This window comes from Nocardiopsis alkaliphila YIM 80379, assembly GCF_000341005.1.
In the GTDB taxonomy this organism is placed as follows: domain Bacteria; phylum Actinomycetota; class Actinomycetes; order Streptosporangiales; family Streptosporangiaceae; genus Nocardiopsis; species Nocardiopsis alkaliphila.
On record NZ_ANBD01000046.1, the window covers coordinates 1 to 87,043 of the forward strand.

An 87,043-nucleotide genomic window follows, 5' to 3' on the forward strand; every position below is an offset into this window, starting at 1 on the left:
GACTCCGACTCCGACTCCAAGGTCGTGCACCAGGGCCACAAGCACCACAAGAACCACGGCCCGGAGATCGCCACCTCGGGTAACGGCTCGGCCGTGGGCGGCAACCAGCTGGTGGTCGATGGTGACGTTCCGGTGAACGTGGCGGGCAACGCGATCGGTGCCGTCGGCGGTGTCGCGGGCGCCGCCGCCACCGACGCCGACGCGATCGTGCGTCACCACCAGAGCGCCCCGGTCGAGTACCAGTCCGGTCGGCCCACCACCGACATGGTCGCCGAGGTGGTCGAGAACGCTCAGATCCTGCCGGACACCTCTGGTGTGGACGTCGGTCTGCTGCGCCAGTCGGCCCCCGTCCGTGAGCACCAGTCGGCCCCGGCCCACGGCCACCGGTCGATCGCGACCTCCGGCAACGGTTCGCTGCTGGGCGGCAACCAGGGCGTCATCGACCTGGACGTTCCGGTGAACGTGGCGGGCAACGCGATCGGCGCCGTCGGTGGCGTCGCGGGCGCCTCCAGCACCGACAGTGACGCCGTGGTCAAGGGCGAGCACACCGACATCGCGACCTCCGGTAACGGCTCGGTCCTGGGTGGCAACCAGCTGGTGGTCGATGGCGACGTGCCGGTGAACCTCACGGGCAACGCGGTCGGCGCCGTGCTCGGCACCGCGGGTGCCTCCAGCACCGACTCCGACTCCAAGGTCGTGCACCAGAGCGCCCAGACCGAGGCTCAGTCCTCGGCGTTGGACAGCGTGCCGCTGGTCGATCGGCTGCCCGAGGTGCCCGTCTCCGAGATGGTGCCGGTCGACTACGGCCTGAGCGAGACCGCGCACCGGTCAGTGGACGCGCACGCTCCGGAGCGCCTCAACGAGCTGCCCGCGCCCGCCGAACTGCCCGACCTCGACCCGGTGGGCGACCTGCTGGGTGCCGTGGGCGTCGGCCTGTAGGACCGATGCGGGTCCCGTGAGGACCCGTGCGGGGGTGTGGTCCGGACACGGACGTCCGTGCCGACGGAGGAAGGGGCCCCACCGTTCCGTGAGGAACGCGGTGGACTGCGGTGGGCTCTCTTACGACGGAGGAGCGGTGGACGGGGGCCGGGGCACCGATCCGCGAACGGTATCCAGATGCCGTGAACGACGAGTCGCAGGAGTCGTCTCCCGTGCTCCCGTTCCGTGAGGAACGCGGTGGACTGCGGGAGGAACGGGGGCGGTGGCCACCGGCTCGGAACGCGAAGTGAGTCCTCCCGGGAATATCCGGGAGGACTCACCGCATTTTGGAGGCAGAACGTCCCTACCACCCCGGCAGCCCTCAAGTGTGACGCAAGTCACTTATCTGGGGTGTTCAGTGTGCTCGTCCGAGTCCGGAGTGGTCTCAAGGAGAGGGGCGCCACGGTCGATAATCCACGTTACGGGCCGGTACCGGTCCGCCGAACGCTTATTCTGCGGGTGCCGGTGGGTGCGAGAGTGTCGGAGCGACGACGGACCGAACCCGGGCGAGGCCGACCCGGTCCACTCACCGACGGGGAGTTCCTGTAGTTCGGTTACTGTCGATTCCCACGGGGACCGAAGAACCACGGCCGACAGAACACGTAAGGCTAGACGTAGGGGAAACAGCGTGCCACCCACGAAGGGCAGCGCCGGCGAGAACGGCTCGAAGGACAACGGAAAAAAGGGAGCGGGGACCGCTCTCGTCATCGTCGAGTCACCGGCCAAGGCCAAGACCATCGCCGGGTATCTGGGGCGCGGCTATGTCGTGGAGTCCAGCATCGGCCACATCCGTGACATGCCCACCAAGGCCGCCGAGATCCCCGCGAAGTACAAAGGCCGGCCCTGGGCCCGGCTCGGCGTGGACGTCGACGGCGACTTCGAACCGCTCTACGTCGTCAACAGCGACAAGAAGGCCCACGTCAAGAAGCTCAAGGAGCTGATGGCCGAGGCCGATGAACTCCTGCTCGCCACAGATGAGGACCGTGAGGGCGAGGCCATCGCCTGGCACCTGCGCGAGGAGCTCAAGCCCAAGATCCCCGTCCGTCGGATGGTCTTCAACGAGATCACCAAGGACGCCATCCAGCACGCCGTCAACAACACGCGCGACCTCAACACCCGCCTGGTCAGCGCCCAGGAAACGCGGCGCATCCTCGACCGTCTCTACGGTTTCGAGGTCTCACCCGTGCTGTGGAAGAAGGTCATGCCCAAGCTCTCGGCGGGCCGAGTGCAGTCCGTGGCCACCCGGCTGGTGGTCGAGCGTGAGCGCAAGCGGATGGCCTTCACTCCCGCCGAGCATTGGGACCTCAAGGCGATCTTCGACGCCACCGCGGCCGACACCGACGGTCCCGCCTCCTTCCCGGCCACCCTGGTCTCCATTGACGGCAAGCGCGTCGCCACCGGCCGCGACTTCACCGCCGAGGGCACCATCCGTTCCGACCGGGACGTGCGTCACCTCGACGAGGCCGCCGCGCGTGGCCTGGCCGAACGCCTGGCCGGGGCCGGGTTCGCGGTCGCCTCCGTGGAGCGCAAGCCCTACCGTCGCTCGCCCTACGCGCCCTTCCGGACCACCACCCTCCAGCAGGAGGCCTCCCGCAAGCTCAACCTGTCCGCGAAGCAGACCATGCAGGTCGCCCAGCGGCTGTACGAGAACGGGTACATCACCTACATGCGTACCGACAGCACCACGCTGTCGGACAGTGCCGTCAAGGCCGCCCGTGACCAGGCACGTCGCTTGTACGGCGGTGACTACCTGCCGGACAAGCCGCGCGTGTACGCCAAGAAGGTCAAGAACGCCCAAGAGGCGCACGAGGCCATCCGTCCGGCGGGTGACAGCTTCCGTACCCCCAATGAGACCGGCCTGAGCGGTTCCGACTTCCGTCTCTACGAGCTCATCTGGAAGCGCACCGTGGCCTCCCAGATGAAGGACGCCGTCGGCGAGTCCGTCACCGTCCGTATCGAAGGCACCTCCAGCACCGGCGAGGCCGTCGAGTTCAGCGCCGGCGGCAAGGTCATCACCTTCCACGGTTTCCTCAAGGCCTACGTCGAGGGGTCCGACGATCCGGCCGCCGATCTGGACGACCGGGAGCGCCGCCTGCCCGCCCTGGCCGAGGAAGACCCGGTCAAGGCCCAGAACCTGGAGGCCGAAGGACACAGCACCCGGCCGCCCGCGCGCTACACCGAGGCCACCCTGGTCAAGGAGCTCGAGGAACGGGAGATCGGACGCCCCTCCACCTACGCCTCCATCATCGGCACCATCCTGGACCGCGGCTACGTGTTCAAGAAGGGCACGGCCCTGGTGCCCTCCTTCCTGGCCTTCGCCGTGGTGCAGTTGCTGGAACGGCACTTCGGGAACCTGGTGGACTACGAATTCACCGCGCGCCTGGAAGACGTCCTGGACGACATCGCCCGTGGTGAGAGCGAGAGCCTGCCGTGGCTGCGCCGTTTCTACTTCGGTGGACAGACCTCCGAAGGCGAGACGGAGACGGGGTTGAAGGAATTGGTGGGCGACCACCTGTCCGAGATCGACCCCAAGGAGGTCAGTTCCCTGCCCCTACCCGGTACCGACATCGTGCTCCGGGTGGGCCGTTTCGGTCCCTACCTGGACCGTGACGGGGAACGGGTGAACGTGCCGGAGGACCTGGCGCCGGATGAGCTCACCCTGGCCAAGGCCGAGGAACTCTTCGCCCAGCCCAGTGGTGACCGTGAGCTCGGCACCGACCCCGAGACCGGACGCGCCATCGTCGCCAAGTCCGGACGCTTCGGCCCCTACGTCACCGAGATCATTCCGGAACCAGAGGAGGGCGAGACCAAGCCCAAGGGCAAGACCAAGGCCAAGGGCAAGGTCAAACCGCGCACCGCTTCGCTGCTCAAGAGCATGGATCTGGACACGGTCACCCTGGACGACGCGCTCCGGCTACTGTCCCTGCCACGCGTGGTCGGTCAACTGGACGGCGAGGACGTCACCGCTCAGAACGGTCGCTTCGGCCCGTACCTGAAGAAGGGCACGGACAGCCGCTCCCTGGAGACCGAGGAGCAGATGTTCACGATCACCCTGGAGGAGGCCCGGGCGATCTTCGCCCAGCCCAAGCAGCGAGGGCGCCGCGCGGCGGCCCCGCCCCTGCGCGAGCTCGGGGAGGACCCGGCCACCGGAGCCAAGATGGTGATCAAGGACGGTCGTTTCGGCCCCTATGTCACCGATGGGGAGATCAACGCCTCTCTGCGCAAGGGTGACGAGGTCGAGTCGATCACCGACGAACGCGCCGCCGAGTTGCTGGCCGACCGCAGGGCCAAGGCGCCCGCCAAGAAGACGACGAAGAAGGCCACGGCCAAGAAGACGACCACGGCCAAGAAGACGACGGCGAAGAAGAGCGGCGCCACCACGAAGAAGACGACGGCGCGCAAGTCCGCCGCCGAGAAGACCGGTGAGCCCAAGACCACGGCCAAGGAAGAGGCCTGAGCCGGTCCGGTTCCGTGATGTCGATCGCCCGCCCGGATGTTTCCCGAAGGAGGCGCCCGGGCGGGCCGCCCCTCGTGTTTCGTAGCAAAGACGCGACCTCGTCCCCTGTCGGGTGATGATCTTCCGTACTACTCTGTCCGTGACTGATGGGGACACGGAATCCGTGTGTGCCCCGGAGGTATCCCCCGATTCCCTGGACAGGTGGCCAACGCCTGTCGGTTCCGATCCCCCTCCTCGATAATCTTGAGCGCTATGAGCAGATCTGCACCCCTGGGAGCGCCGACCGAGGCGCACCACGTCCTCGCGATCACACCCTTCCGAAGGCTGTGGGTCTCGCTTTCCCTCTCCAGCCTGGGCGACTGGCTGAGCCTGCTGGCCCTGGTGTCCCTCGCGGCCATCTTCACCGCCGAGGGATCCGACCTCGTTCGGTACCTGACGGTGGCGGGCGTGGTCGCCATCAAACTCGCCCCCGCGGTCCTCCTCAGTCCTTTGGCCGGGCTCGTCTCCGACCGGCTGGACCGGCGGTGGACGATGGTCGGCGGTGACGTCCTGCGGGGCCTCCTCTACGTCTCCATCCCCGTAGTGGGTCTGTCGTTCCCCGGTTTCGCCTTGCCGTGGCTGCTGATCGCAGGTCTGCTGGCCGAGATCGTGGCCCTGTTCTGGACGCCCGCGCGTGACGCCACGATCCCCGTACTGGTTCCCAAGAGGATGCTCGGCCAGGCCGACCGGCTCACCCTGTTGGCCACGTACGGGGCCGCGCCCGTGGCGGCCCTGCTCTTCGCCGCACTGGCCTCGGTGGACAACCTGCTGGGCGCACTCGTGCCGTCCATGGCCGCCCCCGCCGCGGATGTCGCCCTCTACATCAACGCCCTCACCTTCTTCATCGCCGCGATCGTCGTCGCCGGCCTGCCGTTGCCCAAGCACACGGTGGCGAGTTCCTCACTGAGCCCCCACCGGGACGCCACCTTGATGCGCGCGCTCGGCACCGGCCGGCGGGCCGTGGGGTCCGGACCGCTCACCCGCGCCGTGGTCGTCGGCCTCACCGTCACGGCGACCATGGGCGGTCTGATCATCGGTGTGGGCCGTCCGCACGTGGAGAACCTCGGCGCGGGCAACGCCGGTTTCGGTGTCCTGGTGGCCGCGCTCTTCCTCGGTCTGGGGTTGGGGATGGTCGCCGCCCCGCGTGTGCTGAAGCAGTTCAGCCGCCGCCGGTTCCTCGGTCTGTCCGTGGTACTGGCCGCGCTGGCCCTGCTCTTGGCCGGTGCGATCGCGGACATGGTCTTGTCGGCCGTCCTGGTGTTCGTGCTCGGACTGGGTGCGGGCCTGACCTGGGCGACCGGTACCTGGCTGATCAACGTGGAGATGGAGGAGGAGCGTCGCGAGGACGCGTTCGCCTTCCTGCACGCGGCCGGTCGGATCGCGCTGCTCACCGCCGCGGTGGTGGCCCCGGTCGTGGCGGGTCTGGTCGGGAACCACGAACTCCCGCTCGGCGGCCCCCTCAGCTACTCCCTGTACGGCAGCGGCCTGGTCTTGATGGTGGCCGGTCTTCTCGCCCTGGCGTCGGCCTTCGTAGCCGCGCGGCAGGCGGTCCAGGACGACCCCGAGGTGGGTCCGGGATTGCTGCCGGAACTCTTCGCCGCCCTGCGCGGGGTCAGCCCTGGTGTGGAGGAGGAAGACAAGACCACGGTCTCCGGTGCCTTCATCGTCTTGGAGGGCGGGGAGGGCGCGGGCAAGTCCACCCAGGTCCGTGACCTGACGGTGTGGCTACGGGACCAAGGCTTCGAGGTGCTGAGCACTCGCCAGCCGGGCGCCACCAAGCTGGGTATGCGGCTGCGCGGTATCCTTTTGGACCGCGAGAACTCGCACATCACCGACCGTGCCGAGGTGCTCCTGTACGCCGCGGACAAGGCCGATCACGTCGAACAGGAGATCCTTCCGGCGCTGCGCCGCGGAGCGGTGGTGATCAGTGACCGTTACGTCGACTCCCTGCTCGCCTACCAGGGCGCCGGACGCGACCTGGACGTGGCCGAGATCCAGGAGATCAGTGACTGGGCCACCCAGGGGTTGGTTCCGGACCTGACGGTGATCTTGGACGTGCGGCCCGAGGAAGGGCTCTCCCGTCTGGGTGGTCCGGCCGACCGGATCGAATCGGAGTCGACCGAGTTCCACAACCGGGTTCGCAAGGGTTTCCGCGCGTTGGCGGAGGAGGCTCCGGAGAGGTACTTGATCCTGGACGCGAGCGAGTCCCGGGAAAAGATCGCCCGCCAGATCCAGCGTCGGGTGCGTCCGCTGCTGCCGGACCCGGTCGACGCCGATTCCGAGGCGGTCACCGGCATGATCCCGGTGATCAAGCCCGAGTAGTCGCCCTCGGTCAGACGTGGAGGAAGGCCCCACACCACCGGAACCGCCGGTGGTGTGGGGCCTTCACCACAGGGACCAGGGCCGGAGGGCCCGCCTTGGCGCCGATGGACGGTGGCTTCTTCCTCCAGGGCCGTGTGGCCCAAGGAGGGTAGGGGATCCGTTTCGATCCTGGGCTCGGACTCAGAAGTCGTAGCGCGTCTGGCTGAACACCGGCGCCTTGCCGAACGCGAAAGCGCGCTCGGGAGTGACCCGGACGGTCAGGACCCGCCTCCGGCGTATCGAGTCGGCCAGCCCGAACCAGGTGCCCTCGGGCGAAGTGATCGCCGGACCGTATTTCTCCTCGTAGGCTCGAGCGATCCGCTCGAGTGCGTCGGGGTCCTCCACTCGGGCGCCGCTTCCCTCCACGACGATGTCCGGAGGGCCGTCCAAGGCGTTGTTCCCGGTACTGATGAGGCAGTGCGGGTTCGCGGACAGATTGAGCGCCTTACGTTCTCGTGGACCGGTGCAAAAGCATCCGGCCTCCTCCACCCACACCCCCAGGAGAGGGGTCAGGTGTGGTCTGCCGTCGGGGCGCACGGTGCTCGCTCGATACAAAGGAGCCTCGGCCAGGACGGAGCGCGCGTACTCCCAGGAGAGCGCTTCGGCGTCGAGAGAGCCGAACTCGGGGCACAGGGTGGTCTTGGGCACGGACGTGTTCACGGTTCCTCCTCGGTTTCACCCGTACGGACCCGGCGTGAAGCATGAACTCATCGGTCCGGGAAGGGGCCGGGCACGATCGCGTCGCCGCTTCCTCACCCGTTCGCCTCGACGATGGGGCCTGTGGAAAACGGTCCGACCGTCGGTGCCGGCTCCTATCCTGGAGGCCGGATCAGTGAGCCCGTGGATGGGGGAAGCGTGACGGTCTTCGACGACCTCGTCGGCCAGGAGGTGGCCGCCGCACGGTTGGAGCGCGCGGTTCGGGGCGCCGCGGACCTCCTCGCCGGAGGGCGGGGGACCGGTATGACCCACGCTTGGCTGTTCACCGGCCCGCCCGGTTCCGGCCGGGAGGAGGCGGCGCGGGCCTTCGCCGCCGCTCTACAGTGTGCGAAGGGCGGTTGCGGTCACTGTGACTCCTGCCATCAGGTACTGACCGGAACGCACCCCGACGTCCTGTACGTACGCCCCAGTGGGTTGAGTTTCGGTGTGGCCGCCACCCGTGATCTCGTTCTGCGTGCCGGTTCCAAACCCTCCGGCGGCAACTTCCGGATCGTCCTGTTCGAGGACGCCGACCGTGCCACCGAAGCCGCCTCCAACGCCCTGCTCAAAGCGGTGGAGGAGCCCTCACCGCGAACCGTGTGGCTGCTGTGTACGCCCACCCCGGAAGACCTGCTCATCACCATTCGCTCCCGTTGCCGCTTGGTCACCTTGGCCACCCCCGGCACCCGGCAGATCGTGGACGCCCTCGTCCAACGGGACGGGGTGGACCCCGTCACCGCCGAGGCCGCCGCACGGGCCGCTGCGGGCCGGGTGGATCGTGCCCGGCAGTTGGCCACGGACCCCGAGGCCCGTCGTCGTCGGGAGGAGGTCCTGTCCATCCCGGCCTCGTTGGAGGGACTCGGCGCCTGTGTCACCGCGGCCGCCCGCCTGTACGAGATCGCCGAAGAGGAGTCCAAGGCGCTCACCACGGCGCTCAACGAGAAGGAGAAGGACGAACTCAAGGCCGCCTTCGGTGAGGGATCCACCGGTAAGGGGGTGGCCAAGGCCGTCCGTGGCGCGGCCGGGGCGCTCAAGGACCTGGACGAGCGTCAAAAGCGCCGTGCCACCCGGATCAAGCGCGATTCCTATGACCGCGCCCTACTCGATCTGGCCGCCTTCTACCGCGACGTCCTCGCCCTCCAGATGAACGCCGGTGTGGAATTGTCCACCGCGGAGCGTTCGGGAGACCTGGAGCGGATCGCCCGTTCGGGCCCACCCGAAGCGACCCTGCGCCGGATCGACGCGATCATGACGTGCCGGGAACGGATCGCCGCCAACGTGCACCCACAGATCGCCATGGAGGCCATGACCTCCGCTCTGTTGACCGGCTGAGACCAAAGGGTCGGAACCGGGTGGTCCGGCCGGTCCACGACAATCGGAACGTGACGTGATGACGAGTGGAGGCGGTCGCGGGTGGGTCTGAGGGTGCGGGTATGGGCGGCGCTGAGCGCCGGGGCGGTGTTGCTCATGGGTTGTACCACCGAGGGTGGTGGGACGGAGCAGGACACCGCGCGATCCGGGGACCTCTTCGAACGACGACTCGACTGGCAGGAGTGCGAGACCGGGCTGCCCGGCAGTGAATGCGCGGTCTTCGAGGTACCGCTGGACTATGACGACCCCGACGGTGAGCGGATCGAGATCGCGGTCAAACGTGTCCCCGCCACCGGTGACGACGTCCTCGGTTCCCTGGTGATCAATCCAGGCGGTCCCGGTGGTTCGGGCTACGACTTCGTGGACCACTCGCCCTACGCCATCGGCGAGGCCGTGCGGGAACGCTTCGACGTGGTGGGATTCGACCCCCGAGGCGTCGGCCGCAGTACCCCTTTGATCTGCATGGACGCTGAAGGGATCGACGACTTCCTCGGCACCGACTACGGAGACGGGGAGGGCGCCGACGACCTCGCCGAGCTCAGCCCGGAGGGGTTGGCCCAGATCGAGGCCGGCAGCCGGGAGTTCGTCGAGGCCTGCGAGGAGAACGCGCCCGACCTGATGCGCAACGTGGGGACCGCCGACGTCGCCCGGGACATGGACGTTCTGCGTGAACTCCTCGGGGATGAACGGCTCACCTACCTGGGCGCCTCCTACGGCACCCACATCGGCGCGCAGTACGCCGAACAGTTCCCCGAGCGGGTACGCGCCCTGGTCCTGGACGGCGCGGTCGATCCGAGCCAGGACCAACTGAGTGTGAGCGTGCAGCAGGCCACCGGTTTCGAGACGGCGCTGCGTTCCTTCGTCGAGGACTGCCTCACCAGACCGGACTGTCCGATCGGCGGCCCGGGAGACGAGGTCGCCCAGGGTATCGCCGTCCTGGAGGACTTCCTGGAGGAGGTGGCCGTCGAACCGCTGAGCACCACCACCGACGACGGGCGCGAGGTCAACCGGGCCCGCGCCGAGCTGGGTGTGCTCGCGGCCCTGTACACCGAGAACCGGTGGCCACGGGTGCGTGAGGCGCTCACCGACGCAATGGAGGGCGCAGACGGCACCGGGTTGTTGCTACTGGGCGATGACCTGTACGGACGTGGGGACCTGGCCGAGTACGAGAACTCCACCGCAGCGCTCACCGCGGTGAACTGTTCCGACTCCCCGGCCCCACGTGAGGTGGAGGCCTACGCGGAGGCGGCGGCCGTCGCGGGCGAGGAGTCCCCGGTCTTCGGTCCGTTGCTCGCCTGGGGCGCCCTACCCTGCGCTTTTTGGCCGGAGGAGGCGGTGGCCGAGCAGACCGTGCTCACGGGCGCGGGCGCCGATCCGATCATGGTGGTGGGTACCACCCGCGACTCCGCGACCCCCTACGCCTGGTCCGAGGCGCTCGCCGACCAGTTGGAGTCGGGCTTCCTGCTCACCCGGGACGGGGACGGTCACACCGGATACCGGATGGGCGACGACTGCGTCGACGAGATCGTCGAGGAGTACCTTCTGGAGCTGATGGTGCCCGAGGACGGAATGGTCTGTGCGCCGCCTCTCGCCGGCTGACGAAGGTGTACGCCTCACTCTTGGGAGGCGCTAGACTGGATCGTGCTTCGCCACGTGTGACACGTGGCGACGTGCCGCCTTAGCTCAGTCGGCAGAGCGATTCACTCGTAATGAATAGGTCATCGGTTCGATTCCGATAGGCGGCTCCACTCCAAGCAGCGAAAACGCCACCCCGTCCGGGGTGGCGTTCTTCTTTTTGCGTCGCAGGGTTACCAAAAAGGGGGCCAGCGGCCTACTCGACGTCGCCGAACTCCGGGCACTGTCTCCCGAGGAGGCCGAGGGATTCTGACCGACCCTGGCCACGAACGGTTCTCCCCGCATCGGGTTTCTCGACCCTGGGGTGGATACGGTACATAACGCAGACCCTCTGGCGCGGCACCGCTGCCGCCACCCCCTAGGGAGTCGATGGATGATCACGGTCCACGTCTCGAAGACGGATCCCGGTGCGAGCTCCTCCCTGGGGCAGGTGGTCCGAGACCCCCGTTACGCGGGTTCGGACCTGTGTCTGCGGGTGGATCCGGGTGACTACGTCGAGCCTCAGGTGGTGGGTGTGCTCCGACGCGTGGTCGTGGTCCCCACCGAGGGGGTGGGCACCGTCTCGGTCACGGCGGCCAACGAGACCAACGTCTTCAACGTGCACGAGGGCGGCGACCTGGAACTGTGCGGAGTCGGCGTACGCAGCGCCTCGGACGAGTACCCGCCGCTGTACGTACAGGAAGGGGCACGTCTTCGGGCGGTCGATTGCGTCTTCACCTCGCCCCGGCGGGTGAACGTGGTGGGTGCCCGGGCGGAGATCGTCGACTGTCGCTTCGAGGACGGCGGGCTGCTGTGGGACACCAGTGAGGGTTCCGTGCGCGACTGCTACTTCGCCGAAGCGGTGATCGCGGTCCAAGGGGAGTGTTCACCGAAGATCAGCAAAAGCATCTTCACCGGTGCCCACGATGACTGGCACACCTTCTACGTGGCGGGTTCCTCTCCGGAGGTGGTCGATTGCGCGCTGATGGACGGTGGCGGTCTCTACGTTCGGAATCGGGCCGCTCCCGAGTTCATCGACGTGCGGATCATGGGCTCACATGACTGGCCGGTGCGGGTCTACGAACGGTCCCGAGCGGGGTTCACCCGTCTGGTGGTGGAGTCCCCCCGCAAGGAGCACACGGACGCGTTCTTCGTCCACGGAGACTCCCAGAGCACCCTGAACGACTGCGAGATCATCGGTTCCACCCGCACCGGACTGGCGATCGAGGGCGGGCGGCTCACCGTTCGAGGGCTGACCGTCGAGGGAACCGACGCGGACGCCCTCCTGATCGATGGTGGCGAGGCCGACATCACCGACCTGCGTTGTCGCGGGATCGGTAAGGCGGCCTTGCTGGCCGCGGACGGGGCACGGGTGACGGTCTCGGGGATCTCGGTCACGGAGAGCGTCCAAGAGGGGCGCGGCGCGATCGCGGCGGTGCGTTCGCACTTGGAGGTGAGTGACCTCAGGGTCAGTCGTTGGCATGGGCCGATGGCCATCGTCGTGGGCGGTGGTGGCCGGTTCGAGGACATCGTCGGCCACGAGGTCGGTTCGGGGATCCACAGTCGGGAGGACGCCACCATCACCGTGCGAGGGATGGTCCTGCGCGAGGCCCGGGAGGATGGTCTGAACATCCTCGACGGCGCCGAGGTCCGGCTCTTGGACGCGGACCTGTCCGAGTGTGGGGAGGACGCCGTCTACGTGCGGGGAGGTTATGTCACGATCCGTTCCTCGACGCTCTCCGGCAGTGGGGAACGCGGGGTACGCGTGGGCGAGGGCGGAGTGGCGGCCTTGGAGGACTCGGCGATCAGGGATGGGCGGGGCGACGGGCTCATGGTGGAGGACGGCGGTCGGGTGCGGTTGGTGCGCTGCACGGTCTCGGGCAACGATGACGAAGGACTCTGGGCTGCGGTCGACGCCTCCGTCTACTTGGAGGAGACCACTTTCAGTGGGAACCGGGGAGGGGACGGGGACCGGGTCTCGGCCCGGGGCGTGGGCCGCGGCCGGCCGTCCGATGGAGGGGACGGTGCGGTCCGGGACCGAGGACGGTCGTTGGAGGCCTTGCTCACCGAACTGGACGCGATGGTCGGACAGGAGCGGGCCAAGCGGCAGGTGCGGGAGCTGGTCGACCTTCAGCGGGTGAGCGCCGAACGGGTGAGCGCCGGGCTGCCCGCCCTGAACGTGGAACGACACCTGGTACTGGCGGGCCCGCCCGGGACCGGTAAGACCACGGTGGCTCGGCTGTACGGGGAGATCCTGCGGTCCCTGGGAGTCCTGGCACACGGAGGGCCGTTCGTGGAGGTGGCCCGCCCCGACCTGGTGGGTGAGCATTGGAGTGCTACCCGGGCCAGGGTGATCGAGGCGGTGGAACGGGCGCGCGGTGGTGTGCTGTTCGTCGACGGAGCGCACGCGTTGGTGGGTGGATCCGATGCCCCGGACACCCATGGTCACGAGGTCGTCGACACCTTGGTGGGCCTGATGGAGGCACTCGGACGGGAGCTGGTGTTGGTGCTGGCCGGATACTCCGAGCGGGTCCATGCCCTGCTCGACGCTTACCCGGGCCTGCGCTCGCGGGTGGCACGAACGGTCGAGTTCGAGAACTATTCACCCGAGCAGCTCGCGGGGATCTTCACCGAAACGGCCGCGGAACGGGGCTACACCCTGGGAGAGGCGGTGCGTGAGTTGCTGACGGGGCACTTTCGACGGCAGTCGCAGGGAATGGCCTTCGACAACGGTCGTGAGGTGCGGCGAGTGCTGGAAAACGTGATCAAGGCCCAGTCGGAGCGGGTCACGCAAGGGGGCTACACGACGGTCGACGACCTCACCCGGCTGTCGGTGGAGGACCTGGAAGAGGTGGCCGGAGCCGCCCCGGCGGATTTGGACGGCCGGGCCAGGGGGCAGGTCGCCTCGGTGATGTCCCGGTTGGACGCCCTGGTGGGCAGGGAGGAGGTCAGGAACGCGCTGGCCCGGCAGATGGCCGACCTGTCCTCGGTGACCTCCGGGTGGCGGGAGGTCGGCGCGGGTGTGCGTTGTTCGCCCCATCTGGTGTTCGTGGGGGCGCGGGGCACCGGCAGGTCTTTGGTGGCCGGGATCTATGGCGAACTCCTGGCCGCGTTGGGAGTGTCGACACACGGACGGTCGGTAGGGCTGGGGGCCGCTGACCTGGTGGATCGGGGGAAGGCCACCCATGGGGCCGAGGTGGCCTTCGAACAGGCCAAAGGCGGTGTCCTGGTGATCCGGGACGCCCAGGTGTTGACCGAGATGGAAGGTGCGGCCAAGGTGCTCGCAGGGCTGATGGAAGAGCATCGTGACGACGTGGTCGTGGTGCTGAGCGCCGGGCCCGAAGGATTGGGCTCGTTTTTCGACGCCCACCCCGGCCTGCGAGAACGATTCCTTCGTGTGCTGGAGTTCGCCTCCTATACGACCGATGAGCTGTTGCGCGTCTTCGCGGGCATGGCGGCGGAGGCCGGCCTGCGACTGCCGGCACGGACCCGCGCGGCGCTCGCGGAGTTGGTGGAGGCCCGGGCGGAAGGGTTCGCCGAGGGCAATGGGGCCCAAGTGCGTCTCTTGTTCGAGGAGTGCGCGGCCCGACAGGCGAAGCGGATCGAAAAGATGGCGCGGAGCAAGGAGTTCCTCGGGGTAGCGGCTCTGCGGACCCTTCTGCCCGAGGACCTCCCGAGCGACTGAAAAAGCCGGGATCCAGACCCGGCCTCCTTGGCGCAAGGATTACTCTGCGTACTTCGGTGTAGTGCCTGTTGTGTCCGAAGTGTGGGTAGGTGGGTGGTATGAGCCTGATGTTCATGTTGCTCACGTTGGTAGGCGCAGTGGTCGTACTCGGTGGCGGGTCCTACGTCCTGCGCACGTTCTTGGCCCGGATGGAGTCACACGATGCGTTCACCGACCCCGAGCCTCCGCCGAGAGTCGGGCCCGATCCTCACGTGGGCGGCTACGTGCCGGCCCCGCGAGACCCTGAGGGCCGGCGGCCCCTGGGCCACCAGGACGATGATGGACCTCCCGTCCGTGAACCTTGACAAGGGAGTGCGAGTGGTACGCCTCCTCAGGCCTTGGGGCGGTTCTGTAGCCAGCCCCAGACGGCGGTCGCGATGAAGAGGAGACCGCCGATCACCGCGAGCCAGAACAAGCCTCTGATCACCATGCCGACGATGGCCAGGATCAACCAGATCGCGAGCAGGACGAGGATGAAGTAGACCATGGGTGCTCCCGGAGTCGTTCACGTGGTTCTTCGCTGGCCTACCCCACGAGGTATCGAGTGAAGCGCCGGAGCCTGGGGCCGATGGTGACACCGGGAGGAGAGGGTCGGAACAGTGCGTGACCCTTGGGGCGGGTGTGTGCAAGTGCCGACTTCTGGGGAAGGGAGTGAACATGAGTCTGGAAGAGGCATCACGTCAGTTGGAAGCAGCGATTCACGATGCGAGAGTGTCCTTCGACTGCATCCTGTTGGAGGAGTTGGATCGGGCGCACACCAATGCGATCACGGCGAGGGCGGCCGTGGACGCGGCGGAACAGGCCATCCGGGTGGCGCTGGAAGACGCGAAGGCCGACAAGGCCGATACGGGGGCGACCGATTCGAGAGCGGTGGATACGGACTGATCCCCCCATGGGAAATCGAACATAGTTTCGATCGATGGGTATGCTGGGTTGTATGCCCGATCCGTCCTTGACGCCGGACTGGCCCGCGAGTGTGCACCCACCCGGGTCGGACTCCTTCGAGCAGACGGCCCTGGAATGGTTGTTCGACCACGTGCCGGCCGACTACCGACTGCACGGGGTCCTACGACGCCATCCCGTGGCCCTCTCCCGGTTGGCCCGCCAGTACGCTTCGGCGGCACTGGAGGCGGCCCGGGAGGGGTACCGCACGGCCCGAGTGGACCTACGTGATCACCTACCACCCCATGCCCTGGACCAGGTGATGAACGCCTACCTCGAGGAGGGGCGGCGTGCCGCCGGGAGCCTTCGATCCATCGAAGCGGTGGACGGAGCATTGCGCACGGCCGGAAACGAAACCGCACCATGAACGGATCGGCCCCGCTGCGTTCAGGCGGTGACCCGTACCAGCACCGCCACCTCGTCACCGGTGTTCATCAGGTGCCGCCGCCCCCGTGCGCCCTCTCCCACCACTCGAGCGCGGTCTCGGGCCAGTTCGGTGGCCGAGAGTATCTGGCCGTCGGTACCCGAGGTGATCAGATGGGCGCGCCCATCGACCAGGTAGAAGACCTCCAAGCGGTGGGGCCGGTCCACACGTGGTTCCGGGCCGGCGATGAAGCCGTTCGGTTCGAGGGCCACGGTGGTCACCTGGAAACGTCCCCGGACCTGTTCGCGTACGGTGCGAGGGGCGTGCTGCCAGTGTCCGCGTCGGGCCGGCCACAGTGTCGGGCGGCGNGGTCGGCGCAAGGTGGTCGCGGCCGTCCGGGCCGTGGAGACCACCTGCCCGAGTGTGGGGAGGGGGCGTACGTCCAAGTGGGCGTAACCGGAGGTGCGCCCGGCGTCCACGACGTCGCCGATCCCGTCCAGGGACACGGCCGCGGTAGGCGGTCGGTGAGTGTGCTCGGCCGTGGTGGGGCGGATGGTGGCCGGGGCGGAGGGCTGGTGGGCCATCGTGAGAGGATCCTCCACGTATGCGCGGCGCCCGTCAGGATGGGGGACCGCGAAGATGTCGTCATGGGCCCCGGTGACTCCGGGGCGGTGGGGGCGACTTCTGCGAACGCGTGTTCGGAGAGGAAGATCACCCGAGTGCGGATCCGGTGCGGCCGCCTCACACCCGAGGGTGGGGGCCGTTCACGGATCGGTCGTGCGGGGCCGGTCGGCTCCGGCTCGTGGGCTACGACTCAGCGACGACAACACGGACACGCCGCACGGGCCGACAGGCAGGAGGCCCCGATGGGGGCCGTACGAGCCTTGGCGACGGTGCGGGTGCGCGAGTACATGGGAGTAAGGAGACCAGCAAAGCCGGTAGGGAGTCAAGCCGGCACCAGCGATCACGCGTGTCGCACCGCTCATCCCGGGCGCGCCCCGAGCATGTTGCGGGCGGCGCTCGGTGGTGGTGACATGTGGAGCCCGACAGAGCGACGCCCCCACCGCCTCGGACCCCGACTCCCAGAACAGCCGTAGCGACAGGAGTGGCCGTGCAGTCGTCCGTTCCCAGAGGGCAGTCTTGACCCCCGAAGCACAGGGCTTGTGGACGCGTGTGCTGGTGCGAGCCCTGGTGGTGGTCGCCGCCGGAGTGATGGCTCTGGGTTTCCTGGGGCCGGAAGCCGCGCTGTTGGTCGGCTTTTTGACCGTGCTCACCTACGTGTTGTTGTGGCTGCGCACCAGGTACGCGGGTTCTCTCTTGGCCGGAGGGCGGCGAAACCTTGGCGACCAAGACCGGTCGAAGGAACCACCGCGACCTGGTGGGCCCCTCGACGACACCTGAAATCCTCCGCGAAAGGACCAAGGCCCGGTGGGATGGACCCACCAGGCCTTGCCAAGTACCGAGAACCAGTCTCGTCGCGGTTACTTGTCCTCGCTGGTGATGTGCGAGGCGTCGCCGTGCGTGCCGGCCTCCTCGGCACGCTTCACCGAGGCGATGATCTCCTGTTCGGCCTCGTGGCGACCGACCCAGCTGGCGCCCTCGACGGACTTGCCGGGCTCCAGGTCCTTGTACACGGTGAAGAAGTGCTCGATTTCGAGGCGTTCGAACTCGTTGACGTGGTGAATGTCACGCAGGTGCTCCTGGCGTGGGTCCGTCGCCGGAACGCACAGCAGCTTGTCGTCGCCCCCGGCTTCGTCACGCATCCGGAACATGCCGATGGCGCGGGCACGGATGAGGCAGCCGGGGAAGGTCGGGGCCTTGAGCAGGACGAGCGCGTCCAGCGGGTCACCGTCCTCGCCGAGTGTCCCCTCTACGAAGCCGTAGTCGGCGGGATAGGTGGTGGAGGTGAACAGCATGCGGTCGAGACGGATACGACCGGTCTCGTGGTCCACCTCGTATTTGTTGCGCTCCCCCTTGGGGATCTCGATCGTAACGTCGAATTCCATGCTGATCTCGGCTCCCATTGCGACTAATGTCGCCATATAACTACAACGTCAGGCCGCGACACCGAAGGAAGGGCGGGTGCCTCGGGTGCGACGGGTACGAGGCGAGGCGTTCCTCGCGCTGGCCCTGCTCAACATATTCGTGCTGATCACCGGCTTCGTCGCCTTGGACGTGATCGAGGCACGACCGATTCCGGCGGTGCCCGACCCCGTCACCCACGCCGACGGCGTGGCGGCGGTGGCACCCGCGGCCCCGACTCCGGCGAATCCGGAACGGATCGCGGACATCCTCGATGATCCCATGTCGGCGTCCGGGCTCGAGGAGGGCCTCTCCGGTTACGTGGTCGACGGTGTGACGGGACGGACACTTTTCGAGCGGGGCGCGGACACGCCGGTGACCCCGGCGTCGACGACGAAGATCGCCACGGCCGTCGCCGTCCTGAACGCCGTCGGCCCCGATCACGTCTTGCGGACCGAGGTCTACCTCGACCCCGAGGAGAACCGCGTGGTACTCCGTGGTGGGGGCGACGCGACCCTGACCGTGACCGCCGATCCCGCAGCATACCCGCAGGTAGCGACCTTGGAGGAGCTCGCGGAGGACACCGTGCGAGCCCTCGCCGACCAAGGGCTCGACACGGTGACGGTGGGCTACGACGACTCCTTCTTCAGCGGTCCCGATACCGGCCCCGGCTGGAAACCCAACTACGTCACCGAGGGCAGCACCGCCACCATCCACGCCCTGCTCGTCGACCAGGGTCGGGTGGATCCCGAGGTGTCCACTCGAGTACCGAACCCGCCACTGGCCGCGGCCGAGGCATTCGCCGACCAACTGGAACGAGCCGGCCTCACCGTCGAGGGCACTCCCAGTGAGGCCGCCTCCGTCGGTGAACCCATCGCCTCCATCGACTCCGCGCCGGTCGTCGCCCTCGTCGAATTCATGATGTTGGCCAGTGACAACAACATGGCCGAGTCCCTTGGCCGCATCGCGGCCTTGGAGATGGGTGCCGAACCCGATTTCGCCGGTGCGGCCGCCGCCACCCACCGCATCATGGACGATCTCGACATCGACGGAGTGGAGTTGTCCGACAACAGTGGTCTGAGCACCGAGAACCGCATCACTCCGCGTGCCCTGGTCCAACTGGTGGAGGTGGCCTCCAAGACCCCCGAGCTCAACGCCACGATCACCGGTCTGCCCACGGCCCATTCCACCGGCACCCTCGCCGGGCGCTACTCCGAGTACTCCACCTCCCATGACGCGGCCGGCATGGTCCGTGGCAAGACCGGGACCCTCGATGGCGTCAGCACCCTGGCCGGCACCATCCACGACCAGGAGGGCAACACGTTCCTGTTCGCCCTCATGGCCAACAGCCCCGGAGCCACCGGACCCCGGTTGGACGCCCTGGCCGCCGCTCTGGCCAGGTGCGGTTGTTCATGAGGGATGTCGGGGCGGCTCGGGGCCGACCCTGGGTCTGCCCTGAATTCGATCCCTGATCTCCGTGCTCTGGGGCTCGTCGTGGGTAGGCTGGCGATGTGACTGTGATCGACTGGGACGTAGCCGTCAACACCGGTGTTCGCCTCGTGCGCCCTGGGCCGCAGGTGGACCTGTCCGACGCACGGCAGGCCGTGGCGCAGTTGCGCGAGCTTTCCACCGTGGCGGCCGGGCACGTGCGCGACTTCACCGGAATGAACCCTCTCGAAGACTCGGGGCCCGCGGTCATCGTGGACCGCCCCGGCTGGATTCGAGCCAACGTGGACGGGTTCCGAGTGGTACTCGAACCCGTGCTCCAACAGATGGCGGCCGGCCGGACGAACGACGGTCCGGCCGGGAACCTGACCACCGTGGTCGGTTCGCGCGTCACCGGGATGCAACTCGGTGCCGTCCTGTCCTATCTGGCCGGGAAGGTTCTCGGTCAGTACGAACTCTTCCTACCACCGGACCCGGAGGGACACTCGCCGACCGGGCGACTGACCCTGGTGGCGCCCAACATCGTCCACACCGAACGTGAGATGGACGTCGACACGCGCGACTTCCGTCTGTGGGTCTGCCTGCACGAGGAGACCCACCGGATGCAGTTCACGGCCACGCCGTGGCTGCGCGACCACGTCCAACGGCTCATGCAGGAGCTGTTGCTGTCCACCGAGATGGACGCCTCCGACCTCATCGCCCGACTCCGTCAGGCCGGGGAGGCGGTGGCCGACGCCGTGCGGGGCGGGGAGGGCAACCTCCTCACCGCGTTCCAAAGCCCCGAGCAGAGTGCGCTGATGGATCGAGTCACCGCCGTCATGAGCTTGGCGGAGGGCCACGGGGACTACGTCATGGACGCGGTCGGTCCCGAAGTGGTGCCCTCGGTCGAGACCATCCGGGGTCGGTTCCAAAAACGACGTGAATCCGCCAACCCGCTCGATCGGATCATGCGCCAACTCCTGGGCATGGACCTGAAGATGAAGCAGTACGAGGAGGGCGCGGCCTTCGTGCGTCAGGTGGTCGCCCAGGTCGGGATGGCCGAGTTCAACAAGGTGTGGACTTCGCCCGAGACCTTGCCCACCATCGAGGAGATCCGTAACCCCTCGGCGTGGATCGAACGGATCGTGCGCCCCGCCGCCATCACCGAGTGAGTGGGCCTCCTCCCGCCGTGGCCGCCGTTCGCTCGGCGGTCCGTCGGGTGCTGTCGACCCTGCCTGAGGAGACGGTCACGCTGGTGGCGTGCAGTGGCGGAGCCGATTCGTTGGCCTTGGCCGGGGCCCTCGCCTTCGAGGCGCCTCGTCTGGGGCGAAGGGCCGGCGCGGTCACGGTGGATCACGGCCTCCAGGATGGTTCGGGCCGGCGAGCCGAGTCCGTCGCCACGGTGTTGGGCGGGCTCGGTCTGGACCCGGTGAGGGTCGCCACCGTACGGGTGGACGGGGCCGGGGGCCCGGAGGCCGCGGCCCGACGTGCCCGCTACGCGGCCTTGGACGCGGCGGTGCGTGCCCACGCTCCGGCTGTGGTGTTGCTCGGGCACACCCTCGACGACCAGGCGGAGACCGTTCTGCTCGGGTTGGCACGGGGTTCGGGCGCCCGTTCCCTGGCCGGGATGGCCCCGACATCGGGTGTCTACCACAGACCGTTGCTGGAGTTGGAGCGGAGCACGGTTCGCGAGGCCTGCCGACTCATGGGGCTCGACCCATGGGAGGACCCGCACAACCACGACCCACGTTTCTCCCGCTCCCGGGCACGTCATGAGGCGCTGCCCGCCCTGGAGAAGGCACTGGGGCCGGGGATCGCGGCGGCCTTGGCCCGGACCGCCACGATGCTCCGCGCGGACGCCGACACCTTGGACTCCCTCTCCGCCGAACTGTACGCCGAGGCTCGGTCGGGGATCGGCCCCGAGCAAGCGGGCGAAGGGCTCGAGGTGCCTCCACTGGAGCGAGCCGAGTCCTCACTGCGCACCCGGGTGTTGCGTCGCGCCGCCCTCGACGCGGGTTGCCCGGCCACCGACCTGACCGCGCGGCACGTACGTGAACTCGATCGTTTGATCACCGAGTGGCGTGGCCAGGCCCACATCGACCTGCCAGGTGGGGTGCGAGGTCGCCGGGTGGCCGGACGGATCGTCTTCGAGGGTCGTGGTGGCGGCCCGGGAGGGCCATCCGGCACCACCGCCACGTTCGACACGTTTATCCTGGTTGGCGCAAGCGGGGAATCCAGCAGCGAGGACAGTGAGCGTGGACGCAAAGGACATGGGCGAGGACCTGGAGAAGGTTCTGGTCACCGAGGAAGAGATCAAGACGCGCCTGGTCGAACTGGGGACGCAGATCGACGCGGACTACGCGGGTCGTGACCTGCTGCTCGTCGGTGTGCTCAAGGGCGCGGTCATGGTCATGGCCGACCTCGCGCGAGCACTGCACAGCCCCGTTTCGATGGACTGGATGGCGGTCTCCTCCTACGGGGCCGGGACCACGTCCTCGGGCGTGGTGCGCATCCTCAAGGATCTGGAGACCGACATCAAGGACCGAGACGTCCTGATCGTCGAGGACGTCATCGACTCCGGGCTCACCCTCTCCTGGTTGGTGGGCAACCTGCGCTCGCGCGGCCCGAAGTCGGTCGAGATCTGCACCATGATCCGCAAACCGCTCGCTTTCGACGTCGACCTCGACGTGAAGTACATCGGCTTCGACCTGCCCAACGAATTCATCGTCGGTTACGGGCTGGACTACGCGGAGAAGTACCGCAACCTGCCGTTCATCGGCACCCTGGCCCCGCACGTCTACGAGAAGTAGCCCTCGTCCCTGCCCGCGTGGGCCAGATCACGGGAACAACGACACGGGTCGTCATCGTTGCGTTCATGACGGCCCGTGTCCGGCCTGAGCGGTGTGCTCGCCCGGCGGGGCGAGGTGTACCGTCGAATATCCCCGCGTCATCGCAGGGAGCACGTGTCCGATAGGTCCTGCTTCGGAAAGTCCTCTGGGGCGGGCGGCCTGGTCAGGAGGGACGGACCCGACAAGGTCCGCTCACATGAATCTGAAGCGTATTTTCCGCGGCCCGTGGATATGGATCCTGGTCGTCGCCCTCATGCTCATCATCGGTTTCCGCGTGTTCGACGTGGGTGGGGGTCCCCAACCGGAGGAAGCCGACATCTCGGAGATCTACCGGCTCATCGAACAGGATGAGGTCACGGACGCCGAGATCGTCGACCGTGACCAGCGCATCGAGCTGACCACCGTCGACGGTGACATCCGTGAGGCCTACTGGGTCGAGGGCCAAGGCATGGAGTTGGCCTCCATGCTCCAGGAATCCAGCGACAACCCGGACGGGGAGTTGCGGGACTACAAGGTCTCGGTCGCCACCACCCCGATCTGGACCACGGCGCTGTTCAGCCTGCTGCCGCTGATCATCATCATCATCATTTTCTGGTTCATCTTCAGCCAGATGCAGGGCGGCGGCTCCCGCGTGATGAACTTCGGTAAGTCCAAGGCCAAGCTCATCACCAAGGACACCCCGAAGAACACCTTCGCGGACGTGGCCGGGGCCGACGAGGCCATCGAGGAACTCCACGAGATCAAGGAGTTCCTACAAAGCCCCGAGAAGTTCCAGTCGATGGGCGCCAAGATCCCCAAGGGTGTCCTGCTCATGGGCCCGCCCGGAACCGGTAAGACCCTGCTGGCCCGCGCCGTCGCCGGTGAGGCCGGGGTGCCGTTCTACTCCATCTCCGGTTCGGACTTCGTCGAGATGTTCGTCGGTGTCGGCGCCTCCCGGGTACGCGACCTGTTCGAGCAGGCCAAGGCCAACGCTCCCGCGATCATCTTCATCGACGAGATCGACGCCGTCGGCCGCCACCGGGGTGCCGGTATGGGCGGAGGTCACGACGAGCGGGAGCAGACCCTCAACCAGATGCTGGTCGAGATGGACGGCTTCGACGTCAAGGGTGGCGTCATCCTCATCGCCGCCACCAACCGTCCCGACATCCTCGACCCGGCTCTGCTGCGTCCGGGCCGCTTCGACCGTCAGGTCGTCGTGGACCGCCCCGATCTGGACGGTCGCCGAGACATCCTCGAGGTGCACGCCAAGGGCAAGCCCATGGCCGACGACGTCGACTTCGCGGTGATCGCCCGCCAGACCGCCGGGATGACCGGTGCCGACCTGGCCAACGTGATCAACGAGGGTGCCCTGCTCTCCGCACGCGCCGACAAGAAGGTCATCACCCACGCCATCCTGGAGGAGGCCATCGAACGCGTGATGGCCGGCCCCGAACGCAAGTCCCGGGTGATGTCGGACCGTGAGAAGAAGGTGATCGCCTACCACGAGGGCGGTCACGCCCTGGTCGGACACGCGCTGCCCAACGCCGACCCCGTGCACAAGATCACGATCCTGCCGCGCGGTCGTGCCCTGGGCTACACCATGTCGGTGCCGACCGAGGACAAGTTCCTCACCTCTCGCTCGCAGATGATGGACCAACTGGCCATGATGCTCGGTGGTCGTGCCGCCGAGGAACTCGTCTTCCACGAGCCCACCACCGGTGCGGGCAACGACATCGACAAGGCCACCAACTTGGCCCGCAACATGGTGACCGAGTACGGCATGAGCGAGCGGCTGGGCGCCCGCAAGTTCGGTTCCGCCAACACCGAGCCGTTCCTGGGCCGCGAGATGTCGCACGCCCGCGAGTACTCCGAGGAGATCGCCTCCATCATCGATGAGGAGGTGCGTCGCCTCATCGAGACCGCGCACGACGAGGCCTACGAGGTCCTCGTGGAGTACCGGGACGTCCTGGACGAGCTGGTCCTGCAGCTGTTGGAGAAGGAGACGCTCACCAAGAGCGAGGTGCTGGAGGTCTTCGCTCCGGTTCGCAAACGTCCCGCCCGTGGCTCCTACACCGGCTACGGGAAGCGCCAGCCCTCCACCCGACCGCCGGTGCGGTCCAGAAAGGAACTGGCCATGCTCAACGGCAACGAATTCCAAGGACCCGATCACAACGGCCGGTTCCACGGTGGGATCAGCGAGGAAGGAAGACAGGCGTGAGCGACCTTCTCCCCAGACCGGTGGACCGCGAGCGCATAGCCCGCGCGGTTCGAGAGATCCTCATCGCGATCGGGGAGGACCCCGACCGCGACGGTCTGGTCCAGACCCCGGAGCGAGTGGCCCGGGCCTACGAGGAACAGTTCGCCGGGCTCGGCCAGAAACCGGGTGACGTGCTCACCACGGTCTTCGAGGCCGACCACGAAGAGATGGTCCTGGTCAAGGACATCGAGCTGTACTCGACCTGCGAGCACCACCTCGTGCCGTTCTACGGGGTGGCGCACGTGGGCTACATTCCGGGACCGGATGGTCGTATCACCGGACTGAGCAAACTCGCCCGGCTGGTGGACGTCTACGCCCGCCGCCCACAGGTCCAGGAACGCCTGACCGGACAGGTCTCGGACGCCATCATGGAGAACCTGGGACCGCGCGGCGTGATCGTGGTGGTCGAGGCCGAACACCTGTGCATGACCATGCGCGGGGTGCGCAAGCCCGGGGCCAAGACGGTCACCTCCGCCGTCCGAGGCATCTTCCGAAGCAGCGACCGTACCCGGGCCGAAGTGATGAGCCTCATCCTGGACCGACGCTGAACCGAGTGACGCCCGTACGACACATCCAAGGGGCCGGGGCCATGCGCCCTCGGCCCCTCGTCGTACGCGTAGGGTGATTCGCATGGCGCCGAAACACACACTTCCCGGACTGCCCGACCGAGGGCGGTGCCTGGTCATGGGAGTCGTCAACGTCACCCCCGACTCCTTCTCCGACGGCGGGGCGTGGTTCGACCCCGAGCGCGCGATCGAGCACGGTCTGGGCCTGGTCGGGGAAGGCGCGGACATCATCGACGTGGGCGGTGAGTCCACCCGTCCCGGCGCCCAACGGGTGACGTCCACCGAAGAACTCCGTCGGGTCGAACCGGTCGTGCGCGAGCTCGCCTCACGAGGCGTCGCGGTCAGCGTCGACACCATGAGAGCCGAGGTCGCCGCCTGTGCGGTCGAGGCCGGAGCGGTCCTGGTCAATGACGTCAGCGGAGGGCTGGCCGACCCGGAGATGGCGCGACTGGTCGCATCTTCCGGTGTCGCCTACGTATTGATGCACTGGCGTGGGCATAGTCATGACATGCAGAGCCGTGCCGTGTACACGGATGTCGTCCAGGAGGTCCTCGATGAGCTCCGCGACCGTATGGAGGCCATGATCGATGCAGGTGTGGACCCCGGCCAGATCGTTCTGGACCCGGGACTGGGATTCTCCAAACGTCCCGACAAGGCCCATAACTGGGCGCTGTTGCAACACCTCGACCGGTTCCGTGAACTGGGCCGCCCGGTGCTGGTGGCGGGCTCCCGTAAACGTTTCCTGAGCCGCCTGCTCGGTGACGCCGAAGGCCAGGACCGCCCCTTCGTCGGCTGTGACGCGGCCACCGCCGCGGTGACCACGCTGGCAGCGGACCGGGGCGCCTGGGCGGTACGGGTCCACGACGTCCGTCCCAACGCCGACGCGGTGCGGGTGGCGGCGGCCTGGTCCGACGGTGGCGCACACCTGGACGAGGGACGCGCCGAGCCCATGGGCCGGGGTGGCCTGTGAAGTCGCGCCAAGAAGTCATGGAGAGCGTCGCCGAGGCCAACACGCAGTTCTACAGCGCCATCGAGAACGGTGACATCGACCTGATGCGCACCGTGTGGGCGGAGGAACACCAGGCCCCTGACCTGGTGTGCGTCAACCCCGGTTGGCCGCTGCTGCGCGGCCGCACCGAGATCATGCGCGCCTGGGCGCTGATCATGGCCAACGTCACCTACATCCAATACGTGCTCACCGAGACGCACATCGGAGTGGGAGGTGACATCGCCATGGTGACCTGTGAGGAGAACGTGCTGACCGCGGAGGACGGCAGTCCGGGATTCGTCGCCGGAGGACAAGTGGTCACCACCAACCTGTTCGTCGACACCGAGCAGGGGTGGCGGTTGTGGTCGCACCACGCCTCACCGGTCCTGATGGAGGAGGACGACGGTTCGGAGGTCGAGGAGTGACGCGGGACCGCATCACGCTTCGTGGTCTGCGTGCTCGGGGACACCATGGCGTGTTCGACTTCGAACGGCGACAGGGCCAGGACTTCGTGGTCGACGCCGTCCTGTACCTGAACACCGCGCCGGCCGCGGCCAGTGACGACGTCGGCGACACCGTGCACTACGGAGTGCTCGCCGATCGCCTGGTCGCGATCGTCGAAGGAGAGCCGGTCAACCTGATCGAGACGCTGGCCGAGCGCCTGGCCACCGAATGCATGACCGAACCACTGGTGGAAGGGGTGGAGTTGACCGTGCACAAGCCGTCGGCGCCCATCGAGCACGAGTTCGCGGACGTGGCGGTCACCGTCACGCGTGGGAAGCGGGGTGTGTGGTGACCCGCGCCGTGCTCGCCCTGGGCTCCAACCTCGGGGACCGTCGAGGCACCCTCCAAGGCGCCGTGGACGCGCTGTCGTCCGGTCCGGGGGCACCGACGCCGATCGCGCTCTCCCCGGTCTACGAGACCGCCCCGGTGGGCGGCCCGGAACAGGGCGCCTACCTCAACGCGGTCCTGATCGTGGACACCGCCGGTACGGCCTGGGAACTGCTCGAACGCGCCCAGGAGACGGAACGGGAGTTCGACCGGGTCCGGCGGGTTCGGTGGGGGCCGCGCACCCTGGACGTGGACGTGATCACCTTCGGTGCCGAAATCGCCGACGACCCCGACCTGACCCTTCCGCATCCCCGTGCTCACCTGCGGGCGTTCGTACTGCGTCCCTGGTTGGACGCCGACCCCGCGGCGGTCGTGCCCGGGCGGGCCCCGGTGGCGACCCTGCTCGCCGACGTCGAGGAGGCCGACACCTCGGGTGAGCAGAAGCTGAGTCGTCGGGATGATCTGCCCCTACGACTGCCCGAGGAGGCGGGGCGCTGATGTCCGGTGACGGCGGGGGCACGCTCACCCCGACCGGGTGGCGTGTCCCGTCGGCACTGGCCGCCCTCGCGGCCCTGGCGGGTCTGCTGTTCGCCGACTCCTTGTCCGGTCTGCCGGTCATCCCGTGGTCGGCGATCCCGACCCTGTTGCTGTTGGCCCTGGCCGAGGCCCATACGGCCGGCCGGACCGCGCGGCGTATCCGCCGAGAGCCGGGAACCGAACCCATCGAGCCGCTCAGCGCCGCCCGTCTGTTGGCCCTGGCCAAGGCCAGTGCCCTGTTCGCTTCATTGGCGATGGGTTTCTTCCTGGGCATGGCGTTGGCGATCACCGAACGGTTGGACCTTCCCACCCATCGCGAGGTGTTTTCGACCGCGCTCGGTACCGCCGTCGCGGCGGGGCTGCTCTTGGCCGCCGCCCTGTACCTGGAGAACGCCTGCCGGGTGCCCGGTGATGACGGTGACGAGAACGGTGACGACACGCCGGGAACCGCCTGAGGGGTGGTCAGGGCGGGCAAGGCTCGCTCGCTGATGGTTGACTGAGGCCGTGGAGACCAGTGAACCGCCATCCGAGACCGAAGCGGGAGCGTCCAGTGCGGTGCGTCCGCGGAACGAGGCCTTCAGCGCACCCGAAGGCAGGACCTGGCAGAGGATTCCGACGGCGTTGGCCTGGTATCGCCGTTTGGTGACCGGAGCCGGGTGCCTGGCCGTGGGAGCGGCGGGTGGTGTACTGCTGCTCATGTGGGGGCACCCCCTGTGGGCGGGGGCATGGCTACTCGCGGCCCTGGCCACAGCGGGCGTCCTGTGGTTCCTGGCGGGCCTGTTCCAGCGTTCCTGGGGCTACGTGGAGGCGTCCGCGGAGCTGTACATGTCCTACGGGGTGCTGGTCCGGCAGTTGGTGGTGGTCCCCTACGGTCGGATGCAGGTCGTGGACGTCACCGCGGACCTGCTCGAACAGGCGCTGGGGATCGCGACGGTGCGGGTGCGTACCGCGGCGAGCACCGCGGACACGCGCGTGGTCGGACTCCCCTTGGCCGATGCCGTCCAGTTGCGCGACCGGCTCGCGGAGCGCAGCGAGAGTTTCTCCACGGGGTTGTGAGTGCACGGATCATCTCAGCACGGGCCCGGGTGGGTGCCGCCGGGTGGTGGCGCACCATATCGGCCGCCCCATGGACAAGGTCCTGGCCACCCGGCTCCCCATCCACCGAATCAGGCTCCCCAGCAGTCGTTCCAGGGGCCGACGATGCTTCCACCACCGCCTGGTTGGGGGCCGCCTCCACCGCAGCCCTCGCCGGAGGACGACATCGCCACCGGGGTGTTCCGGGCGCATTGGATGATCGTTCCCTTGCGAGTCCTCGCGGTCACCCTGGTGTTCGTGGCGTTGGTGGGACCGATCCTGGTGATGTTCGGTTTCCTGTGGGTGCTGTTCGTGGCGCTGGCCGTGGTCTTCGGCGCGTTCGCCTACGCCCTGCCCTCCTGGTGGTTCGGCACCTTCGGGCTGCGTCGGGACCACCTCGTGGTGCACGGGGGGCTGTTCTTGCGCAGCTCGCGGGAGATTCCGCTGAGTCGCCTCCAAGCGGTGGACGTGGTCCAACCGTTGCTGATGCAGGTGTTCAAGATGGCGGAACTGCGGATCGAACTGGCGGGTGGGGACGGCAGCGCCATTCGGTTGCGATGCCTGCCCAGGAGGCTCGCCGAACGGATGCGGGTCGCGGTGTTGGCGCACGCGGCCGGGTTGCCGGGCCGTTCACCGGAGGCTTCGGAGTGGCCTTTCTACCGGCTTCCCTTCCCCCTGCTGCTGGGCGCACTGACCTTTCGAGTGCCGGTGTTGGTCTCCTTCATCCTGCTGTTGATGCTCCTCACCGCGTTCGTGGTCTTCCTGGAGCCGGGGGTCCTGGGGGCGGCCGTTCCGCTCGCGCTGGGACTGCTGCGTTACTACTGGGGCCCCTTGGTCCGGTACACGGACTTCTACGCGTCGTTGTCCTCTGACGGCCTGCGGCTGCGCTACGGCATGTTCCAGCGTCGCATGCAGACCGTCCCCCCAGGGCGGGTGCAGGCGGTTCGGATCGTGGAACCCCTGCTGTGGCGGGGCCTGGGCGTGGCACGGGTGGAGGCGACCGTGGCGGGGTACGCGGGAGCCCGGCAGGGGGATTCCGCCGACCTGTTGCCCGTGGCGCCGAGGAACAAGGCCTTCACGTTGGTGAACGAGGTGTTCCCGGGCAGTGAGGCCGCCATGGTGCCGCTGGTGACCAACCGGGAATGGTCGGCGAGTGCCGCGGGGGTGGACGAACGGTTGTTCGTGAGTGTGCGGGGCCTGTTCTGCCGGGTGACGGAGATCGTGCCGGTGGAGCGGATGCAGACGCTGCGCCTGTCCGCGGGGCCGATCGCCCGCCTCCGGGGCCGGGCCACGGTCGACGTGGACACGCCCCCGGGGCCGGTGTCGGCGCGCGCCGCCGACCGAGAGGCCGGGGAGGGACGACGGTTCCTGGACGCCTTGGTGGAGTACGGCAGGCGGGCACGGGTTCCCTCCGCGGGCACGGAACGGTGGGCGACTCGGGCGACCCTGCACGCGGACCCCGCTCGGCGTGAGGCGGCCACGGGGGAGAACACGGCGCAGGAGGCGACCCCTTCGGTGGACACCCCCGAGGAGTAAATGTGTCTTGCATCACACTGTGCGTCGAAAGTGTTCCCGGTTGTGTGGCTCAAGTCCGACATGTCTCATCACTGTGGGTGGTTTTTCCTGGCCAGGGCCGTGGAGGGTTTCAGAGTTTCGGTCACATTCGGCCACTGAGTATGGCTAAATAGTGACTGAACACGATGAGTGTTCGCTGTCGTACACATCGTCAATGACTTCGATCGTTCGGCACCCCCGTCGGACGGTTCTGACAGGAGAGATTCATGCTGAAGAAGGCCTTCGCCGCCACCGCCATCACCGCTGCCGCCGCCGGCGTCCTCTTCGCCGGGTCCCCGGCCATGGCCAACAGCAACGTGTTCACCTCCGGCAACGGCGGCATCCTGAGTGGTAACCAGATCGTCGCGGACCTCGACGCGCCGATCAACGTCTGCGGCAACGCCATCTCCATCCTGGGCGTCTCCGGTGCCAACTGCATCGACTCCGGTGCCACCGTGAAGAACTAGGGGAAACCTCCCAGGTCCGGTCTGACCGGACGGGGTGAGCGGTCGGAGACGTCCCGGCCGATCACCCTCGGTGACAGGCCCCGTGTCTTTTGACACCGAGCGCCATCCCGTGACGACGGGGTGGCGCTTTTCGTGGTGTGTCCGGTGCGGATGACCGGCCCGGCGTCACGGCATGGGATGGCGGGGGCGTGGCCGCGATGGAGGCGGGCGAAGAAGGTGGGCCGGAGACTCTCCAAGCTCCACATCGGTCACCAAGCGGTGCTGCCATGGCCGTTGGAGGAGAAGGTCACCGGACCCACCCCTACGCCCTTGGTCGAGCTTGACCGGGGCGAGAAGATGAAGTTCCACGTCGATCTTCTGGGGCGAATCGTGCCGGTGGGCCTGGAGACGGTGGACATCGTGGAAGGACCGCCCGAGTTGGAGGTCCTCGAGAACCAGTCGTGTGGGAGGTGCCTGCGGTGGGGGAGCGCCCACCGCAGGCGGGGCTCGGGCCGGGGGCTACCGCAGAGCGCTTCTGAGGAAGCCGGTCCACTCCAAGGCGGGGAAGGGGAAGTGCCCGGCGCCGGGGTGCTTCGAGTCACGAATGGCCGCGCCGCAGGGAAGCTCGGCGACCTCGACGCAGTTCTCACTGGCACCGCTGTAGGGACTCTTCCGGAAAGTGGCCGGAACCTGGGCTACCTCGACGCAGTTCTGGCCAGCGCCGCTGTAGCTGCTCTTGCGGAAGTCCAGATATGTCACAGTTCATCCTCTAGAGATGCGATTGCTTCTTCAATGAAGTTTATGCTCTGAGCCACTGTGAGCGCCGCGCTGTGGGCCTCTCGCCAGATGGCATCGAAGCGACGAATCTCGGCTTCCTCTTCCAAGAAGAGACCTGCTGTGGGGACCTCGGCGAAGCAAACGCTGGGGTCTGAGGGGTCAGCGAACTCCATGATTTGGAAGCCGCCGAGGTTCGCTGCGTGCATACCTGCTGAGAAAGGCAGGACATGCACGGAGATGTGTGGCCGTGCGGCCATGTGCGCGAGGTGCTGTAGTTGTTCCCGCATGACTTCGGTGGTACCTGCCGGGCGCCTTAGAGCGGCTTCGTCGATGATGGCCGCGTACTCGGGTGGGTACAGGCGGGCCAAGATGGACTGCCGTTCCATCCGTGCATCTACATGGCGTTGGATCTCGGCCTCGGCGTAGGCGTTCGTCCCGGTGAAGACCGCACGTGTGTACTCAGGAGTCTGGAGTAGACCGGGGACGACTTGGGCTTCGTAGGTGCGGATCAAGGAGGCTTCGACCTCGAAGGCGGGGAGCCCGCTTGTGCCGAAGAGTTCCTTGTACCTGTACCACCAGCCCTTTTCGTTGGACTCCCGGTACAGCTGATGGAACGCTTCGCGGGTCTCATTGCTGACCTGGTACAGGTCAGCGAGTGCATCAAGGTCCCGTGCGCGTGTACGTCGTGACTCGGCGTTCTCGATCTTGCTGAGAGTGGTTCGGGGGACCCCTGATCTCTTGGAGGCCTCTTCGAGGGTCAGTTCGTGTTGCTCCCTCAGATGCCGTAGTTCGAAGCCGAGTCGTCGTAGGCGGATGGTCGGGCTGTGTGGGCGTTGCATGGGACCAGCCTAATCAAAGATTGCCGGAAATCCCAGTTTTGGCTTTGCAGAGAAGGATTTCCAGAGTCACTATGAAGATGTAGCCAGTGACGGGTGGATCACTCAGGGTTCATCCGGTTCAGGTTATGCCTTGCCCGTTCCGCGTATCACGGCCTGCGTGAGACTCCTCCAACGGGCATCCGGCAACGATCCCCCGCCTCATGTGTGCAGCCATGTCAAGGAGTGTGTTCGTCATGCCCGAAACCGCCTTCGCACCCGTGGTGCCCATCCCGGTTCAGGGTGAGGCGCTGGTGCCGTCGGCCAGCTTCATCCGGCCCTTCCAGCGCCACTACTTCTCACGTTCGCCCGAGCGGCCCAACTACCGGGCGCGCAGCTACGACTTCCCCGGCGTCCCCGCCCTGATGCCCCTGACACGAGCGTTCCTGGACACCTGTGCGGCCACCGAAACCGATGACTACCGCTACCTGTTCACCCTGCTCGGTAGCGAACTGGCCAACAACGCCATCCGCCACAGCCTCTCCGGACGCGGCCTGGCCATGATCGACGCCTTGGCCACGGACTGGGGCGACAACGGCAACGCCGAGTACCGCACCGTGTGGCTGTACCTGGCCTACGACCTCGCGGAAAGCGACTGGAACACCGCCGCCCTCAACTGAGCTCCATGCTTCGCCATGTCGATGAGGGCATGAGACGGGCCCAGGAGAGCGCGCCAACGCTCTTCCGGGCCCTGAACCCCCGAACACCCGAACACGCTGAAATGCAAGGAAAACGAGGATCTGATGAACCACCCTATCCCCGCGCCGCGACGCCCCGTGGACACCCGCCCCGCACACCTGACCGGCACCATCCGCACTCCCGCGCCCCCACGCCCGGCTCCCCAGTCCGGCCCGGCCTGTGCGTCCTGTGCCCACCACGCCTGCCGCGCCCAGCGTGCCCGCACCCTGCCCCGCCTGGGCGGACACCGGGCCGAGTTCTCCCGCGAACACCACCAGGCCGCTCAGATCCAGGCCCGTCACCCGCACTTGCTCGTCTACTTCGGCGAGGCCACCCAGTCGTTCTGGATCGCCACCCCCTCCGGCCTGATCGAGGCCCGCGACGTGGACGAACTCCTCCTGAAACTGTGGCCGCACATCGACCGACCCGCACTACGACCTTGGGCTCGCGCCCTGGGCAGGCCCCGTATCCTCGCCCTGGTCTGACCGCGCCGCCCGTCACCACCGGTGGTGACGGGCGGGGCCGGCCCGGGCGGGGTGGACCGCGGACGATCACCGGCGAGCATGAGCCCGAAACCCCGTGGACCCCATGCTCCGGAAGGACTCGCGCTTCAGTCCTCAACCGTTGAAACGATCCCGTTCTCATCAGCCCAGGCCTGGAAGCCGCCGGGAAGGAAGGGAAGGTGGTGTTCGGTCTCGAGGAGGCGATCCGCCAAGCCGCTCACCATGGCCGTGGTGAGCAACCCGGCACGGATGGCATCGCACAGTAGACCGAGTGTTCCTTGGAAGTCGACACCGGCCCTCTTCGCCTGCTTCCGCGCCGCTCCGTCATCGATGATGGCTGTGGTGCCATGGACCTGGGCGTAGGCACAGGACCGAACACTCACCCACATTCCGATCCCCCGCGACGAGAAACCCAGCGAAATGAGCGAAGGAGCTTATTTCAGGCACTGAATCCAAAGTGTGTTTCTTCGTCCATTTCGCATCCAGGACCTGCTGAAGGTGAGGGTGGGTATGGGAGCCTTGGCGCAGCTCATGTGTGACGGTGCCGGCGCGAACGTCCTCGTGCGAGGACGGACACCCCTGGTATCGGTCGAAGCAGCCGTCGATGGGCGAGGCCACCCCCGCTCGGTGTTCCCGCTCACCACTGCCCCTCCAGCAGGGGCGGAGCGGTGGGTCACCATGGGGGGAGGACTATCGTGTGCTCAGACCACGGTGTGGGGCGAACGCACCCACCGGACCAGGAGGGAACACGGAGCACATGGAGACGACACAGGGGCGCCCCGCCCGTCTGCGGGTCGGCGTCATCGGGCCCGGACGTGTCGGTTCCGTCCTAGGCGCCGCTCTGGCCCGGGCCGGACACAAGGTCGTCGCGGCCAGCGCGGTCTCCGAAGCGTCGGTGGCCCGCGTCGAGGAGCGCCTGCCCACCGCACGTGTCCTGGAACCGGCCCGTGTGGTCGAGGCGAGCGACCTGGTCCTGCTCACCGTTCCCGACGACGCCCTCCCCGACCTGGTGGAAGGGCTGGCCGGAACCGGCGTGGACCTGCGCGGCAAGATCCTCCTGCACGCGAGCGGAGCCCACGGCTACGGAATCCTGGCTCCCGCCACCATCGCCGGAGCCCTGCCGCTGGCCCTGCACCCGGCCATGACCTTCACCGGTCGTGACGAGGACGTCGATCGGCTCGTCAATTGCGCCTTCGGGGTCACCGCCCCCGACCAGCTCCGTCCCATCGCCGAAGCCCTGGTGGTCGAGATGGGGGCCGAACCGGTCTGGATCGCCGAGGACAAGCGCACCCTCTACCACGCCGCTCTCGCCGGAGGCGCCAACCACCTGGTCACGCTCGTGGCCGACAGCGCATCCCTGCTCTCGGCCGCCGGAGTCCCCGAACCCGGCCGTATGCTGGCCCCCATGCTCAGCGCCGCCCTGGACAACGCCCTGCGACTGGGCATCCACGGGCTCAGCGGGCCGGTTCTGCGCGGTGACGCCACGACCGTGGCCGGCCACATCGAACAACTGCGGGAGAACGCCCCCGAAAGCGTGGCCAGTTACGTGGAACTGGCCCGGCTCACCGCGGATCGGGCCATCAACGCGGGCCTGCTCAAACCCGAGGACGCCGCGCGTCTGCTCGACGTTCTACGCCGCTGAACCTCCAAGCCGAACGCGACTTCGCCCGCGCACGCGTCCCACGCGATCAGCGCGCATCATCATGGGAGAAACCCGATGACCGACTCCACCACGCGGCCGTCCGCCGGCGACGAGCCCCTCATCGTTCGCACTCCGGACGAATTGCGCCGGGCCCTGGAGGGTCGAGCCGACGTGGGCCTGGTCCCCACCATGGGCGCCCTGCACGGCGGCCACCGAACCCTCATGCGTCTGGCGCGTGAGAAGGCCGAGACCGTGGTGGTCAGCGTCTTCGTCAATCCTCTCCAATTCGGTCCGAACGAGGACCTGGACCGCTACCCGCGCGACCTGCCCGCCGACGTCCAGGTGTGCGCCGAGGAAGGCGTCGACGTGGTCTTCGCCCCCGAAGTGGAGACGATGTACCCCACCGAGCAGATGATCACCGTCGACGCCGGACCCATGGGCGAACGCCTGGAGGGAGCCTCCCGCCCCGGGCACTTCACCGGTGTCCTCACCGTGGTCACCAAACTCTTCCAATTGGTCCGCCCCGACCTCGCCGTCTTCGGAGAAAAGGACGCCCAACAGATCGCCCTGGTCCGACGCATGGTCCTCGACCTGAACCTGCCGGTGCGGATCGTCGGAGCGCCCACTCTGCGCGACGCGGACGGTCTGGCCTCCTCCAGCCGCAACATCTATCTCGACCAGGCCCAGCGTGGCAGCGCCCTGGCGCTCTCCCGGGCCCTGCGGGCCGGGGCCGACGCCGCCGATGACGGGGCCGACGCCGTCCGAGAAGCCGCCCGGGGCGTCCTCGACGAGGCGGCCGAGGCCACCCCGCCGGTCGAACTCGACTACCTCGCCCTGGTGGACCCGGCCACCTTCGAGGAAGCCTCCCCCCACCACCGGGGTGCGGCCGTGTTGGCCGTCGCCGCCCGTGTGGGCGCCACCCGACTCATCGACAACGTGTCGGTGACCCTCTAGTGCCCGCACCCGGACCACACCTTCGGCAACGCGCGAAAGAGATCCAGATGAACGCCGGCCGACAGACCCGACTCACGGCTCCCGAGCCCGGATGGACCGTCCACGCCGACGTCGTGGTCGTCGGTTCGGGTATCGCGGGCCTGAGCGCCGCGCTGCGTTACGTCCAGCGCACCGACGCGGGACGGGTCGTGCTGGTCACCAAGGACCGCCTGTCCACCGGCTCCACCGCCTACGCCCAAGGCGGCATCGCCGCGGCCATGGCCCCCGAGGACGGGCCCGTCGCCCACATGGTCGACACCCATCTGGCCGGAGCCGGCCTGTGCGACCCCCACGCGGTCAACGTGCTGGCCACCGATGGTCCCGACGCGCTGCGTTGGCTCATCGACCTGGGCGCCGAGTTCGACCGGGACGACGACGGCGGACTCTCCCTCACCCGCGAGGGTGGGCACCGCACCGACAGGGTCGCCCACGCCGGTGGGGACGCCACCGGAGCCGAGATCCAACGGGCCCTCGTGCACGCGGTCCGAGCCCAGGAGCGCATCGAGGTCATCGAGCACGCACTGGCCCTGGACGCGCTCCGCGACCCGGACACCGGTCGGGTCCGCGGGATCACCCTGCACGTCATGGGCGAAGGTGAACGCGATGGGGTGGGCGCCGTCCTGGCTTCCGCCGTCGTCCTGGCCACCGGTGGCATGGGACAGGTGTTCGCGGCCACCACCAACCCACCGGTGTCCACCGGAGACGGTCTGGCCCTGGCGGCCCGGGCCGGAGCCCGCCTGCGCGACCTGGAATTCATCCAGTTCCACCCCACCGTCCTGTGGCTCGGGCCGAACGCGCGTGGCCGCCAGCCCCTCGTCTCGGAGGCCCTGCGCGGCGAGGGTGCCTACCTCGTCGACGCCCAGGGCCATCGGATCATGGAGGGGGTGCACGAACTCGCCGACCTCGCCCCCCGTGACGTGGTCGCCCGCACCATCGCCCGGGTCATGGCCGAACAGGGCACCGACCACGTGTACCTGGAGACCCGTCACTTCGGTCAGGACCTCTGGGAACGGCGCTTCCCCACCATCCTGGCCTCCTGTCGGGCCCACGGCATCGACCCCCTGGACCGACCCATCCCCGTCGCGCCCGCGGCCCACTACGCCTCCGGTGGGGTAGAGGTCGACATCGACGGCCGTACCGGCGTCCCCGGGCTGTGGGCCGTGGGCGAGGTCGCTCGCACCGGTGTACACGGGGCCAACCGCCTGGCCTCCAATTCCCTGCTGGAAGGCCTGGTCTACGCGGATCGGATCGCCGCCCGCCTGGCGGACGAACCCGGGCCCGCCCCGACCACCGGCGTGACGATCGGCTCCTCGCTCCCACTCGCCGACCCCGCCATCGGATCCCGGATCCGCGCCCTGATGTCCCGGCACGCCGGAGTCCTGCGCACCGGGGAAGGGCTGCGCACCCTAGTCGACGAACTGGAGGCGCAGAGCACCGAGCTCGGCGACACGCCCCCCGACACCGCGGCCTGGGAAACCACCAACCTGCTCACCGTGGCCCGGCTCGTGGCCGCCGCCGCCCGTCACCGCACCGAGAGCCGCGGGTCCCACCAGCGCGCGGACGCTCCTCGGCCTCGACCCGAACTACGTCTGCGGCCCGTGATCGTCCAACTGGAAGGGAACACCATCGTGACCACCGACGACCGGCGTCAGCCCTCGCTTCCGCCCGCCCTCGAAGCCGAACTCGACACCATCACCCTGCCTCTGGCCGAACCGGACCCGGCACCCGAGGCACGCGCCGAGTTCACCCTGCCCTGGAGGGCTCCGCACCAGTCCCACGTGGACACCGTACTGCGTGCCCTGGCCGAGGACCTCACCGCCGGCCCCCGCATCGACGTCACGACCGTGGCGACCATCCCCGCCGACCAGGTCCGCACCGCCCACGTGGTGGCACGCGCCGACGGTGTCGTCAGCGGACTACCCCTGGCGGAACTGGTGTTCTGGCTGGTCACCGAGGGGGCACTGGAGGTGGTCAGGACGGCTCGGGACGGTGAGGCACTCAAGCGCGGCGACGTGCTCATGAAGGTGACCGCCCGGACCCGTGACCTGCTCACCGCGGAACGCACCGCCCTCAACCTGCTCACCCACATGTCCGGGATCGCCACCGCCACCCGAACCTGGGTGGACGCGGTGGCCGGGACCGATGCCCGTATTCGGGACAGCCGAAAGACCACTCCGGGCCTGCGCGCCTTGGACAAGTACGCGGTGCGTTGCGGGGGTGGGGTCAACCACCGTTACTGCCTCAGCGACGCCGGTCTGATCAAGGACAACCACGTTCTTGCGGCCGGCGGAGTGGGCGAGGCGGTCCGTGCCATCCGCGAGCGCTTCCCCGATCTTCCGCTGGAGGTCGAGGTGGATCGGATCGACCAGATCGAGGATGCCCTGGCAGCGGGGGCCGAGGAGATCCTGCTCGACAACTTCTCCGTGGCGCGACTGACCGAGGCGGTCGCCCTGGTCGACGGCCGTGCCCGCCTGGAGGCCAGTGGTGGCCTCACCCTCGACGTGGCCGCCGACGTGGCCGCGACGGGGGTCGACTACCTGGCGGTCGGTGCCCTGACCCACTCCAGCCCGGCCCTGGATATCGCACTCGACCTGGCCTGAATCGCCCGCGTGGTGGAAGATTCCTTGGGTACCCACCGCTTCGACCATGGATGAGGCCCTCAGAATGCTGCTCGCGATCGACGTCGGTAACTCCGAAACGGTGCTCGGGCTTTTCGACTCCGGTGATCTCCTCGAACAATGGAGGGTGGGGACCGACACCAGACGTACCGCCGACGAGTGGGCGGTGGTGCTGCGCGGCCTCATCGACGGGAGCTCCCTCGGTGACCTCGGCGAGGTCGACGGCATCGCCATGTGCTGCTCGGTGCCCTCCGTCCAACACGAGATGCGGGACATGTTCCGTCGCCACTTCGGGGACCTGCCCGCGGTGATCGTCGAACCGGGGGTGAAGACGGGTGTGCCGATCCGGATGGACAACCCCAAGGAGGTGGGCAGCGACCGGATCATCAACGCGCTGGCCGCCAGCCACATCTACGGTGGCCCCAGCGTGGTGGTGGACTTCGGGACCGCGACCACCTTCGACGCGGTGAGCGCCAAGGGCGAGTACGTGGGGGGCGCCATCGCCCCGGGCATCGACATCTCCGTGGACGCGCTGTCCCGACGCGGCGCCCAGTTGCACATGGTGGAGATCGTCAAACCGCGCGCGGCCATCGCCAAGAACACCACCGAGGCGCTGCGTTCGGGGATCGTCTTCGGGTTCGCGGGCCAGGTCGACGGGATCGTGGACCGGATGGTCGCCGAACTCACCGACAATCCCGACGAGGTCACGGTGGTGGCCACCGGTGGCCTGGCCACGACGGTGATCGATGAGTGCGAGACGGTCGACGTGCACGAACCCTGGCTCACCCTGACCGGTCTGCGTCTGGTCTTCGAACGCAACGTCGGCTGAGTCCACCGGTGGGCACCTGTGCCCACCGGTTCGGCTTTGATCGTGCCGCTGAACGCGCAGCCGTGGGTAGACCTCGGCGAGGTGGTCGAAATCGCGGTCGCAGTGCACCAGTACCGAGTCGGTCCGCAAGGCCACCGCCGCGATGGGTTCCGTCGTGGCCGGCGGAGCGTCCGCCAGGATGAGCTCACGGATGAACTCGTGGGTCTTCGACCCGGCCTGACACAGATATTCGACCCAGGTGGAACCGTCGATGAGGTAGATCTTCCTCATTCTTCGATCTCCTCGAACCCTGATCGGCGCATCTGGTCGAGGTCGCCCTCCCAGCCCATGCCCTCCAGCCCGAGAAGGAAGTCCTTCGTGAGAGGAGAACCCACGGCACGGCGTAGTGCGATATCGATGGCTTCTCTCTTGGTGCGTACTTGGAAGTGCTCCATGGCGTGGGCGATCAGTTCGTCATCGATGTCAACATCGGTGCGACCCATACACCTGGGCTCCACATTGGCCGGTCGGGCGCAGGAGGTTTTCGAGCAAGGGTGTGACCGAAGCGCGACCGGGGCGGAATCGGGCCGTCTGCTCGGGGTGCGACGCTGAAGGTGCAAGCCCCTCCCGACGAAGGACCTCCATGGCATTCCCCGGTGCCTTCGACCCCGATGCCTTCAACCGCGATGTCGTCGGTCATGCCGCCCCCCGCCCCTTCGAAGACACCTCGGCCACGGCCCCCTTCGCGTGGATGGGGTTCCTACTCAGCGCCTCCGGTCTTTTTCTGATGGTGGTAGGCCTGATTCGAGGGACACACGTTTTCGTCTCGCTCGTGCCGCTGTGCGCCTTCGCGTCCCTGCTCTTGCTCTGCGCGAAGGGTCGAGGCCGGGTGTTGATTCGGGTGGTGGCGATGTTCACGGTCATGTTCGCCCTGCTCCGGGTGGGGAACGGGACCGAACATTTCCTGCTCCCCGCATCCAGCGACTTCGGCCCGCACCTGGAACGAGCCGGCGCCTGGCTCCTGTTGGCCGGCGGAGCCGCCCTCGTCCTGACCGGCTCACCGGCGCGTGCGGGACGCGGGCTTCGGTGGGTGTCCGTTCCGATGCTGCTGGTGGTGGGACTGCCGGTGGCCGTGGTGCCACTGATGTTCGTGCCGAACATCGAACACACGGTCGCGAACGAGGCACCGCCGGTGTGGGACGGACGGCCCGCGACGACGCTGAGCGAACACGTGTGGTCCTGGAGCCCGGCGAGAGGCGGACGGATCGTGTCCGTGGTGCCCACCCCGAGCGTCGGGTTGGTACTGCTCACCGACGGGGCCGTCGGGCTGGATCCCCTCACCGGGCAGGAGGTGTGGAGCTACCGGAATCCGGCGATGCGCGCGGATGACCACGGTTACACGTCCTCCTGGGTCGACCCGTCAGGGGAACGTGTGCACTTGGCCTTCGGCCTGGACCGACGCCATGACGGCCGGGTCGTGTTGGACACGGCCACCGGGGAGGCGGTCCAGGTGGAGTACTTCCGAGTGTGGAAACGGGCCTTCGAAGAGGACCCGAAGCACCGGGTGCGTACGGACACCGGCAGCCTTCGCCCTGGAGACGGTGAGGTGCGCCACGACAGTCGGGACGCGGAACACGCTTGGGAGTACTCGGTGGAGGAGCGCTGCCACCCCGGCCGAGGGGACCGTTGGCCCGATCACGCCGAGCCGGTGGGGGAGACGGTTGTGGTGACGCTGGTCTGCGGCTATGAAGGGGGACCTCCCAGGGACCTGGATCGAGTGGACCTCGACGGCCGGATCGTGGCGTTGGACCTGGGTACCGGGCGGGAAATATGGCGGGTGCGAACGGCCCACGTGCAATCGGATGAGGAGCACGGCCTTCTCGGCCCGAGGGACGTGCGGGTCTCGGCGGACGGGAGCGCCGTCTACACACCGGAAGGCGACGTGGTGGTCGCCTTGGCCACGGGCGAGGTCCTGCACGATGATTCCGAGCCCTTTTGGGGGGAGGACGGGTTCGCGGGCGTGAGCGCGGACTCGTTCACCGTGAAGGTTCGTGAGGGGGACTCCGTTCGATTCGTGGAACGGGATTGGTCCGGCGAGGAACCGCGCGCCACCGGTGCAGGGGAGATCGACGAGGATCGACCGGCCTCGGGTGCCCTCGTCCTGGATCGGGCCGTGGTCCGGATACTCTCCGGCGGGCCCGGCTGGGAGTTGGTGGTCCACCCCTGGGGCGACTCCGCCGCGAGGTTGATCCCCATGGTGGGGGAGCCCTTCGCGAGTAGTCGGACGAGTGGGACGGAAGCGCGCTTGGTCCCCGTCCACGGGACCGTGTTCGTCCACATCGATGACGAGGGTCAGAGCCGGTTCGTACTGGGATTGCGTTGAACCTCCCACCTTGTCCGCATCCGTGCGCGGAGGCCGGTCGGTGAGGGTGTCCGACGCCGGTAGGATCGGGGCCGTGAATGACGCGCACGACGACACCTACGACGACCTGCCCGAACAGATGCGGGTCCGGCGGCAGAAGCTGGACCGTCTCCGTGAAGAGGGCATCGACCCCTTCCCCGTGAACTTTCCGCGGACCACGTCGATCGGTCCTGTGCGCGACAAACACCAGGGACTGGAGCCCGACACCCACACCGGAGACGAGGTCGGCGTCGCCGGTCGCGTCATGCTCTACCGCACCGGTGGCAAGCTGTGCTTCGCCACGTTGCGCGACGAGACCGGGGACATGCAGATCATGTTGTCCCTGGACCAGGTCGGCAAGGAGAGCCTGGACGCCTGGAAGGCCGACGTCGACCTCGGTGACCACGTGGGTGTGGAGGGCCAGGTCATCACCTCCCGTCGTGGTGAACTGTCCATCCTGGTGAGCTCCTGGACGCTGACGGCCAAGTGCCTGCGCCCGCTCCCGGAGAAGCACAAGGGCCTCACCGACCCCGAGGCCCGAGTGCGTCAGCGCTACGTGGACCTCATCGTCAACCCCGAATCGCAGCAGATGGTGCGCCGTCGTTCGGCCGCCATCCGGGCGATCCGAGAAGGGCTGAGCTCCCGCGACTTCATCGAGGTCGAGACCCCGATGCTGATGCGGGTGCACGGTGGTGCCACGGCACGGCCGTTCACCACCCACATCAACGCCTACGACATGGACCTCTACCTGCGCATCGCCCCGGAACTGTCGCTCAAGCGACTGGTCGTGGGCGGTCTGGAGAAGGTCTTCGAGATCAACCGGAACTTCCGGAACGAGGGCGCGGACTCCACGCACAACCCCGAGTTCACGATGCTGGAGTTCTACCAGGCGTACGCGGACTACGACGTGATGGCCGACCTCACGCGCGACCTGATCCAGGAAGCGGCTCGCGCGGTGTTCGGCTCCACCACGATCGAGCGTGACGGTCAGACCTTCGACCTGGGTGGGGAGTGGCCGCGCGTCACCCTCTACGGTCTGGTCTCCGAGGCCCTGGGCAGCCAGATCACCTCGCGTACCCCGCTCGATGAGGTCCGTCGGGCCGCCGAGGCCAAGGGCGTGGAGTTCGACCACGCCTGGGGCCAGGGCAAGCTCGTGGAGCACGTCTTCGAGGAGCTGGTGGAGCACACCCTCATCCAGCCCACGTTCGTGTGCGACTTCCCGGTCGAGACCAGCCCGCTGACCCGCCAACACCGTGAGGACCCCCTGCTCACCGAGAAGTGGGACCTGATCGGCTTCGGGATGGAGCTCGGTACGGGTTACTCGGAGTTGGTCGACCCGGTCGAACAGCGCCGCCGCCTCACAGAGCAGTCCTTGATGGCGGCCGAGGGTGACCTGGAGGCCATGCAACTGGACGAGGACTTCTTGAGGGCCCTGGAGTACGGCATGCCTCCGACCGGTGGGGTGGGGGTCGGTATCGACCGTCTACTCATGGCGTTCACAGGGAAGAACATTCGGGAAACCGTCCTTTTCCCGATCGTGAAGCCGTCCGGGGAGTAGCTGGAAACCGATTGACTCCGCCTTTGGGCTGAATAGGCGCACAGGGAATCCAGATACGGGATGACCGAAAGATGAGGCGAGGGCCGTCGCGGCACGAACGCGACGGCCCTCCTTTGTCTCTCGTCACCTGCGATGATGTGGACTCCATCACGCACCTTCGCTTGCCATTCGGTCATACGGAACAAACTTCCGAGTAGCTCGGGGTGGCCTTGGGGACAGAGTGGAGTTTTTCCATCGCGGTTCGAGTTGCTTCGGTGATGTGTTGAGGAAGATGGTTTACGCAGGTCAAAGCAGGGAGGCTATTTGTCCTTCCATTGCTTTGTTCCGCTGGGCTCTTGGATTGTCACTCTTTGTGATTTATCGGGTCTTGACGGTGTCATCGGAGCCGCCTAGCGTGCTGAGAGCGGACTTCGGTCCGCATGTTTGCCGAAGTGGATCGAGAACGACGGTGAGCAAGGGGTGCGGGTCGGAGAACGGCTCGCGTCCATCAGCACACGCGCTCTGGTGTGATCTGTCCGTCCCAGATCACGACGTCCCGGGTGCCGTGTGTCTCGTGCTCCCCACCACCTCCGACTCCTGTGCCAGAGGGGTTCGTGGAGGCCGGTCGGGGATGACGCGGGGCTCATCCCGCGCCGACAGCCGGTCGAGCGTGCCCTTCGGTGGATCGAGTCGATGTTCCGCACTCACATGGATGAGGGAGGACGGAGTGGAACAGGCCACACTCGTACGACGCGCTGTTGAGGACCAGGGGCTCACACGAGCGCCCAGGGAGAACGTGGTCCCCCTACAGACCCGACGGGAGCACACGCCCAGCGGGGTCTACACCCCGGTCGATCTGGGGCATGAGGATCTGGAGTTGCTCGCCGAGATCGCCACCGGCGTCACCACCGAGGTGGCTGCGCGGCACCTCGAACTCAGCGCCCGGACCCTACGTCGTCGCATTCGCAACATCTGCGACGTACTCGGCGTGAACACGCCCATCGAAGCGGTGGTGTGGGCCGCCAGGCGCCAGCTCATCTGAGCTGAACCCACCCGGGGGACCGGGTGAGATCACGGGCATACCGGCCCAGCGCGGCACGTGCCCCGGCCACCGGACGCAGAGCGTTCCGGGTCGAGGCCGGGAAGGCGTAGTCTGGTCCGGCTATGCCCGTTCGTCATGTCCGGGTACGTCGGGCACGTACCCCCGACGTCACCCACATCCGCCGCCTCGTCGACACCTACTCCGTCGATCGCAGAGTGCTCTCCAAGAGCACGGTCAACCTCTACGAGGACATCCAGGAGTTCTGGGTGGCCGAGGCGCGGAACGCTCCTGAGGCGCCTGGGGAGCACCCGGCCGGTGGGGACGGTCCCTCCGTGGTCGGCTGTGGCGCCCTGCACGTTCTCTGGGAGGACCTGGCCGAGGTTCGCACGGTCGCGGTGGACCCCTCCCTGCGCGGTTTCGGCGTCGGTCACCGAATCGTGACGGCCTTGTTGGACACGGCCCGCGAGTTGGGTGTACGGCGTGTGTTCTGCCTGACGTTCGAGACCGGTTTCTTCGCCCGACACGGCTTTGTGCCGATCCAGGGAACGCCGGTCTCCTTCCGGGTCTATGAGGAACTCCTGCGTTCCTATGACGAGGGTGTGGCCGAATTCCTGGACTTGGAGCGGGTCAAACCCAACACACTCGGGAACACTCGGATGCTTGTGCATCTCGACGACGAGTCCACCGGTACCTCGCGGTAAAGGCTTTGGGTCGCGGATAGGGCCCACTTCCCATACACCCCAACGCTTCCGGGCCTCAGTGCCGGAGACGATGAGTGCTTAAGCGCACCGGATGGTATGAGGGTGGAAGAGGGCGGGTAATGTGTACCTGTGTCCGTGGGGTCACCGGTTCGCTTGAGTATCGATCGGATGACGGAACGCCCACGATTTCCGGATCCACTGAGTGCGATCCTCACCGCCTTGCGGCCGCGACCCGATGCGAGGGTGGAACGGCGATCGGACATTGGTCGTCTACGTACTTTGCCGAGGACTCTTGGGGGCCTGCGGTGTCAAACCGGGGGCAAACGATGTCTATGATGTCTGGTATACGTTTGCCTGACCGGCCGGCGTGCCATCCCCCCGGAGTGACTCGACCCTGAGTCGGGTATTTGCTGCGATAAGTAACAACCAGGAAGGGTGGGCCGCTTCGATGGGCGATTTTTTGTCATCGGTGCTTCCTCCTGGCCTGATCGACGTATTGTCCGCGCTCATCCCGCCGGCGGTCGTCGCTACCGTGTTCTGTGCCTTCGTCATCCAGCTTCTCCGTAAGGAGATGGCTCCGAGGCGTATGGACGGAAGCCTGGTCGGCGAGGACGAGAGCGGCGATGACAGCGCTGCTGACAAGGGCGCGGCCGAGGTCGATGAGGCCAAGGCGACGAGCAGGACGCCGATTGCCCAGGACGAGGAACGTACTGAATCCGACGGTCGTTAGATACCGTGCCGGTGCGAACCGGACGCGGAGTCGCCGGCCGTTGGGGATGTGTGTGCGCGGGTCGACTCGCCACCCCTCACGGCTCGGGTGACTCAAAATCCCGTCGTGCCCGAAGCCGACGATTCTGACGCGCCGGGAATTGTCTTTCGCGTTCTCGCGAGATAGCTTTATATTCAGGTGCTACAGACACCGCCTCTTCCGAAAGGTTTGATTCCATGGCACAGAAGGTCCAGGTTTTCCTGATCGATGACATCGACGGTGGCGAGGCCGAGGAGACGGTGACGTTCGGTCTTGACGGATCGACGTACGAAATCGACCTCAGCGCGGATAATGCCGCCAAGCTTCGTGAGGCCCTTACTCCGTTCGTTGAGGCTTCTCGCAAGGCTCCGGTGAAGCAGGCTCGTGGCGGCGCCCGGCGTGGAAGCCGGAATGCTCCCAGCCGTGAGCGAAGCGCCGAGATTCGCGCTTGGGCGAAGGCCGCCGGGAAGCCCGTCAATGAGCGTGGTCGTATCCCCGCCGCCATCGTCGCCGAATATGAGGCCGTCAAGGGCTGAGTTCGACGCCTAAGGGAGTCGCCGTAATGTTGTCTGGTCTTGCTCGAATTTCGCCCTGATCCTCGTCCACGTTCCGCCCGAACATCCGGCAGGGCTCGTCCTGAGCCGGACGAGTCGGTGACACACCGGATGCGGGGGACGACAGGACGGGCGAGTTCGACGCCATGACCGTAGGAAGAGCCAAACCGGTGCGGAGACCGTTCGTTGGAGGACACCCCGCTCAGCGGGCACGCGGTTCCCGCTCCTGTTTGGCCCCGCCTTGGGCGTTGGGTCGATCCGCGATCGAGCGAACCCAAGACGCGTCGTTGTGCCACGGCCCCAGGAAGGGCCGCCGTACCTCCTTCGGCACCCGACGCGAGTCTTCGGGTGATCGACCTTTTCGACCCCGAACAACAACGCGGCTCCAGCTGTTCGCTAAGAGCCGATAAACGGGCTTACGCACGTGCGGCCCGGGCACTCTGTGATGGATGGGAGTGCCCGGGCCGTTCGCCTTCGGCGTACAGGGAAATCTGACGCGGCAATTGGTAGTTGGATGTTGGGTGAACGCCCTATCGTCGGGGAAAGTCTCTGGCACGGACGGCTGCGGTCGGCCGTACGGAGATGTTCGTCCCCGCCGGCCCCGGCCGGCGAGGACGGACGGGTGCGACAGTGCTCCCCGGGGCGGTTATCCCTGTGGGGCCTATATGCGGAAGAGTTGGGTCGGAAGGATCCGTCCCTGCCTGACCGCTCTGTAGAGGAGCGACGAGACATGTTCGAGAGGTTTACCGACCGCGCGCGGCGAGTGGTGGTTCTGGCTCAGGAAGAGGCCAGGATGCTCAACCACAACTACATCGGTACGGAGCACATCCTGCTCGGCCTCATCCACGAGGGTGAGGGTGTCGCCGCCAAGGCCCTGGAGAGTCTTGGTATCAGCCTCGAAGCGGTTCGGCAGCAGGTTGAAGAGATCATCGGCCAGGGCCAACAGGCACCGTCGGGGCACATCCCCTTCACCCCGCGTGCCAAGAAGGTCCTCGAGCTGTCGCTGCGTGAGGCGCTGCAGCTGGGCCACAACTACATCGGTACCGAGCACATCCTGCTCGGCCTCATCCGTGAGGGCGAAGGCGTCGCCGCTCAGGTGCTGGTCAAGTTGGGCGCCGACCTCAATCGGGTCCGCCAGCAGGTCATCCAGCTGCTGCACGGTTACCAGGGCAAGGAGCCGCAGGCCACCGGTGCCTCCTCCGAGTCCACACCCTCCACCTCGCTGGTGCTGGACCAGTTCGGCCGCAACCTGACGCAGGCCGCGCGTGAGTCCAAGCTCGACCCGGTCATCGGTCGTGACAAGGAGATCGAGCGGGTCATGCAGGTCCTGTCCCGCAGGACCAAGAACAACCCGGTCCTGATCGGTGAGCCCGGTGTCGGTAAGACCGCGGTCGTCGAGGGGTTGGCGCAGAAGATCGTCAAGGGTGAGATTCCCGAGACGCTCAAGGACAAGCAGCTGTACACCCTCGACCTCGGCGCCCTGGTCGCGGGCAGCCGCTACCGCGGTGACTTCGAGGAGCGCCTCAAGAAGGTGCTCAAGGAGATCCGCACCCGCGGCGACATCATCCTCTTCATCGATGAGCTGCACACACTGGTCGGCGCCGGGGCGGCGGAAGGTGCCATAGACGCCGCCTCCATCCTGAAGCCCATGCTGGCTCGGGGTGAGCTCCAGACCATCGGTGCGACCACGCTCGACGAGTACCGCAAGTACCTGGAGAAGGACGCCGCGCTGGAACGCCGTTTCCAGCCGATCCAGGTGGACGAGCCCACGACCACGCACGCCATCGAGATCCTCAAGGGGCTGCGTGACCGTTACGAGGCCCATCACCGGGTCTCCATCACCGACAGCGCGCTGGTGGCCGCCGCGCAGCTCGCGGACCGCTACATCAGCGACCGCTTCCTGCCGGACAAGGCGATCGACCTCATCGACGAGGCCGGTTCGCGGATGCGCATCCGTCGGATGACCGCGCCGCCGGACCTGCGCGAGTTCGACGAGAAGATCGCCAAGGTGCGCCGGGACAAGGAATCGGCCATCGATGAGCAGGACTTCGAGAAGGCCGCGTCCCTGCGGGACGACGAGAAGCAGCTGCTGAACAAGAAGGCGCAGCGGGAGAAGGAGTGGAAGGCCGGCGACATGGACGTCGTGGCCGAGGTCGATGAGGAGCTCATCGCCGAGGTCTTGGCCGCCTCCACGGGCATCCCGGTCTTCAAGTTGACCGAGGAGGAGAGCTCTCGCCTGCTGCGGATGGAGGACGAGCTGCACCGCCGGGTCATCGGCCAGGAGGACGCTATCAAGGCGCTCTCGCAGGCCATCCGGCGAACCCGTGCCGGGCTGAAGGACCCCAAGCGTCCCGGTGGTTCGTTCATCTTCGCCGGTCCGTCCGGTGTGGGTAAGACCGAGCTGTCCAAGACCCTCGCGGAGTTCCTCTTCGGGGACGAGGACGCGCTGATCCAGCTCGACATGTCCGAGTTCATGGAGAAGCACACCGTCTCGCGGTTGTTCGGTTCGCCTCCCGGTTACGTCGGTTACGAAGAGGGCGGCCAGCTCACTGAGAAGGTGCGTCGCAAGCCGTTCTCCGTGGTCCTGTTCGACGAGATCGAGAAGGCCCACAGCGACATCTTCAACTCGCTCCTACAGGTGTTGGAGGAGGGTCGTCTCACCGACGCCCAGGGTCGCAACGTCGACTTCAAGAACACGGTCATCATCATGACGACCAACCTGGGTACGCGGGACATCTCCAAGGGCGTGGCCATGGGCTTCGCCAAGGAGGACGACGCCCACACCAACTACGAGCGGATGAAGGCCAAGGTCAACGAGGAGCTCAAGACCAACTTCCGGCCGGAGTTCCTCAACCGTGTGGACGACGTCATCGTCTTCCACCAGTTGACCCAGAAGGAGATCTTCCAGATCGTCGACCTGATGATCACGAGCCTGGACAGCCGGCTCAAGGAGCGGGACATGGGGATCGAGCTGCGGCCCCAGGCCAAGGAGCTCCTCTCCGAGCGTGGCTTCGACCCGGTCCTGGGCGCGCGGCCGCTGCGTCGCACGATCCAGCGGGAGATCGAGGACCAGCTGTCCGAGAAGATCCTGTTCGGTGACCTCAAGGCCGGTCAGATCGTCGTGATCGACGCCGAGGGCGAGGGTACGGACGCCAAGTTCACCTTCAAGGGCGTGCCCAAGCCGGCCGCGGTGCCGGACACCCCCGAGGTGGAGTCCGCCACCAAGGGCGACTAGGAACGAGCACCGGCCGAGTCCGGTACGGGGCGGGGGCTTTCCTTCGGGGGAGCCCCCGTTCGCCGTGTCGGGGAAGGGCCTTCGATATAGGGTGCCCCCGTGACCCATCCCCATGACCCCCACCGAAGCGACGACAGGCCGTCCCAGGAGCCGCCCGCCGGCCCTTTCCGCCCTCAGGGGCCCTACGATGCCCAGCAGTCGCCTCCGGGCCCTCCGCAGGCCTATGGGCATCCGCCGCAGGGGCCGCCGCCTCCTGGGCAGCGCCCACCCCAGGCACCACCGCCCGGATATCCGCCTCCTGGCTACCCGTCGCCTGGATATCCGCCTCCTGGCCACTCGATGTCCGGCTACCCCCCACCGGGCCCACCGCCCAAACGGGGTGGTGCGCTGCCCTGGGTGATCGGGGGCGGGCTGCTCGGACTCGTCCTGTTCGGTGCGGCGGGGTTCGGTCTTTGGGCCCTCCTCGGTTCCCAGACTCCCGGTCCCGGGACGGGCGTGGTGGCGGGCGAGGACGGGTTCGAGGACGTTCGGCTCTTCGACGACCTGCCCAGGGAGCACGTGCCGACCGGTGAGACCGTCGACTACGAACAGTTTCCACCGGTCGGCGGGGAGCACTACGCCTTCTGGCAGAACTGCGGTGTCTACGACGAACCCGTCCTGACCGAGGCCGCCGTTCACTCCCTGGAACACGGCGCGGTCTGGATCACCCATGATCCCGAACTGGATCCGGACCAGATCGAACGGTTGGCCGCCCACCACCAGCCGGGTTCCTACGTGCTGGTCAGCCCCATGGAAGGACTGCCGTCCCCGATCGTGGCCTCGGCCTGGGGCGCCCAGCTCCAGCTCGATGACGCCTCGGACGAGCGCGTCGACGCCTTCCTGCGCGAGTACGAGCAGAGCCCGGACGCACCCGAACCGGGCGCCCCGTGCAGCGGTGCCTACGACGGAACCGAGGCGGAGGCCGAGACCGAAGGCGTCGACGCCCGAATGAACTGAGTGGCGCTTGGCCGGCTCGCTCTTCCCACCCAGCACAGAAGTCGTGAACAGGGGGCACGGGACAGGCCTTAGGTCGGCAGAGCGAAGCGGCCGTCATCGAGGGGGTCGACCAGACCATCGTCGACCAGGGCGTCCAGGGCGCGTTCACGTTGGACGTGGTCGTCCCAGACGGCGTCCAAGGCCGTCTTGGCCACGGGATCGGGGGACTCCCGCAGTACGGCCAGGAGCTTGCCGCGCACCTGGCGGTCGGTCCCCGCGTAGGTTTGGCCTCGTCGGGGCGGACCGTCATAGGCGGGCTTCCCGGCGATCCGCCACGCGCACTGCCCGGCGATGGGGCAGTCGACGCAACGGGGCGAGCGGGCGGTGCACACCAGCGCACCCAACTCCATGACGGCCACGCCCCAGCGGGCGGCGACCGATGGCAGAGGTGGCAGGAGTGCTTTGGCCAGGGCGGTCTCCGCCTTGGTCTGGGTTTTCGGCGGGTACTCGATGCCGGTTTCGGCCCGGGCCAGGACACGCCGCACGTTGGTGTCCAAAATGGCGTGTCGTTGCCCATAGGCGAAACTCGCCACCGCCGCTGCGGTGTAGGAGCCGATACCCGGTAGTGACAACAGGGTGGCGTGATCGTCGGGTACCTCGCCGCCGTACTCCTCGGTGATGGCGACGGCGCAGGCGTGCAGGCGCAGGGCCCGGCGTGGGTAACCCAGCCGGTTCCACATGCGTACGGCCTCACCGGAGGGCTCTGCGGCCAGGTGGGCCGGGGTGGGCCAGCGTTCCATCCAGGCCCGCCACGCCGGCAGCACCCGTACTACGGGAGTCTGTTGCAGCATGATCTCGCTGACCAGGATGGACCAGGGCGAGGCGTCGGGACGGCGCCAGGGAAGGTCACGGGCGTTGGTCTCATACCAAGCCAGGACCGCTGTGCTGTAAGGGTTATCGCTCATCTTTAACGGGAAATCGGCGGGTTGAGTAGGTGAGGGGCGAGCAAAACCGCAATACTACGGCCCATGGCGTCAAGTACCGGACACCCCGCACCCGTGAGCAAGGACATCTACTGGAGGCGTCGGGCCTTCGTGCTGATCGGGGTGTTGCTGGTGTTCGCGTTGATCGCCTACGCCTGCAATCCGTCGGAGAACGAGGGCGAGTCGAGTAGTAACCAGGCCGGTATCGAGGACCCCTCGGCCTCTCCCAGTGTGCCGGCACAGGAGCCGGAACGGGACGAGACGGCCGAACCGGAGGAGGACGCCTCCCCGTCCCCCTCCGAGGACCCCTCCGAAGGCGAGGACGCCGAAGCCGACGAGGACTCCGAAGAGGCAGGAGCCTCCGGTGAGGGGTCGGCCGAAGCCGCCGCGCCCGAGCGTCCCGAAGACCCGTGCAGGCCACAGGACGTGGTGATCTCCATGAAGTTCGCCGAGGAGGACAGAGAGCAGTACTCGGGCGGCGCCAATCCCGGCTTCAGGGTCACCGTGGTCAACGTGGGTGAGCAGACCTGCACCGTCGACGTGGGGCCGGAGGCGATCGAATTGCTCATCCACTCCGGTGACGACCGTGTCTACTCCACCGCCGACTGTGTGGAGGGCGAAGGGCGAGAGGAGCGTCGACTCGACCAGGGACGCCCGCACGAGTACACCCTCACCTGGGCGCGGGAGCGTTCCTTCACCGATTGCCGTTCCTCCTCGGCCAAGGCCCAGCCCGGTTGGTACAAGGCCAATCTGAAGGGCGACCTCGTCAGCGGTGTCGACCAACTGGTCTTCCAGCTCAAGGGCTGAGAGAAGAACCGGTTTCGAGAAAATCCACAACTTTCGGTGAGAGCGCGACTACCATTCGTGTCGAATCTGATGTCGTCGTTGGAATGGACCGATGAGAACCGCACTCACCCTCGCCGCCACCGCGGCCCTCGCCTTGTCCTTGGCCACACCGGCGCAGGCCGCGACCGACAGCTACGAGCTCATCGTCCAGGGTGCCCCCGAGTACCGGGGCGAGACCTCGAAGAGTTGGGTGCGCTCGATGACCCTGGAGTGCGGCCCGGCCGGTGGAAGACATCCGCGGGCGGAGGAGGCCTGTGAGCTCATCGACGCGGCCGGGGGGTCGATCGCCGACGTGCGGGTTCGAGAGGATGGTTTCTGCCCCATGGTGCATCGACCGGTCACCGCGATCGCCATTGGTGGAGGGGGACGCTACGAGGAGACCTTCGGCAACGACTGTCTCCTCGAACAGGCCAAGGGCGCCATCTTCGACTTCTAGAAGGGCGCCTCTTCGTCGAGGGTGGTCTGCCCCGGGGGACGTTCCTCCGGCCGGTTCTCGGAGCGGCTCCGCTTGCGGCGTCGGCTCTTGGCCACCCAGGTCAGGGCCTCGATCAGTTCCTCCACCTCGTGGGTACGGATGCCGGGGACCGGGTCGCCGAAGTTCTTGGGTACGACCGCGTCGGTGAAGCCCAGACGCTGAGCCTCGGCGACCCGGCGCCGAACCCCGTTGACCGCGCGCACGTCACCGGCCAACCCCACCTCGCCGACCGCGATGAACCCGCTCGGAAGGGCGACGTCGTTGTTGGAACTGCCGGCCGCGATGGCCAGGGCCAGGTCGACGGCGGGTTCGCCCAGCTTCACACCGCCCACGGTGGACGCGTACACGTCCATGTTGGCCAGCTTCATGCCGGTGCGCTTCTCCAACACGGCCAGGATCATGTTCACGCGTGAGGTGTCCAGGCCGGAGGTGGCACGGCGTGGTGCCGGAAGCGGCGTGGGTGCCACCAATGCCTGGACCTCGGTGATCAGGGGACGTCGGCCCTCCAGGGTGACGGTGACACAGGTGCCCGGAACCGGATCGGAACGTTCGGTGAGAAAGAGCCCACTGGGGTCGGGAAGTCCTTCGATCCCCTTGTCCGTGAGCTCGAAGACACCGATCTCGTCGGTGGGCCCGTAACGGTTCTTGACCGCGCGCAACAGGCGTAGCTGGGAGTGGCGTTCCCCCTCGAAGTGCAGGACCACGTCCACCAGGTGTTCCAGCAGCCGAGGGCCGGCGATGGAGCCGTCCTTGGTGACGTGGCCGACCAGCACGGTGGCGATACCACGTTCCTTGGCGATCTGGATGAGAGCGCCGGTGACCTGGCGGATCTGGGTCACACCACCCGGTACACCGGTGGCCTCGGGGGAGACCATGGTCTGGACCGAATCGACGATCAGCAGTTTGGGCGCGACCGCGTCCACGTGGGCGGCCAGTGTCGCCACCGAGGTCTCCGCCGCCAGGTACAGCTGGTCGGAGAGCGCCCCGAGTCGTTCGGCGCGCAGTCGGACCTGCCCCGCGGACTCCTCACCGGTGATGTACAGGACCGGTGCCTTGGCGGCACGCATCGCGGCGACCTCTAGAAGCAGGGTCGACTTGCCCACGCCGGGTTCGCCGGCCAGCAACACGACGCCCCCGGGTACGGCGCCGCCTCCCAGGACCCGGTCGAGTTCGTCCACCCCGGTAGGGACCGCTTCGGCGCTCTCCACACTGATCTCGGTGATGGGGCGGGCCCTGGCGGTGACAGGGGTCGGTGCGACGGCGGCGGGTGCGGGTGCCCCCGCTTCCTCGACGGTGCCCCAGGCTTGGCACTCGCCGCAGCGGCCCACCCATTTGAGGGTGCTCCATCCGCATTCGACGCACCGGAACGAGGTCTTCGCTGCTTTTGCCATGGTCGACACGCTAACGCCTGCGTGTGACAGGCCTGGCCGCCCTCGAGACGACCCGTGGGATACATGAAAGTTACCTACGGGTTAGGGTGTTGATTTGGAAAATCATGTTAGAGAGTGTGTTGGGAATCACTCCCTTGTGTTCCTGAAGCCTTCTACGCCCCCCGCTCCTTGGAGAAAGGAAACCCGCGTGTCCCGCTCACACGTGTCCCCCACCCCCCGCTCCGGGCTTCGCCGTGTTCTGGCCAGGCTCACGGCCCCGGTGGCGATCGTCGCGCTGGGTGTCGGCCTGGCGGCCGCGCCCGTGGCCGCGGACGAAGTCGAGACGACCTCCTACACGCACTACGTCGCCATCGGTGACTCGTTCACGGCCGGACCCATGGTGCGAGCGAAGATGCCGCTCCTGGGCTGTATGCAGTCCTCGGTCAACTATCCCAAGCGCCTCGCGGAGGAGTTGGGGATCGAGCAGATCACCGACGTCAGCTGTTCGGGCGCGGTGATGAACGACCTCTACGAGAAGCAGTTCAGCGACACCGACCCCCAACTGGACGCGCTCCGCCCCGAGACCGATTTGGTCACCGTGGGGATCGCCGGAAACGACTTCGGTTTCTCCGAGGTCCTCGTCGAGTGCGCCAAGCAGAGCCTGCGCAACCCCTTGGGCAGTCCGTGCGCCGACCACTACGGTTCGGAACTGGACGAGCGGATCGAAGGGATGCGGGGTGAGGTCTCGCAGGTCTACGCCGACATCACCGAACGCAGCCCGAACGCCACCGTCGTCGCCGTCGGTTACCTGCAGATCATGCCGGAGAGCGGTGGTTGCTGGCCGAGCACGCCGATCTCTCGGGGTGACGTTCCCTTCTTGGACCAGGCGCAGACCACCCTCAACACGATGATCGCCGAGGAGTCCGCGGCCCACGGGGCGATCTTCGTCGACACCCTCGAACGTGGACACGACGTTTGCCAGGGGTCGGACACCCGCTGGGTCGAAGGGCTGATTCCGGAGGACGGGGCGCCGGTCCACCCGAACAACCTGGGCATGGCCGCCACGACCGATTTCATCCGTGACGCCCTCGGTGTCCCCGCCCCGTAGAGGCGCCTGACGGCCCTGGCGGACAGCGTTCGGTTAATGCGCTAATGACCGAAATGTCCGCCAGGGTCAAACAGCCTTTACCCTCTTTGGGCCTCAAGTCCATTACAGAGAGTGACAGATTGTGATGATTGTGTGACCAATGGTGGTGAGTCGGTGACAGGGAGACCCGCGTCACAGTGACGTGGCCCGTCCCGGCGGACCAAGGAGGGTCACGCATGTATCTGCCGCCACACCACGAGCAAATGCGGGCCTGCCGTCCCACCACGGACCCGGGACAGCAGGCCGACACCGCCCAGGCACGCCGCCGGGGATCGCGGGCGTTTCTCGCCGCAGCGCTCGCCGCGGTGACCCTGGCCACCGGGACCGCACCGGCACTCGCCCACTCTCACTCAACGACCCAGACCCCCACCGCGGAGACCGCGTCGGGCCGTATCCACCAGTCCCTTTCCTCCAGCACCATCGAAAAGGCCATCAGCGTCGCCCAGGCACAGGAAGGCAAGCCCTATGCCTGGGGTGGCACCGGACCGGGTTCCTTCGACTGCTCCGGACTGGTGCAGTACGCCTTCCGAGAGGCCGGGGTGAGTCTGCCCCGAGTCGCCCACGACCAGGTCAACTCCGGGACCCGGGTCTCCTACTCCAACGCCGAACGTGGAGATCTCCTTTACTGGACCAACGGCGGCGGCTACGCCTACCACGTCGCCATCTACCTCGGTGACGGCCACATGATCGATGCTCCGAGCTCGGGCCGCAACATCGCCGAACGCGCCGTGACGCGTTACAACCTCGCCGGAGGCGTGCGCCTGTAGCGCACCCCCCACCCATGCCTCTTCCTCGACGGCCGTCGTCCTCACGGGCAGCGGCCGTCGACTCGTGTAGCGGGCCTCAGACCGACGGCCAAGGCGAAACGCCACGATCCCGTATCCGGTCGCCCCAAGACCGCGCGAAGCGCATACTCTGGGTCCTGTGAGCCCTATCCAGGTCCCAGACGCGCCCGTGGTCCTTTCGACGGCGTCCGTCTACCCGGAGAAGACCCCGGCCGCATTCGAGATCGCCGCGAAGCTGGGGTACGACGGTGTGGAGGTGCTTGTCTCCTCCGACCCGGCCAGTCAGGACATCGAACTCCTCCGGCGCCTCTCGGACTACCACCAAATGCCCGTCACCGCGGTCCACTCTCCCTGCCTCGTTCTGACCCAACGGGTCTGGGGTCGAGAGCCCTGGGGCAAACTCCTGCGATCCAAGGAGATGGCGGAGGCCCTGGGAGCCAAGACGGTCGTGGTCCACCCGGCCTTCCGTTGGCAGCGCGACTACGCCAAGGGTTTCGAGAGCGGCGTGGCGCGGATGCAGGAGGAGACCGATGTGGTCTTCGCGGTCGAGAACATGTACCCGGTCCGGGTACGCGATCGCGAGGTCGTTCCCTATGCCCCGAGTTGGAACCCGTTGGACCGCGACTACGCCGACGTCACCCTCGATCTGTCCCACACCGCGATGTCCGGCTCCGACGCCATGGACATGGCCAAGCGGTTGGGCGACCGTCTCTCCCACGTCCACGTCGCCGATGGGTTCGGTGGCCAAAACCTTGACGAACACCTCATCCCTGGTCGGGGGACCCAACCCGTCGCCGAGCTCCTGGAACATCTGGCGGGCAACGGCTACGAGGGTCAGCTCGTCCTAGAGGTGAGCACCCGCAAGGCCGCGGACCGCCAGGCCCGGATACGGGAACTGGCCGAGGCGTTGGCCTTCACCAGGCTGCACTTCGCCGGTCCACCCGAACCCGAGTCGCGACTCGGGCGTCGTGAGCGGATCGCGCTGCTGCGCAGGCGTCCTCAGAATCCGCCTCGTCGCTTCTCGGTGGATGAGGGAGGGGCCATCGCCGACGAGGGGGCCATCGATCCCGACTGACCTTCGCGAGGAGGCTCGTCCACGGAGTGGGACGCGCCGTCCATCTTCGGCGTCGCGGGAGGTTAGCGTGGAGGGATCCGCAGAGAGGACCCTTCATGATCGCGATCATCGGCGCAGGCAAGATGGGCGAGGCGTTGCTCGCCGGGTTGTTGGCCAAAGACCACTCCCCGGCAGACCTCCTGGTCACCGAACCGCGTGAGGAACACGCCGCGGAATTGCGCGCCCGATACGGGATCGAGACCGTATCGGCGGTGGACGCGGCCAAGCGTGCGCAGACCTTGTTGTTGGCCCTCAAGCCCCAGGACATGCTCGCGCTGTTGGACGAGATCGCCTCGCACCTGTCCGAGGAACGACTCCTCATCTCGGTGGCGGCCGGACTGACCACCCTGGTCCTGGAGAGCCATCTGCCCAGCGGCGTCCCCGTGGTCCGCGCGATGCCCAACACCCCCGCCCTCATGGGGCGAGGGATGACCGCGATCTCCGGTGGCGCGCACACCGATCCGAACCACCTGGAGCGGGCGGAGGAACTGCTGGGCACGGTCGGCGAAGTGATCCGGGTCGGCGAAGAGCACATGGACACGGTGACGGCCATCTCCGGGAGTGGGCCGGCGTACTTCTACTTCATCGCCGAGACCATGATCGAGGCAGGTGTCGCGATGGGAATGCCACGCGCTACGGCGCAGCGGCTCGTGGGCCAGACGATCACCGGGGCCGCGGCCATGCTCGATGGCTCGGGGGAGCACCCGGTGGTGCTACGGGAGGCGGTCACCTCCCCAGGTGGCACCACCGCGGCCGCACTACGGGAGTTGGAACGACACGGGGTGCGGACCGCGTTCACCGACGCGATCGAGGCGGCACGGGACCGAAGCCGAGCTCTGTCCGGCAACTGATGGCCTTACGGTGATGGAAATCACATAAAAAATCGTGGTGTTCACTGGTCGTGGGGCGCTGCCATCAGCGTCGTAGGGAGTGCATAAAGTCGGGCAGAGTGGGTGAAGAACTCACTTTCCCCAGCTCCAGTACCTCCTCCAAAGATTCCGGGGCCCCATGACCAACCCTCAGCCGCCATCGGACCCTTCCCACACCCCCGGCCAGTCCGGGCCGAACATGCCGCCGCCCGGAGCTCCGAGCGGTCCTCAGCCCTCCGGACAGTCCTCGGGTGGGCACCCCGCACCTCGGTCGAACACCGGTGGGGGACCACCACCGGGAGGCACCCCACCCCAAGGCGGGGCACCCCCACCCGGCGCTCAGCCTCCTGTCGGACCTGCGGTGGGTGGGCAGCCTCCGATGGGCCCCCCGGCCGGTGGGCAGCCTCCGATGGGTCCCCCTTCCGGTGGGCAGCCTCCGATGGGTCCCCCTTCCGGTGGGCAGCCCCCGATGGGGCCGCCTGGTGGTCCGCCTCCGGGTGGGATGCCTCCGGGAGGTATGGGAGCCGGTGGGATGCCTCCCGGCGGAATGCCCCCGGGTGGGATGCCTCCGGGGCAGTTCGGTGGTCAGCCTCCGTTGCCTCCGCTGGGGCTCTTCCAGTCCAAGTCGGGCCTGCGCGCCGCGCTGCTCAACCTGTCCGGGGTCGGTGCGGGTTACTTCTACCTGCGTAACCGGCTGTTCTTCGGGATCAACGTGGGCGTCACGATCGCCCTGCTGGTCACCGCGGCGATCCTCGGCGCGGCGGACGACCTGCTCGTGTGGGTCCCCTCCCTGCTCGTGTGGGTGCTGATCACCGTCGTGCACGGTCTGTTCGCCGGTCGTGCCCACGACCGTCGTCTCTTGGCCCGGGGCGAGCAGCCCTCGGCCAAACCCATGCCGATGATCCTGGCGGCCTGCCTGGCCTTGGTGATGATCGTCTCGCTCGTCGGTGTGTGGCAGGCCGGTGAATGGCGGTTGCGCGTCGCCGACGCGGCGCACGCACGTGGTGACTGCGACACGGCGATCGACGGCTACAACATGGTCGAATCCGGTTTCCAGCTCTCCATGTCACCGGGCCTGATGGATCGGGCCCGTTCCGGTGTGGAGGCATGCGAGCTGCTTCGCCGTGCCCAGTCCGACGTGGAGAACGAGGCGTACGACCACGCACTGGAGTCCTATGGCGAATACTTCGCGCACGAGCACTCCCGCTGGGAGGACACCGACGGTAGCGTCGCCGAAGTCCACCTGGACTACGCCTCCCAGCTCGCCACCGAGGCCGACGAGCTCTACAGCGGCGAGGTGACCGAGGAGGTCGAGGAGACCTTCCGGCAGGCCCAGGAGACCTATACCTTCGTGGCCGAGGACTTCTCGGACACCCCTGCGGCGGCCGAGGTGCCGACCGCCTTGGGCGACCTGTACGACCTGGCCACCGCTGACTACGCCGCGGAGAACTGGTGCGGTGCCTTCGACCAGATCGGCATGTTCGACGACCTCACCTGGGACTCCGCGCCGGAGATCGCCGACCGGATCGAGGAGGAGCGTCCCGACGCGGCCCTCAAGTGTGGGTGGGACCAGGTCGACACGGGTGACTTCGACGGGGCGGAGGAGACGGCCGAGTACCTCGAGGCCACCTACCCCGACCACGAGGCCGACGAGGTCGAGGACCTGGTCCGACACGCCGGAGCGGGCCGCGTCGAGGCCGAGATGGACAGGGCGGTCCTCCTCGGAGAGAGCGAGATCGAGACCGCACCCTGGGAGACCGGGGGCGGTGACAAGGTCTCCATCCAGTACGTGAACCACACCGACGAGGAGATGGTCTTCCTCTACGTCGGTCCGGACGCCGTGCACGGGGAAGTCGTCATCGAGCCCTGCGCGGACTGTGACAGCTCCTCACCGCCCACCGACGCCTCGTGCCTGAACGACGCGAACGCCATGGACTTGAAACTCGATCCGGGCGAATATCGGATCCTCATCAACGCGACCAACGACTTCTTCACTCGTCCTCTGCACAACACCATCAACATGAAGGCCGGGGAGACCTACGCGGACTGCTTCTACCGGGAGCAGTAGGAGGGCTGATCGCTTCCGGTGAAGGTCCTGCTCCTGACTACGGCGATCGGGGTCCACACGGGTTCGTCTCGTGTGGACCCCGACGTGTCGTCCGGGCCCTGATTTGCGTACTGTGTGCTTCGAAACACGCACACCTGGAACGGGGGTCACCACATGGGAGGGCGTACGTCCTGCTCGCTTCGGGTGGCATGGGACGAAAGACTCACCACCTACGATTTCGGGCCGCATCACCCGCTGGCACCGATCCGCGTCGAGTTGACCATGGCGCTCAGCCGTGAGTTCGGCCTCTTCGACGGGACGGGTGTCGATCTGATCGACGTCGAGCCGGCCTCCGACGAGCTTCTGTCCTTGGTACACGACGCCGCCTACATCAAGGCGGTCAAACGGGCCGGCAAGACACTGGAGCCTGACGACGTCCACCTGCTCGGTACCGCTGACAACCCCGTCTTCCCCGACATGCACGAGGCCGCCGCGCTGATATCCGGCGCCTCGGTGGCCGCGGCCAAGGCCGTGTGGACGGGACAGAGTTCGCACGCCGCCAACATAGCGGGCGGACTCCACCACGCCATGCGCGGCAACGCCTGGGGCTTTTGCGTCTACAACGACCCGGCGCTGGCCATCGCCTGGCTGCTGGAACAGGGCGCCAAACGCGTCGCCTACGTCGACGTGGACGTGCACCACGGGGATGGCGTCCAGAACGCCTTCTACAACGATCCGCGTGTGCTCACCATCAGCCTGCACGAGTCACCCGTGACGCTGTTCCCGGGCACCGGGCACGCTTCGGAGGTCGGTGGTCCCGACGCGGAGGGTTACGCGGTCAACGTCGCCCTGCCCGCCGGCACCGGCGACTCCGGCTGGCACCGTGCCTTCGACGCGGTCGTTCCACCACTGCTGCACGAATTCCAGCCCGAGATCCTGGTGACCCAGCAGGGCTGTGACACCCACGCCCTCGATCCCCTGGCCAATCTCACCCTCAGCGTCGACGGTCAGCGTCGGGCCTACGAGGAACTGCACCGACTTGCCCGTAAGACGGCCGGTGGCCGGTGGCTCCTGTTCGGTGGCGGTGGTTATGGACTGGTCCAGGTCGTGCCCCGAGCCTGGACCCACCTGCTGGGGGAGGCGGCGGGCGCACCCATCGCCCCCGACCGGGAGACGCCGCAAGGCTGGCGGGACTTCGTCCGTGAACGCACCGGTGAAGCGGCTCCGCTGTACATGACCGACGGACGCGACGTCTCCTTCACGCCCTTCGAGCACGGCTACGACCCGGGCGATCCCATCGACCGGGCCATCCACGCCACGCGCACGGCGATCTTCCCCAGCCACGGCATCGATCCCACCCTGTGAACGGCCGGCCCGGGACCCCACGGACCCGGGCCGTCGGATCACATGAAGGTGAAATCCGCACGATCGCCGCGTGGAAGGCGTTCAGCGGGTAGGAAGGGATGAATACCGGGCGAACGGGAGCCGGCGCCGTGGTGGCCCCCGGCGTGTTACCGCGATCGCCGCCCAGGAGAGGAAGGGGTATGCAGGTGACGCCGCCGACACGCGCCGAACTCATCACCTATCTGGTTCGCACGGGGATCGCGGGGCATGTCGACACCCCACGGCAGAACAACCTGCGCCACTATCGAAGGCTCGTCCAGAAGGATCCCTACCACCAGTTCGGGTTGACCTTCTCCAACGACTGGACCTTCTCCGAGGTCCTGGCCCTGATGAACAAGCGTTGCGGTGTGGTGGGTGACGAGGAGTACGTGTGGGGGATCGACACGATCGACCCCGATCTGACCATCGACGCCCTGGAAGCCTTCGCCGATCGGTTGGCCCTGGCGGCACGGCGCCGTGAACGCGTCATGTTCGCCACCGGTCACCCCCGCAACCTTCGGGAGACCTATGGTGCCTGGAAGGACGCACTGGTGGAGCGCGGCTGCGTGGTGATCACCGCAGCGGGCGGGTACTCCTACGAGGTGACCACGGAACGTCCGCCCAACCGCCGGATCGTGGTGTGGAAGGACGAAGTCGCCATCGTCACGGACGGCCACCTTCCTCGGCACAGCCACCATCCCTTCGCCATGCGGGCCATCCTCAACGAACTCGCCGACCGTGGTCAGGCGTGGCCGCAGTTGGTCATCGCCGACCATGGTTTCGCGGGGGCCGCGGGGGAGATGGGAGTGCCGGCGATGGGCTTCGCCGACTGTAACGACCCGGCTCTCTTCCTCGCCGAACATGAGGGAAAACTACTGGTCACGGTGCCTTTGGACGACGGATATCTGACCGAGGACTATGCTCCGCTGCGCGATTACGTTCTCGCCCACGCGGGCCTGTTGTGATCAGGTCCGGCCATTTATACCCACCGTTAAACCTCATCTGCCCCCTGGACAACGCATATCCCCGAAGAAGGGCCGAACGACCTTCCCTAGACGAGGTCTCGGCCCTACTCTGAAAACGGACGTGTCAGTAGTGACAAGATGACACGCTGGCGTGTTGGTGGGACGGGCACGGCATCCGGGTCCTCCTACCACCCCGAGGCGCGTCAGGGCCGAAGGGTAGACAATTGCTCACGTCCGGGAATGAGGGCGTCGGAAGATGAACGGGAGTAAGCCGCCTCTCGAAGAGGTCCGGTTCTTGACCGTGGCGGAGGTCGCCACGATCATGCGAGTATCCAAGATGACCGTTTACCGAATGGTGCACTCGGGAGTTCTCCCCGCAATCCGTGTGGGGCGTTCCTACCGGGTCCCTGAACGGGCCGTGCACGACTACCTCCGCGAGGCTTTCGTCGAGGCCGGTTGATCGAAGCCGGGCGGGAGCCGGGGTCGGGCGACACGTCCGGCGCCCGGCCCGGCGCTCTCCGTGGGGACGGTGTGCCCCCAAGCACCGTCCCCACGGAGACACCCCTTCACCGGGGCCACTCCAGGCAGGGGCCCTTCGCCCCTTGCCGGCGAAGTGACTTGGGCCGGGGCGAAGAAGAGGGGGCCAAGGCGTCTACTACACTTTGTCGTTGTTGTAGTCAGCCCTGTTCACACCCCTGTTCGCGAGGTCTCCTCGATGCCCAGTACCAGTACAGGTACGCGGCGCCGCAGTGCCGTGCCGCGCCTGTCGGCGGCCATCTCGGCCGCCGTCCTCGCCCTGTCCGGATGCGCCGGGGGGACCGAGATCCAGACCGGTGGAGAGGACGACCGCTTCATCTCCGGTGACGGCAGCGCCACCGTCTTCGAGATGGGCGAACGCGACAGCGCTCCCGACGTCACCGGCACCACCTTCGAGGGCGATGAGCTCTCGCTCAGCGACTACGAGGGACAGATCCTCGTCCTCAACGTGTGGGCCAGTTGGTGTGGCCCCTGTCGTGCCGAACAACCCGTCCTGGACGAAGTGCACGCCGAGTACGGGGACCTCGGCGTGCACTTCCTCGGTGTGAACATCAAGGACAACGAGACCGCCGCGTTGGCCTACACCGACAACAAGGGCGTGGTCTACCCGAGCCTGTACGACCAGCCCGGCGAGATCCCGCAGGCATTTCGGGAGACCGTCCCGCCCCGAGCCATCCCCAGCACCCTGATCCTGGACCCGAACGGCGACATCGCCGCCCGTGTCATCGGCCCCACCACCTATGGGCAACTCACCGAGCTCCTGAACCCGCTGGTGGTCGAGTTCGACTTCGGGGACCCCGAGGAACGCCCGCGCGTTTCGGAGCAGGAAGCCGAGGACGACGCCGAGGGCACCGAATCAGAGGACACCGATGAGGCCGAGGCCACCGACGAGGGCGGCCCGGCCGGAGACGACGAATGATGGACCCGATCGGAACCACGGTCCTGACGGGTTCGCTCCTGCTCGCCGCACCCTTGGCCCTCGCCGCCGGACTGGTCTCCTTCCTCTCGCCGTGCGTGCTACCGCTCGTCCCCGGATACCTGTCCTACGTGACCGGGATGAGCGGCTCCCACGTGCGCGAACGTCAGGAGAACACCGCCGCCGGCACCACCACCATCGCCGACATCGACACCGAGCTCGCCGACCGACGATGGACGATGGTCACCGGCAGCGTCCTGTTCATCGCCGGTTTCAGCCTCGTCTTCGTCGCGGTCGGCGGGTTCATCGGCTGGCTGGGCGACCTGTTCATGGATTACACCGACCCCATCACCCGGATCCTCGGCGGGCTGACCATCGTGCTCGGCCTGGCCTTCATGGGGTTCGTACCGGGGCTGGGCCGGGAGTTGCGCTTCCACCGCCTGCCCCGTGCCGGGCTGGCCGGCGCCCCCATGCTCGGGATCCTTTTCGGGCTGGGTTGGACCCCGTGTATCGGGCCGACTCTGGCAGCCGTCCAGACACTCGCCTTCGTCGAGGGAGGCGCCGGCCGTGGCGTACTCCTGTCCCTCATCTACTGCGTCGGCCTGGGGCTGCCCTTCGTCGTCGCCTCCCTGCTCTATCGACGTGCGCTCGGCGCCTTCGACTGGCTCAAGCGCCACACCCGTACGGTCACGATGGTCGGCGGAGTCATGCTCGTCCTGGTCGGCCTGGCCATGGTGTCCGGGTTGTGGGCCGAGATGACCATCGCCATGCAGGGGTGGGCCGCCAACTTCCAGACGGTGATCTGACTTGAGCACGACCACATCCGAGAATTCGCACGACGAGCCGGAGAGCCCCGCGCCCAAGCCCAAGGGGCTGGGCGCTCTGGGTTGGGCCCGCTGGATCTGGCGCACGCTCACCTCGATGCGTACCGCCCTGATCCTGTTGTTCCTGCTCGCGCTGGGGGCCATCCCCGGTTCGTTCCTGCCCCAGAACGTGGTCAGCGTCGACGAGGTGGCCACCTACTTCCGGGAGAACCCGGAACTGGCCCCTTGGCTGGACCGGTTCTACCTGTTCGACGTGTTCTCCTCGCCCTGGTACGGGGCGATCTACCTGCTGCTCTTCGTGTCGCTGGCGGGATGCGTGATCCCGCGCGCCATCACCCACGCCAAGGCGGTCCGCGCCCGACCGGTGAAAACGCCGCGCAACCTGGGTCGTATGCCGTACGTGGCCCGGTTCGGCACCGACGCGACCCCCGACACCGCCCTGGAACGGGCCCGCGAGGTCCTCAAGGGATACCGGATCGAACGCTACGAAGACTCGGTCTCCGCGGAGACCGGGTACCTGCGCGAGGTCGGTAACGTGTTGTTCCACCTCGCCCTGCTCGGGCTGCTTCTGGCCCTGGCCGCCGGGGCGTTCTTCGGTTATCGAGGAAACCTGCTCCTCGTGGAGGGCGATGGGTTCGCCAACACGCTCCCCTCCTACGACGCCATTTACCCCGGCCACTGGACCGACACCGACGAGTTCGCTCCGTTCACGATCCACATGGAGGACTTCGAGGCCGTCTTCATCGAGGAGGGGAGCCTGCGAGGGCAGGCCGACTCCTACGTGGCCGACCTCCGCTACACGGAGGAACCCGGCGGGGAGGAGAGGACCCACCGACTACAGGTCAACCACCCGCTGAGCGTCGGTGGTGTGCAGGTGTACCTGCTCGGCCACGGTTACGCACCCGAGTTCGAGGTTCGCAACGCCGACGACGAGGTGGTCTTCGACCAGGCGGTCCCGTTCCTGTATCGCGACACCATGAGCTTCACCTCCGACGGGGTCGTCAAGGTGCCCGACACCGGGGGTGAGGAACTCGGCTTCGTGGGGGTCTTCCTGCCCAGCGCGATGGAGGATTCCGAGGGCGAACTGGTCTCCGACTTCCCCGGGGCCCGAAACCCGATGGTGACCCTGGAGGCCTACCGAGGCGACCTGGGCATGGTCGATCCTCAGTCGGTCTATCAGCTCAAGACCCAGGGCATGGAAGGGCTCGGCGAATCACCCGTGATGGCGGTCGGTGACACCTGGGAATTGCCCGAAGAGGCGGGCTCGATCACCTTCACCGGGGTCAAGGAGTACGCCACCTTGCAGACCAACCGGGACGGGGCCCGACTGCCCGCCCTCGCCGCGGCCACCCTGGCCGTGGTGGGACTGCTCGTGACCCTGTTCGTGCGTCCCCGGCGCGTCTGGGTCCGGGCCACCGAAGGTGAGGACGGGCGTACCCGAGTGGAGTTGGCCGGGCTCGGTAAGACCGAGGCCGCCGGCGACAACACCGAGTTCCACGAGCTCACCTCACGCCTGGCCGCACGGCTCCGGAGCGAGCCGGACGACGACCCCAACACCCCACCTGAAAAGTCGACAACACAAGGGAGTGACCGGTGACGTACACACTCGCCGCACCCGTGAACGAGAGCATGGCGTCGGCCAGTGACACGCTCATCATCGCGATGATCGTGACCTACGCCGCCGCGATGTTCCTGTTCGCCATCGAGGCGGCCTATGGCACCCGCACCAAGTTGAAGGCCGGTCGACTCATGCCGGTCGGGGCCGGTTCGGTCGAAGGCGGCGACGGCGACATCGAGGTCAACGTCCGTTCCACCGAGAAAGAGGCCCAGGCCTCCCAGAGCGTGCTCGGCAGGATCGCCCTCGCCGTGACGGCCCTGGGCTTCGTGCTCAACCTCGCCCAGATCGTCACCCGAGGTCTGGCGGCCGGCCGGTGGCCTTGGGGCAACATGTTCGAGTTCGTCGTGGCGATGTGTCTGGTCGCCGTCGGTGCGCTGCTGTACGCCTCCTGGCGTTACCAGGCCCGTTTCCTCGGAGCTTTCGTCCTCGTTCCGGTCCTGCTGCTCCTGGGCGTCGGCGTGCGTTGGCTGTACGTCGACCCGGGGCCGCTCATTCCGGCGTTGCAGTCCTACTGGGTGCCGATCCACGTCACCGCGGTGATCATCGCGGGTGGTGGGTTCATGGTCTCCGGTGTCGCGGGCATCACCTACCTGGTGTCCCACCGAAGTGAAACTCGGCGGGCCAGAGGGGAGACGGTCACCGGTATCGCCGGTCGGCTGCCCAGTCCGGAGATCCTGGACCGCATCTCCCACCGGTTCATCCTCTTCGCCTTCCCGCTGTGGACCTTCGGCGTCATCGCCGGATCGATCTGGGCCGACGAGGCCTGGGGCCGTTTCTGGGGCTGGGACCCCAAGGAGGTCTGGTCGTTCATCTCCTGGGTGATCTACGCGGCCTACCTGCACGCGCGGGCCACCGGTGGATGGCGCGGCCCCAAGGCCACCTGGATCAACGTGCTCGGCTTCCTCACCGTCATGTTCAACCTCTTTGCCGTGAACTACCTGTTCAGCGGTCTGCACTCCTACGCCTAGCCGTGCTCGTCCTGGTCCCTTGCTCGGCTTCGGACCGTGTTCGGTCGCCACGAGGAAGGGCAGGAACCTTCGGCGCCTCCAGAACCCTGTCGGCGCTCGAACGTAACCCCCTCGGCTGAGGCGGACCGTGGGTCAGGCGTTGCGGGGCGGGGCGGTCGATTCCCTTGTGACCAAGGAGGTCTCCAAGGTCACGGTCCCGGTGGAGCCACGTGCGTCCACCGATCGAAGAAGCAGGTCGACCGCCCCCCGCCCGGCCTCGGTCACCGGCATTCCGACCGTGGTTAGGGCGGGACTGGAGTAACGGGCCACGTGGCTGTCGTCCACACCGACCACACTGAGGTCCCGTGGAACGCGCAAGCCGAGCTCGGTCACCCTCTGGACCAGCCCGAAGGCCACCAGGTCGTTGTGGGCCAAGACCGCAGTGGCCCCGCTGGACACGACCTCCTCCGCGACGGCGCGCCCGCCCTCCTCGGTGGGTGGGTTGGGGCCGACACGTTGGACCAGGACTCCGTGCGCGTTCGCGATCCCCTCGGCGGCGCGTTCGATCTCTCCGCTGGTCCAGGAGCGCCCGGGACCGCTCGCCACGATGATCTCCCGGTGCCCGAGCCCCAGAAGGTGCTCCATGGCCTGACGGGCACCCGCACCGACGTCCATCAGCACGGCGGACACACCACGGAGTCGACGATTGACCACGACCAGTGGGATCTCTTCGGCGAGTTCGGTGATGACGCGGTTGGTCAGACGCGGGGCGACCAGCACGGCGCCGTCCACCTGTTTGGCCATGGAACGGATCAGTTCCTCCTCGACTCGGGCCTGTTCGTCGGTGTCGGCGATGAAGACGTGGTAGTCGCGCTCGCGGGCCTGGGCCTGGGCGGCCTTGAGGAGCGGAGGGAAGAAGGGGTTGGCTATGTCCGCGACGATCAGACCGAGGTTTCCGGTTCTGCGGGTGGACAGGGCCCGGGCCGCGCGGTTCGGCCGGTAACCGAGCTCCTCCGCCGTGGCCAGGACCCTCGCCCGAGTATCGGAGTTGACCAGGTGCGCCGCGGAGAAGGCCCGCGAGACCGTGGAAACGTGGACTCCGCTCACCCGTGCGACGTCTTTGATGGTGACGGCCACCCGTGGACTCCGTTCCGTTGATGGATCTATGAGGCGACAAGCGTTTGTTGGGGAGTGAGGGTTTCCTTTGGTGTCGCTTTTGTCATCCTCACCCATCCAAGGGCCGCTTTTCCAGCATTTTCCGGCAACGACTTGATGCTGGGAGGGTCGATGTACGAAGTGGAATCGGGGACGTTCGCGCAAACGTTTGTATATGGGGGTTTCACGGTCCACACCCCCGAGGAGCGGCGCCCATGTGCGGGTTCACTCCGTTTCGGTCCCTGGCCCCGGCGGTCCCGTCGACCGCCACCACGGTCGGTGTCGGCTTGCCGTGACGGTGGTCCGGTCGAACGAAGCGGTGGGGCCGTACCCGCGTCGGGTACGGCCCCACCGTTGGTCGGCGAGTCCCTGGAACGGTTACTCGTCCGGGTCGATCCTACGGTCGAGTCGGCGGAGGAACTCGGGATCGTCGTCCGGTCCGAGCGGGTGCGGACTATCCGAGGGTTGGGCGAAGTCTGACGGGTCAAGGTCGTCCACGGACGCGGCTTGGACCGGTGAGGAGGCCTCACCTTGAACGAGGGCCGACCGGCGAGGTCGGCCCAGGAAGAGCCAGAGGATCGACCCCACGGGCATGAACAGCGCGATGACGACCAGCCACAGGACCTTGGGCAGATTCCGTGCCTCTTGAGCAGGGGTGGTAAGCGCGTCGAAGAACGCGTACACCCATAGAATGATCGATACGAGCGTGATCAGGCCACCGAGCCACACCATGCTTCCAGCCTATCTTGCCGTCTGATCCTCATGACCGGGACTCGAACCGGTGACGTGGAAGACACCCCGGCGGAGCGTGGTGCCCGGGCCATCGAGGACGTGTCGTGTCCGCCTCAGGGGGTGGTCTCGCTGGGCTCCCCGAGCAGGAGGGCGCGCACCTCGGACTCCCGGAATCGGCGGTGTCCGCCAGGAGTGCGGATACTGCTGATCCGCCCGGAGGCGGCCCAGCGGGTGACGGTCTTGGGATCAACCCGGAAGAGTGAGGCCACTTCCCCGGGGGTCAACAGGCGTTCGCTTGCTCGTTCCACCTTCACATTCCCCCAATCAAGCCCGCCTGGTGTTCGGGGGCGGCGGGCGTTTGGTCCCCTAGTGTGCACGAGTTGGTCCGTTTCCTCCCTAGTTTTCGGAGAAATTGTGGTGATCGGGGGATGAGTGGGGGATATGTGATCGGAACGTGATGTTCAGGCCCCCCTGTCGGATTCGAAACATCCCATGAACACTCGTATCCAAGGTCATCGGCGCCCCTCCGGACCGCGCCGAGGTACACCCCGACCTGGTGCACTGAGCCCGAAACACGCCCTTAACCTGGAGGTGGGAGCTGCCTGATCTGAGACGCCACCCTTCGACCACGCTCGTCCGACTCGGCCGTGCGCGCACATGATCGTGCGCGAGTGGGTGTGCTGCCCAATCTAGTGCAGGTAATCATCTGTTGTGAGGCTTTTTGATGCGTAGCTGGTTGACCTATACCGCAGCCCGTCTGGCGTTGTTCGCGGCTGCTTTCGGTGTCGTCTACCTGTTCGGTGCGAGGTCTTGGATCGCGTTGGTTCTGGCCTGGGTGATCAGTGGGCTCGCCTCCTACGTCCTGCTCTCCAAGTGGCGCGACCAGATGTCGACCTCCGTCACGGAGTGGTCGGACAACCGTAAGGACAAGGCGGTGGGTGAGCGCCTGGTCCACGGTGCCGCCCGAGAGGACGAGATCCAGGACGAGCTCCTGCGTGCCCAACGGGAGCGGGACGAGGGTGCCCAGGAGAACGAGGTCGAGAACGCCGAGGACGGGGCCAAGGCCGACAAGCCCGCCAAGTAGCCTCTCCGGACCGCGCCTTTAGGACAGGGGGAACATCCCGAGGCGAGCGTGGTAGGCGTCCGCCAGACGTTCGGTGTCACTGCCCACGTACAGGCCGTCGGAGGTCGCGTGCAGGGCCTCCACGCCGTGGCCACGCGCACGGCCCGGGTTCCATTCCAGGGCCCGGCCGGTCGTCGGATGCACGGCCGCGATCCCCTCACGGGCGACCGAGCCCGGACCCGGGTTCAGGGCGCCCCCCTCGTTGTCCATCCAGCGCTGGTGCCCGCCCACGTAGACGGCGTCGGTGGTGACCTCGACCGAGTACAGGGAGTCGCCACCGGTCAGGTTGGTCCAAGTGGGCTCGGAGTCCGGGGTATCGGTGTTCTCGAACCGGGCCGTGGACTTGCACAGGCCGGGCTTGACCTGTGGGCCGCCCGCGGTCACCACCGCGAAGTAGGAGCCGTCGGGGGAGAAGGACATCTGCCGCATGTAGGTGTGCATCGCCGAGTAGTCGCAGGGCTCCTCGTAAGCCGATGTGGACCAGGGGGCGAGGCTTCCGGTCGAGGTATCGACCATGGCGATCTGGTAGCGATCCTGGCCGTCCACCTTGGTGAAGGTCCCGTTGATGACCAGCCGCGACCCGTCAGGACTCAGCGCCAGTTCGTGCACGCGCAGATTGCCGCGCCGCTGTTCGGCGATGGTCGGGGCGAAGTCGGGATCGACCGTTCCGGTGACGGCGTCGATACGGGCCAGCCCGGTACGCCGTTCCCCGTTGACGCCTGGGAAGTTCCCACCCAGGTAGACGTCGGTGCCGTCGGAGGCCAGTCGGTACACGCCCCCGTTGTCCACCGAGGCATCGAACCCGTGCACGGTGCGGCCGGTGGCGACGTCGATTCGGGCCACGCCTCGCCGGTCCTGACCGTCGAGGCGGCGGAAGTGCCCGCCGATGATCACCGACCCATCGGGTCCTTGGGCCAGTGAGGTCACGGTCCCGTCCACCGAGGGCCTGAAGCGGCTCAGGATCTCGCCGGTGCCATGTCGGAACGCGAACAGGTTGCGTCGGTGGTGGGTGCGACCACCGTCGGAGTCGGAGACCCGCTCGAACTCGCCGGCGACGACGACGGTGTCACCGATGCGCAGGATGTCCTTGACCGAACCGTCCAATACGTGCGGTGTCCACTGGACGGGCTGTTCGCCGACCACCCCTCGGTGGGGCGCGGCGGCCACGGGGGCGGAGGTCGCGATGGACAGGGGGAGAACGAGCAGGGAACCCATGGCCAGAGCGGCGAGGGAACGGGCCGGTTTCATGGGGCTCTCCTCGGAGTGCGCGGTGGGTGGATACCGCCTATTATTGCATAGGGTCACAGAATAACTACTCTATGAATTCATGCTTCGGGTCGTAGGTGCCGCGTTCGGGTGGTCGCCTGCCCTGCTCTTTGAGACGGCTGATCAGCGCGGCTCTCGTCGTGGGTTCCGGGCCAAGAGGGTCTCGGCGCCCGAGCCGCTCGCGTGGGTGGTGCCGCGCGCCCTGTGGGGCGCTCCTGGTTCGGGGAGGCCCCGGTCTGAGGGCGGACCGGTCCCGGTCGCCGGTGGCGCCCCCTTAGGCTGTTGCCATGACCCGCGCGAAGCTCGACAAGAAACCCCAGGACGTCGCCGCGATGTTCGACGGCATCGCACAGAACTACGACCTCGTCAACGACGTCATCTCGCTCGGCCAGGACCGTGTCTGGCGCCGGGCCGTGGTCGACGCGGTGGACGCCCACAGTGGTGAGCTGGTCCTGGACCTGGCCGCGGGCACCGGCACCTCTTCGGAGTCCTTCATCAAGAAGGGCGCCCGCGTCATCGCCTGCGACTTCTCCCTCGGCATGCTCCGCAAGGGCGCCGAGCGTCGTGGTGGTGCCTCGCGTGGCGGGGTGACCTTCGTGGCCGGTGACGCTCTGTCCCTGCCGTTCGCCGATCAGACCTTCGACGCGGTGACCATCTCCTTCGGTCTGCGCAACGTCGCCGACGTGGACCAGGCCCTGCGGGAGCTGCTGCGGGTGACCAAGGTCGGCGGCCGATTGGTGATCTGCGAGTTCAGCCACATCCCGGTGGAGTTCGTCGACAAGCTCTACTCGACGTACCTGATGGCGGCCTTGCCGAAGATCGCCGGTGCCTTCTCCGGCCGCTCCGAGGCCTATGACTACCTTTCGGAGTCGATCATGGCCTGGCCGGACCAGGCCGAGCTGTCCGGCTACCTCCAAGGCGCGGGCTGGTCACGGGTGGCGTGGCGGAACCTGACCTTCGGCACGGTGGCTCTACACCGAGGTTTCCGGGAAAAGTAAAATCCGGCATACCGCCCACTCGTCTTAAAACTTCTCTTCAGGTCGTAATTCGCCCATAACCCCAAGGAGCCATCGTTCCTTGGGGTTTTTGATGTTACTGCTGAGTCACTTGTGCTGACTTATCCGCCGGGAGCTGCGCTTTTGTCACTGAGTGACAGCTTTGGCATGCTCTCGTTGGTTATGGGGCCCATATCCGATTCGTTGAAGAACGGACCCCGGGTGTCGCCTCTTGGCTCTTGGGGGGCTAGACTTCGGAAAAGAGGCTTGTGAAGTGCTTCACAAGCGCACGAGTTGTAGGCCACAAGGCACTATGACGGATAAGTCGGAAGTCCCGAACCGACCCATACCACCCCCGTGAGCGGGTCGAACCCGCACAGGCCCGCCACGGTAGGACCGCGCGAGTAGTCGAGGACCCACCCGTGAGTGAGACAGCCACCTCCGCTCCCAGAGGCCGGGAGCGGATCGAACACGACGCCGACGTCATCGTCGTCGGTGCCGGCCCCGCAGGTGCCACCACCGCTTACTACCTGGCACAGGCCGGCCTGGACGTCCTGCTCTTGGAGAAGACCTCCTTCCCTCGGGAGAAGGTCTGCGGTGACGGTTTGACCCCCAGGGCGGTCAAACAGCTCACCTCGATGGGCATCACCTTCGAGGACGAGGGCTGGATCAAGAACCACGGATTGCGCATCGTCGGCGCCGGTGTCCGGCTCGAACTTCCCTGGCCCGACCTGGCCGCCTACCCGAATTACGGACTGGTGCGCACCCGCTACGACTTCGACCAGATCCTGGCCGAACGGGCCGTGAGCGCCGGCGCCAAGCTCTTGGAACGCACCAGTGTCACCGGCCCCCTCATGGACGAGCGCAGTAACCGCATCGTCGGGGTCCACGCCAAGAACGCCGACCGCGAACCCGTGACCTTCCGGGCACCGCTGGTCGTGGCCGCCGACGGCAACTCCTCCCGGCTCTCCGTCGCCATGGGTATTCGTAAGCGCGACGACCGCCCCATGGGCGTGGCCGTACGCACCTACTTCGAGAGCCCCAGGCACAAGGACGACTACCTGGAGTCCTGGCTGGAACTGTGGGACCGCAGCGGTGACAAGGACGTCCTCCTTCCCGGCTATGGCTGGGTCTTCGGCGTGGGCGACGGCACCAGCAACGTCGGTCTGGGCGTCCTCAACTCCACCAGCTCCTTCCAGGACGTGGACTACCGCAAGCTGCTGCGTCGCTGGACCGACTCCATGCCCGAGGAATGGGGCTTCACCGAGGAGAACCAGAAGGGGACCATCCGTGGCGCCGCACTGCCCATGGGTTTCAACCGGGTCCCGCACTACTCGCGTGGCCTGATGTTGGTCGGCGACTCCGGCGGCATGGTCAACCCGTTCAACGGCGAGGGCATCGCCTACGCGATGGAGGCCGGGCAGGTCGCCGCGGACGTGATCGTGCAGGCGCACGGTCGTACCACCCAGCAGACCAGGGAACGAGTCCTGCTGCGTTACCCGGAGATCCTCGCCGACACCTACGGCGGTTACTACACCCTGGGTCGTTACTTCGTGAAGGTCATCGGTCAGCCCGAGTTCATGAAGTACGCGACCAAGTACGGGCTGCGCCAGCGCACCCTCATGAAGTTCGTGCTGAAGATGCTCGCCAATCTCACCGAACCGAACAAGGGCGACGCGATGGATCGGGTCATCAACGGCCTGACCAAGATCGCGCCCGCGGCCTGAAGGAACACCTCATAACGAGGAGGACCCGACCGGAGAAAACGGGAGGGTTCCTCCGAATCGAAAAACCCTCCGTTACTTCGGAGGGGATTTCGGTGGTAGCACAAGGAATTCGGGACAAGCACGTGAAAGCGTTCACAAAACTGCCGGGCACAGGGCCCGGCAGACCGTACGGCGGAGGAGGGTGAGCCGTGGAGCTGTACACACCGGTACTCGTGCTCGGCGGAATCGGCGCCGCCTTCGTGGTGGTGTCGATGGTCGTCGGCGCGATCATCGGCCCCAAGCGTTACAACCGGGCCAAGATGCAGGCCTACGAGTGCGGCATCGAGCCCACTCCACAGCCCGCGGGTGGCGGCCGTTTCACCATCAAGTACTACATGACGGCGATGATGTTCATCGTCTTCGACATCGAGATCATCTTCCTCATCCCCTGGGCGATCCACTTCGACGCCCTCGGCTGGTTCGGTCTGATCGCGATCGTCCTCTTCCTGGTGAACGTCTCCATCGCCTACGCCTACGAGTGGCGCCGGGGAGGCCTCGAATGGGACTGACCCGTGCCCTGGCCTCGGCCCCCCACCCCCAGGCCCCACAGACCCAGCAGTCCAGCCCGGAGGAGGTCCGAAGCTGATGGGACTCGAAGAGAAACTTCCCGCGGGGATCGCGCTCACCACGGTCGAACAGGTCGTCGGTCTGGCGCGTAAGAGCTCCATGTGGCCCGCCACGTTCGGGCTGGCCTGCTGCGCCATCGAGATGATGTCGGTCGGTGGTCCCCACTACGACCTCGCCCGCTTCGGCATGGAGAAGTTCGGCGCCACCCCGCGTCAGGCCGACCTGATGGTGGTCGCCGGACGGGTCAGCCAGAAGATGGCACCGGTACTGCGCCAGATCTACGACCAGATGCCCGAACCCAAGTGGGTCATCGCCATGGGCGTCTGCGCCTCCAGCGGCGGCATGTTCAACAACTACGCGATCGTCCAGGGCGTGGACCACATCGTCCCCGTCGACATCTACCTGCCGGGTTGCCCGCCCAGGCCGGAGATGTTCCTGGACGCCGTACTCAAGCTCCACGACAAGGTGCAGAACACCAAGCTCGGCGCCCACCGGGAGCAGGAGATCGCCGAGACCGAGGAGCGGATGCTCCGGCGTTCGCTGCCCCTGGTGACCAAGGACTGATCATGAGCAACGAATACGAGCGCGACCGCGACGAGGCGGCGGAGAACCTGCCGGACCAGCGCGGCCGTGAGCGGCTGGCCGCACCGATCAAGCGCACCGGCATGTTCGGTACGTCGACCAGCGGCGACACCTCCGGTTTCGGTGGTCTGCAGGTGAGGGGGAGCGCTCCCGCGCACAGCAGGCGCCCCTTCACCGATCCCGACGACCCTCGTACCGCCGACTTCGACCGCGTCGCCGACGACCTGGAGGCGGCGCTGACCGCCCTGGACCGGGTGGACCTCGTCGAACGCGTCGAGGTGGCCCACGGGGAGATCACCTTTCACGTGCGCCGCGAAGGACTCGTCGAACTGGCCCGAGTGCTGCGCGACGATCCGGCCCTGCGCTATGAGCTGTGCACGGGTGTGGCCGGGGTGCACTACCCGCAGGAGGTCGGCCGCGAACTGCACGCGGTCTACCACTTCCGATCGATCACCCACAACAGTGAGATCCGGGTCGAGACCACCTGCCCCGACGCCGACCCGCACGTGCCGTCGATCGTCGCGGTCTACCCGACCAACGACTGGCACGAGCGTGAGGCCTGGGACTTCTTCGGAATCGTCTTCGACGGCCACCCGGGGCTGACCCGCATCCAGATGCCCGACGACTGGCACGGTCACCCTCAGCGCAAGGACTACCCACTGGGCGGTATCCCGGTCGAGTACCGGGGCGCCACCATCCCCCCACCGGACGAACGGCGGGACTACAAGTGAACCGCCCGGACACCACACCGGCCATTCGAAGGGCACTCCAGAAGGGAGGCACGGCATGACCGTCACCGAGGACTACATCGACGCCTCCGGTGGGGACTGGGACGAGGTCGTCGAGAAGGCCCAGGGCAGCAGCGCCGAACGCCTCGTCGTCAACATGGGACCGCAGCACCCGTCCACGCACGGAGTGCTCCGGCTGATCCTCACCCTGGACGGCGAGACCTGCACCGAGGCCCGCGTGGGCATCGGATACCTGCACACCGGTATCGAGAAGAACATGGAGTACCGGACGTGGACGCAGGGCACCACGTTCGTGACCCGCATGGACTACCTGACGCCGCTCTTCAACGAGACGGCGTACTGCCTGGCGGTCGAGAAACTGCTCGACATCACCGACCGGGTGCCCGAACGCGCCAACGTCATCCGCGTCATGCTCATGGAGCTCAACCGGATGGCCTCGCACTTCGTGGCCATGGCGACGTTCGGCATGGAGTTGGGCGCCACCACGGTGATGACCAACGGCTTCCGTGAGCGAGAGATGATCCTGGACATCTTCGAGCTCGTCACCGGTTTGCGGATGAACCACGCCTACATCCGTCCCGGCGGGGTGGCCCAAGACCTGCCGCCCGGCACGGTCGGCAAGGTCCGGGAGCTGCTCAAGGAGATGCCCGAGCGCATCCAGATCATGCGCAAGCTCTTGGACGAGAACCCGCTCTACCTGGCCCGCACCAAGGACGTCGCCTACCTCAACCTGCCCGGTTGCATGGCGCTCGGGGTCACCGGTCCGCTGGTGCGCGCCTCCGGTCTGGCCTGGGACCTGCGCAAGGCCAAGCCCTACTGCGGATACGAGAACTACGAGTTCGACGTGCCGGTCTCCGATGGCGGCGACGTGTACGCCCGTTACCGGGTGCGCATCGCCGAGATGGAGGAGAGCCTCAAGATCATCGAGCAGTGCCTGGACAAGCTGGAACCGGGCCCGGTGATGATCGAGGACGCCAAGATCGGCTGGCCCGCCAAGCTGGCCCTGGGCCCGGACGGTCTGGGCAACTCCCCGGACCACATCGCGCACATCATGAGCGGTTCGATGGAGGCGCTGATCCACCACTTCAAGCTGGTCACCGAGGGCTTCCGGGTCCCGGCGGGCCAGGCGTACGCCGCCGTGGAGAGCGCCAAGGGCGAACTCGGCTGCTACGCCGTCAGCGATGGGGGCACCCGTCCCCACCGCGTCCACTTCCGCGATCCGTCCTTCACCCACCTCCAAGCCGTCGCCGCCATGTGCGAGGGCGGAACGGTGGCCGACGTCATCGCGGCCGTGGCCAGTATCGACCCGGTGATGGGAGGCGTGGACCGGTGAGCGAGAACCACGACAACGGCACCGCCGAGACCGAACGGACCACCTCGGTCTTCACCGACGAGGTGGTGGCCCGTCTGGCGCAGGACGCCAAGGAGATCATCGGCCGTTACCCGAAGCCGCGATCGGCGTTGCTGCCGTTGCTGCACCTGGTACAGGCCGAGGAAGGGTACGTCAGCGCGGCCGGCATGGAATTCTGCGCCGACCAGCTGGACATCACCCTGGCCGAGGTCAAGGCGGTCGCCACGTTCTACACCATGTACCGGCGCGGTCCGGGCGGCGACTACCAGGTGGGCGTGTGCACCAACACCCTGTGCGCGGTGATGGGCGGCGACGAGATCTTCGCTTCCCTCAAGGAGCACCTGGACCTGGCCAACGGGGAGACCACCCAGGACGGCAAGGTCACGCTGGAGCACGTCGAGTGCAACGCGGCCTGCGACTTCGCGCCCGTGGTGATGGTCAACTGGGAGTTCTTCGACAACCAGACGCCCGCTTCCGCCAAGCAGATGGTGGACGACCTGCGGCTGGGCAAGGACGTGGCGCCCACCCGTGGGGCCTCCAGCCTGTGCACGTGGAAGCAGGCATCGCGTGTGCTCGCCGGCTTCGACGACGGTCGCGCCGGAGAGGGCGTCCAGGCGACCGGCCCATCGCTGGCCGGGCTCAAGCTCGCCCGAGAGCGTGGCTGGCGGGCTCCGGACCCCGCGAACCTCCCATCTTCCGACGAGCAGGGTGAGGAGGGCGCCAAGTGACCACCCTGACCCCGATCCTGTCCAAGAACTGGGACCGTCCCGACTCCTTCACGATCGACGGTTACCAGGCCACCGGTGGCTACGACGCGCTGCGCAAGGCGTTGACCATGGAGCCCGACGGCATCGTCGACATGGTCAAGGAAGCCGGGTTGCGCGGTCGCGGTGGCGCGGGCTTCCCGACCGGGATGAAGTGGGGCTTTTTGCCCAAGGACAATCCCAATCCGCGTTACCTCGTCGTCAACGCGGACGAGTCCGAGCCGGGCACCTGCAAGGACATCCCGCTCATGCTCGCCAACCCGCACGTGTTGCTGGAGGGCGTGTCGATCGCCTCCTACGCGATCAAGTCCAACCAGGCGTTCATCTACGTACGTGGCGAGGTCCTGCACGTCATCCGCCGGCTTCGTCAGGCGGTGGCCGACGCCTATGAGGCCGGCTTGCTGGGCAAGGACATCCTCGGCAGTGGCTTCGACCTCGACGTGGTCGTCCACGCCGGGGCCGGCGCCTACATCTGTGGTGAGGAGACCGCCCTCCTGGACTCCCTGGAGGGTTACCGGGGCCAGCCCCGGCTCAAGCCGCCGTTCCCCGCCGTGGCCGGGCTCTACGCCTCGCCCACCGTGGTGAACAACGTCGAATCCATCGCCAGCGTCCCCGGGATCGTCGCCAACGGTGCCGAGTGGTTCACCGCCATGGGCACCGAGAAGTCCGCCGGGTTCGGTTTCTTCTCCCTGTCCGGGCACGTCACCAACCCCGGTCAGTACGAGGCGCCGCTCGGCATCACGCTGCGCGAACTCCTCGACATGGCGGGCGGCATCCGCGCCGGACACGAACTCAAGTTCTGGACCCCGGGCGGTTCCTCCACGCCGATCTTCACCGCGGAACACCTGGACACGCCGCTCGACTTCGAGTCGGTGGGCGCCGCCGGGTCCATGCTCGGCACCCGTGCCCTCCAGATCTTCGACGAGACCACCTGCGTGGTGCGTGCCGTCGGCCGCTGGATCGCCTTCTACGCCCACGAGTCCTGCGGCAAGTGCACACCCTGTCGCGAGGGCAACTACTGGATGGTCCAGGTCCTGGACCGTCTGGAGCGCGGTGAGGGCACCGAGGCCGACATCGACAAGCTCCTGGACATCTGCGACAACCTGCTCGGCCGCTCCTTCTGCGCCCTGGGCGACGGTGCCACCAGCCCCGTCATGTCGTCGATCAAGTACTTCCGCCAGGAGTACGTCGACCACTTCGAGAAGGGCGGCTGTCCCTTCGACCACTCCAGGTCCACCCTCTGGGCGGACCGCCCGAACACCACCGAAGGGGGAGGGAACAAGTGACCGTCACCTCCAACACCTCCGGCGGGTCCTCGCCGGCTCCGCCCCCGGAGGACCTGGTCACCGTCACCATCGACGGCTTCCGGGTCCAGGTGCCCAAGGGCACCCTGCTGATCCGTGCCGCCGAGCTGCTCGGCATCCAGATCCCCAGGTTCTGTGACCACCCGTTGCTCGACCCGGTCGGCGCCTGCCGCCAGTGCCTGGTCGAGATCCCCGACATGGGCAACGGTCGTGGGATGCCCAAGCCACAGGCGTCCTGCACCATCACCGTGATGGAGGGCATGGTGGTCAACACCCACCTGACCTCCCCGGTGGCGGAGAAGGCCCAGCGCGGGATCATGGAATTCCTGCTCATCAACCACCCGCTGGACTGCCCGGTCTGCGACAAGGGCGGCGAGTGCCCCCTACAGAACCAGGCCATGTCCAACGGCCAGGGCGAATCCGAGTTCATCGACGTCAAGCGCACCTTCCCCAAGCCCGTCGCACTCTCCAGCCAGGTGTTGCTGGACCGGGAACGCTGCATCCAGTGCGCTCGATGCACCCGGTTCGCCGCGCAAGTGGCCGGTGACCCGCTCATCGAACTCATGGAGCGCGGAGCCCAGGAACAGGTCGGTATCGCCGAAGGGGAGGCGTTCGACTCCTACTTCTCCGGCAACACGGTGCAGATCTGCCCGGTCGGCGCGCTCACCGGTTCCGCCTACCGGTTCCGGTCGCGCCCCTTCGACCTGGTCTCCACCCCCAGCGTCTGCGAACACTGCGCCAGTGGTTGCGCCCAGCGCACCGACCACCGGCGCGGTAAGGTCACCCGCCGGTTGGCCGGCGACGACCCGCAGGTGAACGAGGAGTGGAACTGCGACAAGGGGCGGTGGGCGTTCACCTACGCCACCCAGAGCGATCGGCTCAGCCGCCCCTTGGTCCGTGACGAGGACTCCCGGGCCCTGGAGTTCGCCTCCTGGCCCGAGGCCCTGAACATGGCGGCCAAGGGCCTGGCCGCCGCCCGTGGCAACGTGGGCGTTCTGGTCGGAGGGCGGCTGACCTACGAGGACGCCTACGCCTACGCCAAGTTCGCGCGGGTGGCCTTGGACACCAACGACGTGGACGCCCGAGCCCGCGAACACTCAGCCGAAGAGGCCGCCTTCCTCGCCGCGCACGTGGCGGGCAGGCCGGTGGACGTGGACTACACGGCCCTGGAGAAGGCCTCCGCGGTCCTGCTCGCCGGGTTCGACCCCGAGGACGAGTCGCCGCTGGTCTTCCTGCGCCTGCGCAAGGGCATGCGCAAGCGTGACCTGAAGGTCTACTCCCTGGCCTCGCACTCCACCCTCGGCCTGACCAAGACCAAGGGAACACTCGTGCCGACCGTTCCGGGCGACGAGGGACGCACCCTCAACTCCCTGGACGTGGAGCACCCCGAGGTCGTCGAGGCCATCGGTCAGGAAGGCGCGGTCATCCTGGTGGGTGAGCGGCTCGCGGCCGTTCCCGGCGCCCTGACCGCGGCCGTCGCACTGGCCGAACGAACCGGCGCGCGCCTGGCGTGGATTCCGCGTCGGGCCGGCGAGCGCGGTGCCATCGACGCCGGAGCCCTGCCGAACCTGCTGCCCGGTGGTCGTTCCGTCGTGGACGCCTCGGCCCGGGCCGAAGTCGCCCGAGCCTGGAACGTGGGCGCGCTCCCCAGCACCCCTGGCCGGGACACCGACGCGATCCTCGCGGCGGCCGCGGCCGGAGAACTGGACGCCCTGGTCATCGCCGGGGTCGAACTGGACGACCTGCCCGACCCCGAGGCGGCCCGTGCCGCCCTGGCCAAGGTGCCGTTCATCGTCAGCCTGGAACTGCGCGCCAGTGACGTCACCGACCGCGCCGACGTGGTGTTCCCGGTGGCCGCCGTCGCCGAGAAGTCCGGCACCTTCGTCGATTGGGAGGGTCGCCACCGGCCCTTCGGCGACGCGCTCAAGGTGCCCGGGGCCCTCTCGGACCTTCGGGTCCTGGCCGCGATCGCCGACGAGATGGACGTCCACCTCGGTCTGCCCGACTCCGCCAGTGCCTACAACGAACTGATGGAGCTGGGCACCTGGGCGGGTGACCGTCCCGTCGGACCCTCCGCCCGACCCGTGGCCCTGCCCGAACCCGGACCCGGTCGGGCACTGCTGTCCACCTGGAAGCAGCTGCTCGGTACCGGACGCATGGAGGACGGCGAACCCTTCCTGGCCGGCACCGCCCGTAGGGCCCGTGCCTACCTGTCCAAGACCACGGCCGAAGAGGTCGGTGTCCCCGATGGCGGCTCGCTACGGGTCACCGGCCCTCGCGGCTCGGTGACCGTGCCCGCGGTCGTCACCGACATCGCCGATCGGGTCGTCTGGCTCCCGGCCAACGCCCACGGTTGCGACATCCGCCGTGACCTGGGCGCCGGCGCCGGGCAGACGGTCGAACTGGCCGCGCCCACCACCAACGGGAGGCAGCAGTGACCCCCGCCGCTCTCGATCCGCGCGTGGCAGAACTGGCCGCGGAGAGCACCCTGAACGCCTTCGGGAACGACCCGTGGTGGATCACCACCATCAAGGCGTTGGGAATCTTCGTGTTCCTGATGGTCTGCGTGCTGATGATGATCATGGCCGACCGCAAGGTCATGGGCCGTATGCAGCAAAGGCACGGACCCAACCGGATGGGCCCCTTCGGCCTCCTGCAATCCCTGTTCGACGGGATCAAGCTCTCCCTCAAGGAGGACCTGATCCCACGCGGGGTGGACCGGTTCGTCTACATCGCCGCCCCGATGATCGCCGCCATTCCGGCCTTCCTGGCCTTTTCGGTGATCCCGATCGGGCCCGAGGTGAACATGTTCGGGGTCATCACCCCGCTTCAGCTCACCGACCTGCCCATCGCCGCCCTGCTGGTGCTGGCCACCGCGGCACTGGGCGTGTACGGGTTCGTCCTGGGCGGCTGGGCCTCCCAGTCCCCGTACGCCCTGCTCGGCGGCCTGCGCGCCTCCGCGCAGGTGATCAGCTACGAGATCGCGATGGGCCTGTCCTTCGTCGCGGTCTTCATCATGGCGGGCACCCTCACCACCTCCGGCATCGTCGCCGCCCAGGAGAACCTGTGGTTCGCGGTGCTGCTCCTGCCCTCCTTCCTCATCTACATCGTCACGATGATCGGTGAGACCAACCGACTCCCGTTCGACCTGGCGGAGGGCGAGGGCGAGATCGTCGGTGGCTTCATGACCGAGTACGGGTCCATGAAGTTCACGATGTTCTTCCTCGCGGAGTACGTGAACATGTGCACCGTCGCCGCGGTGTCCGTGACGCTCTTCCTGGGCGGCTGGTACGCCCCACCCGGCGTCACCACGATCTTCGCCGGTGCCAACGAGGGTTGGTGGCCGGCCCTGTGGTGGCTGCTCAAGTTCGTCGCCGTGATGTTCCTGTTCATCTGGGCGCGCGGCAGTCTTCCGCGTGTGCGCTACGACCAACTGATGAAGCTCGGCTGGAAGGTGCTCATCCCGATCCAGCTCGTGTGGATCACCGGTGTGGCCGTCGTACGCATGCTCGTCCTGGACGGTGCCTCTCCGATCCTCATCGGGGCGGTCGTCGCGGCCTTCACCGTGGCGACCCTCGCCGCCTTCGCCGCCTGGCTGCGCTTCGTACGCCGCGAACGCGCCGAGGAGGCACGAGCGCGTGCGGCGAACGCGCGCCGCGCACACGAGGAACCCTCCTTCGGCGGGTTCCCGGTGCCCCCGAGCACCGCCGCCCACTACGGCAGCAGCGTGCTCGCCGAACCGCCGCGGACGGCTCAGGCCGGCACCGCCGAACGCAACGACAAGAAGGGGGAGGTTACCGGTGCTTGAGTGGCTCAACCCCGTCAAGGGATTCGGTGTCACCTTCCACACGATGTTCAAGAAGGTGCCCACCGTCGAGTACCCGGAGGTCAAGCGCCCCACGGCGCCGCGCTTCCACGGACGGCACCAACTGAACCGGTGGGCCGACGGCCTGGAGAAGTGCATCGGGTGCGAACTGTGCGCCTGGGCCTGCCCGGCCGACGCCATCTACGTGGAGGCCGGCGACAACAACGACGACGCCCGATACTCACCGGGCGAACGCTACGGGCGCATCTACCAGATCAACTACCTGCGCTGCATTCTCTGCGGTCTGTGCGTGGAAGCCTGTCCCACTCGGGCGCTCACCATGACCAACGAGTACGAACTCGCCGACGACAGCCGGCAGAGCCTCATCTGGACCAAGGAGCAACTCCTGGCACCCCTCACCGAGGGCATGGAGGAGCCCCCGCACCCGATGCGGCTCGGCGATGACGAGCAGGACTACTACGCCACCGGGCGTGGTCAGCACGGGACGCAGGACCGTCCGGAGAACGCGGAGGCCACGCGATGACCCCGCTCGACACGACATCCCCCGTTCTGCACTCGGCCGCTTCGGGGCCGATCGGCTCGGGCGAGGCCGGCCTGTTCTGGGTGCTGGGCACCATCGTGGTGCTCGGCGCCCTGGGCGTGGTCTTCTCCCGCAAGGCCGTCCACTCGGCCATGTCGATGGCGCTGAGCATGGTCGGCCTGGCCATCTTCTACGGTGTCAACGAGGCTCCGTTCCTGATGGTGGTCCAGATCGTCGTCTACACCGGCGCCGTGCTCATGCTGTTCCTGTTCGTGCTGATGCTCGTGGGCGTCAGCTCCGCGGACTCCCTCGTGGAGACCCTGCGCGGACAGCGGCTGATGACGGCGATCGTCGCGATCTGCTTCGTCGGCGCCCTCACCACCGGGATCGCCCGCATCGTCGTGGGGGACCCGGCCGGGATCGCCGGTGGCGCGGCCGTCGCCGGCGGCAGTATTCCCTGGCTGGCCGGTGAGTTGATCCTGCGCTACGTGATCGCCTTCGAGGCCACGGCCGCGTTGCTCATCACCTCGGTGCTCGGTGCCATGGTGCTCGCGCACACCGCCCGCCTCGGTAAGCGCCGCACCCAGCGTGAGATGTCCGAGGACCGGATCCGCGGAGACCACCCCACCCCGCTGCCCGGACCCGGCACCTACGCCCGGCACAACGCGATCGACATGCCCGCGCTGCTGCCGGACGGCTCGATCTCACAGCTCTCCCTCAACCCCGTCCTCACCGCACGCGATCCCGAGTACCAGTCGGGTGTGCCCACGGACGTCCAGGCCGCACCGCTCCCAGGAGGGGGCGCCGACTCGGTCCGGTCCAAGAAGAGCGAACCCGGCGCCGGAGAGGAGGCTGTCCCCGCCACCCGTGGTGAGGACGGTGCCGAATCCGAGGCCAAGGGCGACAACAGCGGCAACGGCAACGGGCAGGAGGTCGAGTCCACGTGGACCCGATGAACTACATCGTCCTCGCGGCGCTTCTGTTCACCATCGGCGCGGTCGGCGTTCTCGTCCGACGCAACGCGATCATCGTCTTCATGTGCGTGGAGCTCATGCTCAACGCCTGCAACCTGGCGTTCGTCGCGTTCGCCCGGATGCACGGGGACATCGAGGGGCAGGTCGTCGCCTTCTTCGTGATGGTCGTGGCCGCCGCCGAGGTGGTCGTGGGCCTCGCGATCATCATGCAGATCTTCCGAACCCGCAGGTCCGCGTCGCTCGATGACGCCAACCTGCTCAAGCACTAGAAGGCGACGTGGCTGTGACACATCATCACGCGTACCTCGCCGCCGATTCCGCGGCGACCGCGGCCGACAGCGCGGTGCTGTCGAACGCCTGGCTGCTGATCGCCCTGCCACTGGTGGGGGCGGCGATCCTGCTGCTGGGGGGGCGACGCCCCAACGCCTGGGGGCCACTGCTGGCCACCGCCCTCCCGGTGGTCTCCTTCGTCTGGGCCGTTCTGGTCCTGTTCGATCTCCTCGGACGGAGCGCCGACGCACGCAGCGTCTCCGTCCCCGTCTACGAGTGGTTCGCGACCGGAGACTTCTCCGCGCGGATCAACCTCCTGGTCGATCCGCTCTCGATCACCTTCGTCCTGCTCATCACGTTCGTGGGTTCCCTGATCCACGTCTACTCCCTCGGCTACATGGCCCAGGACCCGGGCAGGCGGAGGTTCTTCGCCTACCTCAACCTGTTCGTCGCCGCGATGCTGGTGCTGGTGCTGGCGGACAACTTCGTGCTGCTGTTCCTGGGCTGGGAGGCCGTGGGCCTGGCGTCCTACCTGCTCATCGGGTTCTGGCAGTACAAGCCCACCGCCGCCACCGCGGCCAAGAAGGCGTTCTTGATCAACCGGGTCGGTGACATCGGCCTGCTCGTGGCGATCATGATCATGTTCAGCGTGCTGGGCGCGGTGAGCTTCAGCGACGTCTTCGCGGCCGTACCGGGCGCGAGCGAGGGTGTCCTGCTCGCCATCGGTCTGCTGCTCCTGCTGGGGGCCTGCGGTAAGTCCGCCCAGCTGCCGCTCCAGGCCTGGCTCCTGGACGCCATGGAGGGTCCGACCCCGGTGTCGGCGCTCATCCACGCCGCCACCATGGTCACCGCCGGTGTGTACCTCATCGTGCGGGCCGGCCCCATCTTCGAGGCCGCCCCGGTGGCACAGCTGACCGTCATGATCGTCGGTGCCGCCACCATGCTGGCCGGAGGGATCATCGCTTCGGCCAAGGACGACATCAAGAAGTCCCTGGCCGGTTCCACGATGAGCCAGATCGGCATGATGGTGCTGGCCGCCGGGCTCGGTCCGATCGGCTACGCCGCCGCCATCGCCCACCTGGTCACGCACGGCTTCTTCAAGGCCGGACTGTTCCTCGGCGCCGGATCGGTCATGCACGGCATGAACGACGACGTCGACATGCGCAAGTACGGCGGACTGGCGTCGAAGATGCCGATCACCTTCGCCACCTTCGGTCTGGGCTACCTGGCCATCATCGGTGTTCCGCTGCTGTCCGGCTGGTGGACCAAGGAGAGCATCATCTCCGCCACCTTCGGTCTCGGCGGCACCGCCGGCCTGGTGTTCGGCTCCCTGGTCATCCTGGGCGCCGCGCTCACCGCCTTCTACATGTCGCGGATGCTCTTCATGACCTTCCTCGGCGAGAAGCGGTGGGACGAGGGGGTCCACCCGCACGAGTCCCCGGTGAGCATGACCGCCCCCATGGTGGTGCTGTCCATCGGTTCGCTCGCCCTGGGCGGCTTCCTGGTGGCGGGCGACCGCTTCGCCGCGTTCCTGCGACCCGTCACCGGCGCCGAACCGCCCCACTTCACCGTGGGGCACGCCTTCACCGCCCCCTACGGCATCGCGGCCCTGGTCGTGCTGATCTTGGGCGTGGCGGTGGCCTGGGCGGTGTACCTGCGCAAGCCCGTGGCGCGCACCGCCCCCAAGGGCAACCTCGTCACCAACACGGCCCGCAACGAGCTGTACGGCAACGAGATCAACGAAGGTCTGTTCATGCGGCCCGGCCAGGTGCTCACCAAGGCCCTGGTGGTCATCGAGGACAAGGTCATCGATGGCGCGGTCAACGGGATCGGAGCCGGAGTCCGCGACTCCTCCACCGGGCTCGGCAGGACGCAGACCGGGTTCGCCCGCACCTACGCGCTCACCATGCTCATCGGCGCCGTGATCGTCGCCGCGACGCTGGCTGTGAGGTTCTGACATGATCCCCTGGCTCACACTCGCCATCGCCCTTCCGGCGGTCGGCGCGATCCTCATCTGGGCGCTGCCACGCGCCAAGGCTTCGGCCGGCACGGAATCGGCCACGGTGCGTGCCACGGCCTCCGCCTCGGCCGAGGCGGGCGGCGGCACCGCCG

General features: G+C 67.4%; 80 protein-coding genes, 1 tRNA gene and 1 pseudogene (1 of these 82 cut by a window edge). 69 read left to right on the top strand and 13 right to left on the bottom strand.

Translation table 11 applies throughout. The features are described from left to right. The 3 genes from D472_RS24975 to tmk form a co-directional block, all read left to right on the top strand. The coding region (locus D472_RS24975) for a hypothetical protein (protein WP_017603756.1) at positions 1-939 on the top strand (939 nt) is incomplete at its 5' end. A 667-nt stretch (positions 940-1,606) separates the two neighbouring features. After that, positions 1,607-4,435 (top strand): type I DNA topoisomerase, encoded by a 2,829-nt coding sequence (gene topA / locus D472_RS0106860; protein WP_017603757.1) that lies wholly within the window; start codon positions 1,607-1,609, stop codon positions 4,433-4,435. A gap of 252 nt (positions 4,436-4,687) precedes the next feature. Next, positions 4,688-6,796, top strand: a complete 2,109-nt coding sequence (gene tmk, locus D472_RS0106865; RefSeq protein WP_017603758.1) for a dTMP kinase — start codon at positions 4,688-4,690, stop codon at positions 6,794-6,796. Between the two features lie 180 nt (positions 6,797-6,976). Here tmk and D472_RS0106870 read toward each other — a convergent pair whose 3' ends face one another. Next, the gene (locus tag D472_RS0106870) at positions 6,977-7,495 is read right to left on the bottom strand and encodes a pyridoxamine 5'-phosphate oxidase family protein (RefSeq protein WP_017603759.1); all 519 of its coding nucleotides are present in this window, start codon (positions 7,493-7,495) and stop codon (positions 6,977-6,979) included. A gap of 195 nt (positions 7,496-7,690) precedes the next feature. Between D472_RS0106870 and D472_RS0106875 the strand changes: the two genes are divergently transcribed. The 5 genes from D472_RS0106875 (at position 7,691) to D472_RS24980 (ending at position 14,545) form a co-directional block, all read left to right on the top strand. Then, positions 7,691-8,863, top strand: a complete 1,173-nt coding sequence (locus D472_RS0106875; protein WP_026117457.1) for a DNA polymerase III subunit delta' — start codon at positions 7,691-7,693, stop codon at positions 8,861-8,863. 135 nt (positions 8,864-8,998) lie between these two features. Continuing rightward, positions 8,999-10,501, top strand: a complete 1,503-nt coding sequence (locus D472_RS0106880) for an alpha/beta hydrolase (protein ID WP_193373435.1) — start codon at positions 8,999-9,001, stop codon at positions 10,499-10,501. A gap of 73 nt (positions 10,502-10,574) precedes the next feature. Further along, positions 10,575-10,650 (top strand) — tRNA-Thr (locus D472_RS0106885). 260 nt (positions 10,651-10,910) lie between these two features. After that, the gene (locus D472_RS0106895) at positions 10,911-14,201 is read left to right on the top strand and encodes a right-handed parallel beta-helix repeat-containing protein (RefSeq protein WP_017603763.1); all 3,291 of its coding nucleotides are present in this window, start codon (positions 10,911-10,913) and stop codon (positions 14,199-14,201) included. A gap of 98 nt (positions 14,202-14,299) precedes the next feature. Further along, entirely contained in the window at positions 14,300-14,545 is a 246-nt protein-coding gene (locus D472_RS24980; RefSeq protein WP_017603764.1) for a hypothetical protein, read from the top strand. 26 nt (positions 14,546-14,571) lie between these two features. On the opposite strand, the gene D472_RS28595 is transcribed toward D472_RS24980, so the two are convergent. Next, entirely contained in the window at positions 14,572-14,727 is a 156-nt protein-coding gene (locus tag D472_RS28595) for a hypothetical protein (RefSeq protein ID WP_017603765.1), read from the bottom strand. Positions 14,728-14,897: 170 nt separating this feature from the next. Between D472_RS28595 and D472_RS0106910 the strand changes: the two genes are divergently transcribed. The 3 genes from D472_RS0106910 to D472_RS0106925 all read left to right on the top strand — a co-directional run bounded on the left by D472_RS0106910 (position 14,898) and on the right by D472_RS0106925 (position 16,947). Continuing rightward, positions 14,898-15,125: a hypothetical protein gene (locus D472_RS0106910; RefSeq protein WP_026117458.1), complete on the top strand. Its 228-nt coding sequence runs from the start codon at positions 14,898-14,900 to the stop codon at positions 15,123-15,125. Between the two features lie 40 nt (positions 15,126-15,165). Beyond that, complete coding sequence (locus tag D472_RS0106915) at positions 15,166-15,549, top strand: hypothetical protein (RefSeq protein WP_017603767.1); 384 nt, start codon at positions 15,166-15,168, stop codon at positions 15,547-15,549. 1,137 nt (positions 15,550-16,686) lie between these two features. Then, a complete protein-coding gene (locus D472_RS0106925) occupies positions 16,687-16,947 on the top strand; it encodes a hypothetical protein (protein ID WP_026117459.1) in 261 nt (86 codons plus the stop codon). A gap of 80 nt (positions 16,948-17,027) precedes the next feature. Here D472_RS0106925 and D472_RS0106930 read toward each other — a convergent pair whose 3' ends face one another. Continuing rightward, positions 17,028-17,552, bottom strand: a complete 525-nt coding sequence (locus D472_RS0106930; protein ID WP_193373432.1) for an inorganic diphosphatase — start codon at positions 17,550-17,552, stop codon at positions 17,028-17,030. 76 nt (positions 17,553-17,628) lie between these two features. Here D472_RS0106930 and dacB point away from each other — a divergent pair, with 76 nt between their 5' ends. The 14 genes and pseudogenes from dacB to D472_RS0107000 all read left to right on the top strand — a co-directional run bounded on the left by dacB (position 17,629) and on the right by D472_RS0107000 (position 30,095). Next, complete coding sequence (dacB, locus tag D472_RS0106935) at positions 17,629-18,984, top strand: D-alanyl-D-alanine carboxypeptidase/D-alanyl-D-alanine endopeptidase (protein ID WP_026117460.1); 1,356 nt, start codon at positions 17,629-17,631, stop codon at positions 18,982-18,984. 101 nt (positions 18,985-19,085) lie between these two features. After that, positions 19,086-20,165, top strand: a complete 1,080-nt coding sequence (locus D472_RS0106940) for a zinc-dependent metalloprotease (RefSeq protein WP_017603771.1) — start codon at positions 19,086-19,088, stop codon at positions 20,163-20,165. Beyond that, positions 20,162-21,145: pseudogene (tilS, locus tag D472_RS24985) on the top strand (tRNA lysidine(34) synthetase TilS); the annotation flags it as partial. The gene D472_RS0106940 and the pseudogene tilS, both read left to right, overlap by 4 nt. Positions 21,146-21,248: 103 nt before the next feature. Further along, positions 21,249-21,803 (top strand): hypoxanthine phosphoribosyltransferase, encoded by a 555-nt coding sequence (hpt, locus tag D472_RS0106950; protein ID WP_026117461.1) that lies wholly within the window; start codon positions 21,249-21,251, stop codon positions 21,801-21,803. 235 nt (positions 21,804-22,038) lie between these two features. Further along, complete coding sequence (gene ftsH / locus D472_RS0106955; protein ID WP_017603774.1) at positions 22,039-24,039, top strand: ATP-dependent zinc metalloprotease FtsH; 2,001 nt, start codon at positions 22,039-22,041, stop codon at positions 24,037-24,039. Beyond that, the gene (gene folE / locus D472_RS0106960; protein ID WP_017603775.1) at positions 24,036-24,626 is read left to right on the top strand and encodes a GTP cyclohydrolase I FolE; all 591 of its coding nucleotides are present in this window, start codon (positions 24,036-24,038) and stop codon (positions 24,624-24,626) included. Before ftsH ends, folE begins: the two co-directional genes overlap by 4 nt. A gap of 82 nt (positions 24,627-24,708) precedes the next feature. Further along, complete coding sequence (gene folP / locus D472_RS0106965; protein ID WP_026117462.1) at positions 24,709-25,614, top strand: dihydropteroate synthase; 906 nt, start codon at positions 24,709-24,711, stop codon at positions 25,612-25,614. Further along, complete coding sequence (locus D472_RS0106970; RefSeq protein ID WP_026117463.1) at positions 25,611-26,057, top strand: nuclear transport factor 2 family protein; 447 nt, start codon at positions 25,611-25,613, stop codon at positions 26,055-26,057. The genes folP and D472_RS0106970 overlap by 4 nt, the downstream gene beginning before the upstream one ends. Next, positions 26,054-26,428, top strand: a complete 375-nt coding sequence (folB, locus tag D472_RS0106975; protein WP_017603778.1) for a dihydroneopterin aldolase — start codon at positions 26,054-26,056, stop codon at positions 26,426-26,428. The genes D472_RS0106970 and folB overlap by 4 nt, the downstream gene beginning before the upstream one ends. Continuing rightward, positions 26,425-26,961, top strand: coding sequence for a 2-amino-4-hydroxy-6-hydroxymethyldihydropteridine diphosphokinase (gene folK / locus D472_RS0106980; protein WP_033303336.1), 537 nt, complete (start codon positions 26,425-26,427; stop codon positions 26,959-26,961). Before folB ends, folK begins: the two co-directional genes overlap by 4 nt. Continuing rightward, the gene (locus tag D472_RS0106985; protein ID WP_017603780.1) at positions 26,961-27,455 is read left to right on the top strand and encodes a DUF3180 family protein; all 495 of its coding nucleotides are present in this window, start codon (positions 26,961-26,963) and stop codon (positions 27,453-27,455) included. The genes folK and D472_RS0106985 overlap by 1 nt, the downstream gene beginning before the upstream one ends. Before the next feature lie 154 nt (positions 27,456-27,609). Continuing rightward, the gene (locus D472_RS0106990; protein ID WP_026117464.1) at positions 27,610-28,056 is read left to right on the top strand and encodes a PH domain-containing protein; all 447 of its coding nucleotides are present in this window, start codon (positions 27,610-27,612) and stop codon (positions 28,054-28,056) included. A 144-nt stretch (positions 28,057-28,200) separates the two neighbouring features. Beyond that, on the top strand, positions 28,201-29,610 hold the full coding sequence (locus D472_RS0106995; RefSeq protein WP_026117465.1) for a PH domain-containing protein: 1,410 nt from the start codon (positions 28,201-28,203) through the stop codon (positions 29,608-29,610). Between the two features lie 245 nt (positions 29,611-29,855). Beyond that, on the top strand, positions 29,856-30,095 hold the full coding sequence (locus tag D472_RS0107000; RefSeq protein WP_017603783.1) for a chaplin family protein: 240 nt from the start codon (positions 29,856-29,858) through the stop codon (positions 30,093-30,095). 498 nt (positions 30,096-30,593) lie between these two features. Here the strand turns inward: D472_RS0107000 and D472_RS0107005 are convergent, their stop codons facing one another. Further along, entirely contained in the window at positions 30,594-30,833 is a 240-nt protein-coding gene (locus D472_RS0107005; RefSeq protein WP_017603784.1) for a DUF397 domain-containing protein, read from the bottom strand. Next, on the bottom strand, positions 30,830-31,690 hold the full coding sequence (locus D472_RS0107010) for a helix-turn-helix domain-containing protein (protein ID WP_017603785.1): 861 nt from the start codon (positions 31,688-31,690) through the stop codon (positions 30,830-30,832). The genes D472_RS0107005 and D472_RS0107010 overlap by 4 nt, the downstream gene beginning before the upstream one ends. A 233-nt stretch (positions 31,691-31,923) precedes the next feature. On the opposite strand from D472_RS0107010, the gene D472_RS0107015 reads away from it, so the two are divergent. Both D472_RS0107015 and D472_RS27960 read left to right on the top strand, forming a co-directional pair. After that, positions 31,924-32,346 carry an ATP-binding protein gene (locus D472_RS0107015; RefSeq protein ID WP_033303313.1) on the top strand — a complete coding sequence of 141 codons (423 nt, stop codon included), beginning with the start codon at positions 31,924-31,926 and terminating at the stop codon, positions 32,344-32,346. A gap of 123 nt (positions 32,347-32,469) precedes the next feature. Next, the gene (locus D472_RS27960; RefSeq protein ID WP_017603787.1) at positions 32,470-32,889 is read left to right on the top strand and encodes a hypothetical protein; all 420 of its coding nucleotides are present in this window, start codon (positions 32,470-32,472) and stop codon (positions 32,887-32,889) included. Positions 32,890-33,014: 125 nt separating this feature from the next. On the opposite strand, the gene D472_RS26635 is transcribed toward D472_RS27960, so the two are convergent. Beyond that, entirely contained in the window at positions 33,015-33,290 is a 276-nt protein-coding gene (locus tag D472_RS26635) for a hypothetical protein (RefSeq protein WP_051045962.1), read from the bottom strand. A 374-nt stretch (positions 33,291-33,664) separates the two neighbouring features. On the opposite strand from D472_RS26635, the gene D472_RS0107030 reads away from it, so the two are divergent. From D472_RS0107030 to D472_RS0107045, 4 genes are all read left to right on the top strand, one after another. Beyond that, positions 33,665-34,549: a Rossmann-like and DUF2520 domain-containing protein gene (locus D472_RS0107030; protein WP_017603789.1), complete on the top strand. Its 885-nt coding sequence runs from the start codon at positions 33,665-33,667 to the stop codon at positions 34,547-34,549. Positions 34,550-34,624: 75 nt separating this feature from the next. After that, positions 34,625-35,503, top strand: a complete 879-nt coding sequence (gene panC / locus D472_RS0107035) for a pantoate--beta-alanine ligase (protein ID WP_017603790.1) — start codon at positions 34,625-34,627, stop codon at positions 35,501-35,503. A 47-nt stretch (positions 35,504-35,550) separates the two neighbouring features. Beyond that, entirely contained in the window at positions 35,551-38,142 is a 2,592-nt protein-coding gene (locus D472_RS0107040; RefSeq protein ID WP_017603791.1) for an L-aspartate oxidase, read from the top strand. Positions 38,143-38,206: 64 nt separating this feature from the next. After that, positions 38,207-38,989 (top strand): type III pantothenate kinase, encoded by a 783-nt coding sequence (locus tag D472_RS0107045; protein WP_026117466.1) that lies wholly within the window; start codon positions 38,207-38,209, stop codon positions 38,987-38,989. Between the two features lie 266 nt (positions 38,990-39,255). Here the strand turns inward: D472_RS0107045 and D472_RS0107050 are convergent, their stop codons facing one another. Continuing rightward, positions 39,256-39,471: a type II toxin-antitoxin system VapB family antitoxin gene (locus D472_RS0107050; RefSeq protein ID WP_017603793.1), complete on the bottom strand. Its 216-nt coding sequence runs from the start codon at positions 39,469-39,471 to the stop codon at positions 39,256-39,258. Positions 39,472-39,611: 140 nt separating this feature from the next. Between D472_RS0107050 and D472_RS27965 the strand changes: the two genes are divergently transcribed. The 8 genes from D472_RS27965 to D472_RS0107090 all read left to right on the top strand — a co-directional run bounded on the left by D472_RS27965 (position 39,612) and on the right by D472_RS0107090 (position 50,182). Next, positions 39,612-41,351: a PQQ-binding-like beta-propeller repeat protein gene (locus tag D472_RS27965; RefSeq protein WP_017603794.1), complete on the top strand. Its 1,740-nt coding sequence runs from the start codon at positions 39,612-39,614 to the stop codon at positions 41,349-41,351. 73 nt (positions 41,352-41,424) lie between these two features. Next, the gene (lysX, locus tag D472_RS0107060; RefSeq protein WP_026117467.1) at positions 41,425-42,927 is read left to right on the top strand and encodes a bifunctional lysylphosphatidylglycerol synthetase/lysine--tRNA ligase LysX; all 1,503 of its coding nucleotides are present in this window, start codon (positions 41,425-41,427) and stop codon (positions 42,925-42,927) included. Positions 42,928-43,633: 706 nt separating this feature from the next. Further along, entirely contained in the window at positions 43,634-43,948 is a 315-nt protein-coding gene (locus tag D472_RS0107065) for a helix-turn-helix domain-containing protein (protein WP_017603796.1), read from the top strand. Between the two features lie 122 nt (positions 43,949-44,070). Then, a complete protein-coding gene (locus D472_RS0107070; RefSeq protein WP_017603797.1) occupies positions 44,071-44,649 on the top strand; it encodes an amino-acid N-acetyltransferase in 579 nt (192 codons plus the stop codon). 448 nt (positions 44,650-45,097) lie between these two features. Then, entirely contained in the window at positions 45,098-45,379 is a 282-nt protein-coding gene (locus D472_RS0107075; RefSeq protein ID WP_017603798.1) for a hypothetical protein, read from the top strand. Between the two features lie 215 nt (positions 45,380-45,594). Beyond that, positions 45,595-45,933, top strand: coding sequence for a histone-like nucleoid-structuring protein Lsr2 (locus D472_RS0107080; protein WP_017603799.1), 339 nt, complete (start codon positions 45,595-45,597; stop codon positions 45,931-45,933). Positions 45,934-46,681: 748 nt separating this feature from the next. Continuing rightward, positions 46,682-49,186, top strand: coding sequence for an ATP-dependent Clp protease ATP-binding subunit (locus D472_RS0107085; protein ID WP_017603800.1), 2,505 nt, complete (start codon positions 46,682-46,684; stop codon positions 49,184-49,186). 339 nt (positions 49,187-49,525) lie between these two features. After that, positions 49,526-50,182, top strand: a complete 657-nt coding sequence (locus D472_RS0107090; RefSeq protein WP_193373433.1) for a DUF3105 domain-containing protein — start codon at positions 49,526-49,528, stop codon at positions 50,180-50,182. 68 nt (positions 50,183-50,250) lie between these two features. Here the strand turns inward: D472_RS0107090 and D472_RS0107095 are convergent, their stop codons facing one another. Continuing rightward, positions 50,251-51,126, bottom strand: a complete 876-nt coding sequence (locus tag D472_RS0107095) for an HhH-GPD family protein (RefSeq protein WP_017603802.1) — start codon at positions 51,124-51,126, stop codon at positions 50,251-50,253. Between the two features lie 63 nt (positions 51,127-51,189). On the opposite strand from D472_RS0107095, the gene D472_RS0107100 reads away from it, so the two are divergent. Both D472_RS0107100 and D472_RS0107105 read left to right on the top strand, forming a co-directional pair. Beyond that, complete coding sequence (locus tag D472_RS0107100; protein ID WP_033303315.1) at positions 51,190-51,951, top strand: hypothetical protein; 762 nt, start codon at positions 51,190-51,192, stop codon at positions 51,949-51,951. Between the two features lie 91 nt (positions 51,952-52,042). Then, a complete protein-coding gene (locus D472_RS0107105; protein WP_017603804.1) occupies positions 52,043-52,426 on the top strand; it encodes an SSI family serine proteinase inhibitor in 384 nt (127 codons plus the stop codon). Here D472_RS0107105 and radA read toward each other — a convergent pair. Continuing rightward, positions 52,423-53,856 (bottom strand): DNA repair protein RadA, encoded by a 1,434-nt coding sequence (radA, locus tag D472_RS0107110; RefSeq protein WP_083903404.1) that lies wholly within the window; start codon positions 53,854-53,856, stop codon positions 52,423-52,425. The genes D472_RS0107105 and radA overlap by 4 nt on opposite strands. A gap of 187 nt (positions 53,857-54,043) precedes the next feature. On the opposite strand from radA, the gene D472_RS0107115 reads away from it, so the two are divergent. From D472_RS0107115 to ccsB, 12 genes are all read left to right on the top strand, one after another. Beyond that, on the top strand, positions 54,044-54,943 hold the full coding sequence (locus tag D472_RS0107115) for an SGNH/GDSL hydrolase family protein (RefSeq protein ID WP_017603806.1): 900 nt from the start codon (positions 54,044-54,046) through the stop codon (positions 54,941-54,943). Positions 54,944-55,158: 215 nt separating this feature from the next. Next, positions 55,159-55,749 carry a C40 family peptidase gene (locus tag D472_RS0107120; protein ID WP_026117470.1) on the top strand — a complete coding sequence of 197 codons (591 nt, stop codon included), beginning with the start codon at positions 55,159-55,161 and terminating at the stop codon, positions 55,747-55,749. Between the two features lie 157 nt (positions 55,750-55,906). Then, positions 55,907-56,842 carry a sugar phosphate isomerase/epimerase family protein gene (locus tag D472_RS0107125; RefSeq protein ID WP_026117471.1) on the top strand — a complete coding sequence of 312 codons (936 nt, stop codon included), beginning with the start codon at positions 55,907-55,909 and terminating at the stop codon, positions 56,840-56,842. A 95-nt stretch (positions 56,843-56,937) separates the two neighbouring features. Then, complete coding sequence (proC, locus tag D472_RS0107130) at positions 56,938-57,732, top strand: pyrroline-5-carboxylate reductase (protein ID WP_017603809.1); 795 nt, start codon at positions 56,938-56,940, stop codon at positions 57,730-57,732. A 550-nt stretch (positions 57,733-58,282) separates the two neighbouring features. After that, positions 58,283-59,818: a tetratricopeptide repeat protein gene (locus D472_RS0107135; RefSeq protein WP_193373434.1), complete on the top strand. Its 1,536-nt coding sequence runs from the start codon at positions 58,283-58,285 to the stop codon at positions 59,816-59,818. Positions 59,819-60,001: 183 nt separating this feature from the next. After that, positions 60,002-61,162: an acetoin utilization protein AcuC gene (locus D472_RS0107140; RefSeq protein WP_017603811.1), complete on the top strand. Its 1,161-nt coding sequence runs from the start codon at positions 60,002-60,004 to the stop codon at positions 61,160-61,162. 185 nt (positions 61,163-61,347) lie between these two features. Further along, positions 61,348-62,145 carry a phosphatase gene (locus D472_RS0107145; protein WP_026117472.1) on the top strand — a complete coding sequence of 266 codons (798 nt, stop codon included), beginning with the start codon at positions 61,348-61,350 and terminating at the stop codon, positions 62,143-62,145. Positions 62,146-62,401: 256 nt separating this feature from the next. Beyond that, positions 62,402-62,605 carry a helix-turn-helix domain-containing protein gene (locus D472_RS0107150; protein ID WP_013155995.1) on the top strand — a complete coding sequence of 68 codons (204 nt, stop codon included), beginning with the start codon at positions 62,402-62,404 and terminating at the stop codon, positions 62,603-62,605. Positions 62,606-62,899: 294 nt separating this feature from the next. Further along, a complete protein-coding gene (locus D472_RS0107155; RefSeq protein ID WP_017603813.1) occupies positions 62,900-63,601 on the top strand; it encodes a TlpA family protein disulfide reductase in 702 nt (233 codons plus the stop codon). Continuing rightward, the gene (locus D472_RS0107160) at positions 63,601-64,404 is read left to right on the top strand and encodes a cytochrome c biogenesis CcdA family protein (RefSeq protein ID WP_017603814.1); all 804 of its coding nucleotides are present in this window, start codon (positions 63,601-63,603) and stop codon (positions 64,402-64,404) included. The genes D472_RS0107155 and D472_RS0107160 overlap by 1 nt, the downstream gene beginning before the upstream one ends. A 1-nt stretch (position 64,405) precedes the next feature. Beyond that, complete coding sequence (gene resB, locus D472_RS0107165; RefSeq protein ID WP_017603815.1) at positions 64,406-66,019, top strand: cytochrome c biogenesis protein ResB; 1,614 nt, start codon at positions 64,406-64,408, stop codon at positions 66,017-66,019. Next, positions 66,016-67,008, top strand: coding sequence for a c-type cytochrome biogenesis protein CcsB (gene ccsB / locus D472_RS0107170; protein ID WP_017603816.1), 993 nt, complete (start codon positions 66,016-66,018; stop codon positions 67,006-67,008). The genes resB and ccsB overlap by 4 nt, the downstream gene beginning before the upstream one ends. Before the next feature lie 132 nt (positions 67,009-67,140). Here the strand turns inward: ccsB and D472_RS0107175 are convergent, their stop codons facing one another. From D472_RS0107175 to D472_RS24995, 3 genes are all read right to left on the bottom strand, one after another. Continuing rightward, complete coding sequence (locus tag D472_RS0107175; protein WP_017603817.1) at positions 67,141-68,124, bottom strand: LacI family DNA-binding transcriptional regulator; 984 nt, start codon at positions 68,122-68,124, stop codon at positions 67,141-67,143. 396 nt (positions 68,125-68,520) lie between these two features. Beyond that, the gene (locus D472_RS0107180) at positions 68,521-68,874 is read right to left on the bottom strand and encodes a PLD nuclease N-terminal domain-containing protein (protein WP_017603818.1); all 354 of its coding nucleotides are present in this window, start codon (positions 68,872-68,874) and stop codon (positions 68,521-68,523) included. A 113-nt stretch (positions 68,875-68,987) separates the two neighbouring features. Then, a complete protein-coding gene (locus tag D472_RS24995) occupies positions 68,988-69,188 on the bottom strand; it encodes a BldC family transcriptional regulator (protein WP_017603819.1) in 201 nt (66 codons plus the stop codon). A gap of 410 nt (positions 69,189-69,598) precedes the next feature. On the opposite strand from D472_RS24995, the gene D472_RS0107190 reads away from it, so the two are divergent. Beyond that, complete coding sequence (locus D472_RS0107190) at positions 69,599-69,958, top strand: DUF4229 domain-containing protein (RefSeq protein ID WP_017603820.1); 360 nt, start codon at positions 69,599-69,601, stop codon at positions 69,956-69,958. An 18-nt stretch (positions 69,959-69,976) separates the two neighbouring features. Here the strand turns inward: D472_RS0107190 and D472_RS0107195 are convergent, their stop codons facing one another. Beyond that, positions 69,977-71,245, bottom strand: coding sequence for a hypothetical protein (locus tag D472_RS0107195; RefSeq protein WP_017603821.1), 1,269 nt, complete (start codon positions 71,243-71,245; stop codon positions 69,977-69,979). Positions 71,246-71,550: 305 nt separating this feature from the next. Between D472_RS0107195 and D472_RS0107200 the strand changes: the two genes are divergently transcribed. The 15 genes from D472_RS0107200 to D472_RS0107270 form a co-directional block, all read left to right on the top strand. Further along, the gene (locus D472_RS0107200; protein WP_017603822.1) at positions 71,551-72,261 is read left to right on the top strand and encodes a demethylmenaquinone methyltransferase; all 711 of its coding nucleotides are present in this window, start codon (positions 71,551-71,553) and stop codon (positions 72,259-72,261) included. 419 nt (positions 72,262-72,680) lie between these two features. Next, on the top strand, positions 72,681-73,985 hold the full coding sequence (locus D472_RS0107205) for a geranylgeranyl reductase family protein (RefSeq protein ID WP_017603823.1): 1,305 nt from the start codon (positions 72,681-72,683) through the stop codon (positions 73,983-73,985). A 188-nt stretch (positions 73,986-74,173) separates the two neighbouring features. Next, a complete protein-coding gene (locus D472_RS0107210) occupies positions 74,174-74,533 on the top strand; it encodes an NADH-quinone oxidoreductase subunit A (protein WP_017603824.1) in 360 nt (119 codons plus the stop codon). 76 nt (positions 74,534-74,609) lie between these two features. After that, entirely contained in the window at positions 74,610-75,155 is a 546-nt protein-coding gene (locus D472_RS0107215) for a NuoB/complex I 20 kDa subunit family protein (RefSeq protein ID WP_017603825.1), read from the top strand. Between the two features lie 2 nt (positions 75,156-75,157). Next, entirely contained in the window at positions 75,158-75,904 is a 747-nt protein-coding gene (locus D472_RS0107220) for an NADH-quinone oxidoreductase subunit C (RefSeq protein WP_017603826.1), read from the top strand. A gap of 55 nt (positions 75,905-75,959) precedes the next feature. After that, positions 75,960-77,255: an NADH-quinone oxidoreductase subunit D gene (locus D472_RS0107225; protein WP_017603827.1), complete on the top strand. Its 1,296-nt coding sequence runs from the start codon at positions 75,960-75,962 to the stop codon at positions 77,253-77,255. Continuing rightward, positions 77,252-78,001 (top strand): NADH-quinone oxidoreductase subunit NuoE, encoded by a 750-nt coding sequence (nuoE, locus tag D472_RS0107230; protein ID WP_017603828.1) that lies wholly within the window; start codon positions 77,252-77,254, stop codon positions 77,999-78,001. Before D472_RS0107225 ends, nuoE begins: the two co-directional genes overlap by 4 nt. Then, positions 77,998-79,323 carry an NADH-quinone oxidoreductase subunit NuoF gene (gene nuoF / locus D472_RS0107235; RefSeq protein ID WP_017603829.1) on the top strand — a complete coding sequence of 442 codons (1,326 nt, stop codon included), beginning with the start codon at positions 77,998-78,000 and terminating at the stop codon, positions 79,321-79,323. The genes nuoE and nuoF overlap by 4 nt, the downstream gene beginning before the upstream one ends. After that, positions 79,320-81,779 (top strand): NADH-quinone oxidoreductase subunit G, encoded by a 2,460-nt coding sequence (locus tag D472_RS0107240; RefSeq protein WP_017603830.1) that lies wholly within the window; start codon positions 79,320-79,322, stop codon positions 81,777-81,779. Before nuoF ends, D472_RS0107240 begins: the two co-directional genes overlap by 4 nt. Beyond that, positions 81,776-83,149, top strand: a complete 1,374-nt coding sequence (gene nuoH / locus D472_RS0107245) for an NADH-quinone oxidoreductase subunit NuoH (protein ID WP_017603831.1) — start codon at positions 81,776-81,778, stop codon at positions 83,147-83,149. Before D472_RS0107240 ends, nuoH begins: the two co-directional genes overlap by 4 nt. Then, the gene (gene nuoI / locus D472_RS0107250; protein ID WP_017603832.1) at positions 83,142-83,690 is read left to right on the top strand and encodes an NADH-quinone oxidoreductase subunit NuoI; all 549 of its coding nucleotides are present in this window, start codon (positions 83,142-83,144) and stop codon (positions 83,688-83,690) included. The genes nuoH and nuoI overlap by 8 nt, the downstream gene beginning before the upstream one ends. After that, entirely contained in the window at positions 83,687-84,643 is a 957-nt protein-coding gene (locus tag D472_RS0107255; protein WP_017603833.1) for an NADH-quinone oxidoreductase subunit J, read from the top strand. The genes nuoI and D472_RS0107255 overlap by 4 nt, the downstream gene beginning before the upstream one ends. Further along, the gene (nuoK, locus tag D472_RS0107260; protein WP_017543069.1) at positions 84,631-84,930 is read left to right on the top strand and encodes an NADH-quinone oxidoreductase subunit NuoK; all 300 of its coding nucleotides are present in this window, start codon (positions 84,631-84,633) and stop codon (positions 84,928-84,930) included. Before D472_RS0107255 ends, nuoK begins: the two co-directional genes overlap by 13 nt. Positions 84,931-84,944: 14 nt before the next feature. Beyond that, a complete protein-coding gene (nuoL, locus tag D472_RS0107265; RefSeq protein WP_017603834.1) occupies positions 84,945-86,888 on the top strand; it encodes an NADH-quinone oxidoreductase subunit L in 1,944 nt (647 codons plus the stop codon). Between the two features lies 1 nt (position 86,889). Next, a protein-coding gene (locus D472_RS0107270) for an NADH-quinone oxidoreductase subunit M (protein WP_017603835.1) crosses the window boundary here: on the top strand, positions 86,890-87,043 show its beginning. The gene runs 1,490 nt beyond the window's last position; the window shows 154 of its 1,644 coding nt (coding positions 1-154); the start codon lies at positions 86,890-86,892; its stop codon lies beyond the right edge, outside the window.

What these genes read in the sequence shown, in the direction of transcription:
- D472_RS0107030 (WP_017603789.1), top strand. Translation starts at nt 33,665, where the DNA reads ATGGAGACGACACAGGGGCGCCCCGCCCGTCTGCGGGTCGGCGTCATC.
- D472_RS0107000 (WP_017603783.1), top strand. Translation starts at nt 29,856, where the DNA reads ATGCTGAAGAAGGCCTTCGCCGCCACCGCCATCACCGCTGCCGCCGCC.
- proC (WP_017603809.1), top strand. Translation starts at nt 56,938, where the DNA reads ATGATCGCGATCATCGGCGCAGGCAAGATGGGCGAGGCGTTGCTCGCC.
- D472_RS0107190 (WP_017603820.1), top strand. Translation starts at nt 69,599, where the DNA reads ATGCGTAGCTGGTTGACCTATACCGCAGCCCGTCTGGCGTTGTTCGCG.
- D472_RS0107200 (WP_017603822.1), top strand. Translation starts at nt 71,551, where the DNA reads ATGACCCGCGCGAAGCTCGACAAGAAACCCCAGGACGTCGCCGCGATG.
- D472_RS0107225 (WP_017603827.1), top strand. Translation starts at nt 75,960, where the DNA reads ATGACCGTCACCGAGGACTACATCGACGCCTCCGGTGGGGACTGGGAC.
- D472_RS0107100 (WP_033303315.1), top strand. Translation starts at nt 51,190, where the DNA reads ATGGCGTCAAGTACCGGACACCCCGCACCCGTGAGCAAGGACATCTAC.
- D472_RS0107075 (WP_017603798.1), top strand. Translation starts at nt 45,098, where the DNA reads ATGGGCGATTTTTTGTCATCGGTGCTTCCTCCTGGCCTGATCGACGTA.
- D472_RS0107010 (WP_017603785.1), bottom strand. Translation starts at nt 31,690, where the DNA reads ATGCAACGCCCACACAGCCCGACCATCCGCCTACGACGACTCGGCTTC.
- D472_RS27960 (WP_017603787.1), top strand. Translation starts at nt 32,470, where the DNA reads ATGAACCACCCTATCCCCGCGCCGCGACGCCCCGTGGACACCCGCCCC.
- D472_RS0107070 (WP_017603797.1), top strand. Translation starts at nt 44,071, where the DNA reads ATGCCCGTTCGTCATGTCCGGGTACGTCGGGCACGTACCCCCGACGTC.
- D472_RS0106985 (WP_017603780.1), top strand. Translation starts at nt 26,961, where the DNA reads ATGTCCGGTGACGGCGGGGGCACGCTCACCCCGACCGGGTGGCGTGTC.
- D472_RS0107180 (WP_017603818.1), bottom strand. Translation starts at nt 68,874, where the DNA reads ATGGTGTGGCTCGGTGGCCTGATCACGCTCGTATCGATCATTCTATGG.
- D472_RS0106895 (WP_017603763.1), top strand. Translation starts at nt 10,911, where the DNA reads ATGATCACGGTCCACGTCTCGAAGACGGATCCCGGTGCGAGCTCCTCC.
- D472_RS0107090 (WP_193373433.1), top strand. Translation starts at nt 49,526, where the DNA reads ATGTCCGGCTACCCCCCACCGGGCCCACCGCCCAAACGGGGTGGTGCG.
- D472_RS0107150 (WP_013155995.1), top strand. Translation starts at nt 62,402, where the DNA reads ATGAACGGGAGTAAGCCGCCTCTCGAAGAGGTCCGGTTCTTGACCGTG.
- D472_RS0107080 (WP_017603799.1), top strand. Translation starts at nt 45,595, where the DNA reads ATGGCACAGAAGGTCCAGGTTTTCCTGATCGATGACATCGACGGTGGC.
- ftsH (WP_017603774.1), top strand. Translation starts at nt 22,039, where the DNA reads ATGAATCTGAAGCGTATTTTCCGCGGCCCGTGGATATGGATCCTGGTC.
- D472_RS0107085 (WP_017603800.1), top strand. Translation starts at nt 46,682, where the DNA reads ATGTTCGAGAGGTTTACCGACCGCGCGCGGCGAGTGGTGGTTCTGGCT.
- radA (WP_083903404.1), bottom strand. Translation starts at nt 53,856, where the DNA reads ATGGCAAAAGCAGCGAAGACCTCGTTCCGGTGCGTCGAATGCGGATGG.
- D472_RS0107040 (WP_017603791.1), top strand. Translation starts at nt 35,551, where the DNA reads ATGAACGCCGGCCGACAGACCCGACTCACGGCTCCCGAGCCCGGATGG.
- tmk (WP_017603758.1), top strand. Translation starts at nt 4,688, where the DNA reads ATGAGCAGATCTGCACCCCTGGGAGCGCCGACCGAGGCGCACCACGTC.
- D472_RS0107045 (WP_026117466.1), top strand. Translation starts at nt 38,207, where the DNA reads ATGCTGCTCGCGATCGACGTCGGTAACTCCGAAACGGTGCTCGGGCTT.
- D472_RS0106910 (WP_026117458.1), top strand. Translation starts at nt 14,898, where the DNA reads ATGAGTCTGGAAGAGGCATCACGTCAGTTGGAAGCAGCGATTCACGAT.
- D472_RS27965 (WP_017603794.1), top strand. Translation starts at nt 39,612, where the DNA reads ATGGCATTCCCCGGTGCCTTCGACCCCGATGCCTTCAACCGCGATGTC.
- D472_RS28595 (WP_017603765.1), bottom strand. Translation starts at nt 14,727, where the DNA reads ATGGTCTACTTCATCCTCGTCCTGCTCGCGATCTGGTTGATCCTGGCC.
- D472_RS0107095 (WP_017603802.1), bottom strand. Translation starts at nt 51,126, where the DNA reads ATGAGCGATAACCCTTACAGCACAGCGGTCCTGGCTTGGTATGAGACC.
- folP (WP_026117462.1), top strand. Translation starts at nt 24,709, where the DNA reads ATGGCGCCGAAACACACACTTCCCGGACTGCCCGACCGAGGGCGGTGC.
- D472_RS0107050 (WP_017603793.1), bottom strand. Translation starts at nt 39,471, where the DNA reads ATGGGTCGCACCGATGTTGACATCGATGACGAACTGATCGCCCACGCC.
- D472_RS0107195 (WP_017603821.1), bottom strand. Translation starts at nt 71,245, where the DNA reads ATGAAACCGGCCCGTTCCCTCGCCGCTCTGGCCATGGGTTCCCTGCTC.
- panC (WP_017603790.1), top strand. Translation starts at nt 34,625, where the DNA reads ATGACCGACTCCACCACGCGGCCGTCCGCCGGCGACGAGCCCCTCATC.
- D472_RS0107120 (WP_026117470.1), top strand. Translation starts at nt 55,159, where the DNA reads ATGTATCTGCCGCCACACCACGAGCAAATGCGGGCCTGCCGTCCCACC.
- D472_RS0107215 (WP_017603825.1), top strand. Translation starts at nt 74,610, where the DNA reads ATGGGACTCGAAGAGAAACTTCCCGCGGGGATCGCGCTCACCACGGTC.
- D472_RS0107105 (WP_017603804.1), top strand. Translation starts at nt 52,043, where the DNA reads ATGAGAACCGCACTCACCCTCGCCGCCACCGCGGCCCTCGCCTTGTCC.
- D472_RS0107015 (WP_033303313.1), top strand. Translation starts at nt 31,924, where the DNA reads ATGCCCGAAACCGCCTTCGCACCCGTGGTGCCCATCCCGGTTCAGGGT.
- D472_RS0106880 (WP_193373435.1), top strand. Translation starts at nt 8,999, where the DNA reads ATGGGTTGTACCACCGAGGGTGGTGGGACGGAGCAGGACACCGCGCGA.
- D472_RS0107160 (WP_017603814.1), top strand. Translation starts at nt 63,601, where the DNA reads ATGGACCCGATCGGAACCACGGTCCTGACGGGTTCGCTCCTGCTCGCC.
- D472_RS0106930 (WP_193373432.1), bottom strand. Translation starts at nt 17,552, where the DNA reads ATGGAATTCGACGTTACGATCGAGATCCCCAAGGGGGAGCGCAACAAA.
- D472_RS0107255 (WP_017603833.1), top strand. Translation starts at nt 83,687, where the DNA reads ATGACCCCGCTCGACACGACATCCCCCGTTCTGCACTCGGCCGCTTCG.
- D472_RS0106995 (WP_026117465.1), top strand. Translation starts at nt 28,201, where the DNA reads ATGCTTCCACCACCGCCTGGTTGGGGGCCGCCTCCACCGCAGCCCTCG.
- D472_RS24980 (WP_017603764.1), top strand. Translation starts at nt 14,300, where the DNA reads ATGAGCCTGATGTTCATGTTGCTCACGTTGGTAGGCGCAGTGGTCGTA.
- D472_RS0107220 (WP_017603826.1), top strand. Translation starts at nt 75,158, where the DNA reads ATGAGCAACGAATACGAGCGCGACCGCGACGAGGCGGCGGAGAACCTG.
- D472_RS0107135 (WP_193373434.1), top strand. Translation starts at nt 58,283, where the DNA reads ATGCCTCCCGGCGGAATGCCCCCGGGTGGGATGCCTCCGGGGCAGTTC.
- D472_RS0106915 (WP_017603767.1), top strand. Translation starts at nt 15,166, where the DNA reads ATGCTGGGTTGTATGCCCGATCCGTCCTTGACGCCGGACTGGCCCGCG.